This window comes from Clostridium sp. CTA-7 (genome assembly GCF_054768095.1).
Genome location: NZ_BAAAAV010000003.1, coordinates 403700 through 519042 on the forward strand (window position 1 = coordinate 403700; position 115343 = coordinate 519042).

The 115343-nt window shown below is 27.8% G+C and carries 106 protein-coding genes, 1 pseudogene and 1 other annotated feature (2 of these 108 running past the window's edge); of the genes and pseudogenes, 21 read left to right on the forward strand and 86 right to left on the reverse strand.

Going from position 1 to position 115343, the window contains the following annotated elements:
* A protein-coding gene (locus ACYUEX_RS08050) for a metallophosphoesterase (RefSeq protein WP_460287494.1) crosses the window boundary here: on the reverse strand, positions 1-172 show its beginning. The gene continues 800 nt to the left of window position 1, outside the view; only the first 172 of its 972 coding nucleotides appear in the window; it begins with the start codon at positions 170-172; its stop codon lies beyond the left edge, outside the window.
* Positions 173-331: 159 nt separating this feature from the next.
* Between ACYUEX_RS08050 and ACYUEX_RS08055 the strand changes: the two genes are divergently transcribed.
* Positions 332-1474 carry an amidase domain-containing protein gene (locus tag ACYUEX_RS08055; protein ID WP_460287495.1) on the forward strand — a complete coding sequence of 381 codons (1143 nt, stop codon included), beginning with the start codon at positions 332-334 and terminating at the stop codon, positions 1472-1474.
* A gap of 113 nt (positions 1475-1587) precedes the next feature.
* On the opposite strand, the gene ACYUEX_RS08060 is transcribed toward ACYUEX_RS08055, so the two are convergent.
* The 4 genes from ACYUEX_RS08060 to ACYUEX_RS08075 form a co-directional block, all read right to left on the reverse strand.
* Positions 1588-2547, reverse strand: a complete 960-nt coding sequence (locus ACYUEX_RS08060; RefSeq protein WP_460287496.1) for an RsmB/NOP family class I SAM-dependent RNA methyltransferase — start codon at positions 2545-2547, stop codon at positions 1588-1590.
* A 134-nt stretch (positions 2548-2681) separates the two neighbouring features.
* Positions 2682-3437 carry an exodeoxyribonuclease III gene (locus tag ACYUEX_RS08065; protein ID WP_460287497.1) on the reverse strand — a complete coding sequence of 252 codons (756 nt, stop codon included), beginning with the start codon at positions 3435-3437 and terminating at the stop codon, positions 2682-2684.
* A 62-nt stretch (positions 3438-3499) separates the two neighbouring features.
* Positions 3500-4966 (reverse strand): methyl-accepting chemotaxis protein, encoded by a 1467-nt coding sequence (locus ACYUEX_RS08070; RefSeq protein WP_411168059.1) that lies wholly within the window; start codon positions 4964-4966, stop codon positions 3500-3502.
* A gap of 168 nt (positions 4967-5134) precedes the next feature.
* Positions 5135-6373 (reverse strand): serine hydroxymethyltransferase, encoded by a 1239-nt coding sequence (locus ACYUEX_RS08075; protein WP_460287498.1) that lies wholly within the window; start codon positions 6371-6373, stop codon positions 5135-5137.
* A gap of 213 nt (positions 6374-6586) precedes the next feature.
* Between ACYUEX_RS08075 and ACYUEX_RS08080 the strand changes: the two genes are divergently transcribed.
* Positions 6587-7351, forward strand: coding sequence for a threonine/serine exporter family protein (locus ACYUEX_RS08080; RefSeq protein ID WP_460287499.1), 765 nt, complete (start codon positions 6587-6589; stop codon positions 7349-7351).
* Between the two features lies 1 nt (position 7352).
* Entirely contained in the window at positions 7353-7829 is a 477-nt protein-coding gene (locus ACYUEX_RS08085) for a threonine/serine exporter family protein (protein ID WP_411168062.1), read from the forward strand.
* Between the two features lie 37 nt (positions 7830-7866).
* Here ACYUEX_RS08085 and ACYUEX_RS08090 read toward each other — a convergent pair whose 3' ends face one another.
* From ACYUEX_RS08090 to ACYUEX_RS08100, 3 genes are all read right to left on the reverse strand, one after another.
* Positions 7867-8055, reverse strand: a complete 189-nt coding sequence (locus ACYUEX_RS08090; protein ID WP_322413688.1) for a ferredoxin — start codon at positions 8053-8055, stop codon at positions 7867-7869.
* 159 nt (positions 8056-8214) lie between these two features.
* Entirely contained in the window at positions 8215-9228 is a 1014-nt protein-coding gene (gene asnA / locus ACYUEX_RS08095) for an aspartate--ammonia ligase (RefSeq protein ID WP_460287501.1), read from the reverse strand.
* 116 nt (positions 9229-9344) lie between these two features.
* Positions 9345-9607: a binding site (T-box leader), on the reverse strand.
* Positions 9608-9679: 72 nt separating this feature from the next.
* On the reverse strand, positions 9680-9952 hold the full coding sequence (locus ACYUEX_RS08100) for a metal-sensitive transcriptional regulator (protein WP_411168064.1): 273 nt from the start codon (positions 9950-9952) through the stop codon (positions 9680-9682).
* Positions 9953-10125: 173 nt separating this feature from the next.
* Between ACYUEX_RS08100 and ACYUEX_RS08105 the strand changes: the two genes are divergently transcribed.
* Together ACYUEX_RS08105 and ACYUEX_RS08110 are read left to right on the forward strand one after the other, a co-directional pair.
* Positions 10126-11502, forward strand: a complete 1377-nt coding sequence (locus ACYUEX_RS08105) for an aldehyde dehydrogenase (RefSeq protein WP_460287502.1) — start codon at positions 10126-10128, stop codon at positions 11500-11502.
* 114 nt (positions 11503-11616) lie between these two features.
* Positions 11617-12783 (forward strand): iron-containing alcohol dehydrogenase, encoded by a 1167-nt coding sequence (locus ACYUEX_RS08110; protein ID WP_460287503.1) that lies wholly within the window; start codon positions 11617-11619, stop codon positions 12781-12783.
* A gap of 45 nt (positions 12784-12828) precedes the next feature.
* On the opposite strand, the gene ACYUEX_RS08115 is transcribed toward ACYUEX_RS08110, so the two are convergent.
* From ACYUEX_RS08115 to ACYUEX_RS08140, 6 genes and pseudogenes are all read right to left on the reverse strand, one after another.
* Positions 12829-13620, reverse strand: coding sequence for a histidine phosphatase family protein (locus ACYUEX_RS08115; protein ID WP_411168067.1), 792 nt, complete (start codon positions 13618-13620; stop codon positions 12829-12831).
* Positions 13621-13720: 100 nt separating this feature from the next.
* Positions 13721-15121: pseudogene (locus ACYUEX_RS08120) on the reverse strand (PTS transporter subunit EIIC); the annotation flags it as partial.
* Positions 15122-15567: 446 nt separating this feature from the next.
* The gene (recQ, locus tag ACYUEX_RS08125; protein ID WP_460287504.1) at positions 15568-18009 is read right to left on the reverse strand and encodes a DNA helicase RecQ; all 2442 of its coding nucleotides are present in this window, start codon (positions 18007-18009) and stop codon (positions 15568-15570) included.
* A gap of 183 nt (positions 18010-18192) precedes the next feature.
* Entirely contained in the window at positions 18193-18870 is a 678-nt protein-coding gene (locus ACYUEX_RS08130) for a TIGR01906 family membrane protein (protein WP_460287506.1), read from the reverse strand.
* Between the two features lie 190 nt (positions 18871-19060).
* Positions 19061-19840, reverse strand: coding sequence for an EFR1 family ferrodoxin (locus ACYUEX_RS08135; protein ID WP_460287507.1), 780 nt, complete (start codon positions 19838-19840; stop codon positions 19061-19063).
* 197 nt (positions 19841-20037) lie between these two features.
* Positions 20038-21363 (reverse strand): APC family permease, encoded by a 1326-nt coding sequence (locus tag ACYUEX_RS08140; RefSeq protein WP_460287508.1) that lies wholly within the window; start codon positions 21361-21363, stop codon positions 20038-20040.
* A gap of 301 nt (positions 21364-21664) precedes the next feature.
* Here ACYUEX_RS08140 and ACYUEX_RS08145 point away from each other — a divergent pair, with 301 nt between their 5' ends.
* Positions 21665-21928 (forward strand): DUF1294 domain-containing protein, encoded by a 264-nt coding sequence (locus ACYUEX_RS08145; protein ID WP_460287509.1) that lies wholly within the window; start codon positions 21665-21667, stop codon positions 21926-21928.
* Between the two features lie 65 nt (positions 21929-21993).
* Here the strand turns inward: ACYUEX_RS08145 and ACYUEX_RS08150 are convergent, their stop codons facing one another.
* The 29 genes from ACYUEX_RS08150 to lexA form a co-directional block, all read right to left on the reverse strand.
* On the reverse strand, positions 21994-22620 hold the full coding sequence (locus ACYUEX_RS08150) for an ABC-2 transporter permease (protein WP_460287510.1): 627 nt from the start codon (positions 22618-22620) through the stop codon (positions 21994-21996).
* Between the two features lies 1 nt (position 22621).
* Complete coding sequence (locus ACYUEX_RS08155; RefSeq protein WP_460287692.1) at positions 22622-23473, reverse strand: ABC transporter ATP-binding protein; 852 nt, start codon at positions 23471-23473, stop codon at positions 22622-22624.
* A 2-nt stretch (positions 23474-23475) separates the two neighbouring features.
* Positions 23476-23850: a GntR family transcriptional regulator gene (locus ACYUEX_RS08160; RefSeq protein WP_460287511.1), complete on the reverse strand. Its 375-nt coding sequence runs from the start codon at positions 23848-23850 to the stop codon at positions 23476-23478.
* 341 nt (positions 23851-24191) lie between these two features.
* Complete coding sequence (gene aspS, locus ACYUEX_RS08165; protein ID WP_460287512.1) at positions 24192-25976, reverse strand: aspartate--tRNA ligase; 1785 nt, start codon at positions 25974-25976, stop codon at positions 24192-24194.
* A 16-nt stretch (positions 25977-25992) separates the two neighbouring features.
* A complete protein-coding gene (hisS, locus tag ACYUEX_RS08170) occupies positions 25993-27240 on the reverse strand; it encodes a histidine--tRNA ligase (RefSeq protein WP_460287513.1) in 1248 nt (415 codons plus the stop codon).
* A gap of 13 nt (positions 27241-27253) precedes the next feature.
* The gene (locus ACYUEX_RS08175; protein WP_460287514.1) at positions 27254-28678 is read right to left on the reverse strand and encodes a coproporphyrinogen III oxidase; all 1425 of its coding nucleotides are present in this window, start codon (positions 28676-28678) and stop codon (positions 27254-27256) included.
* Positions 28679-28687: 9 nt separating this feature from the next.
* Complete coding sequence (locus ACYUEX_RS08180; protein ID WP_460287515.1) at positions 28688-29290, reverse strand: MBL fold metallo-hydrolase; 603 nt, start codon at positions 29288-29290, stop codon at positions 28688-28690.
* 15 nt (positions 29291-29305) lie between these two features.
* Positions 29306-29755 (reverse strand): D-aminoacyl-tRNA deacylase, encoded by a 450-nt coding sequence (gene dtd / locus ACYUEX_RS08185; RefSeq protein ID WP_460287517.1) that lies wholly within the window; start codon positions 29753-29755, stop codon positions 29306-29308.
* A 12-nt stretch (positions 29756-29767) separates the two neighbouring features.
* Complete coding sequence (locus ACYUEX_RS08190) at positions 29768-31960, reverse strand: RelA/SpoT family protein (protein WP_460287518.1); 2193 nt, start codon at positions 31958-31960, stop codon at positions 29768-29770.
* Between the two features lie 105 nt (positions 31961-32065).
* Complete coding sequence (locus ACYUEX_RS08195; protein WP_411168080.1) at positions 32066-32584, reverse strand: adenine phosphoribosyltransferase; 519 nt, start codon at positions 32582-32584, stop codon at positions 32066-32068.
* Positions 32585-32682: 98 nt separating this feature from the next.
* Positions 32683-33534, reverse strand: a complete 852-nt coding sequence (locus tag ACYUEX_RS08200; RefSeq protein WP_460287519.1) for a DHH family phosphoesterase — start codon at positions 33532-33534, stop codon at positions 32683-32685.
* A gap of 140 nt (positions 33535-33674) precedes the next feature.
* Complete coding sequence (gene secF, locus ACYUEX_RS08205) at positions 33675-34547, reverse strand: protein translocase subunit SecF (protein ID WP_411168082.1); 873 nt, start codon at positions 34545-34547, stop codon at positions 33675-33677.
* On the reverse strand, positions 34540-35805 hold the full coding sequence (gene secD, locus ACYUEX_RS08210; RefSeq protein ID WP_460287521.1) for a protein translocase subunit SecD: 1266 nt from the start codon (positions 35803-35805) through the stop codon (positions 34540-34542). The genes secF and secD overlap by 8 nt, the downstream gene beginning before the upstream one ends.
* 358 nt (positions 35806-36163) lie before the next feature.
* Positions 36164-36532, reverse strand: a complete 369-nt coding sequence (locus ACYUEX_RS08215; RefSeq protein ID WP_411168084.1) for a TIGR04086 family membrane protein — start codon at positions 36530-36532, stop codon at positions 36164-36166.
* Positions 36533-36584: 52 nt separating this feature from the next.
* Positions 36585-36860, reverse strand: coding sequence for a preprotein translocase subunit YajC (yajC, locus tag ACYUEX_RS08220; protein WP_411168085.1), 276 nt, complete (start codon positions 36858-36860; stop codon positions 36585-36587).
* Between the two features lie 102 nt (positions 36861-36962).
* On the reverse strand, positions 36963-38105 hold the full coding sequence (gene tgt, locus ACYUEX_RS08225; protein WP_411168086.1) for a tRNA guanosine(34) transglycosylase Tgt: 1143 nt from the start codon (positions 38103-38105) through the stop codon (positions 36963-36965).
* Between the two features lie 21 nt (positions 38106-38126).
* Positions 38127-39155, reverse strand: a complete 1029-nt coding sequence (gene queA / locus ACYUEX_RS08230; RefSeq protein WP_460287522.1) for a tRNA preQ1(34) S-adenosylmethionine ribosyltransferase-isomerase QueA — start codon at positions 39153-39155, stop codon at positions 38127-38129.
* Between the two features lie 43 nt (positions 39156-39198).
* Entirely contained in the window at positions 39199-40224 is a 1026-nt protein-coding gene (gene ruvB, locus ACYUEX_RS08235; RefSeq protein WP_411168088.1) for a Holliday junction branch migration DNA helicase RuvB, read from the reverse strand.
* A 9-nt stretch (positions 40225-40233) separates the two neighbouring features.
* Positions 40234-40839 carry a Holliday junction branch migration protein RuvA gene (gene ruvA, locus ACYUEX_RS08240; RefSeq protein ID WP_411168089.1) on the reverse strand — a complete coding sequence of 202 codons (606 nt, stop codon included), beginning with the start codon at positions 40837-40839 and terminating at the stop codon, positions 40234-40236.
* A gap of 179 nt (positions 40840-41018) precedes the next feature.
* Positions 41019-41885, reverse strand: coding sequence for a DegV family protein (locus tag ACYUEX_RS08245; RefSeq protein WP_460287524.1), 867 nt, complete (start codon positions 41883-41885; stop codon positions 41019-41021).
* A 103-nt stretch (positions 41886-41988) separates the two neighbouring features.
* Entirely contained in the window at positions 41989-42291 is a 303-nt protein-coding gene (locus tag ACYUEX_RS08250) for a Dabb family protein (RefSeq protein ID WP_460287526.1), read from the reverse strand.
* Between the two features lie 175 nt (positions 42292-42466).
* Positions 42467-43642 (reverse strand): stage V sporulation protein E, encoded by a 1176-nt coding sequence (spoVE, locus tag ACYUEX_RS08255; RefSeq protein WP_460287527.1) that lies wholly within the window; start codon positions 43640-43642, stop codon positions 42467-42469.
* Between the two features lie 20 nt (positions 43643-43662).
* The gene (locus ACYUEX_RS08260; RefSeq protein ID WP_460287528.1) at positions 43663-45870 is read right to left on the reverse strand and encodes a stage V sporulation protein D; all 2208 of its coding nucleotides are present in this window, start codon (positions 45868-45870) and stop codon (positions 43663-43665) included.
* A gap of 138 nt (positions 45871-46008) precedes the next feature.
* Positions 46009-46452 (reverse strand): peptide-methionine (R)-S-oxide reductase MsrB, encoded by a 444-nt coding sequence (gene msrB / locus ACYUEX_RS08265; protein WP_460287529.1) that lies wholly within the window; start codon positions 46450-46452, stop codon positions 46009-46011.
* A 44-nt stretch (positions 46453-46496) separates the two neighbouring features.
* Complete coding sequence (locus ACYUEX_RS08270; protein ID WP_460287530.1) at positions 46497-46877, reverse strand: hypothetical protein; 381 nt, start codon at positions 46875-46877, stop codon at positions 46497-46499.
* A 77-nt stretch (positions 46878-46954) separates the two neighbouring features.
* Positions 46955-47566, reverse strand: coding sequence for a DNA-3-methyladenine glycosylase (locus tag ACYUEX_RS08275; RefSeq protein ID WP_460287531.1), 612 nt, complete (start codon positions 47564-47566; stop codon positions 46955-46957).
* Positions 47567-47704: 138 nt separating this feature from the next.
* Positions 47705-48412 carry a DUF3784 domain-containing protein gene (locus tag ACYUEX_RS08280; RefSeq protein ID WP_460287532.1) on the reverse strand — a complete coding sequence of 236 codons (708 nt, stop codon included), beginning with the start codon at positions 48410-48412 and terminating at the stop codon, positions 47705-47707.
* A 105-nt stretch (positions 48413-48517) separates the two neighbouring features.
* A complete protein-coding gene (locus ACYUEX_RS08285; protein WP_460287533.1) occupies positions 48518-48724 on the reverse strand; it encodes a hypothetical protein in 207 nt (68 codons plus the stop codon).
* Between the two features lie 393 nt (positions 48725-49117).
* The gene (gene lexA, locus ACYUEX_RS08290) at positions 49118-50548 is read right to left on the reverse strand and encodes a transcriptional repressor LexA (RefSeq protein WP_460287534.1); all 1431 of its coding nucleotides are present in this window, start codon (positions 50546-50548) and stop codon (positions 49118-49120) included.
* Between the two features lie 191 nt (positions 50549-50739).
* Here lexA and ACYUEX_RS08295 point away from each other — a divergent pair, with 191 nt between their 5' ends.
* Positions 50740-52353, forward strand: coding sequence for a putative ABC exporter domain-containing protein (locus ACYUEX_RS08295; protein ID WP_460287535.1), 1614 nt, complete (start codon positions 50740-50742; stop codon positions 52351-52353).
* A gap of 15 nt (positions 52354-52368) precedes the next feature.
* Positions 52369-53079 carry an ABC transporter ATP-binding protein gene (locus ACYUEX_RS08300; RefSeq protein ID WP_460287536.1) on the forward strand — a complete coding sequence of 237 codons (711 nt, stop codon included), beginning with the start codon at positions 52369-52371 and terminating at the stop codon, positions 53077-53079.
* A 29-nt stretch (positions 53080-53108) separates the two neighbouring features.
* Here ACYUEX_RS08300 and ACYUEX_RS08305 read toward each other — a convergent pair whose 3' ends face one another.
* From ACYUEX_RS08305 to htpG, 4 genes are all read right to left on the reverse strand, one after another.
* Positions 53109-53912 carry an endonuclease/exonuclease/phosphatase family protein gene (locus tag ACYUEX_RS08305; RefSeq protein ID WP_460287537.1) on the reverse strand — a complete coding sequence of 268 codons (804 nt, stop codon included), beginning with the start codon at positions 53910-53912 and terminating at the stop codon, positions 53109-53111.
* Between the two features lie 27 nt (positions 53913-53939).
* Positions 53940-54458: a TIGR04002 family protein gene (locus ACYUEX_RS08310; protein ID WP_460287539.1), complete on the reverse strand. Its 519-nt coding sequence runs from the start codon at positions 54456-54458 to the stop codon at positions 53940-53942.
* Complete coding sequence (locus ACYUEX_RS08315; protein ID WP_460287540.1) at positions 54442-55284, reverse strand: pyridoxamine kinase; 843 nt, start codon at positions 55282-55284, stop codon at positions 54442-54444. The genes ACYUEX_RS08310 and ACYUEX_RS08315 overlap by 17 nt, the downstream gene beginning before the upstream one ends.
* Positions 55285-55467: 183 nt before the next feature.
* Complete coding sequence (gene htpG / locus ACYUEX_RS08320; protein ID WP_460287541.1) at positions 55468-57324, reverse strand: molecular chaperone HtpG; 1857 nt, start codon at positions 57322-57324, stop codon at positions 55468-55470.
* A 297-nt stretch (positions 57325-57621) separates the two neighbouring features.
* On the opposite strand from htpG, the gene ACYUEX_RS08325 reads away from it, so the two are divergent.
* Positions 57622-57909: a hypothetical protein gene (locus tag ACYUEX_RS08325; protein ID WP_460287543.1), complete on the forward strand. Its 288-nt coding sequence runs from the start codon at positions 57622-57624 to the stop codon at positions 57907-57909.
* Positions 57910-58003: 94 nt separating this feature from the next.
* On the opposite strand, the gene ACYUEX_RS08330 is transcribed toward ACYUEX_RS08325, so the two are convergent.
* The 7 genes from ACYUEX_RS08330 to ACYUEX_RS08360 all read right to left on the reverse strand — a co-directional run bounded on the left by ACYUEX_RS08330 (position 58004) and on the right by ACYUEX_RS08360 (position 66602).
* Positions 58004-59938: a [FeFe] hydrogenase, group A gene (locus tag ACYUEX_RS08330; RefSeq protein WP_460287544.1), complete on the reverse strand. Its 1935-nt coding sequence runs from the start codon at positions 59936-59938 to the stop codon at positions 58004-58006.
* Between the two features lie 116 nt (positions 59939-60054).
* Positions 60055-61476, reverse strand: a complete 1422-nt coding sequence (locus ACYUEX_RS08335) for an aminotransferase class I/II-fold pyridoxal phosphate-dependent enzyme (protein ID WP_460287546.1) — start codon at positions 61474-61476, stop codon at positions 60055-60057.
* A gap of 27 nt (positions 61477-61503) precedes the next feature.
* Positions 61504-62718: a M16 family metallopeptidase gene (locus ACYUEX_RS08340; RefSeq protein ID WP_460287548.1), complete on the reverse strand. Its 1215-nt coding sequence runs from the start codon at positions 62716-62718 to the stop codon at positions 61504-61506.
* Between the two features lie 87 nt (positions 62719-62805).
* Positions 62806-64161: a thioether cross-link-forming SCIFF peptide maturase gene (gene scfB / locus ACYUEX_RS08345; RefSeq protein ID WP_460287550.1), complete on the reverse strand. Its 1356-nt coding sequence runs from the start codon at positions 64159-64161 to the stop codon at positions 62806-62808.
* Positions 64162-64233: 72 nt separating this feature from the next.
* On the reverse strand, positions 64234-64371 hold the full coding sequence (gene scfA, locus ACYUEX_RS08350) for a six-cysteine ranthipeptide SCIFF (protein WP_016208429.1): 138 nt from the start codon (positions 64369-64371) through the stop codon (positions 64234-64236).
* A gap of 72 nt (positions 64372-64443) precedes the next feature.
* A complete protein-coding gene (locus ACYUEX_RS08355) occupies positions 64444-65481 on the reverse strand; it encodes a galactose ABC transporter substrate-binding protein (RefSeq protein WP_460287552.1) in 1038 nt (345 codons plus the stop codon).
* An 86-nt stretch (positions 65482-65567) separates the two neighbouring features.
* Positions 65568-66602, reverse strand: coding sequence for a galactose ABC transporter substrate-binding protein (locus ACYUEX_RS08360; RefSeq protein WP_460287554.1), 1035 nt, complete (start codon positions 66600-66602; stop codon positions 65568-65570).
* Positions 66603-66806: 204 nt separating this feature from the next.
* Here ACYUEX_RS08360 and ACYUEX_RS08365 point away from each other — a divergent pair, with 204 nt between their 5' ends.
* Together ACYUEX_RS08365 and ACYUEX_RS08370 are read left to right on the forward strand one after the other, a co-directional pair.
* A complete protein-coding gene (locus ACYUEX_RS08365; protein ID WP_460287556.1) occupies positions 66807-68672 on the forward strand; it encodes a S8 family peptidase in 1866 nt (621 codons plus the stop codon).
* Positions 68665-70383 carry a S8 family peptidase gene (locus ACYUEX_RS08370; RefSeq protein WP_460287558.1) on the forward strand — a complete coding sequence of 573 codons (1719 nt, stop codon included), beginning with the start codon at positions 68665-68667 and terminating at the stop codon, positions 70381-70383. Before ACYUEX_RS08365 ends, ACYUEX_RS08370 begins: the two co-directional genes overlap by 8 nt.
* 224 nt (positions 70384-70607) lie before the next feature.
* Here the strand turns inward: ACYUEX_RS08370 and ACYUEX_RS08375 are convergent, their stop codons facing one another.
* The 9 genes from ACYUEX_RS08375 to ACYUEX_RS08415 all read right to left on the reverse strand — a co-directional run bounded on the left by ACYUEX_RS08375 (position 70608) and on the right by ACYUEX_RS08415 (position 80320).
* Positions 70608-71282, reverse strand: a complete 675-nt coding sequence (locus ACYUEX_RS08375; protein ID WP_411168115.1) for a potassium channel family protein — start codon at positions 71280-71282, stop codon at positions 70608-70610.
* Between the two features lie 13 nt (positions 71283-71295).
* A complete protein-coding gene (locus ACYUEX_RS08380; RefSeq protein ID WP_460287559.1) occupies positions 71296-72588 on the reverse strand; it encodes a TrkH family potassium uptake protein in 1293 nt (430 codons plus the stop codon).
* 609 nt (positions 72589-73197) lie between these two features.
* Positions 73198-73935, reverse strand: a complete 738-nt coding sequence (locus ACYUEX_RS08385; RefSeq protein ID WP_411168117.1) for a YebC/PmpR family DNA-binding transcriptional regulator — start codon at positions 73933-73935, stop codon at positions 73198-73200.
* A gap of 136 nt (positions 73936-74071) precedes the next feature.
* Complete coding sequence (locus tag ACYUEX_RS08390; protein ID WP_411168118.1) at positions 74072-74719, reverse strand: YigZ family protein; 648 nt, start codon at positions 74717-74719, stop codon at positions 74072-74074.
* Positions 74716-76119: a MocR-like pyridoxine biosynthesis transcription factor PdxR gene (gene pdxR, locus ACYUEX_RS08395; RefSeq protein ID WP_460287561.1), complete on the reverse strand. Its 1404-nt coding sequence runs from the start codon at positions 76117-76119 to the stop codon at positions 74716-74718. Before pdxR ends, ACYUEX_RS08390 begins: the two co-directional genes overlap by 4 nt.
* A gap of 19 nt (positions 76120-76138) precedes the next feature.
* Complete coding sequence (locus ACYUEX_RS08400) at positions 76139-77038, reverse strand: nucleotidyltransferase domain-containing protein (RefSeq protein WP_460287563.1); 900 nt, start codon at positions 77036-77038, stop codon at positions 76139-76141.
* A 68-nt stretch (positions 77039-77106) separates the two neighbouring features.
* A complete protein-coding gene (locus ACYUEX_RS08405) occupies positions 77107-77730 on the reverse strand; it encodes a hypothetical protein (protein ID WP_460287565.1) in 624 nt (207 codons plus the stop codon).
* Between the two features lie 37 nt (positions 77731-77767).
* Positions 77768-79564 (reverse strand): GTPase HflX, encoded by a 1797-nt coding sequence (hflX, locus tag ACYUEX_RS08410; RefSeq protein ID WP_460287567.1) that lies wholly within the window; start codon positions 79562-79564, stop codon positions 77768-77770.
* A 177-nt stretch (positions 79565-79741) separates the two neighbouring features.
* A complete protein-coding gene (locus tag ACYUEX_RS08415; protein WP_460287569.1) occupies positions 79742-80320 on the reverse strand; it encodes an LOG family protein in 579 nt (192 codons plus the stop codon).
* A gap of 207 nt (positions 80321-80527) precedes the next feature.
* Between ACYUEX_RS08415 and ACYUEX_RS08420 the strand changes: the two genes are divergently transcribed.
* Positions 80528-81415, forward strand: a complete 888-nt coding sequence (locus ACYUEX_RS08420; RefSeq protein ID WP_460287570.1) for a LysR family transcriptional regulator — start codon at positions 80528-80530, stop codon at positions 81413-81415.
* A 182-nt stretch (positions 81416-81597) separates the two neighbouring features.
* On the opposite strand, the gene ACYUEX_RS08425 is transcribed toward ACYUEX_RS08420, so the two are convergent.
* The 4 genes from ACYUEX_RS08425 to ACYUEX_RS08440 are packed head-to-tail and all read right to left on the reverse strand — an operon-like array spanning position 81598 to position 85503.
* The gene (locus tag ACYUEX_RS08425; RefSeq protein WP_460287572.1) at positions 81598-82782 is read right to left on the reverse strand and encodes a DHHW family protein; all 1185 of its coding nucleotides are present in this window, start codon (positions 82780-82782) and stop codon (positions 81598-81600) included.
* A 20-nt stretch (positions 82783-82802) separates the two neighbouring features.
* Complete coding sequence (locus ACYUEX_RS08430) at positions 82803-84209, reverse strand: MBOAT family O-acyltransferase (protein ID WP_460287574.1); 1407 nt, start codon at positions 84207-84209, stop codon at positions 82803-82805.
* Positions 84210-84235: 26 nt separating this feature from the next.
* Positions 84236-84715 (reverse strand): DUF4358 domain-containing protein, encoded by a 480-nt coding sequence (locus ACYUEX_RS08435; RefSeq protein ID WP_460287576.1) that lies wholly within the window; start codon positions 84713-84715, stop codon positions 84236-84238.
* 11 nt (positions 84716-84726) lie between these two features.
* Positions 84727-85503 (reverse strand): GDSL-type esterase/lipase family protein, encoded by a 777-nt coding sequence (locus tag ACYUEX_RS08440; protein WP_460287577.1) that lies wholly within the window; start codon positions 85501-85503, stop codon positions 84727-84729.
* A 307-nt stretch (positions 85504-85810) separates the two neighbouring features.
* On the opposite strand from ACYUEX_RS08440, the gene hpt reads away from it, so the two are divergent.
* Positions 85811-86338: a hypoxanthine phosphoribosyltransferase gene (gene hpt, locus ACYUEX_RS08445; protein WP_411168130.1), complete on the forward strand. Its 528-nt coding sequence runs from the start codon at positions 85811-85813 to the stop codon at positions 86336-86338.
* Between the two features lie 144 nt (positions 86339-86482).
* Here the strand turns inward: hpt and yunB are convergent, their stop codons facing one another.
* A complete protein-coding gene (yunB, locus tag ACYUEX_RS08450; protein ID WP_460287579.1) occupies positions 86483-87112 on the reverse strand; it encodes a sporulation protein YunB in 630 nt (209 codons plus the stop codon).
* A 133-nt stretch (positions 87113-87245) separates the two neighbouring features.
* Here yunB and ACYUEX_RS08455 point away from each other — a divergent pair, with 133 nt between their 5' ends.
* Both ACYUEX_RS08455 and ACYUEX_RS08460 read left to right on the forward strand, forming a co-directional pair.
* A complete protein-coding gene (locus ACYUEX_RS08455) occupies positions 87246-89873 on the forward strand; it encodes a transglycosylase domain-containing protein (RefSeq protein WP_460287581.1) in 2628 nt (875 codons plus the stop codon).
* Positions 89874-90114: 241 nt separating this feature from the next.
* Positions 90115-91512, forward strand: coding sequence for an alanine/glycine:cation symporter family protein (locus tag ACYUEX_RS08460; RefSeq protein ID WP_460287583.1), 1398 nt, complete (start codon positions 90115-90117; stop codon positions 91510-91512).
* Between the two features lie 67 nt (positions 91513-91579).
* On the opposite strand, the gene ACYUEX_RS08465 is transcribed toward ACYUEX_RS08460, so the two are convergent.
* Positions 91580-92416, reverse strand: a complete 837-nt coding sequence (locus tag ACYUEX_RS08465) for a hypothetical protein (protein WP_460287585.1) — start codon at positions 92414-92416, stop codon at positions 91580-91582.
* 253 nt (positions 92417-92669) lie between these two features.
* Between ACYUEX_RS08465 and ACYUEX_RS08470 the strand changes: the two genes are divergently transcribed.
* Together ACYUEX_RS08470 and ACYUEX_RS08475 are read left to right on the forward strand one after the other, a co-directional pair.
* Positions 92670-93062: a YtxH domain-containing protein gene (locus tag ACYUEX_RS08470; protein WP_460287587.1), complete on the forward strand. Its 393-nt coding sequence runs from the start codon at positions 92670-92672 to the stop codon at positions 93060-93062.
* A 51-nt stretch (positions 93063-93113) separates the two neighbouring features.
* Positions 93114-93437: a hypothetical protein gene (locus tag ACYUEX_RS08475; protein ID WP_460287589.1), complete on the forward strand. Its 324-nt coding sequence runs from the start codon at positions 93114-93116 to the stop codon at positions 93435-93437.
* A gap of 120 nt (positions 93438-93557) precedes the next feature.
* Here ACYUEX_RS08475 and ACYUEX_RS08480 read toward each other — a convergent pair whose 3' ends face one another.
* The 6 genes from ACYUEX_RS08480 to pyrB are packed head-to-tail and all read right to left on the reverse strand — an operon-like array spanning position 93558 to position 98703.
* Entirely contained in the window at positions 93558-94457 is a 900-nt protein-coding gene (locus tag ACYUEX_RS08480) for a dihydroorotate dehydrogenase (RefSeq protein ID WP_460287591.1), read from the reverse strand.
* 22 nt (positions 94458-94479) lie between these two features.
* Complete coding sequence (locus ACYUEX_RS08485) at positions 94480-95223, reverse strand: dihydroorotate dehydrogenase electron transfer subunit (protein ID WP_460287593.1); 744 nt, start codon at positions 95221-95223, stop codon at positions 94480-94482.
* An 11-nt stretch (positions 95224-95234) separates the two neighbouring features.
* Positions 95235-96110: an orotidine-5'-phosphate decarboxylase gene (gene pyrF, locus ACYUEX_RS08490; protein ID WP_460287595.1), complete on the reverse strand. Its 876-nt coding sequence runs from the start codon at positions 96108-96110 to the stop codon at positions 95235-95237.
* 9 nt (positions 96111-96119) lie between these two features.
* Entirely contained in the window at positions 96120-97316 is a 1197-nt protein-coding gene (locus ACYUEX_RS08495; RefSeq protein WP_460287597.1) for a dihydroorotase, read from the reverse strand.
* 28 nt (positions 97317-97344) lie between these two features.
* A complete protein-coding gene (locus ACYUEX_RS08500; protein WP_460287598.1) occupies positions 97345-97776 on the reverse strand; it encodes an aspartate carbamoyltransferase regulatory subunit in 432 nt (143 codons plus the stop codon).
* Positions 97777-98703, reverse strand: a complete 927-nt coding sequence (pyrB, locus tag ACYUEX_RS08505; RefSeq protein ID WP_460287600.1) for an aspartate carbamoyltransferase — start codon at positions 98701-98703, stop codon at positions 97777-97779.
* A gap of 534 nt (positions 98704-99237) precedes the next feature.
* Here pyrB and ACYUEX_RS08510 point away from each other — a divergent pair.
* Positions 99238-99678, forward strand: a complete 441-nt coding sequence (locus ACYUEX_RS08510) for a hypothetical protein (RefSeq protein WP_460287602.1) — start codon at positions 99238-99240, stop codon at positions 99676-99678.
* 744 nt (positions 99679-100422) lie between these two features.
* On the opposite strand, the gene ACYUEX_RS08515 is transcribed toward ACYUEX_RS08510, so the two are convergent.
* The 3 genes from ACYUEX_RS08515 to ACYUEX_RS08525 form a co-directional block, all read right to left on the reverse strand.
* The gene (locus ACYUEX_RS08515; RefSeq protein WP_411168144.1) at positions 100423-100674 is read right to left on the reverse strand and encodes a kinase to dihydroxyacetone kinase; all 252 of its coding nucleotides are present in this window, start codon (positions 100672-100674) and stop codon (positions 100423-100425) included.
* Positions 100675-101054: 380 nt separating this feature from the next.
* Entirely contained in the window at positions 101055-101834 is a 780-nt protein-coding gene (locus ACYUEX_RS08520) for a serine hydrolase (RefSeq protein WP_460287604.1), read from the reverse strand.
* A gap of 165 nt (positions 101835-101999) precedes the next feature.
* On the reverse strand, positions 102000-103100 hold the full coding sequence (locus ACYUEX_RS08525) for a 6-phosphofructokinase (protein WP_460287607.1): 1101 nt from the start codon (positions 103098-103100) through the stop codon (positions 102000-102002).
* A 337-nt stretch (positions 103101-103437) separates the two neighbouring features.
* Here ACYUEX_RS08525 and ACYUEX_RS08530 point away from each other — a divergent pair, with 337 nt between their 5' ends.
* Positions 103438-104370 (forward strand): hypothetical protein, encoded by a 933-nt coding sequence (locus tag ACYUEX_RS08530; RefSeq protein ID WP_460287609.1) that lies wholly within the window; start codon positions 103438-103440, stop codon positions 104368-104370.
* 26 nt (positions 104371-104396) lie between these two features.
* On the opposite strand, the gene ACYUEX_RS08535 is transcribed toward ACYUEX_RS08530, so the two are convergent.
* From ACYUEX_RS08535 to ACYUEX_RS08560, 6 genes are all read right to left on the reverse strand, one after another.
* A complete protein-coding gene (locus tag ACYUEX_RS08535) occupies positions 104397-105287 on the reverse strand; it encodes an undecaprenyl-diphosphate phosphatase (protein WP_460287611.1) in 891 nt (296 codons plus the stop codon).
* Between the two features lie 147 nt (positions 105288-105434).
* Positions 105435-106535: a hypothetical protein gene (locus tag ACYUEX_RS08540; RefSeq protein ID WP_460287613.1), complete on the reverse strand. Its 1101-nt coding sequence runs from the start codon at positions 106533-106535 to the stop codon at positions 105435-105437.
* 133 nt (positions 106536-106668) lie between these two features.
* Positions 106669-108516, reverse strand: a complete 1848-nt coding sequence (locus ACYUEX_RS08545) for a tetratricopeptide repeat protein (RefSeq protein ID WP_460287615.1) — start codon at positions 108514-108516, stop codon at positions 106669-106671.
* Positions 108517-108750: 234 nt separating this feature from the next.
* Positions 108751-109539: an ABC transporter permease gene (locus ACYUEX_RS08550; protein ID WP_411168151.1), complete on the reverse strand. Its 789-nt coding sequence runs from the start codon at positions 109537-109539 to the stop codon at positions 108751-108753.
* Complete coding sequence (locus ACYUEX_RS08555) at positions 109532-110299, reverse strand: ABC transporter ATP-binding protein (RefSeq protein ID WP_460287618.1); 768 nt, start codon at positions 110297-110299, stop codon at positions 109532-109534. The genes ACYUEX_RS08550 and ACYUEX_RS08555 overlap by 8 nt, the downstream gene beginning before the upstream one ends.
* 88 nt (positions 110300-110387) lie before the next feature.
* Positions 110388-111416, reverse strand: a complete 1029-nt coding sequence (locus ACYUEX_RS08560) for an ABC transporter substrate-binding protein (RefSeq protein WP_460287619.1) — start codon at positions 111414-111416, stop codon at positions 110388-110390.
* Between the two features lie 221 nt (positions 111417-111637).
* Here ACYUEX_RS08560 and ACYUEX_RS08565 point away from each other — a divergent pair, with 221 nt between their 5' ends.
* On the forward strand, positions 111638-112015 hold the full coding sequence (locus ACYUEX_RS08565; RefSeq protein WP_460287621.1) for a CidA/LrgA family protein: 378 nt from the start codon (positions 111638-111640) through the stop codon (positions 112013-112015).
* Positions 112015-112719, forward strand: coding sequence for an LrgB family protein (locus tag ACYUEX_RS08570; RefSeq protein WP_460287622.1), 705 nt, complete (start codon positions 112015-112017; stop codon positions 112717-112719). The genes ACYUEX_RS08565 and ACYUEX_RS08570 overlap by 1 nt, the downstream gene beginning before the upstream one ends.
* A gap of 189 nt (positions 112720-112908) precedes the next feature.
* On the opposite strand, the gene ACYUEX_RS08575 is transcribed toward ACYUEX_RS08570, so the two are convergent.
* Complete coding sequence (locus ACYUEX_RS08575; RefSeq protein WP_460287623.1) at positions 112909-114861, reverse strand: DNA topoisomerase; 1953 nt, start codon at positions 114859-114861, stop codon at positions 112909-112911.
* Positions 114862-114929: 68 nt separating this feature from the next.
* On the reverse strand, positions 114930-115343 hold the 3' portion of the coding sequence (locus ACYUEX_RS08580; RefSeq protein WP_411168157.1) for a TspO/MBR family protein. The gene runs 174 nt beyond the window's last position; only the last 414 of its 588 coding nucleotides appear in the window; the start codon falls outside the window, past its right edge; its stop codon occupies positions 114930-114932.

Below are 115343 nucleotides of genomic sequence, written 5' to 3' on the forward strand. Positions count from 1 at the left end.
ACCCCTTTCTATAATAATAAGATAGTGCAGTTTTATATATATTTCTATTTGCTAGTAATGAGTCGTAAAAGGTTCCATCTCCTCTGTGAACATCTGATATAAATACTATATTATCTCCATTATCAAATTTCACTTCCATTGAATTATCATAAAGATAGTTTAATCTTTTCATAAATTTCCCCTTATAAAATTTATATTATTTTATTATATGACTTGTATTGCTTCTTTGCTAAAAACATCCATTAAAAATACTGCTTAACATAGATATAAATTTCAAGCCTTTTGTACAAACTACATATATGTATTATTTAGCGAAAGAGAGGCGAAATTTGTGAGGTTTAAATATAAATCTATAAGCTTAATATTAATACTATTATTAACTTTTAATATACTACCCTTTTCTACATCTTTTGCAGATGAATTTTATGAAGATGAAGAAGCTATTAATTTTTTAAATAATGGTCTATCCTCTGAGGAAATGAAAAAAGAATTTAAAGACTTATTGGAAAATCTATTTGCTCAAAGAAATGAGGCTATAGTTTTAGGAGACTGTGAAGTTTTAAAAGGATTTTATGATTTAAATATTAAAGTAAGTTTATGGGCATATGAAAGTGAGGCAAAAAAAACTCAATATTTAATTAATTGGTCAGAAAAACAAGCTGTAAAATTTAAAGACTTACAATCTATAGTCAAAATAAGAAAAGTTGCCGAAAAAGAACCTGGATTATATGGTGTAATTTGTGACGTAGCAACTGACTTCAATTATTATTATATAGATTCACCAGATATTATTAATCATTTTAGACTTGGTACTAATCATTATCTTAACTTAAAAAAAGAAGGAGATAGATATATAATTACTAAAGAATGGTACACTGATCCTTTTGCTGACTCATTGGATATGAATAATATAAAATCAGAGGAAATAAGACAATACATACTATCCCAAAAACAACCAGAATTCATTCCAAATGAGAGGTTAACAAAAGCAGTAGAATATGCTCATAAATATTGTGGGGTTTCTGAAGATGAAAATTTCACCTTCAAATATAACTCAAAGTATAAAAATCATAATCCTGATGGAGGAGATTGTGCAAATTTTGCTTCTCAAATATTACATGATGGCGGAGGTTTTAAGAAAAATGGAGCTTGGAATTACTCCGGAAAAGAAGGTACTAAAGCTTGGCTAAATGCACAAGGCTTTAAAAATTATATGGTTGGTAGTGGTAGAGCCTCTTATATAGCTAAGGGATCTTATCAACAAACTTATAAAGCCGCTTTTAATATGAGACCTGGAGATTTTGTTGCTTATGAAAAAAAAGGTAGAATTACTCATATATCTACAGTTACCGGCTTTGATTCTAAGGGTTATCCATTAGTTACATGTCATAATACTGATAGACTTCTTGTTCCTTATGACTTAGGATGGAGTAATGATAACATAAAATTCCACTTAATTCACGTACATTACTAAAAATTAAAAGAAGAATAGAAAGTATATAAAACTAGTTTTCTATTCTTCTTATTTAATTATTTTTATTATATTTAAATAAAATTTTAATATATAGTTTCTAAACATCATATAAGTTATTTTTTACTCTTAACTAACTTAGCTATAAAAAAACCCTCCATAGTTTCACTTGGTATTATTCTTATAGTTTTTTTCACTTCTTTATTATATGCTTTACACTTATATTCGCTTATACCCCTAATAACATTAGAAAGTTCTAAATTTATATTTTCTAATTTTAAGTCACTATATTTATTTAATGCATAATCAATAATTTCTTCATTTTCAAAAGGATTTAAAGTACAAGTTGAGTACACAATAACTCCACCTGGCTTTAATGCATGATAAGCACTATCGAATAGCTTTTTTTGTAATTTTGCATAAAGTGCTACTTTTTTCTCACTCCACCCTTTATAGGCTTTAGAATTTTTTATTATCATTGTACCTTCGCCTGAACAAGGTGCATCTAAAAGAATTCTATCAAAATATCTATTCAATCTTTTACCTATGCTACAACCATCAGCTCCTAAAACAATAATAGAATCTGCTCCCTGTTTTTCTATATTATAATTTAGCCTTTCTCTTCTTATTTCATTTACATCATTAGCTAAAATAGTAGCCTTATTTCGGGTTAAATCCGCCATATAAAGGCTTTTTCCTCCAGGTGCTGCACACATGTCTAATATAACTAAATCTTCTTTTAAATCCAAAAATAAAGGAGGTAACATTGAAGATAGATTTTGTAAATATATTTTACCATATTTATAAATCTCTAATTTTCTTAAGTTACTCTCCTTTATCCCTTTTACTATAAATGCATTTTTGATTAATGGATGATTTACAGCTTTTATCTTATTCATATTTAATTCATCCATTACTTCTTTTGTATTCCCATTTAAGGTGTTAACTCTAAAAGTAGTATTTCTTCCTCTATAAAAACTTTTATAAATTAGATCTAATTGACCATCTGTAAATATATTTTCTAAAATATCTATAAGTTCCTTTGGTAAGCTATTCTTAACTTCTTTGATTGACACTACATCACCCCTATAGTTTACTTATATTATATATTACTTTTAAATAAACTAAATTATGATGTAATTAGGTTGCTTTTTAACTTAAACTTATAGATATTATTTGATATAGAATATATTTAAATAATTTTATATGATTAAATATTTATTGTTAACTCTACAGGGCAATGATCAGAACCTAAAACTTCTGAATGAATTTTAGCTCCTTGTAATTTGTCTTTTAAATCCTCAGATGCTAAGAAATAATCTATTCTCCAACCTGCATTCTTTGCTCTTGCATTAAATCTATAAGACCACCAAGAATAAGCTCCTTCTTTATCAGGATAAAAATATCTGAATGTATCTAAAAAGCCAGCTTTTAATAACTCAGTAAACTTTCCTCTTTCCTCTTCTGTAAAACCTGCATTTCTTAAGTTAGTTTTAGGATTTTTTAGATCTATTTCTTTATGTGCTACATTTAAATCCCCACACACTATAACAGGTTTTATTTCATTTAAGGATTTTATGTATTTTCTAAATACATCTTCCCAAACCATTCTATAATCTAATCTTGCAAGTTCATTTTGTGAATTCGGAGTATATACAGTTATCATATAAAACTTTTCAAATTCTAATGTTATAACTCTACCTTCTTTATCATGGTCCTCTACCCCTAAACCATATTTTACATTTAAAGGCTTTTCCTTTGTAAAAATAGCTGTTCCTGAATAACCCTTTTTCTCAGCATAATTCCAATATTGACTATATCCTTCTAATTCTAAATTTATTTGTCCTTCTTGTAACTTACTTTCTTGTATACAAAAAATATCCGCATCCATTTCTTTAAAATATTCTAAAAAGCCTTTTGTTACACAGGCCCTTATCCCATTAACATTCCATGATATAAGTTTCATTTTATATACTTCTCCTTTGCTATAATATTTTAACTATATTATAACACCTTTTTTAAATTCTTCTATGCATATGTGTTCATTCTTTTAGATAGTTCTACTAATTCATCTAATGAACTTTTTGCATCTGTAACTTCCTTAAATAATATTTCTACAATCGCTGTTGTATTTTGTGAATTTGCCAAAGTTTGCTCAGATATTGAAGCAACATTAGTTATTCCATCTGTTATTTTTAAATTATCACTATCTATTGCTATAATCTTTTTAGTTACTTTATTAACAAGTTCTTCCATACTATTTAGTCCATTTGTTAATTCATAAAGTTCTTTAGAGGTATTTTTCACAGTAACTTCTTCTTCATTTATTATTTCTGTAACTTCACTAATAGAATTAGAAACATTTAATACCTCTTTTTCTAATTCTTTTATTATATTATTTATTTCATTTGAAGAATCTTTACTTTGTTCAGCAAGCTTCCTTATTTCATCTGCAACAACTGAAAATCCTCTACCATATTCTCCTGCTCTTGCTGATTCTATTGCTGCATTTAAAGCTAAAAGATTAGTTTTTTCTGAAATATCTCTTATTATATCTATTATCATTAATACCTTTGACGTTTTTTCTTTTAATTCATTAGCCGTTTTATAAACCTCTAAATTTTTATTCTTAACATGGTTAGAATTCACAGCTACCTCTTCAATCATCTTAAATATACTTTCAAATATTGCTCTACTTTCTTTAAAATTAACTTCCATATTCTTAGAATTTTCAACAGCACTTTCAATATCTAACTTTATATTATTTGATGCCTTATTTTGCTCTTCAATATTAGAAGTAGTACTTTCGCAACCATTTAGAATTTCTAAAATAGCTCTGCTTATATCACTTGATGACTCTTCTATAGTATTGAATGTACCCGAGATTGATACTGTATTTTTATCTAGTAATTCAATTGCTCCTCTTATCTCTGATAAGATTTTTTCTTGTTCCTTAACCATATTGCTACTTTTCTCTCTTTCTTTATCTGCTTCTAATCTTATCTTATTAGATATTCTAGTAATTAAATAGGCCATAACATAAAACATAAAGATACAAACCATTTCTAAGGGCATTGCATCTCTCATTCCTTCTTTATTAAAGTTTAGAACAATCCAAATAATGTTAAAAATTGCTGCTCCTACAATTGGTCTAACCATAAATTTTTCGTCTAGATAGACCATACAAATAACTATAAGAGGTATAATAGCTATTGGTGCTACCGCTAAATCAGATGCAAATAAGGTAATAGCATATACAACTGCATATGGTGTAACAGCTATATGTCTTATTTTCACATTGCTTTTGTTCTTTAAATAAAATATAATCATTAAAATAGTAAATAATGATATAACTGCTAAAGCTAAGTATACAAATTCCTTAACCATACTTCCTTTTTGCATCATTACTAATAACCCTAAAGAATATGTTGCTGCAAGTATAGTTGTTGCTATAACAAAATACTTATTGGTAACCTCTGTAACTCTCTTTCCCACGTCGTTTCCCCCTAAATTCCTTTTTTTATAAATATCGTATTTTTTATTTTAACCTTTACAATTTTAAAATTAATAAACAAAGAAATAGTAGCAATATGTAACAAATAATATTACATGAATACTATTTACATATTACTACTATTTTAATATCAGATAACTAACCTGAAATTATTTATTATATAAAGGATGTTTTTCACATAAATCTTTAACTCTATTTTTTAATAATTCTAAATTAGGATTTTCTATAGAAATAGCATCATTAATTATAGATGCTATTTCCTTCATATCTTCTTCATTAAATCCTCTTGTTGTAACAGCTGGTGTTCCTATCCTTATACCAGATGTTATAAATGGACTCTTAGTTTCATTTGGAACTGTATTTTTATTTACTGTTATACCTATGCTATCTAAAAGTATTTCTGCATCTTTTCCTGTAACATCTTTATTGGTTAAATCTAGAAGTATTAAATGATTATCTGTTCCACCAGAAACAATTTTAAAGTCATATTTAATCAACTCATCAGATAGAATTTTGCAGTTATTAACTACATTTTGCATATATTCCTTATAGCTAGGATCTAAAGCTTCTTTAAAACATACTGCCTTCGCTGCTATTGTATGTATAAGAGGTCCTCCTTGAATTCCTGGGAATATAGTCTTATCTATTTGCTTTGCATATTTTTCTCTACAAAGAATTAAACCACCCCTAGGACCTCTTAAAGTTTTATGTGTTGTTGAAGTTACAAAATCAGCATACGGCACTGGTGATGGATGTATTCCAGCTGCAATAAGACCTGCTATATGAGCCATATCTACCATAAAGTAAGCTCCAACTTCATCACAAATTTCTCTAAATTTTTTAAAATCTATAACTCTTGCATATGCACTTGCTCCTGCTACTATAAGCTTTGGTTTATGTTTAATAGCAATTTCTCTAACTAAATCATAATCAATAGTTTCAGTTACTTTATCAACTCCATATGAAATAAAGTTAAATAATTTTCCTGAAAAATTCACTGGTGATCCGTGAGTTAAGTGTCCACCATGACTTAAATCCATTCCTAAAACAGTATCTCCTGGCTCAAGTATTGATAGATAAACAGCCATATTTGCTTGTGAACCTGAATGTGGTTGAACATTTGCATGATCAGCCCCAAATAATTCCTTGGCTCTTTCTCTTGCTATATCTTCAACTTCATCAACTACATGACATCCACCATAATACCTCTTGTTAGGATATCCTTCTGCGTACTTATTTGTAAGATATGAGCCCATAGCTTCCATAACTGCCTCTGATGCAAAATTTTCTGATGCAATTAATTCTATTCCTTCTTTTTGCCTATTAAGTTCTTTTTCTATTAGTTGGTAAATTACTTTATCTTCTTTTGAAATTTTTTCAAAATTCATATTGTCACCCCAAATCCTTTTTTAATAAATTATAAATATAATTTATCTAATAATCAATTAATATTTGTATTTTATTCTTATTTTCTATAAATTTCAAAAATAATTTATTAATAATATATATATTATTAATTCTACAAAGTAGTATATACTATACTTAATGCCTTTATGTTATAATACTTAAGAAATTTTATAAATTATAAGGAGCTAAGAATTATGGATATGAATGAAATACTTCACGTTGCAACTTTTGCTGGTAAAATAATGCTTGAATCTGGTGGAGAAACCTATAGAGCTGAAGAGATAATATGGAGAATTTGTAAAATTTACGGTGTAGAAGAGGCTGAAAGCTTTGTAACACCAACTGGTATTATGGTTTCTGTATGCAACGATGGTAAAACATATTCTTTAATAAGAAGAGTATCAACTCGAACCATAGATCTAGATAGGGTAGATAAAGTAAATGATTTATCTAGGAATATTATTGCTAGAGATTTGTCTGTGTCTGAATTAAAAACTCAACTTCAAATTATAAATAATGGTGATAGATACAATAATAAAATAGCCATTTTAATTTCTGCTTTAGGTGCTTTTTGTTTTGTATTTTTATTTGGAGGTAAATTAAGAGAGGCTATTGCTGCATTTTTTGTTGGTCTTGTTATAAAATCAATATCCATAAAATTTTCTAGCCTTGAAATAAATCAATTTTTTATAAACAGTATTTCTGCTGGAATAGCAGCTATAATGGCTATTATATTCTTAAAACTAGGATTTATAAATGATATAGATAAAACTATAATAGGATCTATAATGCTTTTAGTTCCTGGGCTTGCAATAACTAATGCAATTAGAGACACTATTTCTGGTGATTTACTAGCTGGACTTACAAGAGCTGCTGAAGCTTTTCTAGTAGCTATATCTATAGCTGTTGGTACAGGGGCTGTTCTTAGTTTTTGGATTTCTACTTTTGGAGGACTTTAATATGTTTATACAATCACTATTTGCCTTCTTTTCTACCCTTGGTTTTGGAATACTTTTTAATATAAAAGGACAGAAATTATTTTATGCTGCTTTAGGCGGCGGGATAAGCTGGTTTATAAGTCTCTATTGCCAAAGTTTAGGCTTTAATGTAACCTCTTCATTTTTTATATCTGCAATTATATTTAGTATATATTCAGAAATATTAGCAAGAATATTAAAAACTCCTGTAACTACTTTAATAATTTGTGCCTTAATACCATTAGTTCCTGGTGGAGGAATGTATTACACTATGTATGAAGCGGTAACTGGTAACATAATGAAATCTCTTGAAACCGGGCTAACTACTCTTGCTAATGCAGGGTCACTTGCTCTTGGGGTTATTTTGGTGTCAACCCTTACTAGACTTTTAATGTCCGCTAAGAAAAATAGGGAATTTAAAGAGTTGGAAAGACGTGCAAGAAGAAAAATATTTAAATAAAGCCATACACTATCATATTAGTGTATGGCTTTTCAAACTATTCTTCTATTGAAATAGCTGTTACTGGACAACCTTCACAAGCTTCTCTTGTTGCTTCTTCTAATTCTGGTGCTACAGTACCTTCTATAGCAACTGAAACTCCTGATTCTAATGAAAATACCTCTGGGCAAACTCCTTCACAAAGTCCACAAGATATACATGTATTTTCGTCAACAAATGCCTTCATGTAATTCCCCTCCTCAATTTATTTAATTTTTAATATTTAAAAATTACTTTATTTTTATAAATAATTAATATAACCTAATTATAAATATTTATTTTAATTTGTCAAGAATATTGTTTAATTAGAAGTTTTAATTGATATTAATTATTATTTAGAAACATTTTATAATAATTTTATATCATTTTCTTCACATATTTTTAAATTTTTTTCGTCCCATGTACTTGCTTGTACTTCTCCTATATGAGCTTTGTTTAAAAAATACATACAAATTCTAGATTGGCCTATTCCGCCACCTATTGTATATGGTAATTCTCCATTTAATAGCATCTTATGGAAGTTTAACTTTCTTCTATCATCATTTCCTGAAACTTTAAGTTGATAATCTAAAGCCTCTTCATCAACTCTTATACCCATAGAAGACAATTCTATAGCTCTATCTAAAAGAGGATACCAGAATAGTATATCTCCATTTAAGTTCCAATCATCATAGTCTGGACTTCTTCCATCATGCTTTTCCCCTGATTTTAAAACTCCACCAACCTTCATTAAAAATACTGCCTTATGTTCTTTACATACCACATCTTCTCTTTCCTTAGGAGTAAGATTTGGATATTTATCTTCTAGTTCTTGAGTGGTAATAAAGAATATTTCTTCTGGAAGCCTTTCCTCTCCCTCTATTAAATCCTTATGAACATATTTTTCAGTATCTTTAAAAGCAGTATAAATTTTTCTTACTATTTCCTTTAATTTATCTTCAGTTCTATCTTTTTTATCTATAACTAATTCCCAATCCCATTGATCTACATAAACTGAATGAATATTATCTAACTCTTCATCTCTTCTTATTGCATTCATATCAGTGTATAATCCTTCTGATACTTTAAAACCATATCTGTGAAGACTTAGTCTTTTCCACTTTGATAATGAATGAACTATTTCTACATCTTCTCCTGTAGCTAATATATCAAATTTAACAGGTCTTTCTACTCCATTTAAAGTATCATTTAAACCATTTCCAGATTCAACAAAAAGAGGTGCTGAAACTCTTGTTAAACTTAGGTTTTCTGCTAATGCTCTTTCAAAAAAATCCTTAATTTTTTTAATATGAACCTCTGTTTCAATTAATGTTGTGCTACTTTTGTAACCTTCTGGTATTATTATTCCTTCTACTTTCATTTTAAATTTCCTCCTCTAAGTAAGTTTAAATAACTAAATTCCCATATTTTAAAGATATCCCATAGCTTAACGATTTTATTGCAATAAAAAAACTTTCATACTTTTATAAAAATATATAAAAGGATGAAAGTTATACTCCATGTTACCACCTTAATTCACTATTACCTCACAGCAATAGCCTCTTCAAGTACGTAAGTAAAATTTACTTAGATACTCTAGCACTATAACGGGCGCAACCCGGTTACCGCCTACTAGTTGTAATCTTTCGGGGTACGGCTCAGAGATGTTATTCAAATTAATTTTCTTATTCTACTCACAGCTAATGTAGAACTCTCTGAAAAGATACATTAATTTTACTTCTTCTCATCATAGCCTGTAATTCAATTATTTATATGAATAATATCATTTTATAAACAAATTGTAAATAGTAAATTTTAATTTTTTAAAGTTATTATTTTACAAAAGTATTTATGGTTTTTATAAGTTGCTTTAAAGTTTCTTGTTCAGAGGACCCTTCTTCAATACCTAAACAGTTATTAGCATAGTATTCAATAGTTAATCCTCCAACTCTGTTTATTGCCGATCTAATAGCGGAAATTTGAACTAAAATATCTGAGCAGCAAACATTTTTCTCCATCATTCCTTGAATTCCCTTTACTTGACCTTCTATTCTTTTTAATCTATTTACTATATCTTTTCTTAGCTTTTCATTTTCTTCTTCCATAATTTAAACCTCCATGTTACTATACCTCTATAGGGTATTTATATTTTAACATTTATGTATATAACTATTCAACTTAATATATCCTTAAATTATATTTATTTATAATTATAGTGATATAATAAAGTTATATATAATATAGTTATTTTTATTTGATAAATTTTATGGAGGTTTTTATGGAGAAAATTTTAAATATATTTAATAGTCAAAAAGACTTTTTTAATTCTTCTAAAACAAAAGATATTAATTATAGAATAAATAATTTAAAAAAATTAAAAATATTAATTAAAGAAAATGAAAAAGATATAATGGATGCTCTTTATAAAGATTTAAGAAAATCTAATTTTGAAAGCTATGCTACAGAAATAGGAATAGTATATGATGAATTAAATCTTCATATAAAAAACTTAAAAAAGTGGTCTAAGAAAGAAAAAAGAAGAAGTCCATTAGTTCATTTTCCAGCTAGAAGCTATATATATAAAGATCCTTATGGTGTTACTTTAATAATTGGCCCATTTAATTATCCTTTCCAACTAGTTATAGCTCCTTTAATAGGTGCTATATCTGCAGGAAACTGTGCTATTATTAAGCCTTCTGAAAACACTAAAAACATCTCTTTATTACTAGAAAAAATAATTAATAATAATTTTGAGTCAAACTATATAAGAGTTGTTAATCCTTTAGACGGTAGAGATACAGTATCTTATTTATTAGATTTAAAGTTTGACTATATATTTTTTACTGGAAGTGTTCGAGTAGGAAAAATAGTTATGGAAAAAGCCTCAAAAAACCTTATTCCAATTACCTTGGAGCTTGGTGGAAAAAGTCCTTGTATTATAGATAATTCAGCTAAGTTAGGCTTAGCTGCTAAAAGAATTGTTTGGGGTAAATTTTTAAATGCAGGACAAACTTGTGTGGCTCCAGATTATATACTAGTTCAAAAGGATGTCAAAGAAAAACTACTAATTGAGATTAAAAGAGAATTAGTATCTCAATTTGGAAATGACATAAAATTGAGTCCTGACTTTCCTAGAATAGTAAATGAACAATCATTATTAAGACTTAAAAGTTATTTAAAAGATGGTGATATTTATTTTGGTGGAAAGTCTGATGAAAAAGGCTTATATTTAGAACCAACCATTCTTACAAATATTAAAAATAATAACTCCATTATGGAAGAAGAGATTTTTGGTCCTATACTTCCTGTTTTAGAGTATTCAACTATTGATGAAGCTATTAATTATGTAACAAATAATGATAAACCTCTTGCTCTATATTATTTTTCCGAAGATTCTTCTTCAGTAGAAAAGATGTTAAGCTCCACCACTTCTGGAGGAGTCACAATAAATGATACAATTATTCATGTTGCTTCTTCATATTTACCTTTTGGCGGAGTTGGTCCTAGTGGTATGGGAGCTTATCATGGAAAAGCTAGTTTTGATATATTTACCCATAAAAAATCTGTAATTAAAAGAGGAACTTTTATTGAATTTCCTATTAAATTTGCACCTTATAATAATAAAATTAATTTACTAAGAAAAGTTATGAAATAATATATAATTTTATTTAATAAAAACTATATATAATAATATCCTATTCCTTGAAACCTTTTCTTTCTTGGAGTATTATATATCTATATTCTAATATTTAAATATGAGGAGGTCTTTATGAGAAATTTTGATTATAAAAATAGCACTCAAATTATCTTTGGAAAAGATACTGAAAATAGTATCGGTTCAGAAATAAAAAAATATGCTAGTAAAGTTTTACTTCACTATGGTGGTGGTAGTATAAAATCTACTGGCTTATATGATAAAGTTTTAACCTCATTAAAAAATGAAAATATAGAGGTAATAGAACTTTCTGGAGTTAAACCTAATCCTAGAGTTTCTCTTGTAAGAGAAGGTATAGATATTTGTAGAAAGCATAATATAGATTTTATATTAGCAGTAGGTGGTGGTAGTGTTATAGATTCTGCCAAGGCTATTGCTGCCGGAGTTAATTATAATGGTGATGTTTGGGATTTATTTTTAGGAACTCCTATAAATCATAAATGTCTTCAACTTGCAACAATATTAACTATACCAGCTGCTGGAAGTGAAACAAGTTCTGGATGTGTTATAACAAATGAAGATGGTTTATTTAAAAGAAGTACTGGACATCCTACATTAAGACCTGTATTTTCTATATTAAATCCAGAGCTTACTTTTACTCTTCCAAAATATCAAACTTCTTGTGGTATTGCTGATATGTTCGCTCATATATTAGAAAGATACTTTACAAATGAAAAACATGTTGATTTAACTGATAGATTATGTGAAAGCACATTAAAGGCTATAATAGACAATGCGTTAAGATTAAATATAGATCCTAATGATTATGATGCAAGAGCAGAAATAATGTTATCTGGAATGGTTGCTCATAATGATTGGTTAAGTATGGGAAGAATTGGTGATTGGGCAACTCATGATATAGAACATGAATTAAGTGGGATTTATGATATAGCCCATGGTGCTGGACTTGCAATTATTTTCCCAGCTTGGATGAAATACGTTTATAAACATGATGTAAATAGATTTGCTCAGTTTGCAAATAGAGTTTTTGACATTGATATAAATATCAATGACCTTGAGGAAACTGCTTTGCGTGGTATTGAAGCCCTTGAAAACTTCTTTACTAAAATTGAATTACCAACTAGATTAAGTCACGTAAACATAGATGAAAAGCATATAGATGAGATGTCTAAGAAGCTGGTAGCTCATTGTGATCATGTAGGTAACTTTGTTGAAATTAGATATACAGAGGCTAAAGAAATTTTAAAATTAGCTCTATAAAAAAATGGCGTCTCTTCAAGAGATGCCATTTTTTTATCATAAGAATTATTTATTTTTTCCTTTTTCTACGTAGCTCATATCATTTACTGATTCAACAGTGTATTTACCATCTTGATATAATACTTTAGTTACACTAGCATTTTTTAAACCACCACTAAGATCTTTTAGTGATTCTGGTGCTACTTGTGTTAAGAAAGTCATTAATGTAATCCCATGTGATACAACTAAAACTTTTCCACCACCATTTTCTTCAGTTTCCTTTGCTATTTTATCAACTGCAGATTTTACTCTAGTTGAAACTTGATCCCAGTTCTCAGCTTGCTTACCTGGATCTATTTTTGAAGCAGTATCAAGCATCATTTTCATATCAGGAGCTTTCATAAACTGCTCTAAAGTCATATCGTTAGCTTTTGCTAAATCTTCCCAGAATTTATGATTGAATTCACCTTCATAATCTCCAAAGCAAGCTTCTCTTAAATCTTTATCTTGCTTAATTTGTAAATCTGATTGTCCACTCTTTTCTAATGCAATTTGTGCAGTTTCTATAGCACGTCCACTAGTACTTGCGTATGCTGCTACAAACTTTTCATTTTCTAAAGCTAATCCAGCTCCTAGGAATTCAGCTACTTCTCTACCTGGTGCTGTAAGTGGAGCATCAGCCCACCCTTGAACTCTATCTGTAGTATTTAACATAGTTTTACCATGTCTTGTTAAGTATATTTCAACTGGCTTAGTCTCTTTTGGAGCCTCTACCTTTTTATCTGTATTTGAAGCACATCCTACTGATAATACAGATAGTACTCCAACTAAGCATAATGATAATAATCTTTTTTTCATAATTTTTCCCCTTAAAATTTCTAATTTTCAAATTTATTTTATTCTAAATCTTGCTTATACATTAAAGAAGTTTATAAACTTTTATATTTCTTTATTTTACTTCTTCATCTTTGTACATAACAAATGTTAATACAAAGCTAACTGCCATAGCTACACCTACTGCAATTAATGCGTTAATTGCTCCACTAGTATCTCCATTGGCTGGATTTATATAGTTAAAGAATCCGAAAGATCCAAGTCCACCCATTGTATATTGTTTAACTCCCATAAATCCAATGATTGCTCCTCCAACAGCTCCTCCAATACAGCTTATTACAAATGTCTTGATTCTTGGCAGTGTAATACCATAAATAGCTGGTTCTGTTACTCCAAAGAACCCTGATATAATTGCAGGTATTGATAATGATTTCATCTTCTTATCTTTTGTCTTAATGAATATAGCCATTACAACAGCTGTTTGTGCAAATGATGCTGCAAACATTGGTGCTAATACTGAATCATATCCCATAGTTGACATATTTAATAACATTATTGGAATTAGGCCCCAATGTAATCCAAAGATTACAAACACTTGCCAGAATGCACCTAATAATAAACCTGCTATTATTGGTGAGAAGTTATAAAGAGAAAGTGATCCTGTTCCTACCATTTTACTTAACCATGTTGTTATTGGTCCAATTACGATAAATGTTAATGGTACTATTACTAATAAAGTGAATAATGGTACTAAGAATGTTTTTACAACATCTGGAATTATCTTTTTGAATCCGTTTTCTATTTTTCCACCAAAGTATGTTGCAACTATAATTGGAATTACGCTTGATGTATAATTCATTAATATTACTGGAATACCTAAGAAAGTAATATAAACTGGTGATTCAAACATAGTTCCTTGGAATAAAGTATATAAAGGTGTTCCATTCATTAAACCTAATATACTTGGATATACTAATGCAGCTCCAATTAACATACCTAAATAAGTGCTTGTTTTAAATTTCTTAGATGCATTATATCCTAAGAATATTGGGAAGAAATAAAATAATGAGTCCCCTATAGCTTGTATAATTTGATAAGTTCCTGATTCTTGTGTTAACCATCCTAATGCTAAAAATAATGCATTAAATCCTTTTAGCATACCAGTTGCTGCTAAAACACCAAGTGTTGGTGCAAAAATACCAGAAATAATATCGATAAATTTATTAAATGGATTCATTTTTTCTTCTTTTGTATCAGAAGTAGACTCAGATAAATTTTGTAATCCAGCAACTTCATTTACAGCGTTAAAAACATCTGTTACATGGTTACCAATAACAACTTGATATTGTCCACCACTTTTAATAACTGTAACTATTCCCTCCATGTTTTTTAATACATCTGTATTAGCCTTATTTTCATCTTTTAATTTGAAACGTAAACGTGTAATACAGTGAGTCAAAGAATTAATATTTTCTTTTCCACCTACATTTGCCACAATATCTTTAGCTAATTGTTCATATTTCATAAAAAATCCTCCTTAAAATATATTTATAAAAAAGGCGAGCCCAAAACAAATAGAATATTGATTTATTCTATCTAATTTGGTCTCGCCTGCTTTACCAGTAACAATCCATATTTAATTTCCTTTTAACATGTATAATTAAAAATTATACCTAATACTATTAGTTTTACTAACTTACATCTTATTATTTATATATTTAATTGTTTTTAAAAAATAAGACCCTATTAAATACAAAGATGCTATTAACAATTCTTTGCATTGAATAAGGTCTCGCCTGATAAAATCAGTAACAATCAAATATTTAATTCCAAATGTAAACTTTTACTTTATGTTTATATAATATCATTTAAAATTTATTTGTCAATAACTTTTTTAAAATTTATTCATTATTTTAATTATGAAAATTATTTATTAATAACTTCCATAATTAAAATAAAATTATTGTTTTATTATTTAATACTAAAATACTCTTTTAAAATAACAGCTCTTATTCCTTCATATTTAATATTATCTGGTAGTGCTTTTTTTAATACTCCCACCTTATCATAACCATAATTCTTACAAGCTTCTAATATAATTTCTTCTTCATAAGTATTATAATACTTATCTAAATTTAAATTAAATACAGTATCTCCTGATTCTTGTATATAATCAGTTATATATCCTAAAATTGTAGAAATTGAAATCTCTAAATCTAATGATACTTCTTCTAAACTCATCCCATTTTTTATATAATCTAATGTAATTTCATTATTACTTCTGCTTTCACCATCTAATATTAACCTTTTTTTCTTTTTTTCCTTCCAGACTCTATCTATATCCTTTTCTATTAAATATCTTTTAACTTCTTTAAGTATTTCTTCTCCATAAGATACTATTTTTTTAGGTCCTACCCCTACGATGTCCTTTAGCTCTTCGTCATTACATGGGTATCTACCACTAATTTCTTTTAAAGAATTTTTACTAATTATCATACTAGGTATAGTTCTTTCTTTTTTTGCAAACTCACTTCTTAGTAAATATAGTCTATCTAGTAACTCTTTATCGCTTTTTACTTCAAAAAATTCTTCATCCTCTATATAATTATCGTTTTTATCCTTCTGATTGCTAATCTTAATATTATTTACTTCAACATAATTCTTAATAACTTCAATAAATCTTTCTCCATATTTATTAAACTTAGTTTCTCCAACACCTGAAATATCTAACATAGAATCTTTATCTAATGGATATTTCACAGTCATTTCTTTCAATGTACCATCACCAAATATTACATATGGTGGCACATTTTCCTCTCTAGAAATATTTAGCCTTAACTCTCTTAATAATTCGAATAATTCATTATTTGCTTCTAACTTTCTTACAATCTTAACTTCCTTTAATAATACCTGCTCCTCTCCCTTTAATACTTTAACTGATCTATTATTAAGCCTTAAAATAGGATATGTTCCTTCAACAGATTCTAAAAAGCCATGTGATATTAAAGTGTTAATAAATTCCTTTAGTTTCTCATTTTTATATTCTTTCATAATTCCATAAGTAGATAGTTTATCAAAACCTGCTGATACTACCTTATTATTCTTGGATCCTCTTAGAACATCAATTAACATTGTTGTTCCAAATCCTCTTTTCATTCTATATATACAAGATAAAACCTTTTGAGCATCTATAGTTTTATCTACAACCTCACCTTCACTTAAACAGTTACTACAATTATTACAATCCTCTTCAATTTCATCTCCGAAATAATTTAAAATATACTTTCTATAACAACTATTACTATAAATCAAATCAACCATCTGTTGTAATTTCTTATATTTGTTTATCTTTCTAGTTTCATTTTCTACGCTAGCTTCAATAAGATATTTTTGAGTATGTATATCTCCAGGAGAAAATAATAAAACACATTCACTTTTCTCTCCATCTCTTCCTGCTCTACCTATTTCTTGATAATATCCTTCAATATTTTGTGGCATATTATAGTGAACTACAAATCTTATGTTTGGTTTATCTATCCCCATTCCAAATGCATTAGTTGCAACCATTATAGTAAGTTTATCCTTTATAAAATTCTCTTGGTATTCTTTTCTTAACTCATCATTTAATCCCGCATGATATTTTCCAACATTATAACCCTTGGAGATTAAAAGATCATAAATATAATCTACCTCCTTTCTTGTTGCTGCATATATTATCCCTGAATTATCTTTGTTATTATCTATATATTTCAGTATATAGCTTTTTTTATCATTTCCTTTTTCTATATTAATAAATAAATTTTCTCTATCAAATCCCGTTATAAATAAATTTGGATTTCTAAGTCCAAGTAAACTAATTATATCTTTTTTTACTTCTTCTGTTGCCGTTGCAGTAAAAGCTGTTATTATAGGTCTTATACTAAGCATATCAATAAACTTTTTTACTCTTCTATAGCTTGATCTAAAGTCATGTCCCCATTGAGATACACAATGTGCTTCATCTATTGCAATTTGACTTATTTTACATTCTGTTATTGCCATAATAAATTCATAAGACTCTAATCTTTCTGGAGCAACATATATTATTTTATATTTATTCTCTTTTATGTTACTTATTATTTCATTAAATTCCTTTGAGCTTAATGAACTATTTAGATATGTAGATTCTATTCCCATTTGTTTTATTGTATCCACTTGATCTTTCATTAAAGATATAAGTGGCGATATTACTATAGTGATTCCTTCAAGTAATAAAGCTGGTATTTGATAACAAATAGACTTTCCTCCACCTGTTGGCATAATTGCTAATACATCACTTTTATTTAAAATACTTTTTATTATACTTTCTTGTCCTTTTCTAAAACTCTTATAGCCATAATATTTTTCTAATATTTCTAAACTTCTATCAGTCAAATTAAACACTCCTTACTAAAGTAAAGCTACTTCTTTAAATATATTATAATCATAGACAAAACATACGTTCTTAATACATAAAATAAATTTTTAAATAGTACAAATAAATATTTTTTAATTCTGATGAAAAAACATTTAGCACTTAAATAAAAGTGAAGGAACCCCCTCACTCTTCTAAATTGTTTATAATTGTTTATAATTAACTAAATTATTTTTACTTCCAATTTTATAATAAAGAATTTTGTAAATAATTATTGAAATACAAATAAATAACAATATTATTATAGCATATAATTTAAAAACTTCCTCTGGCAAAACATTTATAATAGGATCTGTAACTGAATCAAAAATCCAATAATCATTATTGAAAAATATCTTATGGAAAACTACAAAAGACTTTGAAAAATCTATAGATATTGATAATAGCAAAAATGTTATTATGCTTATAAGTGTATTTGCTCCATAATTAAGCATTTTAAATAAGTTAAATTCTTTATTTTTATACTTATTAATAAAATATAAAACTACAAAAAATATTGTTAGTATTATAACTATTAAATATATACTTAAAAATATTTTTTTAACCTCATAAAAATGAAATTCTCCATTGTTACTCATTATAAAATTATTAAACTTTAATTTTTTAATAAAAGGATTCTGTAAGTAATTAAGTAAAATATTATAATCGCTTATTAAATTTTCTTTTGATATGCTCCCCAATTCAGTTAAATTATACTTACTTATTGAATAAGTATAAATAATCCTTAAATTTAATGATACTATTACACTTAATCCAATAGTAAATAAAGCCACCATTAATCCTTGTATTGACTTAAATAATATACTTAGTAACCTCTTCATTCTATACCTCTTCCTATAAATTAAATAACTTCTATTTATTAAATATATAATATTATATCATTAATTCACTTAAATATAAAAAAAGAAGGTATACCTTCTTTTAATAATATAATTTAAATTATTTACATCTTTCTTTAAGCCTACCTTTTCATAGATGATATTATAACTTAATTTTAAACTTCTAAATAAACTAACCTACTATTAAATTAATATTGGCTTTATATTGAGAGTACTTTTTTTCTTTATATAATATTGCATTTTGTGGGCAAATACTTATACATCTACAGCACATTATACAATTATCTCTAAATTTAATTTCATTAGTGATATTCTCTATATTTTTAGTTGGACAATTTCTAACACATAAATTGCATTTATCACAGTTTGAATTTATTGAAAACTTATAGGAATTCTTATATAATTCTCTTGTTCTAAATTTTGATAGTCTTTTAATAATATTTCCTTTAAAATTACTAATGTTTTCTTTACTATAATTTTCAATAAGAAAATTTTCTACTGAATTCTTTACTTCATCAGCTGAAATTTTATAAATTTCTTCTAAATCTCTAACCTCTACATTTTTATACTTCTTACTTAATATATAGCTATTAGGCATTTTAAAATTCTTAGTAATTACAACCTTATAGTTCTTTTCCAATAATAAATCCTCTAACTCCTTAAAAGATGATTTTATTACATCTCTTCCTGTAGAAAATATCATGGTTTTTATTTCTTTTTCTGAATAATTTATATTATCCTTTATATACTCCATAAAAATTTCAGGGATATATTCAAAATATTTAGGAAATCCTATTATTAAATAATCATATGAATATTTTTTAATATTAATATTTTCCTCAATAGAATGCATATCTATATTACATTTATTTTTTATAAATTCCTCACATAACTTATTTGCTATAAATTTTGTATTTCCTGTACCACTAAAATATAAAATTAATCCCTTCAATATAAATCTCCCCTTCTCTAATATATTAAACACTTTAATATACATAAAATTAACATATTAATCTTATGTAAATAATTATATATCACTTGTAAAATATTGGGAATGTTTTTATATTTTCATTTTTTTATCTTATTCTTATATTTTCTACAAAATATAAAAAGATAGGATATTTTCCTATCTTTTCTATATAATTATATTTAACAATTTTCTTTTTTATATTTCCAAAATAACATTGCAGATATTAAAATAATTCCACAAATTATTGCATATACCAAGAATAAAGGATTATTAAGACTTCCAAATAAAATTATTAATGATCCTACAGTAGCAAGAATAGGATTTACTTTTCCTCTTAATAAACCTTTAATTTCACCTGCTAATCCCATTTTAAAGACTTTAAAGTATAGTAATATATATAATAAATAATTTACAGTAATAGACACCTCTGATATATCACTATTTGGTAAATAATTATATTTTTGTGTTATATAATGTATGAATAAACAAACTACTGATATTATAAAAGATATTATTGCTGAGTTAATAGGCATTCCTAAATTCTCGTTAACCTTTTTTATCTTATTTGAATTTGGAAACATACCTCTAATAGCTAATGAATAAGGCATTCTAATATGCCCCATTATCAGGCCATTAACAGTTCCTAATATAGATACAACTACAAATGTTAGTATTATTTTAGCTCCCCAAGCTCCAAATAATCTATTAGCTGCTAAATTTACATGTGCATCACCTATATTCATAATTGTTTCAGGTCCAACATATATACTTATTCCAACAAAATATAATACATAAATAATTAGAATAAAAATAGGTGCAATTATCAATGCCTTTGGTAAATTTCTTTTAGAATCCTTTATTTCATGTCCAATTGAGGTTGCAATTATCCATCCGTCAAAAGAAAATGCAATAGGAGCTATTGCAGTTATCCAACTAGCAGATTTCATATGAGTAATATCACTTATTGCTATTTCACTAGGATTTCCAAAAAAAACTCCTGCTAATGCTATAAGTATTAAAGGAATAATTTTAATTATTGTTGACGCATTTTGAAAATATCCACCTAATTTAGCAGATAATACATTAATAATATAGAATGTAGTCATAACAATTAAGGCTATTATAGTCTCAGTAAGTAATCCCCCATTTATTCCAAATAACATACATATATATATTCCTGATACCCAAGATACCACTGCAGTAAGAGTTGGGTAATATAAAAAAGTATGAAACCATCCAAAAGCGCACGCTATAGATTTGTTATAAGAATATTCAGCATAAGTTATAATGCCACCTGCTTTTGACTTTCTTGATGCTAACTCAGATATAGTTAGACTTCCAAATATTATTCCCATAGCAGCTATACAAAAAACAAGTACACCTAAACTTATACTTCCATTAGTTGCTACTAATATATTATCACTTTTAAAAAATATACCAGATCCTATTACTATTCCTACTATCATTCCTATGGCAGTAAATAAACCATATTCATTTTTCTTCATTTTTCCACCCCTTTTTATAATCTCCTATTAATAATGACAAATACTATGTACAATATATCACAGAAAAATAAAAATAAGAATATAAATTTAATTATTTTTAAATAATTTTTCAAAATTTTATTCATTTTATTAATTATTAAGTTGTTATCATTATACTAAAATATTTTTATATTCTTTCAGTTTTTTTAAAGTATATAATTAAATAAATGGCAATAAAACTTATTTATCAGTATACTTTATTTGCATAATAACTTTTATAGTTTATACTTATATATATTAAAAATTTTTATAGGAGGTCTTTATGAAAAATAATTTAATTTATTATATTTTTCTTGTTAATCTTATAGCTTTTATAGTAATTTATACTGATAAGCAAAAGGCTATAAGAAAAAAATGGAGAATAAAGGAGTCAACTATTATATTTTTATCACTAATGGGTGGTAGCATAGGAACATATATTGGAATGTACACTTTTAGACATAAAACAAAGCATTTAAAGTTCACTTTAGGTGTTCCTATAATAATATTAGCACAAGTGCTAGCTTGCATATTTATAATAAAATAGAACTGGATAATTTATTTTAAATTATTCATTTCTATTTTATTATATTACATTATACCTATTTGATATTATATATCCTTTTTTGAATAGAGATTAGATGTAACAAAATATGAAGTTAACACTATCGTAAATATACAAAGAATTATAAATATCTTTATAATAAACATATCAAAATTAATTTTAGGTAAATATTTTATTAAGTTACTTGAGAAAATCACTGGAAGTATTGTTAGAAATACCATTATTATTCTACCCTTTTCAAAACCTAAAAGTAATTCCAGTGGTATCAATATAGTCATCATAAAAATCCCTATTCCAATCATTATATAAACTAAAGACAATAATGGAAATAGTTCACCTTTATTTACTATATTTAAATAAATTAATGCTTCATATAATACTGATGATATTATAATAGCTATAAATGTATTTATTGCTACATATATATATCTTGACAATATATAATCACTAGGTTTTATTGGTAATGAATATATTAAATAACCTATTTTACTTTTTTCTTCATAGTAAGCAGTGCTATAACATGTTGCCATTATAAATAATGCTCCACTAAAAGTTATCATTTGAGGATTCATTACTCCAAAAAATATCCCCATAGCGATTATCAATAACATATATTTTTTTAAAGCAAATATGGTTTCAAATTGCAAAAGTAATAAATTAAATATTTTTCTCATTTTAATCCCTCCTAGTATAATAAAGCATAATATCCTCTAAAGTAGGTTTTTCATAAATAACTTCATTTCCGAATATTTCGTATGCCTCTACTTTATTTGATGTAAGTCCTTCAAATCCAAATCCATTTATTTTAATTGAAATAAGATATTTTTTTGTTTCCTTATCTAAAAGTTCCTTCTTTCCTTTAATTAAAGAATGTTTTTCTAATATCTCGTCTTTTTCACCATATAAAACAATTTCACCTTTATATATAAATATAATATAATCTGCGCATTTATCTAAATCACTAGTTACATGAGTAGAATAAAATATTGTAAGATCTTCACTTTCTATTTGCTCTTGTAGTATTTCTAAAAACTCATTTCTTACAACAGGATCTAAATTAGCAGTTGGTTCATCCATAATCAAAACTTTAGGTTTTATAGACAATGCCATAGTTAATTCAAATTGCTTCTTTTGACCCTTAGATAGCTTTCCATAAATCATACTTTCGTTTATATTAAACTTTTTAATTAATTCGTTATATAATCCTTCATCCCATCTATCATAAAATTTGCATATATTATTTTTTATATTTTTTATCTTACTTTCTTCTAAGAATCCAGATATATCCCCTACAAATCCTACATATTCTTTAATTTTTAAATTTCTTAAAACATCTTCTCCAAATATCAGTATTTCTCCTGAATCACATTTAATCATGTTCATTATGGCTTTTATAGTAGTAGTTTTCCCAGAACCATTTGGTCCAATAAAACCTGTTATAAAGCCCTCTTTTACTTTTAATTCTTCTATATTTAATCTGAAATTTTTATATGCCTTTATTAAATTCTTAATCTCAATTGCTTCCACCATTATACCTCCTCATATAAATTTCTAAATATCTCAATTGCTTCCTCTAAAGTTAATCCAATAGCTTTTGCAGAAATTATTGCTTCTTCTAACTTATTTTCAATTTCAAACATGGCAACTTCTCTAAGCCTTTCATTATTAGACTCTGATACAAAAGTTCCTTTTCCAACAACGGTTTTTATAAAGCCTTCCTTTTCAAGCTCCTCATAAGCTCTCTTAGTTGTAATTATACTTACCTTTAGCTCCTTAGCTAAAGTTCTAATAGATGGTAATGCTTCGCCAGGCCTCAAAGTTAAATTTATAATTTGAGTTTTAATTTGCGTTTCTATTTGTTCATATAAAGGCACTTGTGAAGAATTACTAATTATTATATTCAAACTCTCACCTCCAAGTGTGCATAAAGTGTGTATATATTATATATACATATATTAATTCATATATACACCTTTGTCAATAATTTATAAAAAATAACAATAAAAAAGTCGCCAAGGCGAGCTTGCCGAGCTGTCGACTTTTTTTTCGCGCATGTGCATTTCTGAAGCTTGCCTGAGGAAAATCTTGCACGCACACCTTATTTTATTTTTTACTCTATAGTGCTAACTTTAATAACTTATATGCTATAAATAATTTATCTATAGATTTTTAGAATATAATTTTCAGTAGAGTAAAAAAAAATAGATATTGCTATAATAAATAACAATATCTATTTAATATCATATTAATTTTCTTTTACGTTTATTGAAATTCCTAATTCTTCTAATTGCTTTTCATCTGCAATATTAGGAGCTTCACTTAAATAGCAATAAGCATTTTGATTTTTAGGGAATGCTATAACATCCTTTATATTTTCTGTTCCAGCTAAAAACATTACCATTCTATCTAATCCAAATGCTAAACCTCCATGAGGTGGTGGTCCAAACTTAAATGCATCTATTAAGAAACCAAATCTTTCTTGAGCAGACTCTTCTGTAAAACCTAATGCTTTAAACATTCTTTGTTGAAGCTTTGAATCGTGAATTCTTATAGATCCTCCACCTAATTCTTCACCATTTAAAACTAAGTCATATGCCTTTGATCTTACTTCTCCTGGATTAGTTTCTAACATATCTAAATCTTCATCCATTGGTGATGTAAATGGATGATGTGCTGCATGGTATCTTCCTTCTTCCTCATCATATTCAAATAGAGGGAATTCTGTAATCCATGTAAAATTAAATTCATTTTTATCTTTTATTAAGTCAAATTGTTTAGCAAGCTCTAATCTTAAAGCTCCTAAGCTTTGGAATACTACTGAATTTTTATCAGCAACTATAAAAATAGCATCTCCAACTTCTGCATTCATGGTTTTAATTATTGAATTTGTAACATCATCACTTAAGAATTTAGCTATAGAAGATTTAACACCATCTTCTTTTATTTGTATCCAAGCAAGGCCTTTAGCCTTATATGTTTTAACAAATTCGCCTAATTTATCTATTGGCTTTCTTCCTAAATCAGCTCCACCCTTTAAGCAAAGTGCTCTAACAGAACCACCAGCTTCAATAGCTGATTTAAATACTACAAAATCCATATCTTTTACGTCTTCTGTAATATTAGTTATTTCCATTCCAAATCTTAAATCTGGTTTATCAGAACCGTACTTTTCCATAGCATCTTTAAATGTCATTCTCTTTATTGGTAGTTTAACATCTACTCCTGCTACTTCTTTAAATACATGTTCTATTAACCCTTCATTCATTTTTATAACATCTTCTTGCTCAACAAAACTCATTTCCAAGTCTATTTGAGTAAATTCTGGTTGTCTATTTGCTCTTAAATCTTCATCTCTAAAACATTTAACAATTTGATAATATCTATCAAATCCTGAAACCATTAATAGTTGTTTAAAGATTTGCGGTGATTGGGGAAGTGCATAGAACATTCCAGGATAATTTCTAGAAGGTACAAGATAATCTCTAGCTCCTTCTGGAGTACTCTTTGTTAACATTGGAGTTTCTACTTCTAAAAAGTTATTATAATCTAAATAATCACGAACTGATTTAGAAATTCTATTTCTAATCATAAATATTCTTTGCATATCTGGTCTTCTAAGATCTAAATATCTATATTTTAATCTTATATTTTCTGCAGCATCTAGCCCTTCCTTTATGTATATTGGAGGTGTTTCTGATTCAGAAAGTATTTTTAAACTTTCACATTTAAGTTCTACTAATCCTGTTGGCATATTATGATTAGGAGCCTCTCTTAAAACTACTTCTCCAGTTACTGCTATACAATATTCTGGTCTTACATCTTTAGCCTTTTCAAAAGCCTCTGAATTTATCTCTTCACCAAATACTATTTGCATTATTCCTGTTCTATCTCTAAGGTCAATAAATTGTAGACCTCCCAATTTTCTATTTCTTTGCACCCAACCCATTAATGTGATTTTTTGTGATACGTTATTTCCTCTAACTTCTCCACACATTAGGGTTCTTTTTAAGCCACCTAAAGCTTCACCCATTTTTTCTTCCTCCTAACTATTTTATAAGCTTTGCTATTTCTTCTATATTGTCTAAACTTACTTCAAAATGTTCACCATCGCTCATTCTTTTAAGCTTCAATGTCTTATTTTCAAGTTCGTCATCACCTAAAATTGTGGTAAAAGCTGCACCTATCTTGTTAGCATATTTCATTTCTGCTTTTATACTTCTACCCATATGATTTATTTCTGTCTTTACACCAAGAGCTCTTAATTTATTAGCTAATACAAAACCTTCTATCTTAGCATTTTCACCTCTTGCTCCTATATAAATATCTACTAGTCCTTCATTCGGAATTTCTATTCCTTCTTTTTCTAAAGTCATTATAAGTCTTTCTAACCCTAATCCAAATCCTACAGCTGGCATTTCTGGCCCACCGATTTCTTCTATAAGCTTATCGTATCTTCCTCCACCACAAACTGTAAAATCATCATTTAATATTTCAAAAATTGTCTTTGTATAATAATCTAATCCTCTAACTATACCTGGATCAATTTTATACTTTATATTTAAAGCATCTAAATACTTCTTCACTTCAGTAAAGTGAGAATCACATTCTTCGCATATATAATCTAATATAATTGGAGCATTCTTAGTTATTTCATTACAACTTTTTTCTTTACAATCAAGAATTCTCATAGGATTTTTTTCAAATCTAGTTTTACAAATTCCACAAAGATTATCATAATTTTCTTCAAGATATTTTTTTAAAGCTTCATTGTATTTAGGTCTACACTTAGGACATCCTAAGTTATTTATATTTAAACTTAAGCTTTTAAGTCCTAACTTTTTTAATCCTTCCATAGCTAATGAAATTACTTCAGCATCAATTGAAGCTTCTTTTGAACCAAAAACTTCAACTCCATACTGATGGAATTGTCTTAATCTTCCCTTTTGAACATTTTCATATCTAAAACAAGGTATCATATAATAAAGCTTAGTTGGTTGAGCCTCATTAAATAGCCTATTTTCAATAAAAGCTCTTACGGTTGGAGCCGTACCCTCTGGTTTTAAAGTAATACTTCTATTACCTTTATCATTAAAAGTGTACATTTCCTTTTGAACTATATCAGTAGTTTCCCCAACTCCTCTTAAAAATAGTTCTGTATGTTCAAACATAGGTGTTCTAATTTCTCTTACACCATATGCCTTTGATACTTCTCTTAAAACTCCCTCTACATAATGCCACTTATATGCATCTTGAGGTAGCATATCCTTAGTACCCTTAGGTGCTTGGATTTCCATAAAATATCTCCTCCTATTTAAGGTAAAGTGTATCTAAAAGTTTTTTCTTTTCCTCTACCATTTCCTTAATTCTACTTGTGTACTCTCTAATATCTTTAACATTTCCAAATCTTTCAATTCTATTTTCCCTTAAAAAGACAACTTTAGATACAGCATCTGCTCCTAATGCTATTATAGTTTGTTTATCTTCTATCATTTGAATATTATATAAACATTCTTTTCCTTCTTTAGAATAGCCTAAATTCTCCATATTGCCAACCATATTTTTTTGTCTATACATATAATAAGGTTCTATATTTAATTTCTCTGAAATATATCTGCTTTCTTCATACATTTGTGAAAGTTCGTTTTGTTTTTTTATTTGAATTCCCTTCTTCAATATGAAGTTCTCATAAAGAATAGATGCCCTTTTTAAAGATAATCCATGAACTGTTAAACTATCTGGATGTAGTTTTAATATTTCCTGTGCTGTAAACTTAACCTCGTCTATTCCTTCTCCAGGAAGTCCTATTATCATATCCATATTTATATCGTTAAAACCTAAGTCTCTTGCTAATTTAAACTTATCTATAACGTCTTTAGATGTATGACCTCTACCAATCATTTTTAAAGTGTTATCATTCATAGTTTGAGGATTAATACTTATTCTAGTAGTGTTATACTTTTTCATTGTTTGAAGTTTTTCTAAAGTTATGCTATCTGGCCTTCCACATTCTACAGTAAACTCAAATATGTCTTTATCTAAAACAAAGGCATTATAAATCTCCTTCATAATAGATTCAAACTCTTCATTATTTACAGCTGTAGGAGTTCCACCACCAAAATAAACACTTTCTATATTTAAATCTCTTTCATCAACATATTTTTTCATTTCTCTTATTTCATAAGTAAGAGCTTCTAAATATGGATTAACAAGTTTTTTATTTCCTCCAATAGGATTTGCTGTAAAAGAACAATAAAAACATCTCGTTGGGCAAAATGCCATTCCTATATATATAGCAATATTTTTTTCATTTTTATTTACAAATCTCTTCTCTTTTTTAGCTACCTCTATACAAAGCTTTGCTTTTTCTTCTGAGGCTAAATGCCTATTTTTAAATATTTCTATTATTTCTTCTTCGCTTCTTCCTTCTTCTAAATAATTTAAAGCTATTTTAGAAGGTCTTATACCTACAAGTATTCCCCAAGGATAATAATCCCCTGTAATTTCACGTAATGAAGAAAAAATCAACCTTTTAATATCTTCTTTTAGACTTTCTCCTAAAGTACTTTCCTTATAAAACTCTTTATAAGTTAAAGATACCTTTTGTTCTTCAATATTTACTATATAATCTCCATCTTCTACGAATTTTAATTCATCTAATGGAAAATATATATTAAACATTTGATACACATCATATCTATATTTTAAATCATTTAATCTTATTTTTAATTTCATTTATTCTCCTTATGCTAAAAAAGGATTTCTCGTCTTTTCAAATATGATAGTAGATTTTGGTCCATGTCCTGGATAAACTTCTACATCATTTCCAAGTACCATAAGTTTGCTTTCTATACTTTCTATAAGTTCATCAAAGTTTCCACCTATAAAATCGGTTCTTCCTATTGATCCTTGGAATAAAGTATCTCCAGTGAAAACTTTATCTTCCACTAAATAGCAAGTTCCACCTTTAGTATGTCCTGGTGTAAATATAGCCTTAAAACTTAATTCTCCAACTTTAATTACTTCGCCTTCATTTATATATTCATATATATGAGGTAACTTACCAAATACACCTGAAGGATCATTCTCCATATATTCTTCTTCAGCTTTGTTAAGATATACATTTACTTTGTACTTATCTTTTAATTCAGCCACCGCACCATTATGGTCAAAATGACAGTGAGTTAAAAGTATAACTTCTATTTCAACACCTAAGGCTTCTATTTGACTATTTAAATAACTTACCTCTGCACCTGGATCTATTATAGCTGCTTTATTACTTTTCTCATCTATAACTATATAACAATTAGTTTGTAATGAGCCTAATGGAAACGTCTTTACTATCATATATACCCTCCTTAATTAAAATTTCTTTTTACTATCTAGTATTAAGGTTACTGGCCCATCATTTTGAATATCAACTTTCATATGAGCCCCAAATTCTCCAGTTTCAACTTTTAAAGAAGTTTCTTTTAAAAGTTCTACAAATTTATTATATAATATTTTTGCTCTTTCTCCACCTTCAGCTTCCATAAAATTAGGTCTTCTACCCTTTCTACAATCTCCATAAAGAGTAAATTGAGAAATAGCTAAAATTTCTCCCTTTATATCTAATACTGATAAATTCATTTTATCATTCTCATCTTCAAATATTCTAAGGTTTATAACCTTATCTTTAATATATAATAAATCTTCTTCACTATCATCCTTAGATATACCTATAAGTATATTAATTCCTTTATTAATTGAACCTACTATTTCACCATTTACTTCTACCTTAGAGGATGATACTCTCTGAACTACAGCCCTCATATAATTACCTCTCTAGCTATTCATTCTATATACATCCATTACGCCTTTTAATCTTCTTATTTTTCTCATAAGCTCTTTTAGTTGCTCAATGGAATCTATTTTTACTTTTATATTTATTAATGCAATGTTACCCTTTGATGACTTTGCATTTAAAGCATTAAGTGGTAGCCTTGCTTCTGTTATTATTATCATAATATCAGATAAAATACCTATTCTATCTTCAGCTCTTACTTGTATTTCAGCTACGTAAGCTGCTCCCTTTGAAGTTCCCCAGGAAACCTCAACAACTTTATCTTTATCATAATCTATTAATGCTTTTAAATTGCTACAATCTGTTCTATGAACTGAAATACCTCTACCCTTTGTTATATATCCAAGTATCTCATCTCCCGGAACTGGATTGCAACATCTAGCAAATCTAACCATAAGATTATTTACACCTTTTACAGTTACTCCATAATTACTTGAAGATGCTGGCTTATTTATAGATAATTTATCTGATTTAGAAATATGATCATCAATTGACTTATTAACACTTTCTAAATTTTGCTTTTCAGGCATATTTTCTTCTTTTAATTTTGATATATAAGATGATGCAGATATTTGCCCAACCCCTATGGCAGCATATAAATCTTCCACATTATGGATATTGTATCTTTTAACTAATTTATCATAAGCATCACCTTTTGCTATTTCTGAATAAATTACACCTTGTTTCTTTAATTCTTTTTCAAAAGACTCTTTTCCCTTATCTATGTTTTCTTCTTTCTTAATTTTCTTAAACCATTGTCTTATTTTACTTTTAGCCTGATTACTTTTAGCCATATTTAGCCAATCCATATTAGGGCCTTTGGCACTTTTTGAAGTTAATACTTCTACTATTTCACCTGTTTTTAATTTATAATCAAGTGGGACTATTTTACCATTAACTTTTGCTCCAACGCATCTATTTCCTATATCTGTATGTATTCTATAAGCAAAATCTATTGGAGTTGCTTTGCTTGGTAAGTTTATTACAACACCTTTCGGGGTAAATACAAATATTTCATCAGTAAATAAATCTATTTTAAACCCTTCAATAAATTCCTCTGCATCAGATGTTTCCTTTTGCCATTCAAGCATATCTCTAAGCCATGCAAGTTTATTCTCAAAGGATTTTTCTTTCTCTTCTTGTGTATCTCCCTCTTTATACTTCCAATGGGCTGCTATACCATATTCCGCAGTCTTATGCATTTCAAATGTTCTAATTTGTATTTCAAAAGTTTTTCCTTGTGGCCCTATAACAGTAGTATGAAGAGATTGATACATATTAGGCTTAGGCATTGCTATGTAATCTTTAAACCTTCCTGGAATAGGTTTATATATTGTATGAACAATTCCTAATACACCATAACAATCCTTAACTGTATTTACTAAAATTCTTATTGCTGTTAAATCAAATATTTGCTCTATACTTTTATTTTTGTTAACCATCTTTTTATATATACTATAAAAATGCTTTGGTCTTCCATCTATATCTGAGTCTATCTCAGAATCTTCTAATTTATTATGTAAATCTTCTATTATTTCAGCAATATAAACTTCTCTTTCAACTCTTTTTTCCGCAATTTGTTTAACTAAATCATAGTACTCTTCTTCATGCAAGTATCTAAAAGCTAAATCTTCAAGCTCCCATTTAATTTTAGATATACCGAGTCTATGAGCAAGTGGAGCATATATGTCTAGGGTTTCCTTTGCTTTTTGCTTTTGCTTTTCCTTAGGCATAAATTTTAATGTTCTAAGGTTATGTAATCTATCAGCTAATTTTATAATTATAACTCTTATATCTTTAGCCATTGCTAAAAGCATCTTTCTAACATTATCAGCTTGTTGCTCTTCTTTTGTCTTATACTCTATTTTTCCAAGCTTAGTTACTCCTTGAACTAAGTTTGCAACTTCTTCATTAAACATACTCTTTATATCATCATAGGTATAATGAGTATCTTCTATAACATCATGTAAAAGTCCAGCTACTATAGTACTTGTATCCATACCCATCTCAGCTAGTATTTCAGCCACATCTATTGGATGTGTTACATAAGGTTCACCTGATTCTCTTTTTTGATCCTTATGAGCATCGTTTGCTAAATCATATGCCTTTTTTACGATATGTGTATCTACATTATTACAGTTTTCATTTATTTTTCGTAACAGACTTTCATACATATGGGTAATCTCCTTTGATTTGATTAAATCTAAAATAATTGGCTGGTTTCAAAAACCAGCCATTTTCTTATATTATATAATAATTACTTTTATATTTCAATAATATTAGAATTCGTAATCAACTAATGACATGACTTCATACTTCTCTAATTTATCTCTTCCATGTAATCCAGTTAATTCAATGGCAAAATCTAAACAAACTACTTCTCCACCTGCTAATTCCACAAGTTTAGCTACTGCCTCTATAGTACCACCTGTTGCTAATAAATCATCAACTATAGCAACTCTTTGTCCTTTTTTAATAGAATCTTTGTGTATTTGTAATGCATCACTACCATATTCTAAATCATAAGTTATTGAGACTGTTTCTCCAGGTAACTTTCCTGGCTTTCTTACTGGTACAAATCCTATTCCCATAGCATATGCAACAGGTACTCCATAAATAAAGCCTCTTGCTTCTGGTCCAACTATTAAATCAATATTTTTATCCTTTAAATGCTCTACCATCTTATCAATTGAGTATCTTAATGCTTCTCCATCTCCTATAACTGTCGTTATGTCCTTAAAGCTTATTCCATCTTTCGGGAAATTTTCAATTACTCTTATTTTTTCTTTTAGATTCATGATAAATCCTCCATTACTAAAAATTATAAACTATATAATTATTTATCTTACTTTAAATAAAATATTTCAATATTATTTTACAGTAATTATTAAATTAATTATATAGTTATCTTTGATTTATTTAAATATTTAGTTATTTGCTCTGCTCTATCTTTTTTATTAGTTGTTAAGAGCTCTATAATTATGCGTGCATTATCCATCATTCTTACAGCATTTATAGTAGGTGTAATAACATCTATGATTTTTAATATGCACACATCATCCATTTCAACTATACTATAGTAATTCATTATTGCTCTTAGTCCATAATTATTAGTATTTATTAAAAACTTTCTTCCTTCCTTTAAAATAACGCCATTTTCTCCTTTTAAAGGAACCTCTGCCCATTGCTCACCTATAAGTATTAAATCCAAATACTTATTAATGCTCTTTATGTTATAATATATAGCAATTGCTTGCATTAACTTAAAGGTTAAACCACTAATAGATAAATTTTTATATCTATACTGGCAACCCTTTTGATTTGGATTTATGTATATGTAATCTCTTTCAAAATTTACTTCTTTATTTTCCAAAACTATCAAGTCTATCCCAAGATCCCTACAAAGCTTTTCTTCTTTATCTGAGCTTAAATCTATTCCTAATGTAATTAAAAGCTGTCCTCCAAGAAAACTAACATTATTTATTATATTTTCAGAGGTGATTCCTGAATTTAATTCTTCATCATGAATTACATATTCTATATCTGCATTTAAGTATTTAAGTACTAAACTTAAAGACGCTATAGCACACAATCCATCTACATTAGGTACACCATAAACAACTATTTTCTTCCTATTATTTATAGCTTCTACCATCTGCTCCATAGCTTTATTCATATTTTTAAGTATAAAGGGATTATATCCAGTAATATAATTTGGACTATAAATACTCTCCCAAAACTTACGCATTATAAACTCCTCCACAAAACTTAAGAAAACACATATATTATAATTGAAAATCTATAATATTACAAATGTTTTCTAAGAAAAAAATAATAAACCTCCAAAATATTTCGGAGGTTTAACTTTTGGGTTATCTTTATAAAAAATTAAGCTGTTTCTGCTTTACTTTTTTTACCTCTTTTATCTCTTAATATAACCCATATTGGTGAAGCTATAAATATTGAAGAATATGCTCCAGCTGCAATCCCTATAATTAAAGGGAATGAAAACTCTCTAACTGTTGGAACAAATATGTTTACAGCTATTATTGTAATTAAAGTAGTTAGAGTTGTATTTATAGATCTTGACATAGTTTGAGTTAAACTTTTATTAGCTATTTCAGTAGAAGATGCTCTTCTCATATTTTTAAAATTTTCTCTTATCCTATCAAATATTACTATAGTATCATTTATAGAATAACCTACAATTGTCAATACAGCTGCTATGAATGGAGTATTAACTGGAATATTAAATATAGCAAATATACTTATAGTAATTAATAAATCATGTACAAGTGCAATTACTGCTGCTACTCCAAAACTCATCTCAAACCTTATTGCAATGTATATAAGCATAGCTACACAAGCAACTAATAATGCTAGTATAGAATTTCTTGTAAGTTCTTTTCCTACAGATGCTCCAATTTCATCTTGTGATATTAAAGCACTATCCTCTAAGTTATACTTTTCTTGTAAGGCTTTAAAAACCTCTGAAACTTTAGCGCTGTCTAACTCCTTTGCCTTTATTTCATATTGAGTATTATCAGCCTCATTTGTAACTGCATCAGGAACTATTTTTTTAACTATTTCATCTACTTCTGGTTTATTAAACCCTTCCCCTAGCTCAATTACAACCTTAGTTCCTCCTCTAAAGTCTATACCGAAATTAAGACCTCTTGTAATAGTAAATCCTAAACCGATTATTATAACTATCGCTGACAAGGTGAACCAAAGCTTAGTTTTTTCTATAATTTTAAGCATTTTTAGCCCCCCTCTTAACTCTAAATTGTCCTAAAGTCTTTAAAAGTCCCATATCTACTGCTAAATTTATTAACATCTTTGTTACTATTAAAGCAGTAAATAAACTTAAAACTATTCCTAACATAAGTGTTACAGCAAATCCCTTTACCGCTCCAGATCCCATAAAATATAATATTAGTGCTGCAATAAATGTTGTTGCATTTGAATCTACAATCGATGACATTGCATTTTCAAATCCACTTTTAACTGCACTTTTAACAGATATACCTATTGAAAGCTCTTCTCTTATTCTTTCAAAAATTAATATATTTGCATCTACAGCCATCCCTATAGTCAATAAGAAAGCTGCAATTCCTGGTAAAGTTAGAGCTGCTCCAACTTCAACAAATACTAAAAGAAGTAAAACTATATATAATGTCAATGCTATAGAAGCAAGTAATCCTGGTAATCTATAATAAACTATCATAAATATAAATATTAATGATATTCCTATAACGCCAGCTTTCATAGCGTTTGGAAGAGCTTCTGATCCTAATTGAGCTCCTACGTTCTTAACCGATACTGCTTTAACAGTTACAGGAAGAGCACCTGAGCTTATTATCCCTGAAAGTTTTGTAGCCTCATCCATTGAAGCCATTCCATTAATAACAGCTTTTCCATCTGTAATTGCTGTTTGAACTACTGGATTTGAAACTACTTCACCATCCATAGATATGCTAATATTCTTACCTATATTATTAGCTGTAACTTCAGCAAATTTCTTTTGACCTTCACTATTCAACTCTAATGAAACTACAGGTCTTGAAGTCTGGTCAATAACAGCTGTTGCTTCTTTAACATCTTTTCCTGTTAAAACAACATTTCCTTCTGAATCCTTAAACTCTAAATTACCAGTTTTGCTTAAGCTATCAACTATCTCACTTGAATTAAATGCTCCTGGTATATCGACCCTTATTCTCTTTTCTCCTTCTTCTGTAACAACAGTTTCTGCTACCCCTATTTTATTAACTCTAAGCTCTAATAATTGCTTAGTTCTTTGGCGTACATCTGATGGTACATTATCTTCTTGGATTTCCATTAAAACTGAAACTCCTCCCTGAAGATCAAGGCCCTTAGTTATAGCTTTATCAAAAGACTTAAACTCCCATCCTGCTATTTTAAACCCTTTAAAACCTGCAAATGCTAATGAGAAAATAGCAATGACACAGAGTACAAATAATATTGAACTTTTACTCTTACTTTTGCTTCTTGCTTTCATGTTCTTCCCCCTCTGGTACGTTTTCACTTAAATTATATTACTTATGTTAAGTAATATCAACTACTTTTTCGATAGTTTCTATATTATCCCAGTAAATATATTCCATATTCTATATTAATTATCATCTTATCTTGTTTATTATATTCTTAACCTAACTATTACTTTGTAAACTTTTATAAAAAATAAATTATATTAATTTCTAATATGTAGTTATAATGTTCACCTATAACTTAAAATTTAAAATAAGATAAGAGAGCCGTTTAAATTCTCTTATCTTATTTTTTTATTATCTCACTAGTTTATAAAAATTAGACTAATTACTACTATGCCTAATATACTAATCTAATTTCTAATGAAATTATAGGTTTACTCCAAGCATTCCAGAAAGTAATCCTATAAATATACATAATGCAAACTTCACAAAATCATACATTGTTAATGTAGGTTCTGCACCAAAGATAATGCCTATTATATATAAGGATATGTAAAAAATACACCCTACTGCTAAACCTACAACCCAACCCTTACTGCCATATGATTTTACTGCTATTAAAGAGCCAACAATTAAAGCTAGGCATGAAATAACTACATAAATAATATTAAATACTCCTTCACCTAATGTAAGCTTATGCATAACAATCGAAAGTACTGCAGTTACTAAAAATGTAGTCATAAGCGCCCAAACTAATCCTTTTAAGACACTTTTAAAATAATTTGTCCAATCCATAAAAATTTCACCCCCTAGTACTCATTTTATGAGGTATTAGGGGGTATTATTCTTATTCTGATACTTTATTTATTTTTGAAGCTATTCCATTTTTAGATATTCTTATTTTAGTTCTCTCAGCACTTGTTTCAATAACAACATAGTCTTCTTCTACGATTATTATCTTTCCCATTATTCCGCCTCTAGTTATAATTTCATCATTCTTTTCTAATGCTGATACCATTTCATTATATTTTTTAGTTCTCTTTTTTTCAGGTAGTATTAATAATAAATACATAAGACCAAACATTAATACAAATGGTAATACAATTGATAATATTTGTGGCATATAAGTTCATTCCCTTCATAAATATAAGTTATTAAATTTCATAATAAAAACTATATATTATTTATATAGTGATGTCAATTACATTAACAGATATTTAATACTTTAAGCCTTGACATTCCATTCCTTTAATTTTTGTTCTTTAAACTCTTTAAAGTATCCACCATCTATAGCCGCTCTAATATCTTCCATTAATTTATTATAGAAATAAAGATTATGTAATACACAAAGTCTCATTGCAAGCATTTCTTTAGCTTTAAATAAATGTCTTATATAGGCTCTTGTATAGCTTTTACAAGCTGGACATTGACAGCCTTCATCTATAGGTCTTGTGTCTAATTCAAATTTTGCATTCATTAAGTTTATTTTTCCTTCTTTTGTAAACACATGTCCATGTCTTCCATTTCTAGCTGGAAGTACACAGTCGAAAAAGTCCACGCCTCTATCAACAGCTTCTAATATATTACTTGGAGTTCCTACTCCCATTAAATAAATAGGCTTATCTTCTGGTAAGTATGGAACAACAGCATCTATTATTCTATACATTTCTTCATGAGTTTCTCCTACCGCTAAGCCGCCTATTGCATATCCATCTAAATCCATTTGGGTTATTGTTTTAGCATGTTCTATTCTTATATCTTCATAGCAACCACCTTGATTTATACCAAATAACATCTGCTCTTTATTTATAGTTTCAGGAAGAGAATTTAACCTATCCATTTCCACCTTGCATCTCTCAAGCCATCTTGTAGTTCTTGCTACTGATTTTTCTACATATTCTCTTGTAGATGGATTTGGAATACACTCATCAAAAGCCATAGCTATAGTTGAAGCTAAATTGCTTTGAATTTGCATTGATTCTTCTGGGCCCATAAATATTTTTTTACCATCTATATGTGATGAAAAATATACACCCTCTTCTTTTATCTTTCTCATTCCTGATAATGAAAATACTTGGAACCCACCTGAATCTGTTAGTATAGGTCTATCCCAATTCATAAATTCATGTAATCCACCAAGTTTTGCTACAACTTTATCAGATGGTCTTAAATGCAAATGATATGTATTAGATAGCTCTACTTGACATCCTATTTCTTTTAAATCCATAGTTGATACAGCACCCTTTATAACAGCACAAGTACCAACATTCATAAATACTGGAGTTTCTATAGTTCCATGAGGAGTTTCAAATCTACCTCTTCTTGCGTTACCATCCTTTTTTAGTAAAGTATATCTTTTCTTACTCAAAATTTCACTTCCTCTTTTTGTTTATTCTTTTATTATCATGGAATCTCCAAAGGAGAAAAATCTGTATCTTTCTTTAACAGCTTCATTATAAGCCTTCATAACATTTTCTTTTCCTGCTAAAGCTGAAACTAACATTATTAATGTAGATTCCGGTAGATGAAAGTTGGTTATAAGTTCATCTATAACCTTATATTTATATCCTGGATATATAAATATATCTGTCCATCCACTTTGCTCCCTAACAAATCCATCTTCATCACCTATAGTTTCCAAAGTTCTTGTAGATGTAGTCCCTACTGCTATTACTTTATCTCCTCTTTTTTTAGTTTCATTAATTAACTCTGCATTTTCTTTATCTAAGAAGTAATATTCTGAATGCATTATATGTTCATTTATGTCTTCAACTTTAACCGGTCTAAAAGTTCCAAGACCTACATGAAGAGTTAAATAGGCAATATTAATACCTTTCGCTTTAATTTCTTTTAATAATTCTTCTGTAAAGTGTAATCCTGCTGTCGGTGCAGCTGCTGATCCTTTCTCTTTTGAATATACAGTTTGATATCTTTCTTTATCTTCAAGCTTTTCTGTAATATATGGTGGTAATGGCATTTCTCCAAGCTCATCAAGAACCTGCTCGAAAATTCCATCATATGAAAATTCTATTATTCTATTTCCTTCTTCAACTATATCAACTACAGTACACTTTAGCTTTCCATTACCAAAAGTAAAACTTTGCCCAATCTTAGCTCTTTTACCTGGTTTTGCTAGGCACTCCCATTTATCTCCTTCTATTCTTTTTAGTAATAAAAATTCAATCTTTCCACCAGTTTCTTCTTTTTCTCCAATCAATCTTGCAGGCATAACTCTTGTGTTATTTAAAACTAAAGTATCTCCTTTATTTAAATAATCTATTACATCATGAAAAGATTTATGCTCTAGCTCTCCAGTTTTTTTATCTAAAACCATAAGTCTAGAAGAATCTCTCTTTTCTAGTGGATGCTGTGCAATTAATTCTTCTGGTAGATAAAAATCAAAATCATTTACCTTCATTTTTTAATCTCCTAATCTTTCTCGTTATTAATTTAAGCTATCTTTAAAACAGCTTTTGCTGTTCTCCAGTTATTTTTCTTTTTCTTTTATTTCTTCCTAAATGCTCGTATGCTTTATCAGTTGCAATTCTTCCTCGTGAAGTCCTTACTATAAATCCTGTTTGTAATAAATAAGGTTCATATACATCTTCTACAGTTCTAAGTTCCTCTCCTATAAAATACGAAAGTGTTTCTATTCCAACAGGACCACCATTAAAGTTATCTATTATTGCTTCTAATATTTTATTATCAACTCTATCAAAGCCTTTGTCATCTACCTCTAAAAGTTCAAGTGCTGCTTTTGCTTCTTTATAGCTTATAAGAGAATCAGAATAAACTTGGGCATAATCTCTAACTCTTTTTAATAGTCTATTTGCTATTCTTGGAGTACCTCTTGACCTTCTCGCAAGTTCATATGCTCCTTCTTCTGTTATATTACAATCTAATACAAAGGCTGATCTTATTATTATTTCTTTAAGTTGCTTTTCTGTATAGTATTGCATATCGCAAAGAACCCCAAATCTATCTCTTAATGGAGAAGTTAACATTCCTATTCTAGTAGTTGCTCCTATTAAGGTAAACTTAGGCAAGTCTAATCTTATAGACTTTGCAGCTGCTCCTTTTCCAATAACAATGTCTAAAACATAGTCTTCCATTGCTGGATATAATATTTCCTCTACATTTCTATTTAATCTATGTATTTCATCTATAAATAAAACATCATTATCCTTAAGTGTTGTAAGTATTGCAGCTAAATCACCAGCTCTTTCTATAGCTGGACCTGAAGTTATTTTAAGTTCACCCTTCATCTCTCTTGCTATAATATTAGCTAAGGTTGTTTTACCTAGCCCTGGTGGGCCATATAACAATACATGGTCTAATGCTTCATCTCTATTTTGAGCTGCCTTTATAAATATATTTAAACGCTCTTTTACTTTATCTTGACCTATATACTCTTCTAAACTCTGAGGTCTTAAACTTAAAGTACTTCCATCTTCAAATATTTCTTGTGGTGTTATTATTCTTTCCATAATTCACCTCTATCCCATAAGAACCTTCAAACAATTTTTTATTATATTCTCTAATGTATCTGTTTTATCTACTTTTTTAAGTGATTGTTCTGCTTCCTTTTCTGAATATCCAAGTGCTAAAAGAGCACCTAATGCCTCTGCTATATTACTTGCATTATTTGGTATTAAATCTTCAAACTCTCCTAAGCCTTCTACTCCTTCAGCTATGTCTTCTTTCTTTATTTTATCTTTAAGCTCTAGTATAATTCTTCCTGCAGTCTTTTTACCTATTCCAGGTGCCTTACACAAATGCTTTTCGTCTCCCATCATTATTGCATATCGTAAGTTATTTATTCTACTAATTGATAATAAAGATAAAGCAGCTTTTGCACCAACTCCATTAATTGAAATAAGTAGCTTAAACATCTCAAGCTCTTCTCTCGAGTCAAAGCCATAAAGTCCTATAAAATCTTCTCTTACTATTTGTTCAAGGTAAAGCTTAACCTCTTCATTAATTTTAGGCATAGATGACATAGTTGCTCCTGATGTAAATATCTTATATCCTATTCCATTATTTTCAACAATAATATAATCCCTATTTATTCCTTTATAGTTCCCTTTTATGTATTCATACATACAACTAACCCCCTCAAATGCCAATAAAGTGTCACTATACTTAATATTTAGATTCTAATCTATACTATACTTTATCATTATAAATAAAATAATTCAAGGCAGAAACAACTCTACAAATTAGTAAAGAGGTAAGATTAAATTAATTCTTACCTCTTAAAACAAAATAATTATTCCAATATTTATCTATTATTACCAATAAAAAATAATGCCAACGTTCCTGGACCTGAGTGTGTACCTACAGCCGGTCCTATATTATTTATAATAACATCTTTAACCTTTGTTTCTTTTAAAATTAGATCTTTAAGCTGCTCTGCTTCGCTTAAACAATCACCATGACTAATAAAAATTGTTTGTTCTTCTGAATTAACAATTCTTTCTTTTAATTTTTCTTCAAGTTCTTTTATTGACTTTTTTCTTCCCTTGACTTTAGAAACAGGAATTAGCCTTCCCTCATCATCAACATGCATAATAGGCTTTATATTAAGCATAGTTCCTACTATGGCAACTGTACTTGATATTCTACCACCTCGTTTTAAATGATTTAAATCATCTACTGTAAACCAATGATTGACTTTTAATTTGTTATCTTCTATCCAGCTTATTATTTCATCTTTACTAGATCCACCTTTAAGCATATTAACAGCATAATAAACAATAAGTCCTAACCCCATAGATGCACTTTTTGTATCAATAACTGTTATATCCGCTGATGGTATTTCATCTTCTACAGCTTCCTTAGCAATTCTTGCACTATTTACACATCCACTTAATGCTGATGAAAAACCTATATATATAATTGAATAGCCTTCACTTGAATATTTTTTAAAGGCTTCTGTAAAAGTATATGCATTAACTTGTGATGTTGAAGGCATTTCACCAGCTCTAATCATATCATAAAATACGTTATAATTAATGCTTTGCCCTAAATCATCTGGTATATCCTCTCCTTTTAGATTGACTCTAATAGGCATAACTTCTATATTATTTTCTTTGACGAAATCTATAGGCAAATCACAACAAGAATCTGTTAAAATAACTGTCTTCATAGTCAGCTCCTCCCAAAATACATTTTTATAAATTTCTAATATGTTTTTAATTATACATCTATATTTATAGTTTTTCTATGAAGTTTATAAACTAATTTTAATATTACACTCTATAATCTACTACAACTCTCTTTTCCACTACTTCTTTCATAAACTTTATAACCTTAAGATGTTCTTCATTATTTTGGTAACTATCTAAATCTTCCTTAGATTTAAAAGTTGAATATAAAACTACATCATAAGCTTGACTAGACTCCTCAAAATTTATACCTACCTCTAAATCTATTACTACATCAATTTTATCTTTTAATGCTTCTATTTGCTTTTTTATTTCCAAGGCATTATATTCTTTAGTATTTCCTTCTACTTTTTCTTTTAATCTCCACATTACTACATGCTTAATCATAAATTTTCTCCTTAATTAATAGTTTTGATTTCTTTCTCTAATAATTTACTATAGTTATTAAAGTTATCCTTACAATATCTTTGTAAATAATTTACTTTATTCTTTTATTATTTTAACACAATAATCTCTATTTAAATATATTTTATAAAAGAAAAAGCACTATTTAAGTGCTTTTTCAAATATCTTCCTCTTTACTTTGCCTTGAAATATTTAATAAAATACCGAGAGCTCCTAAATTAAATACTAATGAAGTACCTCCATAACTTATCAGGGGCATTGGAACTCCTGTCACAGGCATTGATCCTGTTACAACTGCAATATTTATTATAGCTTGTATTGCAATTACAGAAATTATTCCAATAGCTAATAAATACCCATAGTTATCTCTTGCTTTAATTGCAATTGCAGTACCCTTAATCACTATAAACATAAATATAGAAATTATAAATATACATCCTATAAGCCCTAGTTCTTCTCCTATTATAGCAAATATAAAGTCATTGTGGGGCTCTGGCATAAAAAGTGCTTTCTGTCTTGAATTTCCCAGCCCTACTCCAAAAAGCCCTCCTGAACCTAGTGCGTAAAGAGATTGTATAAGCTGATAACTATTTCCTGATGGATCAGCCCATGGATTTAAAAAACTTGTAAGTCTATCTAATCTATAACTTTCTACAAGAATTAGACTTATCCCTGCTACTAGTCCAACTGGAATTAGAGATAATAAATGGCTAATTTTTGCTCCACCAACTAATATCATTATAAAAGCAACCATCATTACAATTGCGGTAATACTTAAATTTTTCTCTAATATTATTAAACCTGCAAATACAGCTGCTATAGCTAAATAATATAAAGTTCCAGCCTTAAATTCTTTAATTTTTCCCCTTCTCTTATCAATAAGAAGGGCTAAATATAATACTAAAACATACTTAGCAAGCTCCGAAGGTTGAAAAGATAATGGTCCAAGTTTTATCCATCTACGTGCTCCATTTATTTCTGCTCCAATAAATAAAACAACTACTAGACAAACTATAGTTCCTATAACTAACCAAGGTGTTATCTTTTTATAAAAATGATAATCTATAGACATGGTAAAAATCATTCCTGCTATACCAACAATTGTCCATAAAACCTCTTTCTTAAAGAAAAACTCTGTGCTTTTGCTTTCAGTTTCATATAAAGCATAATAAGAACTTGAAGAATACACCATTACAACTCCTATAAATAATAGTATAAGAATTGCACATAGCATACTATAATCTATACTTTCCATTCTTACCTTTCTTTTTTTTCTTATATTATTATAGCTTTTCTTTCTCCCCTTTATATTTAATTCTCTAACTTTATCCATTTTATCTCCTACTATCTAATTTATTTCAAATCTAACTTTACTTTAGTTCCCTTTTCAATTAGCTTTCCTGGAATGATATCTTGACTAGCTATAACTCCATCACCATTAGATTTATAAGCTATTCCAAGCTTATTTAAAATAGAAACCGCCTCTTCTAATGTTTTCCCTTTTAAATCTGGCATTATAAGCTTATTAGCGTCACTTTTTGAATTCTGTAGATTTATACTTATAGTTGATCTTTCTTCAACTAATGATCCTGGATAAGGATCCATATTTACTACCTTTGAACCATTTCCTTCTATTTTTATATTTAAACTACTATCTTCTAGTATCCTTTTCGCTTCATCAATAGATTTACCTCTTATTTCAGGAACAACCACTTTAGACTTTTCTAAATATCTTTCAGCATATACTTGTGAGTCCATATAAGTAAACATTTCTCCCAATAAAGATTTTAGAAGTGGAGTTGTTACTGGTCCTCCATAATATTGCCCTGCACTTGGATCTTCAACCTTTATAAATATTGTAACTTGAGGATTTTCAACTGGATATAATGCAACTACAGATGCTATATATTTATCTGAAGAATATCCGCCTAATACAGGATCAACTTTCTGAGCTGTTCCAGTTTTTCCCCCAACTCTTCTTTCTTTTCCCATAAAGGCTCCTATTGGTTGTCCTTGGTTTATAGTTCTTTCTAGATAATCTCTTAATACCGCTGTTGTTTGTTCAGATACTATACCTTCTTCTATAGTTGGCTTAAATTGTTCATCTATTACCGTAGTTCCATTCTCAGCATAATGTGTAATTTCTTTCATAATATGAGGTTGAATTAGTTTTCCACCATTTGCTATAGCATTAAATGCCTTCATAAGTTGGATACTACTTACAGTGTTTGTTTGCCCAAATGAAATAGTAGCTAAATCCATTTCACTCATATCACTTACAGATTTAATAATCCCTTCCGATTCACCTGGCAAGTCAATTTTAGTTAATTTTCCAAAGCCAAACTTATCTATATATTCTTTTAATTTTGCACTCCCTAATCTTGCTCCAACTTCCATAAAGCCTACATTACAAGAGTTTTGTAATATTTGTGGAAGAGTTTGAGCTCCATGTCCTGATGTGTTCCAGCACTTTATAGTTGTTGAGCCAAATTTTAATCCTCCACTACAATAAAATGTATCACTTTCATTAACTACACCTTCTTCTATAGCTGCAGCCATAGTTATATTCTTAAATGTTGATCCTGGCTCAAAGGTATTACTTATAGCACTATTTCTAAACATATTTTCAAGTTTTTCAGAATCATTTTCTCCACTGAATTTTTCATATTCCTCATATGGATTATTTGGATTAAAATCAGGTTTATTTACCATTGCTAATATTTCACCATTATTAGGATTCATAACAATAATAGAAACTTCCTTTGCCTTATTATCTTGAAACCCTTTTTGAGCTACCTTTTCTGCTATTAACTGAATAGAGTCATCTATAGTTAACATAACATCCTTACCGTTAATTGGACTTGTATACTTTACAGTTTGATATGGAAGTTCTTTTAAAGTTCCATCTATCTCTGCAATTTTATACCCTGCAATTCCTCTTAATTCAGTATTGTATTGCAATTCTACTCCATTTAGTCCAGTATTATCAGAATTAACACCACCTAAAACATGAGATAAAAAATTATTGTTAGGATAATACCTCTTTGGATTAATAGATATTACTACTCCATATATATTTAAAGCCTTAATTCTATCTGCTACTTCTTTTTCAATTCCCGTTACTAATGTACTAGTTCTTACTTGTACTCCATTTTCATTAACAGGATTTAACTTTTTCTTAACTTCTTCAATAGGAACTCCTGATGCATCAGATAAACTTTTAGCCACTTCATCAACTGTTGTCTTTTCATCTTCTATATGTATGCCTATAGCTTCTAAATCTAAGTCAACTCTATATACATCTATTGAAGTTGCAAGTATTGATCCATTTCTATCTTTTATATCGCCTCTATCAGCTTCTACTGTTACTTGTGAATTCCACTGTCCTTGCGCCATATGTTTATACTCTTTATTTTTATATATCATTATATATGTTAGTCTTATTATTAAAAGTAACAATACTATACAAATACTTATACTACTAAAAAAAGCTCTTTCTCTAGAATGACTTTTTTTAAACTTATCACTTCTTACCTTAGTACTTTTATTTTTCCTGTTCATTCTTCTCCCCCGTGGTACTATTTTAGAATTTGCTAATGATAGGTTGTCCTATTAATTATATCAAAAACGCTTTTATTATGTAAATTATTTCCTCTATATTTAACTAAATAAAAAGTAAAAGTGGATTTCCACCTTTACTTATTTACTTTTGAATAAATCTAAATATTCTTCATAGCCATTTTCTTTCATCTCATTTTTAGGTATAAACTTTAATGCTGCTGAATTAATACAGTACCTAAGTCCACCTAATTCTTCTGGACCATCACAAAATACATGTCCTAAATGTGAATCTGAGCCTGTGCTTCTTACTTCAGTTCTAATCATTTCATGACTTTTATCTATTTTTTCTTTAATTAAATTTCTGTCTATTGGTTTTGAAAAAGCAGGCCATCCACAACCTGAATTAAACTTATCAGTTGAAATAAATAAAGGTTTTAATGAAACTATATCTACATAAATCCCTTCTTCAAAATGATTGTTGTACTCATTAAAAAAGGGTGGTTCGGTACCATTTTCTTGTGTAACTTTGTATTGCATTTCTGTTAATCTATTCTTTAATTCCTCTTTATCTACTTTATTCATATTTCATCCTCCATTTATATTATAAAGCCATTTAATAAAAATTTCTATTTATTCTTAGTAATAAATATTCTTTTAACAACTGTCTGAGGTGGCATAGACTTAGTCATTGCTTCACTTACTCTCATATAAACTAAATCTCCTTTTTCAATAACTATATCTTCTTTTTTATCATTAGAAGAGTTCATAACTTTTGTATCCTCATTAATTATTCCAACAACTGTTATTTTATTTACTTCTTTACTCTTAATATATCCTTCTACAGTAATTCTTATAGACTTTCCATCTGTATCCTTTTGAACCTCTAATACTTCACCTATAACAACTGGACTTTTAGGTGTCATACCTTTTTCTGGCTTAGCACCAACTAAAACTCCTGTAAATATTATTATTGAACAAACTACTAGTAAAAATTTTTTAAACTTCATAAAAGTTTCCTCCTTACATTATAATCACTAATAGTTTTGTCCTATTTCTTATAAATATTCATATCCAAACTTTAGAATTATTTTATAGAAACATATGGGTTATCTTTAATATAAAATCGCCAAAGAAAATCTCGTGCTTCTTCTGAATAATCTATTCCAACCCTTTTTGTTTCTACTATATCAAAATTTTTATAATTATTATATTCTAAATATAAATCTTTCTTCAAGTATAATTTCTTACAATTATCATCTTTAGTAATATTTAAAGCTATACATAATTTAGATGGTCCATTAGTTAAATTTCTTTTTTGAACTCTTGTTAATTCTTCATAATTTTTATTAAACCTAATCTTTGATATATAATCTAAATTATCAATTGGCTCTACAGCTCTTATTAGTACAGCTTCTGGCTCTTCTTGTATGTTAGTTACAATATTAAAACAATGATATAATCCATAAATAAAATAAACATAAGATGTTCCACCTTCTTCATAAAGTGGTTTTGTTCTCTCTGTTCTTTTATAATTATATGCATGACAAGCCTTATCTATAGCACCTATGTAAGCTTCAGTTTCTACTATTTTAGACTTTATCTTTATTCCATTTACTTCCCTAATTAAATATTCTCCTAAAAGATTTTTCGCTACTTCAATAGCTCCCTTATTATAAAATTCTTTTTCTATAATCATCTACTTATCTCCATATTAAAATTCTATAAGATTATTATCTATTATATCATTATATTTATTCTAAGAACCCTTAATTTTTATTTTTATAATTTTACCCTAAAAAAGACAAAAGAGCCCATAAAAGCTCTTTTGTCCTTGCTATTTTAAATTATTAAATGAATCTTTAGTTAAATTTATATTTTTATAATTTATATATATGTCATAATTTATTGTAGATACTTTTATATAAGGGCCATTCCTACTTTGAAGATAGAGCTTTACCCTTTCACCATTTTCCAAGGTAAAATCTCCTTTCTTTACGGCACCACCAGAGCTATATCCATTATTTTTTATATGAATTTTAGGTATATCTTCTACAAGCTCTATTGATTCTATGTCTTCTCTTTTTATAGTAGTTCCATAACTTCCATCTATAATTATAACTTCTTCTTTAACTATAATATCATTTGGTTCATTTCCAAATGAAAATGTAATAATTAAAACTGAAAATACTATAACACCTATAACTACCATTACAATTATTTCTGCTTTACTTTTTTTATTATGATCAAACTTTTGAATATATATTAAATATCCAAATACAATAAATAAAAAAATAAAAATAAATGGTATCATGGAAATCTTGAAATATTCTGAACTTATAACTCCTAAAAATAATACTATTGCTATAAGATACAACATTCTTGCCATATGCTTTGCAACTTGTTCAATGTCTATTTTTGCCTTTTTCTCTTTAGATTCCATATTATAACCAGATATTAGCCAATAACATTTATACTTACTAATTGCTAATCCAATTATTATAAAAATTATGCATATAACTGAAATCATTATTACTGGTCCCATATAGCACCTCTATATTAGATATCACTATAAAAGTTATAACTTTTACTTTATATGGTTAATTATAACATTTTTAATCATATTGTCAATGTTGTTATTGGATATATTTTACCATTCTATTGTCAAAACATTTACCTCATCCTTAATTAATGAAACTTTGTATCCTTCAATAACTAACCAAGATAATAACTCTTTTTGTATTTCTTCATCACTACACATAAGTATAGCCGATATCTTATTTATATTAGATTCCTTTGCATAGTTAATATTATCTAATATCTTTCTTTTTTGATCATTTATTATTTTCAAACTCATCTTAAATACTCCTATTTTTTAATATTATTTAATTGATTTTACTAATATAATATTTATTCATCATAATTTATTATTATGTTAATTATTTTTATTTTATAGGAAATATTTATACAAATCATTACTACATGTATAATTTTATAAAAAGAGATACTTATAAAAGAACAGGTTGTTCACTTTATTTATATGATTTAAATATGCTTATAGATACTCCTGAAGACATAAACTATCAATTAAATAGATGAAGTTATAGAAATAAAAAATAAGTATAATATAAAAAAATCCTCATAACTTACTTAGAGGAAATTTGGTAAAAGCTTTAATGATTATTTAAAACTTAAAGAAACACTAAAAGAATATAATATAGATTTTGCATATTACAAAACAGGAGATAAGCTAAAGGCTTATCTCCTGTTTTATAACTCCTATTGCAACCCCTAAAATACTAATATCTTTCCCCTCTATTTCAATAGGTGCATACATAGAGTTTGCAGGCATTAACATAGGTATTTCTTTATTTAAATTTAAAGTTTTTAGCGTAGCTTCTCCGTCTAAACTGGCTGCAACTATATCATTATGATTTGCAGTTTCTTGCTTTTTAACTACCACTAAATCACCATCACATATATTTTTTTCTACCATTGAATCACCTTTTACTCTTAATATAAAGGTATCCTTACCTCTTTCAAGCCATTGCCTTGGTATATAGAAACTTCCCTCAATATTATCATTCATTTCAATAGGTGTTCCAGCTGCTATATTATTAAACATAGGAATATCTTGTAATTCATCTTCATCATAAAAGCTTTTCTCATCTATAAAAATTTCTTTTTGCGGAGCTGCTGTATCTATATTAAAATTTACTATAGATTTATTTTTAAGGTTAATATATTTATAATTTTCTATTGTATTAAGCTCTATTTTCTTTTTATCTTCATACCTTGTTTTAAAATTAAAGCTTCTCCCCTTGAAATCTATTCCTAATGTATTTAATTTTCTTCCTTTTATAATCCAAGAATTTTCTTTATTATGTAACTCACTATTTACTATAAATATAAATGATGAATGTGCTTTATTTTTATAAATACTTCTTACAAAGTCTATTTCTCCTTTTGTTAGAACTTCACTATCATCTAAAATTATATGACTGTATACCCCTCCATGAATCTTAATATAAGAGACAGCAAATAAAGTATGATCATACTCGTCCATAATACCTTCATTTATTAATTTTTCATTATATAAATCTTTAATTGAATATAAAGCATTTCTTGTATATGAATTTTTCTTTATCCTACCTGCTCTACCTTTTCTATCTACATCATTATAATACTCTCTCGAAAAATTAGATGCTTTAATCCAAAGTATTTCATCCATTATAAATTTATTTGAAGCTTTAGAAATAAATTTAGATTTTTTAGAAAATATATCAATACTATTTTTTAATGTTCTTAATAACTCCATTGATTTATCTTTATTTATTACTTTTAATGCTAGTCCTTTTTCTCTTCTATAAGCTTTAGAATATGTATTTATAAGTTCTTCTATAGTTAAAATACTTACTCTTTCCTTTTCTAAAGAAAATAGTGAGTAAAAATAATTTTCATTACTTTCTTTTTTATAAAGATTTATAGCTTTTGATGTTTTATTATAATCTGAAGTTATAAATAATATTTTATCCTCTTCATAAATACAGTAATTATTCTCTAAGTTTATTGCTTTATATATTGAAGCTGTGCTTTTTCCTGTTCCTTCTTTACCTTTTAAAAGCTGATATCCTGAAGTTCTTTGATTTATAAATCTATTTTGAACCTTTGAAAGTTCCATTAAATTTCACCACCTTAGCTTTCTATCTTATGTATTCTTTATTTTATAATATATTCTGGTGCAATTTATGTCAAACAGCAGAGATTAAAATCCTTATTATTAATTTTTTATAATTTGTACATACATAGATTAATTGTATTAATCTATGCTTTTTGGTATAATATAGCAGATTAATATTGGAGGTATTTTAAATGAAAGACTTAGGAGTTTTAATTTATTTAGACTTTTTAAAAATAAAAAATTTCTTTTTACAAATTTTTTATAACCCATTGTTATTTTTGAAAAAGCTTTTTTCAATAATCATTTTCTTTGGAATTTGTTTTTCATCTCTTATAATTTCAGCCTTTAAAAACAATTCTAAAATATCTATAAGTGCTGAAATGCAACAAATTTCTCTAGGTGCAATAGCACTAATAGCTCTTATAACAATGTTATTTGTTATAGCTTATTATCTTAATGATTACTCTCCAAGTAATTTTTCTGTTTCAGATATAAGCTATCTTTTTCCTTCACCGATAAATAATAGATTAATATTATTTTACTCAATGGTTAGAAGTGCTATAAAAGGCGTAGCTAGTTTCTTTTTAACTTTTCTATTTATTATTTTAATGCTTTTAGCTAGTACCAACTTATCATTAATAGGATTGTTACCTATAGCCTTAGGTTTCTTTTTTATATTTTTATTTTTTATTTCTTTATCATATTTACTTTTTGCAATAAAAGTTAAGACAGGCTCCGTTAAAAAATTAAAAATAATATCTTATATAATACAAGGTATTGCAGGTATTATTATTTTATATTTTTTATATAAATTCTGGACATTGGATTTTGATATTAAAGCCTTATTATTATATATTTCTAATAGCTTATTAAATAAAATACCTATAGTATATTCTGTTGTAAACTTTATTTCATTGCTTCTTACAGAAACAATAAAACCACCATTTTTAGATATATTTTATTTATTTGTTTTAATAGTATTTAATTGCTCTTTATTTACTTTTCTCAATGTAGACTATTATGAAGAAATTGCTGAAAAAGTTTCTACACAAAATGAAAAAATTAAACAATTAAAAAGCAACAAAAAAGATGTTCATTCTCAAATAGAAAAAGAGATTAAACATGTTAATTTAAAAGGAAATTCCAAAGAAAGATGGGGTGTATTATCACTTTACTGGAAAGCATCTGTAATTAGAAAAAGAAAACAAAGACCTATAAAGAAATATTTATTATTTCTTTTAAATATAGCTATTGGTATTGCTGGTGGATACTTTACACTAAATGGAAAGCAACTTCTTGCACTTACAACTATATCAGTTGGTACTTCTTATATTGTATTAGTCTCTTCTAGTTTTTCTGAACTTTCAAGAGAATTAAAAAATGTATATATATACCTTATTCCTGGTAAGCCAATATTTAAAATTCTATCATCAATTTTAGATGAACTTTTAGTTTTACTTATAAGAGTTAGCTTGATGCTCATACCTGCTATTATATTAGATACTAAATTTTTGATTTTAGGTATTGGAATTTATATTATTACCTTGGCTTTATGCCTAGTTGTGAAACTATTTAATTTAATAATTATACTCCTTACACCAAAGGATTCTGAATCTGGAACTGGTATGCTTGCAACTATTGTATTAATGGTACTTATAATGATTCCATTTGCCGCTGCTTTTGCAGCTTATGGTATAACTAATAACCCATATATAACATTTGGTGTTTTATCAGTTGTTATAGGAATTTATATCTCATTACTTATGATTTTATGTAATAAGATTTTTGATTATATAGAATATTAATTCAGGAGGATACTTATGTTAGAAGTTAAAAATTTATCTAAATCCTTTAAAAAAAATAAAGCAATAGATAATATATCTTTTTCATTAAATACTGGAGAAATTGCTATCTTATGTGGCCCAAATGGCGCAGGAAAAACTACAACCCTTAAATGTATTCTTTCCTTATTAAGAAAGGATTCTGGTGATATATTAATAGATGGAAAGTCTACTAAAGACAGAAATATTCGTGAGACCTTAGCTTATATTCCTGAAACACCCGACCTTTATAACCTACTAACAGTATGGGAGCATTTTAAATTTATAGCTTTAGCCTATAATATAAAAGATTGGACAAGTAAAGCTGAAGATTTAATGTCTGTTTTCAATTTATCAAATAAAAAAGATGCTCTAGCAAAAGACTTATCAAAGGGTATGAAACAGAAGGTTTCTATTATAATGGCATTAATTCATAATCCCAATATACTATTAATAGATGAACCTTTTGTTGGACTAGATCCTAATGGTATAAAAGAATTTAGAGAAATGCTTGCTAAAATAAAAGAATTAGGTAAAACAATATTAGTAAGTACTCATATACTAGCTTCAATGGAAGAAATAAGTGATACTATGATTTTAATGAAAGATGGAAAAATAGTGGATTCTGGAACTAAAGAATACTTAAAAGAAAAATATGAAGAAGAAGGTAATATAGAAAACCTATTCTTCAAAATTATTGATAATGCTTAATTAAAATATAAAATGGATAATACTTAGCTTTAAGTATTATCCATTTTATATTTATCATGAACTATATCTAATGTTGCTACCATAGGATAATGATCTGAAGGATATTTTCCTTTATTATTATAATCTAAAATTTCTGTATCAATTATATTAAATTCCTCTGTTACAAATATATAGTCTATATGAACACCATTTTTATTCCCCTTAAATTTACTCATGGTTGTCATATTATAGATTTCTTTTTTATGTTCTTGAACTGCAATAAACTTTCTTTTATTATATTTCCCTTCTGAAAAATTCTTTATAGCTTTGCTATTAGGGCTTGCATTGAAATCTCCCATTAAAATTGCTGGATAATTATCTCTTTCATACTGCTTTTCCATATACTCACCTATTTTTTTCAATCCATACTCTCTAGCTTTTGAAAGAAAACAATCTAAATGAGTATTGTACACTCTAAGTATATTGCCATTATCTAGTTTTATTAATGCCGTAGTGCATATTCTTGGATAAACAGAATACCAAATAGAGCTTCCTATTTTATCTGGGTTTTCAGAAAGCCAAAAAGTATTATGCTCTAATATCTCATGTTTTTTAGATACTAATATATCATTTCTCTCAATAAAGTATTTTGCACTTCTAGGACTTCCAACTATATTATATCCTCTTACTTCCTTAGATATATCCTTAAACATTCTATTATTTAACTCTTGTACACCTATTATATCCCATTCATTATTATTAAGAATATCATATACAACTTCTTTTCTTTTGTTCCATCTATTATTTATATCTAATAAAAAATCTGTTCTTAAGTTAAAGGTCATAACCTTCATACTTCTACCTCACGTATTTTAATTAAGTTACTTTTCTTCTATAGTTAATCTTTCTCTAATTTTTATTTTATCTAAAGAGTAACTAGCAACTAAGAATATTATACCACTTCCTATTGGTTGTATTATGTCTATAAAGAAAGTTGTAAGTGGAGCTATAAAATTTCCTGACATAACCGCTCCTGCTAAATAGTATCCAAACCATCCTACTATTCCTGCAATAAAAACTGCTGATACATTTCTCTTATATAATATATTCTCTGTTTTAGAAGTAAAAAACATAACCATTAATGGCTTAATTATTATTGTTGGTATTACCCAAACCATTCCTCCAGATAATATATCTGCAAGTCCTCCTCCTATTCCAGCTGCTAACATTGCATACGGAGTTGGTAATACTACTGCAGCTAAATATATAAATGCATCTCCAAGATGGATATATCCTCCATTAAAGCCTGTAGGAATATGAAATAATGCTGTTGTTACACAGATAAAAGCCGCAAATAAAGCTGTTAATACTAGATTTTTAGTTTTAATATTTGTTTTCATTTATTAAAATCAACTCCTTTAAAAATAGTTCAAATATAATTCCTTCTTTAGGGTTAGTCTTAAATTTAGTAGTATATTGAATTGCATTATATATAAATTCAGTAGCCTTTTCTATAGAAAACTTAAAGTCATGATTATTTAATAATAATCCAATAACTACTGAAGTAAAAATATCTCCTGTACCACTATAAGATTCATTATTAAACTCTGATTTAACTATAAAAAATTCATTATTTGATTTGTTATATGCAAAATTATAAATACTATTCTCTTTTATAATTCCTGTAATAATTACTTTGCTTGGACCTAGTTTACTTATATCCTTAGCAATATTTAATATACTCTCCTCACTCATGTTGTACTTATTATATTGATTTCCAGTTAATATACACGCCTCTGTAAGATTAGGTGTAGCAATATCTGCTATAGATAGTAACTCCTTCATTTTGTTACACATATTTTCTGTGTACGTATCGTATATTACTCCATTATCCCCCATAACAGGATCTATAACAATTAGTGATTCTTTATGCTCTCTTGCAAAATCTAAAACTATATTTATTTGCTCCTCCGAACCTAAAAAACCACTATATATACAATCAAAGTTTAAATTCAAAAGATTCCAAGCCTTTTTATAGCTTTCCATTTCACTCGTTATATCTAAAAAAGTAAAATTATCAAACTCTGTTTGAGAAGAAAGAATGGCTGTTGGAAAAGGGCAACACTGTACCCCTAGTGCCGATAATATAGGTATTGCTGCTGTTAAAGAACATCTTCCTATTCCTGATAAATCATTTATTGTTGCTACTTTTTTTATTTCCTTCATAAGTGCACCTACTTTTGTTTTAACTATTTATTTTATAATAATCCAACAAATTTATTTTGTCTATTGTATGGATACAATGCTAATTAACAATAGACAATTTATAATAAAAGCATAAAACTTAGTTTTTATATTTAATATAATAAAAAGTAGTTAAACTTTTTAAAAGCTTAACTACTTTTTAAACTAAAGATTCATTAATTTACTTAATAATTCATTGCTTCTATTAATAAACTCATCCATTTCTTCAGCACTTAGTTCTTTATTTGATATCAATGCTAAATCTAAAACATACTTACATATTAAAAGCATATCATCCTTTTTAGCTTCATAATCTGCTGAAGCTAATTTTTTAATTATTGAATTATTATTATTTACTACTAAAGTTTTTTCTTCCATAAACATATTTGGCATTTCCATTCCACCAAACATCTTGCTCATTTCAGCCATTCTTCTTGATTGTTCTGATACTAATATCATGGCAGGAGTTCCAGAATTTTTTAAATTTTCAACTTTAATAGTATTTACTTTATTTGAAACAGCTTCTTTAAATAATTCTTCTATTTTAGAATTTATTTCTTTTAGGTTTTCTTCATCTTCTTTATTTTTTAATGTTTCTGATATATCAGAGTCTATTCTTGTAAAAGTTACTCCAATTTCTTTTGTTTCTAAGAAGCTTATAAAGTGATTATCTATTGAACAATCTAAAATCAATGCATCTAAATCTGCTTTTTTAAACATTTTTATATACTGAGATTGTTGCTTTTCATCTGTTACATAAAAAACTTTATTTTCATGCTTATCTTTATTGTTTTCTAAGTATTCTTTTAATGTTATATACTCTCCATTTAATCTTCTAAAAATAATTATATCTTTAATTTTTTCATAGAAGCTTTCATCTCTTAAGCAACCATACTTAATGAAGATCTGAATATCTTTCCAGAAGTTATTAAAGTTTTCTCTTTCATTTTTATATAGTCCAACTAATTTGTCTGCTACCTTTTTAACTATATGCTTAGATATCTTTATAACATCCTTATCTTTTTGAAGAAAACTTCTTGATACGTTTAAAGGCAAATCTGGACAATCAATTGCTCCCTTTAATAATAATAAGAAATCTGGAATAACTTCTTTTATATTATCAGCAACAAACACTTGATTATTATAAAGTTTTACTTGCCCTTCTGTGGCTTCTAGCTCATGCTTTAACTTAGGAAAATATAGTATCCCTTTTAAATTAAATGGATAATCTACATTTAAATGAATCCAAAATAAAGGATCATTAAAATCTAAAAATACCTTTTTATAAAAATCCTTATATTCTTCATCAGTACAATCCTTTGGAGATTTCATCCATAATGGATTTGTATCATTTAATGGTTTCTTTTCTTCTTTCTCTTCTTTGCCATCTTCTTCTAAATAAATCTCAGTTGGTAAGAATGAACAATATTTATTGATTATCTCTCTAACAGTACTAATTTCTAAAAATTCAGTACTATCATCATCTATAAATAATGTTATTGTAGTACCTCTTTCTTTTCTATTTTCTGATGGAAAAATTTCATATTCAGTTCCTCCATCACAAACCCAAGCTACAGCTTCTGATCCTTCAACATAGGATAAAGTATCTATTTGAACCTTTTTTGAAACCATAAAAGCAGAATAAAATCCAAGTCCAAAATGACCTATTATATCTTTCCCTTCATCCATTTTGTCTTTGTATTTTTCAATAAAATCTTCTGCTCCTGAAAAGGCAACTTGATTTATGTACTTTTCAACTTCCTCTTCAGTCATACCAATCCCATTATCAATGAATTTAAGGGTTTTATTTTCTTTATCTACAGAAACTAAAACTTTATATTTTTCATTTTCATCTTCTTTTGCTTCTCCTAAAGAAACTAGCCTCTTATGTTTGCTTATAGCATCACATCCATTACTTATAAGCTCTCTTATAAAGATATCTTTGTCTGAATATAACCACTTTTTAATTATTGGAAAAATATTTTCAGTGTGTATTGAAATATTACCTCTGTTCTTATCCATAAGTTATCCCTCCTCTTTCTTAAATATTTTATTTAAAATAAATTTTTATGTCAATATTTACTAAAGTCCATTTTCCTTATAAAATCATTTTCTATAATAATTTTTTTAATAAGCTTTTATATTATTAAATTTAACTTTATATTGCTTTAATTTTCTACATTATTTGTATTTATCACCTCTTGTAATCAATTACAAAAAGACTTACAATATTTTATAAGTATATTGTGAAATAATTCTTAAAACTCATATAATATTTATATAATAATTTATTTATTAATTTGTAAAGAAGGGATTATTGTGAAAAATCTTATCCTAAATACTGTATCTTGGCTTCTAGTTATATCTTTATTATCTTTATATCTAAATGAAAAAATGAAATTTCCTTTATTCATCTATGTATTTACATTAAGTATATTTCTTATAGCATTAGGACTCTTAGTATTTATTAAAGCAATTATACAAAATAATAACTTTAAAAATATTAAAGAATCTAGAAAAATTACTATTTCAAGAAAAGTAAAAACTAACATAATATCAATTTCTTTAGCTGGAGTAATTTCATTATTCACTAGCATTTTAATGTAAAGCTAAAATTCATAAAAGGTAGATATATAGTTATTTAATATATCTACCTTTAGTTTTTATTATTATATTTAGCTCTTATTACTATATTTAATTTTTACCTTTTTAATTTAGGAAAATATTTAGTATGTATTAACTCATGAGCTTTTGCACTTAAAGGATGATCTAGGTATTTTTCATAAATCATAAGGACAGATTCATTTTCATGAGACCTTCTTATTTTAAGAGAACTATCTATCTTGTTTAATCCTTCTCCTCTTTTAATTATAGTCTCTTGTCTTTTTTTAGGTTTTGGTTGACCACCTCCACCTATACATCCACCATTGCAAGCCATTATTTCAATTGCATGGTAAAACTCTTCTCCCTCTCTTATTTTATCAAGCATTTTTCCTGCTTCTTTAAGTCCATGAGCTACACCTATTTTAAGACTTATATCTCCTACATTTAATTCACAGGACCTAAATCCTTCCCATCCTCTTAAGGAAGTGAATTCTATGTTATCTATTCTCTTGCCTGTTATACTTTCTAAAGCTGTTCTTGTAGCTGCCTCTATTACTCCACCAGTTCTTCCAAAAATAACTCCAGCACCACTATACTCTGATAGAGGGTTATCAAATTCTTCACCTTGAAGATCACTTAAATCTATATTAGATTCCTTTAATATTTTTATAAGTTCCCTTGTAGTTATTACATAATCAGTATCATAGTTATCACCACGTGAGAACTCCTCTCTAGATGCTTCATACTTTTTAGCAACGCAAGGCATTATAGCTACAGAAGTAATCATGTCTCTCTTGAACCCTTTTTCTTTTGCCCAAATATCTTTTGCTATAGTTGCAAACATCTGCATAGGTGATTTAGCTGTAGAAGGTACATCTAGCATATCTGGATAATTTTGTTCTATAAACTTTACCCAAGCTGGACAACAAGAAGTTAATAAAGGTAGCTTAACAGAATCATCGCCATTAAAGTGTCTTTCTAAACGATTTTTAAGTTCTGCTGCTTCTTCCATTATAGTTAAATCAGCTGCCCATGTTGTGTCAAATACATAATCTACTCCTAATCTTTTAAGAGCTTCTACAAGTTTTTTCTCTAAATTTTCTCCTGGTTCAAAGCCAAAAGCTTCTCCTATTGTAACTCTAACTGCTGGTGCTATTTGAGTTATAACTATTCTTTTTGGAGTTGCTAAATCTCTTAAGAATTTAAATGTATTGTCTCCTTCAGTTATAGCACTAACAGGACATGCCAATATACATTGGCCACAATGTGTACATCTATTATTGTTAATTTCGTGTTGTTCTTTTATTCCACCTGAAATACAATCTACAGGACAAACTCTTGTACATGCATGGCATCCTATACATTTATCAGTTATTCTAAGCTTTGTAAGCTGTGGACATTCTCCAGCGTAGCACTTGTGCTCTTCTATATGCTCTTCTATTTCCTCATAAAAATTTTCTATTAATTCTAAAACTATATTTCTATTTTGATTTATAGTACTTTTTATTCCACTAGCTAGTTGTCTTAATAAGTATATATCTCTACTATTAGCTTTTCCTTTACTTATTCTATCTAGTATTCGCCAAATTCTTAAAATCTCATTTTTACATTCATTATATTCAATAAAAAGTGGATCTTCCATCTTACCTAAAAGATATTCTATGTAAAACTTTGAAAATTGTATTATGCAATCTTCTTCAGAAAGTATTATTATATTTCTATATACACTATCCTTAAATGAATTTAAATCGATTGGCAAACTTAATTGATTTATATTTATAAAATTGCTAAAAGGAAATCCTATTTGAGCACATTTAAAAGGCTTATTATTAATCATGCCACCTGCTAAGGATATTACTTCTTCAAGGCTCATCCCTTCTTCTACTTCTATTAGTCCTGGATTCTTTATTTTTCCTGAAATAGCTATTATGTTTTTCTTTTTTTCTGTAGTTTTCTTTAGTTCCTCTTCACCTAAGGTTGTAAAAACAGAACCAAAAGTACTTTGTAGTATCGTTTGCTTAGAATTTCCCATAGTACACCTCTCATTTATAATATTTTAAAATTCTATTCTTTACGTATATATAAATAATATTATATAAATATATTTAACTTAACAACCATATTTTATAAATTTCTTCAAATTTAGTCTTAATTCTCATTTATATCTACTGTTTTTACATTATTATCCACTATTCCAATTACAGTTAAATTGTTGCTTATATATTCATTTACTATATTTATAGCTTTTTCTGTAATTATTTCTCCAGGGCAAATTAAAGGTATTCCTGGTGGATATGGTATTATAGCTTCCTTAGCCACTTTTCCTAAAGCTTCTTCAATATTAATAATTATATCTTTTAAACTAAATACTTCATATGGCTCTAGCTTTTTAGCTGGTGATATACTTATGTAATTTGCATTTTGTTTATCTATCTTCAAAAGATTTAAATCTAACTTTTCTATAGCCAAGTATATTCTTTCTAAATCTTCTACTGTGTTTGATGGAGAAAGAATTAAAACTATCCCTCTAGAGAAACTCATCTCAGCTTGTATTTTATTATATCTTAAATAATCTAAAAGCTTATGCCCGCTATATCCATCTTTTAAAATCATTAAATATCTACTTTTATCAATTATATAACCTTTTTTCAAGTTATAATCACTTATTATTTCCACTTTGTTTAACAAATTTATTTTATTTTTCCAATTTTCTGCTACCTCTATAAGAGTACCATAATCCTCATCCCCGTAATTATCTAAATAATATCTTCCGTAATCTAAAGATGCCATTATCAAGTAAGAAGGGGAGGTTGTCATAAAGGCTCTTAGATAAAATTCTATATTACCTTCATCATTATTTACTAATAAATAAGCTCCTTGTGTTAAGCTTGGCAAAGTCTTATGTGCACTTAATACAACGTAGTCTCCAAGTTTAGCTAAGGACTTAGGTAAATTTTTATTCACTCCAAAATGAGCTCCATGGGCACTATCAATTATTACTTTTAATCCTTTTTCTTTTAGAGAATTGATAATTTTCTCTACATCATAAGATATTCCAAAATAATTTGGACTTGTAAGTATTATTCCCTTTGATTTAGTTGATTTTTTTAAAGCCTCATTTATTTCATCTTCTGTTGGAGGTAAAAATATTCCTAAATTATCATCAACTACAGCATCAATATAAACCACTTTAAGCTTTCTTAAAATAATCCCATTGTAAATTGATTTGTGACAATTCCTCTCTACTAATATTTCATCACCTTCTTTAAAAGCTGCAAATATTGAAGCTAAATTCCCAGCTGAACTTCCGTTTACAACAAAATATGCTTTTTTAACCTTATAAGTTTCTGCTAAAAGATTTTCTGATTCTCTTATAACACCCTCTGGACAATGCAAGTTATCCAATGGATCTACTTCAGTTATATCTAACTTTCCAAGGTTATACATAAATTCTTTTCCTAAATCGTCTCTTAAAAATGCTTTTCCACTTTTATTTCCTGGCATAGATAAAATTAAATTATTTTCTTTATAATATTTTAATAATTCTTCTAATAAGGGTGCTTTTCTCATCTATTTCTCCTCACTAATATCTTTAATTCAGCTACATACTATCTCTATAGTCTTTAACTTAAATACCTTTTTTACAACTTCATATATAAAATCTTTATCTATATTATCTATTTTATTAAATTCTTCTAGGTAAATATTTTCATCTCTAAACATAGTATTGTAAGTAGATAATTCCTTTGCTAGTATTATATTTTGTTCTTCCCTAAACAGCCTTTTAAGTTTCATTGTCTTTATAAATATAGCTAAGTCTTCTTTTGTTATTTCTTCTTTAAATCTATCTATATCTTTTATACACTCATCTATTAAATCTAATGATTTCTCTAAGTTCTCCTTAGAAGTACTAAAATTAATTTTATAAAGTTTTATATATTTTTCAAAAGCTATTTTAGTTAAAACATCATAAACAAGTCCATTCTTTGTCCTTAATCTATCATATAGCAACGAATCTACTCCTTCTCCAAAATACTCATTAAATATTCTTAATGCCTTAATTTCCTTATTGCTTAGCTCATCTATTGGAAATATAATCTCAACCTTACAGGTATTTGTTCCTTCTTTTAAGTCTTTATAAATAGTGGCATTGGGTTTCTCATAAATAATCTTTTTATCTGTATCACTATTCTTTCTTTTCCAATCTTGAAAATACTTTTCTATTACCTCTGTAACTTCATTAAAATCTAAGGAAGATACTACAGCTATAGAAGTTTTACTTGGCAAGTAATTGCTTTGATAAAAATCTTTTAAATCCTTTAAGGTTATATTTTTCAAACTTTCTTCTGTTCCTATTATTGGATACTTTATTCTTCTATCATTAAAACTATTAAAAAATAATTTATCTTCACAATATTGTTCAAGATCTTCATCCCATTCTTTCAACTCTTCTTTTATTACATCCATTTCTTCCTTAAAGCCTTTTAAAGATAATTTTGGTCTTAAAATTATATCTGAAAATATTTCTACTCCTTTTTCAAAGTCTTCCTTTAACATAGTTCCATAATAAATAACATATGGATAATTGGTCATTGCATTTTGGAATCCAAAAGTTTGACTTAAGGCTTTATTTATTTCCTCTTCACTTCTTTTATTTGTCCCCTTATAAATCATATGTTCTGTTGCGTGAGCTAAACCAAGTAACCCTTCTTCCTTACAAGCTCCTGCATCTATTGATATACAGATAGATGTTAACATTGATGTTGTTCTTTTATATATAACTTCTAAATTATTTATTAATTTATATTTCATAAGGTCCCCCTATAATTTTATTAATTATATAATAATATAAAAAGTTGGTATTTGAACATACTCAAATACCAACTTTTATATTTAAAATTATTCTGCCTTTAAAGCAATTGCACATTCAATTCTCTTCTTTTGCATTTTACAACCAACTTCATAAGGTATTTTCATATCTCCATTGAAGCTAAAATTATTTGCTTGGCATCCTCCACTACAATAGAATCTTGCCCAGCAATCTCTACATTTAGGCTTATTATATATATGAGCTTTTTTAAATTCTTTGCCAAGATCTTTGTTGTATGTATCATCATATATACTTCCAAGCTTAAATTCTTCTTTTCCTACAAATTGATGACATGGATATACATCTCCTTGTGGTGTTATTGCTACATACTCAAACCCTGCTCCACAACCTGAAATTCTCTTGTAAACACAAGGACCTCCATTAAGATCTACGTTAAAATGATAGAAATTATATTCTCCATTTTTTTCTCTTTTTCTTCTTGCCATATCTTCATATAGCTTATCATAATTCTTCATTATTTCTGGTAAATCTTCTTCTCTTAATGCAAGAGGATGTCCCTTTTCTAAAACAACTGGTTCAATAGAAACTTCATCAAAGCCTTCATTTACCATAGCCATTACATCTTCAAAGAAATCAGTATTTGCTCTTGTAAATGTTCCTCTAACATAATACATTTTACCAGGCGTTCTCTTTTTAATCATTTTCTTTATATTTGGAAGTATATCATCATAAGATCCACTTCCATCAACTTTTATTCTTACATTATCATTAACACATTTTCTACCATCTAATGAAAGTATGATATTTCCCATTTCTTTATCCATGAAATCCATCATTTCATCATTTAAAAGAGTAGCATTAGTAGTCATTGTAAATCTTATATTTTTCTTCCACTCTTTTTCATTTTCTCTAGCATACTGTATTATTTCTTTTACAGTATCCATAATCATAGTTGGTTCTCCACCAAATAAATCTATTTCTATATTCCTTCTTGGACCACTTCTTTTAACTACATATTCTATTGCTTTTTTAGCAGTTTCTATAGACATAACTCCCTTATGTCCATTATATTCCCCTTCATCTGCAAAGCAATACTTGCATCTTAAATTACATCCATGAATTATATTTAGACATACTGCCTTTATATAATCTCTATCATCCATTGATCCATGAGCTATATCTTCATATTTATCTTCTGAATATAATAACCCATCTTTTACAAGCTCCATTATTTCATCATAGGCTTCTATAATCGTATCTCTTTCATATTTGTTACATAAAAGCTTTAATGTTTCTTCTTTATTTTTCATTCCATCATCATGTACTAAATCATATACTAGCTCGTCTACTATATGAACTGCTCCTGTATTTACATCTAATACAAAATAATTGTCGCCTTGTTTAAATTTGTGTATTAAAGACATTTTCCATCCCTCCAAAAGCTTTGCTTCAACTAAAAAGTAAGCAGCAACTTAATTGTTGCCGCTTCTTGTTAATTAGTTTTCACACTCTAAGTTTGCAACTGTACATGAAGTTTTGCAAGCTGATTGACATGAGTTAGCACATTCTTTACAACCAGGTTTTACTAGGCTGTTTTTAATATTAGTCTTATTGATTGTCTTGATATGTTTCATGATTATACTCCCCCATTCTTCCAAAATACTCCACGATTATATCATAAAAATTTTACTTGTTAAAGATAAAATTTATAGATTTGGTGAATTTCTTATTATGTAACCCTTATATGGTATTCTAACGGCTACACCTGTTGAATCAAATTTATAATCTGTATCACTTAGTGGTTTCTTGTTTTGCGCTAAATTCATTCCTATTCTATAAAGAGCTTCAGCCATTCCCTCTGCATCTTGTATTACAGTTCCTGTCATAAGTCCATTTTCTATTAATTTTTTTGCTTCATCTATACCATCTATGCCTACAACTGGAATATATTTATTAGGATCTCCCATATTATATCCTTTTTCCTGAAGCGCCATAATAGCTCCTATTGCCATTTCATCATTATTAGAGATTATTAATTCTATGGTATCTCCATATCCCAAAAATAATGATTCTACTCTAATTCTTGCACACTCTTTATCCCAATTACAAAACTCTGATGCTAGTTCACTAGACTGAATCCCTTTTTGATTTATTGTTCTTATAACACATTCACTTCTATATTGTGCTTCTAAATCATTTTTTTCTCCCTGTAATAACACATATTGTATTTTATTATCTCCATTTCTATCTATTATATTTTTATTATTCCATTCTTTTACTATCATTTCTCCTTGTAAATTCCCTGATTCACAACCTTCTGTTCCTATATATAAAGATTTACCATAAGATTTAATACCATTTAATGATAATGGTTCCCCACTAAAAAGTATTATGGGTAGGTTATTTTCTTTTGCTTTATTTATTACAGTATCTGATTGATTTATATCTACAAGATTTACTAATATAAGATCTACTTTATTATTTATAGCCTCATCAACTTGCTTATTTTGTAGTTCTTGATTTGCTTTTCCATCATAAAATATAAAATCTACTATATCTTTATTATCATTTTCTATTTTTAGCAAAGCATCTCTTACTAAAGAAATAAAATAGTCCTCTTCTTTATATAGTAATACGCCTACTTTTATAGGGGCTTTATTACTAATAGCAGCATTTGTATTGATACTATATACTCCAACAATCATAAGTATAATAATGCTACTTAATAATACTATCTTCTTCATTTTCTCCTCCCTATATATCACATATAAATTTACTTTAATCATAAGTTAATTTATAATTAAAAATTATTAATATTACTATTTTTCATTTATGATTTTAATGAATTTTTTGTTATGTAATTACCATAAGGTATCATAACTCTTACTCCTGTTTCATCAAATTTATATTCTGTATCCTTTAATGGTTCTTTTCCTTGAACTAAATTCATTCCTATTGTATAAAGTGCTTTTGCCATTCCTTCAGAATCTTGTATAACTGTACCTGTCATAAAGCCATCTTTTATTAATTTTTTTGCTTCTTCTGTTCCATCTATACCTACCACTGCAATATGCTTTTTAGAACCTTCCTTATTATAGCCCATTTCTTGAAGAGCCATAATAGCTCCTATTGCCATTTCATCGTTATTAGAAATTATCAGTTCTATGGTATCTCCATATCTTGTAACTAATTCTTGCATTTTAATTTTTGCACATTCTTTTTCCCAATTGCAATATTCTGATGCAATTTCATTAGTTCTTATTCCACTGTCTTTAATAGTTTTTATAACGCAACGACTTCTAGCTTGTGCATCTAAATTATCTTTTTCTCCCTTTAATAAAACATAGTCTATAATATTACCAGAATTTTTATCTATTATATTTTTATTTTTCCATTCATCAATTATCATTTGTCCTTGTATATTTCCTGAGTCACAAGCATCTGTTCCTATATATAAAGATTTTCCATAAGATTTAATACAATCCATTGAAGAAGGTTCCCTATGAAAAAATATTATAGGTATATTATTTTCTTTTGCTTTATTTACTGGTAAACATGATTTTTTTACATCTACCAAATCTAATAATATAAGGTCTAACTTCTCGTTTATAACTTCATCTATTTGTTGATTTTGTAATTCTTGATTTCCTTTTCCATCATAAAATATAAAGTCTACCTTATCCTTATTTTCATTTTCTATTTTTAATAATTCATTTTTTAATGAAGAAATATAGTAATCATCCTCTCTGTATAATAATACTCCTATTTTTATAGGAGCTTTCTCTAGCTCTATAGCTCTAATTTTATTAGTACCTGTTATTAAAATTATTAAAATAATAATATTAAATATAAATAACTTTTTCATTTTTCCTCCATGTTAAATCTATGTCATCTTATAATAATTTTTCTTCAAAGTAATTTAAATCTTTAAATATAGTATAAATCATATATATCTATTTAATACTATTTTTAATTTTTATTATTTAAAATGGTTAATAGATTATAATTATTAGATTTTTATAATATACATAGTATATAAATCTAATAATTATTTTTTAGGAGTCTATATATGAATAGTAGAAAACAATGTAGTTTATTTTATGATCCTAATGCTGCAAATTATTTAATCCAATATCGTGGGAATTTTAAAGAAGAAATAGATAAGGTATCTTACGCTTGTGGGGCTATCATTACAAATACAATCGGAGTAATTGCAGTTCGTGAAGATGATTTAAGTAGATTAAGAAAAGATGTACCATCTATAGTTTACGTTGATTTCCGTTCTGGGGCAGTTTTGCAGGATATTTCACCTTCCTATGCTGATAACATAAATAATATAAAGATAAATCCTTATTTAGACTTAACAGGTAAAGGTGTTGTAGTTGGAATTGTTGACACGGGAATAGACTATTTAAATCCTGAGTTTATTAGAGAAGATGGTACATCTAGAATACTTAGTATTTGGGATCAAAGTATAAACGAATATGAACATCCTGAATTTTCTAAGCCAAATAATGATTTATATATAGGTCAAAAATACTCTAACGAAGAAATTAATTCTGCAATACTGGCTTCTAAAAATAAACAAGACCCCTATGCCATTGTTCCTTCAAAAGATGAAGTTGGTCATGGAACAAAAGTTGCTGGAATAATTGGTGCTAGAGGCTATACCAGTGAAATTCAAGGAGTTGCACATGACTGTGATTTTGTTGTGGTAAAACTTTTTGAATCTACAAACTTTAAAAAAATAATCCGTGAAAATGGTTTAGTTCCTCCTCCTGTTTATAATATTTCCGAACTTGTATCTGCATTAGAGTTTTTAAAAAGTGAATTTTTTAGATTAAATAGACCTATGGTTATGTATCTTGGAGTTTCTTCTACAGAAGGTGCTCATGATGGTAGTAGCTTAACCTCTAGATATTTATCTCAATTTGGGAGTTTAAGAGGTATATGCTTAGTTGCTGGAGGAGGTAACGAAGGTGCTGCACAAGGTCATGTTTCTGGAAACATGAAACATGTAGGAGATGTTTCTGTTCAAGAACTAAATGTGCCAAAAGATTTAACGCGTCTTACTTTTAATATATGGATTCGAATTCCTAATAGTGCATCTATAAATATAGTATCGCCTAGTGGTGAATCTACTAAAATAATAAAACCAAAAACTAATAAAATTGAAACATATAGATTTGTATTTACAAATACAGAAGTTACCATTAGATACTTTACTCCAGAAAATTTTACTGGCCATGAAGTTATAAACGTATCATTTCGAAATATACGTTCAGGAATATGGAGAATAGAATTAATAGGATTTTATATTATAGATGGAAGCTACCATATATGGTTACCTGCACATAATACAATACCAGAAGGCTTAGTATTTTTAAATCCCAATCCATTTAGTACTGTTACCGTTCCAGCTACAGCTAAAGGTGTTGTTACTGTAGCATACTTAGGACCTAATAATTCTCTTGTTGCTTCTTCTAGTAAAGGATTTAATACTAATGGTTTAATAAATCCTGATGTAGCTACAATAGGAATTAATGTTTTAACTATAGATACTTCTGGAAAAGTTAGTACACTATCCGGTAGTTCTGCTGCTGCTTCTATAGTTGCTGGTGCTTGTGCTCTTCTCTTAGAATGGGGAGTTGTTAAAAAAAATGATCCAACTATGTATTCTACAAAAATTCGAAGTTATTTGCTCTATGGTGCTACTAGAAACGAAATTTATAAATTTCCAAATAGAGAAACAGGTTATGGTGAATTTAACTTACTTGGTACATTTAATATTATAGGAGGAATATATAGTAATGTAAGAAATTCTTTAAATAATTCAAATAGAAGTACTGACTTTAAAAATGAATTTATAGAGTTTAATATTAATAAATTACTTGTAAGAATTCCTAGAAATATGCTGGAGGTTTTAGATGAATAGAAATCCACCAATTAAAGAAAATATTTTTAAATATCCAACTTATTCTCATTATGTTGTTCAATATCAGGGTGATATTGAAAAGGAATTTTCAAATTATCCTACTTATTATGTAAACATTATTAATGATAGGTATGCTATAATTTCTTTGCCTGAAGAGGTTCAAGAGATATCAGAGCTTCCTTATTTTAGTACTATTGTAGCTATTAAACCTTATGATATGTATACACTCCAAGAAATATCTCCACTGGAAGCATCCCAAGCAAGCTTTTTACAACTAAATCTTCCTTTGAACTTAACTGGCAGAAACACCCTTGTGGCAATTATAGATACTGGAATAGACTATTTAAATGAAGAATTTATGGATTATGAAGGAAATACTAGAATCGAATATATTTGGGATCAAACTCTTGATTTTATTGATAGACCTAATCGTATTAAGGTTCCATTTGGAGTAACTTATTCTAAAGAAGATATACAAGAAGCAATAAATTTATCTAGATCAGGTGGAGATCCTTATAGCATAGTTCCTAGTAAAGATGAAATTGGTCATGGAACTGAAATGACTGGAATAATCGGATCTACTGGTAAAAACCCTCAATTAAAAGGAGTTGTACCTAATTGTAAATTCGTTGTAGTTAAACTCATTGAAGACTACGGATTTCAAAAGCAATTTAATGTAAAGATACCTACTTTTAATGTAACATCAGTTTTTTTTGCATTAAATTTTTTATATAAGTATGAATTAATGTCTAATTTTCCTATGGTCATATATTTCCCTCTTGGGACCAGCTTAGGAAATCATAAAGGTACTGATTTATTATCAAGATATATAGATAGCATTTGTATGATTAATGGCATAGTTGTTGTTACTGGAACTGGTAATGAACGTGCTTCTGGCGGCCATGCTTCTGGAGTGCTTTCTGCTAGTGAACCCACTAGAACAATAGAATTAGATGTATCTCCAGAACAAGAAAATATAATAGTTGAAATTTGGACTGAACCTCCTAATATAATATCCCTTGACATTATATCTCCTTCTGGAGAAAACACTGGTGTAATAAATCATTTAATAAATACAACTACAACTTATACCTTCCTATTTGAAAAAACAGAAGTAAAGGTTAATTACTATATTCCTGAAGAAAGCTCAGGTTTCCAATTAATAAGAGTTCGTTTTACTAAGCTACAACCTGGTATATGGATATTTAGAGTAGTTGGAGATCTTATTTTAGATGGAGTCTTTAATGCATGGATCCCTCAAGAAGGTATATCTGTTGGTGGTACTCATTTTATCCCTGCAGATCCTTATGGTACTATTACTAGCCCTGGGAATGCTACAATTCTAGTAACTGCTGCTGCATACAATCAAAATAATAATAATATATTAAATTATTCTGGTATGGCCTTTAATACTAATTATGCAGGTGTTATAGATGTTGCTGCTGGTGGAGTAAATGCCCTTACAGTTGCTCCTAACAATAAAACAGCTATTGTAAATGGTACTAGTGTAGCTGCTGCAATAGCTGCTGGAGCATGTTCAATGCTATTTGAATGGGGTGATGTTCAAGGTAATAACCCAAATATGTATGCACAAACTATAAAAGCTTATTTAGCTAGAGGAGTGACTCCAAGGCCTGGAGACATATATCCAAACCCACAGTGGGGATTTGGAATACTTAATATTTTCGTAATGTTCCAAAATATAACTTAATATACTATATATTATAATATATATGCTTTTTTCATAATTTAGAAATTAAATTTTATTGAAAAATACACAATATATTGATATCATAAAAATACGTTTTAGTATCTTCCAAGAGGAGTGAAAAAACAACACGCAATATAGTTGTGGAGAGTGATTTGGGCAAGTCACTCTTTTTTATTATATTTTTAAAATAATAAGGTCCATAAAAATAGACCTTATTATTTGGGTTATTTACTATTTAAATATTCTTCAAAATTTCTTATATTATTTTTCTTTCCTATAACTACAATTAAATCATTTTCTCTTAAGATATAATTTGGATCAACTTCTATTATAGTTTCTTCTCCTCTTTCTAAAGCTATAATATTCAAGTTAAAATCATTACGTATTTTAGATTTTAGTATTGTCTTTCCATCTATCTTAGAAGTTACTTTTAATTCCTCTATATGAATATCATTATTTAATTCAATAAACTCTAAAGCTTCCTCATTTAACAATCTATTTGCAATTCTTATAGCCATATCATTTTCTGGATATACAACTTCAGCACCTATTTTCCTTAAAACACAACCTTGTTCATAAGTTGTTGCTTTAGAAATAACTCTATTTACACCCATATTAATAACATTTAACGTAGTTAATATACTTACATCTATCTTTTCACCTATACATACAAATACAGTTTCGCAATTTTGAATACCAGTCTCTTCTAAAGTTTCTTTATCTAGATTATTAACTACAAATGCATTTTCTGTAAGTGATCTAATTTGTTTTATCTTATTTTCATCACTATCTAAAACTATGACTTCCTTTCCAGCTTCTATTAATGTTCTTGCAAGTGCAAATCCAAATCTTCCTATACCAATTATCCCAAACTCTACTACAAACCTATGATTAAACATATATTTCTCTCTCCTATCCTATTATAACTGCTTCTTCTGAAAAATAAGCATTTGATGCTTCCCTAAAAGACCAAATAGTTGCTATTGTCATTGGTCCTAATCTTCCTATAAACATAATTAATGAAATAATAATCTTACTTAAATCAGTAAGATCAGGAGTTATTCCTGTTGATAATCCTACAGTGCCAAAAGCACTGGTTACTTCAAATAATAATTGCATAAAAGTATAATTAGGCTCTAATATACTTAATATAAATGTTCCCATACATACAACAAACATAGCTAGCAAAGTAATATTAAAAGCTTTAAACACTATATTAGTAGGAATTTTTCTTTTAAATGCAGTGCAATGTTTATTGGTAGATGTACTATAAATACTTCTACATAACGTAAAAAAAGTAGTTGTCTTTATTCCTCCTCCAGTTGATCCTGGGGATGCTCCTATAAACATTAAAACAACTAATACAAATAATGCTGCATTTGTAAAGTTTCCTAATGAATAAGTGCTAAATCCAGCTGTTCTAGCAGATGTACTAAAGAAGAATGCTCCAAGCCATGATATATCTTCTGTAAGTTTTAAAAGTATAGTTCCCCCTAATAATAATATTCCTGTCATAGTAAGAACTACTTTTGTATGTAAACTAAACTTCTTAAAAGACTTCTTTAGAATTATCTCTTTAATTACTAAAAATCCTAATCCACCAAATATAATTAATCCGCAAGTAGTTAAATTTAACAGTACATTATTTTGATAAGGTATTAAGTTTCTTAACCCTCCTAGTATATCAAACCCTGAATTATTAAAAGCCGCGATTGAGTGAAATACACTAATACCTAAGGCATCCATTGGTGAATAATCCTTTGAAAATACTATATAACTTAATATTGCTCCAATAGTTTCAAATATTAACGTCATCATTAAAACTGACTTGACTAATTTTACAAGTCCTTTCATTGAATCTAAATTCATAGCTTCCTTTATAAGAGTTCTTTCTTTTATACTAACCTTTTTCCCCATTAGTAAAATAAATCCAACACCAACAGATGTAACCCCAAGACCTCCTATTTGTATTAATAAAGCTACAACAGTTCGTCCAAACACAGTAAATGTATCAGCTGTATCCACAGCTATTAACCCAGTTACACAAACTGCACTAGTTGATGTAAATAAAGAATCTACAAAAGAAACTTCAACTCCATCATTTATTGATATTGGAAGTTTTAATAATATAGCTCCTAGTAAAATTACAGTTAAAAATCCCAATACAATAATTCTTCCTGGTTTAATTTTTTTCATTAATTTCATTAAAGTCAACTCCCTCTTGGATACAATATATCCCTTAATTACAATTAGTAACCAAGATTTTTTATGATTAATTATATATAAATCAATATATACTGTCAATTCAGTTATTTATATACATATTCTATTAAAAAGTCATCTATAATCAAATATCACGCTCTAGTTAGCTTATATTTATAAAATACTTCAAATATATGCATATATTAATTAATAAGTGTTCTGGTAAATAATGTTTTATAATAAAAAAGTCGCCAAGGCAAGCTTGCCAAGCCGTCGACTTTTTTCGCGCATGTGCATTTAAATGACACTCCAAATTTTATATTTGGTTAGTTGAAGTTAAACTACTTAGTGCCAGAAGCTTGCCTGAGGTAAAATCTTGCACGCGCACTTTATTCTATTTTCTACTCTATAGTACTAACTTTAATAACTTATATTATATAAATAATTTATCTACAAATTTTAAAAATATAATTTCCTATAGAGTAAAAAAATACCTTCTTACCAATATTTAAATTGATAAGAAAGTATTCATATATCATAAAACTTTACTTAAAAATACGTACATCATACTTTAGTAAACTACATGTACTTACCTAAAGCCTTAATATTCTTCTATTCTTCCCATCCTTCAGGGAATTCAGCATTATGATAAACATCTGTAACATCATCGTCGTCATCAAGAAGGTTTAACATCTTTTGGAACTTCTTAGCATCATCTTCATTTATAGCAGTATATGTATCTGGTATCATTTTAACTTCTGCTTCTAAGAATTCTAATCCTTCTGCTTCTAATGCTTCCATCACTGTACTAAAATCTTCTGGTGTAGTAGTAACGATAAACACTTCCTCTTCTGCTGCGAAATCTTCTGCACCAGCATCTAAAGCTAACATCATTACCTCATCTTCATCTTTATCTTCTCTTTCAATAACAATTTCACCTTTTTCTTGGAACATAAAGCTAACACATCCTGTTGCTCCCATGTTACCACCGCCTTTTGTAAAGGCACTTCTTACATTTCCTGCTGATCTATTTTTATTATCTGTTAAAGTTTCAACTATTACAGCTACTCCTGATGGACCATAACCTTCATAAACTATTTTTTCATAATTTACTGATGCAAGTTCTCCTGAAGCTTTTTTTATAGATCTTGTTATTGTATCATTAGGCATGTTTGCTGCCTTTGCTTTTGCAATTACATCTCTTAATTTTGGGTTAGTGTCGGGCACAGGACCACCATTTTTAACTGCAATAACTATTTCTTTACCTAACTTTGTAAAGACCTTTCCTCTTTTAGCATCTGCTTTTCCTTTTTTGTTTTGTATATTATGCCACTTTGAATGTCCTGACATTTTTATTCCTCCCAACATCTATCGAAAAATTTTTGTAAACATATTGGAATTATAACACAATTATATTATCATGACAAATATTCATTGTTAATAAAACTAGTCTTCAAATAGAGAACTGGCTCTTCTATAAAAGAATCTAAATTATTTTATATAATCTATTTTCTTCCTTAAAATAAATTCCTTCATCTCTTTTATTTACTGATATCTTACCATTAGTTAACTCAATCATTTCATTTTCTATATTTTTAGATGATTCTACTTCAGCTAATATATGAACTACAACTTTATCTGTATATTCAGTATCCTCTATATACCAATTATTTTCATTACATATATATTGAACCTTTCCTAACATATCGTAGTCCATATTAAACAATAATCTTATTCCTTGTACTTTTTCTACTACTCCACCTGCTTTAAGCGCAATAGAAGCACCTTTTGTATATGCTCTTGTAAGTCCACCTGCCCCTAATAAAATGCCACCGTAATATCTTGTTACTACAATTGCACAGTCTGTTACATTACTTTTTTTCATTACTTCTAATATTGGTATTCCAGCTGTTCCTTGTGGCTCTCCATCATCACTATATCTCTGAACCACCATATTTTCTCCTATAACATATGCCCAACAATTATGAGTAGCCTGCTTGTGTTTATTCTTAATTTCTGCTATAAAAGCTTTTGCTTCTTCTTCACTTTCACATCTCTTTGCATAACCTATAAACTCTGACTTTTTTTCTATAAATTCATCTTCTCCAAAATCTCTTATAGTAATGTAACTCATTTAAGCTCCTCCTTTATTATTTTTATCCCTTTTACTATTTTTTCTTTGCTTACTTGTGAGAAACTAATTCTAAAAAAATAATCTCCCCTATTTGAATCTTTGAAAAATATTACTCCTGGTGTAATATAAACATTCTTTTTCTTTAGCTTATAAAAAAGCTCCTTTGATGTTAAATTTTTATCTTTCAACTTTATATAAAAATAAAGTCCCCCTTTAGGATCCATATATGTTACTTTATCTAATAATTCATTTTCAATTATATTTTTCATAATTTCATATTTTGACTTATATTCTTTACATTGATAAGCTATGTGCTCTTTCCAATACCCTTCTCTTATATATAGCTCTAATGCTCTTTGCATAAGACTAGATGTTGCAATATCTGTATTAATCTTAGATGTTTGCATACTTTCTGTAAATGAATCTGGTATAACCATGTATCCAAGCCTTATCCCAGGTAAAAATATTTTTGAGAAGCTCTTTATATAAACTACTCTTTCATATTTATCTAATTTTTTCAAAGGTTCATGAATTATATTATTATCATATATAAGTTCTGATAAGTAATCATCTTCTATAATATAAAAGTCATATTTTTTAGCTAATTCTAGTAATCTTAACTTTTTTTCAAGACTATAGCTTATACCTGTAGGATTATGAAAATAACTCATTGTATAAAAACAACTAATTTTATTTTTCTTTAATATCTCTTCAAATGCTACTAAGTCTATTCCATCTTCTTTTATTTCTACTTCAAATATATTAGCTCTTCTCCATTTAAATACAGAAATAGCTCCGCCATAAGTTGGTCTTTCTACTATAACATTATCATTTATATTAACTATTGCTTTAGAGGCTATATCTATTCCTTGTTGTGCACCAGAAACAATTAATATATTATTTAAATCTAACTCACTATTCCAAAATGACTTATTTATAGTTCTTCTGAGCTTTTCATAGCCAAGTGGTTCTTTCATTATTAAGGCATTAGCTCCGTCTCTATCTAATACTTCATTTATTACATTTTTAAACTCTTTTATAGGAAAATAAACTTCTGTATTTGTTTCTCCAGAAAAGTCTATAATATTTTCTAAATCATTAGGTAATAAGCTTTTAAATATCCTAGAATATTCTCTACTAAACATTGATATTATTTCTTTTCTTTTAGCATATGTCCCCGAACCAACCTTTTGATATGCATATCCATCTCCTTTTAACTTTTTATATGCATTTACTATGGTTACATTGTTCACCCGTAAATTATTAGCCAAGTCTCTTATAGTAGGTAATTTTTCTCCATCATTTATATCTTTGTTATCTATTAACTTTTTTATATAATTAGCTATTTGTATATATTTAGGAATATCCTCTTCAAACGATATATTAAAAATGTCTTTCATATTTCCCCCAAAGCTTTATTTAATCTTTATAGCTATAAACATTTTCCATTGCTAGTAAACTCCCATAAGAATCTCTAAACTCTCTTTTACTCTTAATTACCATACTATTTTTACATAGTACTTTTAAAATATCTTCTGCTTTAACATCAAAATTCACAAAATACTTATCATTCTTAATCTCATAAGCACTTAAAGGATGATCTTTCTCTCTTAAAAATTCTAGTATTTCTTTTGAAGCTTTTTCTATATTGTAATCTAGATACGTTTCTATATAGGTTAGTACACTTTTTATATTCTCATCATTCATTTCCATATAAAATAAATTTCTAACTTTTTCATTTAACTCATCATTTAAGTTACATGCCATATTTAATGAATCTTTGCTAACAGAATATCCGTTAATACTTAAGTAAAGCTTTGAAAAATTGTCTAAAGCTCTTATAAGAAGTTCATATGACGTATAGCTTCCTCCTGTACTTAAATACTTCTTACATACTCCTATTTCCTTTAAAAGATTGCCTAAATAAACTAAATTCCATCTTCCTTTATCCGAATCTATAGTATATAAAACTTTTTGGTATAATTCAGATATCTCATAATCTATTGAATATATAAGTTTTGATGATAATAATGAATTTCTTACTACACCTCTTTTTCCTGATTCATAATAGTCTTTTTTAAAAGCTTCTTTACTTATAAATTTTATATGTATGGGTATTCCCATACTTTCTGAATATACATCTCTAACCTCTTGAAAATCATCCTTGTATATTGCAAATAAATCTATATCTGATTCTTCCCATAGGTCACCAGTAACCATGCTACCAAATACAAATATAGCCAAAATATTTTTATTTTTTATAAGAATTTCTGTAATTTCTTTATAAGCATTTTGGTAATCTATTATTGCTTTTACCACACCTTATCCCCCTATTTTCATATTATTGTATTATTACAATCAATTATATAAAAAAACTGTAATAAAGTCTAATCTTTATCACAGTCTTCATCTTTATCACAGTCTTCATCTTTTTCATTATTAGTATAGTATTTATCATATTCATCTAAATCATCAAAACATGATTTATAGTTACTAGGCAATCCCCCACATCTCTCTATATCATCTTCAACTACTCTTCTATATATAGCATTTCTTTTCTTTAAAGTATCTAACATGCAATAAGTTTCCTTTATTATTTCATAAGTTAAGTCTACTGATAATTTCATCTGTCTTTTTTTTGCATAAGCGTTAGACTGTAAATTTTGAGCTGCTATAGATATACCTTGTGCTGATAAGGATAAAAAATATACTTCATCTAATAAAGGTCTAACTTTTCTATCATAAAAAAACCTTTCTTCTTCTCCACCTATGAGTAGTGATGCTACATTTGTTTGAATATTATTTACTGCAGCTGATAATGCTGTTATCCTTGCTACTCTCTCATCTAAAGGATTAATTTGTTCATCATTTGGTGTTTGTGGAGTGGCATTTACATTGTTCGGTGTATTATTTGCATTATTTTCCGCATTTGCTACTTCGCTAGTCTGAATAACTACATCTTTCTCATTATTTGAAGAATCTATAGAAATTTCATCTAATATGCCCTTCACTTAATCATCTCCATAACTTGCTTGTTACAGTATATTCTTAATAAAGTACCTTTATTATAAAAGCATTTGATTTATTGTAAACTTCATCATCTACCTCAACTATCATAAAGGTTCCATTATCCTTATAATCTTCTTCTAAAACTCTTCCATTTCTATGAAGATATGAATTTATATCACTTCTATCGTAAGGAATTAGATATTCACATTTTTTCATTTTATATGGTAAATTTTCTTCTATTAAATCTAAAAGATTATCTAACCCTATCCCTTCTTTAGCAGATATTTCTATTATTTTATAGTTAGATAAAGACTCTTTAACCTGCTCTATTTGTTCTTCTGAAGCCTTATCTATTTTATTTAAAACAATAATAGTTTCTTTTTCTTTTGCTCCAAGCTCTTCTAGTACTTCTTCTACAGCTTTTATTTGTTCAATTGCATAATCTGAAGCTGTATCTACAACATGACATAATAAATCAGAATAAATGACTTCTTCTAAAGTTGATTTAAAAGCCTCAACTAAATCATGCGGAAGTTTTCTTACAAAACCTACTGTATCTGTTATAGTAACTATGCCCTTGTTTTTTAATACGATAGATCTTGTAGTTATGTCTAATGTTGCAAACAACATATCTGCTTCAAAAACTTTTTCTTTCCCTTGAATTTCTTTTTGAGCTGCTACATCACAAAGCTTATTTCTAAGAGTTGATTTTCCCGCATTTGTATATCCAACTAAAGAAACCTTTGGAATACTTTCTTTATTTCTTTTTTCCCTTTGAACTTCTCTTATCTTCTTTATTTTTTTAAGCTCATCATTTAAATCATATATTGTTTCTTTTATATGTCTTCTATCTGTTTCTAATTTCTTTTCTCCTGGTCCTCTTGTACCTATTCCACCACCTGTTCTTGATAAAACAGTTCCAAGACCTTGTAATCTACCTAATCTGTACTTTAGTTGTGCAAGCTCAACTTGAATTTTAGACTCTTTGCTTCTTGCCCTTCTTGCAAATATTTCTAGTATCAAAGTTGTTCTATCTATTACTTTTGCTCCTATTGCAGATTCTAGATTTCTAACTTGAGACCCTGAAAGCTCATCATCAAAAATTATAAGATTTGCACGCTTACTTTGCCTTAAGCTTGCTATTTCTAAAACTTTTCCTTTACCTATATAAAAAGCTGGATCAATTTTACTCCTACTTTGATACATCATATCTAATACAGGTATATCACAGGCTTTTGTAAGTTCTCTAAGTTCCTCTAAGCTTTCCTTAGTGTCTGATCCCACTAAGATAGCTTTTTCACCTTCATCCTCTGCTATTTCTTTTTCTTTTATAATACTTTCTATATGTTGGATTTTATCTAATATATGAATTGAAAGTACTTGGTCTACTGAAAGATTTAATTTTTCTTCATAATCTAATAAATCATTAGTTATTGTAATCATTCCTAATGAACAGTCTATTATATTGCTCTCATGGACTCCTATTGCCATTATTGCATCTAGCTTTAACTTTAAAAGAGCTGATAAATCAAGGGCTGATAAATTTGAAAAACCATTAGGATGAGTATGTATAATTCTAACTCCAGATAATCTTTTTTCTCTTATATCTATCATAGCAACTTCTACTGAAGTTGAATCACCAATAGCAATGGAAACAACCTTTCCTCTTCTATCTACTGCAACGCTAATTTCTCTTTCTAAAATAGATGTCAATCTTGATATTATCTCTATTATTTCCCTGCTACAAACTTCATCTTTTAAAACCTTTACTTTATAAAGTCTTTCAAGTTCATCTAAATAAGACTTTTTAATACCATCTATATTTCCAAATATCATTAAATACCACCTCATCTTATACTATTAACAACTTTCATATAATTTTATACCATTAGTAGTTTCTTGTAAACCTAATTAAATAATATTAAAATTGAAGGCAAAGCATATATTAACTACTCTACAAAAAACCTTAAATATAAGATATAGCTCTTAGTAATTATTACTAAGAGCTATATCTTATATTATTTGATTCCATTTCTTTTCCATAATAGGTGGAACATAGTTTTCCATTTTTTCTATTAATATTGATGGATCTTTAGATATTGATAGAAGCTTCATATTTGACTCCTTCATAAAGCCTTCTTGACAGGCACTTTCAAGTGCTTTTAAAATATTATCAAAGAAATTTGATATATTTAATATTCCAATAGGTTTCTTATGAATCCCAATTTGAGCCCAGCTAAGCACTTCAAATAACTCCTCAAAAGTTCCTAAGCCTCCTGGAAGAGCTATAAACCCATCAGAAAGTTCAAACATAGTATGTTTTCTTTCATGCATATCATTAACTTCAATAAGCTTTGTTAATCCATTATGAACTATTTCACCTGAAAAAAGTCCTTTAGGCATAACTCCTATTACCTTTCCATTATTTTTTAAAACCTCATTTGCTACTTCTCCCATAAGTCCTATTTGAGAGCCACCATAAACTAACTCAATATTATTTTTGGCCAATTCTTTACCAAGTAATTTAGCTACTTCTTTATATTCTGGTTGTGCTCCTAAATTAGATCCTGAATATACACATAATCTTTTCATTAATATTACCTCCATTTATCTTTTTGTTATATTTCTATAAAACAGTTCATAAAGCTGCTATTTAATAATTCTAACTTTATTAGTTAGCTTGAATTATATAAACATATTAGCAGGCATTTATTGACTGCACTTCTTGAAGTAATTATAATTAATGAAATAACATAAGTAAAATTAATATCTAATATAGGAGGTATATTAAAATTTTATATGTATATTAATCTTGAGCTTTATAGAACATTTTATATAACTGCAAAATTAGGAAGTATATCTAAAGCAGCTAAAGAACTTTTTACTTCACAGCCAGCTGTTAGTCATTCAATAAAATTATTAGAAGAAAAACTAGATGGACAGTTATTCTATAGAACTCCAAAGGGTGTTTCACTTACTTTAGAAGGTAAAATATTATTTGAATATATAGAACAAGGCTATGGAATTATTCGAAATGGTGAGAGAAAATTTCATGAACTTAAAAACCTTAATTTTGGAGAAGTAAGAATAGCTGCTTGTGATGCAGTATGCAAACACTTTCTTCTTAAATATTTAGAAAAATATAATAAGTTATTCCCAAATATAAAAATTAAAGTTACCAATGAATCTTCCTATAGAATTCTTGAATTATTAGAATGTGGGAAAATAGACTTAGGCATATTAAATATGAATGTTAATAAAAAAGACTCTCTTAATATTATTAAAACAATAGATTTACAAGATTGTTTTGTGGTAAATGAAAAGTACAAATATCTTTCAGAAAAAACTATATCTTTATCAGAAATAGTTAATAACATTCCTATTCTTTTGTTAGAAAAGGGAGGCAACTCTAGGGATTTTTTAGATAAATATTTTAACTCTAATGGACTATCTGTGTCTGCTGAAATAGAATTAGGTACAGTAGAACTTCTAGTTGAATTTGCACAAGTAGGCCTAGGTGCTGCTTGTGTAGTTAAAAATTATATTGAAAAAGAATTAAAAGAAAAGAAACTATATGAAATTAAACTTCAAGAACCCATCCCCAAAAGAGTTATAGGCTTCGCAACTAAAAAGGGCGTTTCTATGTCTACAGCTACAGAAAAATTTGTTGAACTTCTTGAAATTTAAAATAAGGCTGTGTTAGATGAAAATGTTGATATGAGAGTCACTTAGTCACTAATTCACTACGTTAAGATTTTCTATTATATAAACCAAAGTGCCTAATAGAGCCTAAAATATAAATTAAAAGCTTAAAAACATCTAATATATTAGATATTTTTAAGCTTTTATAAGAAATATTTTATATTTCTCTATTCATTTATATTAAATATAGAATCATCACTATTAAATGTATTTACATTATACATAAATAATATATCTGTAATATTTTTTGTATTAATAAAATCTTGTAAAGAATCTGTATAATATCTAAGATCTATAACGTCAATTTCACCATAATTTTCTGTTAAAAATGGAATCATACTATTTGCATATGAATCCTTTACTATAAGTAATTTTTTATCTAAATTATTTGCTGTTTTAATATTAATTAATGGATGATTTCCTGCTGTAAAAACTTGATATTTATCTTTTTTATTTAAACTTTCGCTGTCAAATAGGCTTGGCACTTTTTTTTGTTCAGAAACATAATTAACAACTATATTATCTTCTTTTGGAACATAAACTTTTACTTTATCAGCATTACTTCCATATACTCCAACTTTTGAAGATAAACTACCATAAAAAGCTTCTGACACAACTAACTCATCAAAGTCACTTTTTTCTTTTGATTCTATTCCATTTGCTTCACAAAAGCTCTTATATCCAATATAAGCTCCATCAGAAGTCCAATGATGATCTGTCTTATAATATATATATTCGTTACTATTCTCATTAAGATTTTTATATGGATTTATAAATTTTATAGAACTATCTAGTCCCTCTTCTACTTTATTAATATAATCTAATTCATTATCTATTGGAGCATATTTAGGAAGATTATCTTTTAATACACTAGTAGCTGTTGGTATAAGCATAAATTCTATATTAGTATTTGGATTCATTTCTTTAAAGTCATTCATTACTTGAATCTTATCATTTATTTTTTCATCTGATTCAATTTTAAAGTCTTCAAATAGTTGTCCATCTTTACCTATATATACATCGTTAATCTTGTTATTTCCTCCTAGCTGTTGTATTTTTGTTTTTAATGATATAAACTCTTTTCTTCCAAAAAATTGATCAGAAATATAGCTATCGAAATCACTAGTATAACTTCCTAAAAAGAACTCTTTTAATGAGAAAGATGGTTTTGCATTTAAATTTCTATTTTCCACTTCTGAATAAATGTCATCTTTTTTTAAATAGTTTATTAGGATACATATAGTAAGGAATCCTACAAACATTATTGATATAATTATACGATAAGTCTTATCAAACTTTTTAACTCTTTTTTCTGCAATTAAAGACCCATCAATTTTTCTTTTGTCTCTCACACACTCACCAGCTTTCTCGTTTAAAACCTAAAGTATAAAAATGGATTATAGCTTTCACCTATCAAATATGCAGTACTTATTATCAAAATTATCAACTCTATAAACACAAATAAAAATATGTCTCTTTCTCTTAATCGTTTTTTAATATCTTTAATGGTTTTATTAATCATATCAGTAGATAGTATTATTGCTATAATAAGTATTATTAAGTTTGTTGAAATTAGATATAATGAGAAATTATTACATAACTTATTGCCATTTAACCCCAAAATTACTTTTATATATTCAATTGCATCATTTAAGCTACTTAAATCAAAAAATATCCATCCTATAGCCACTAAAGTCATTGTATAAATATGAGCAATAATATTTGGAACATTTTTTAAAATTGACTTTAAAAATATTTTTTCTGAATATATTATTAATCCAAAATATAATCCCCAAATTATAAAGTTCCAGCTTGCTCCATGCCATAATCCTGTTGTGAACCAAACAATCATTAAATTTCTAAATTGAATTACATTCCCTCTTCTATTTCCCCCTAAGGGAATATATATGTATTCCTTAAACCAAGATCCAAGAGAAATATGCCACCTTCTCCAAAATTCTGTTATACTCTTTGACATATATGGATAATTAAAATTCTCTAAAAATTCAAATCCAAGCATCTTCCCTAACCCTATTGCCATATCAGAGTATCCACTAAAATCATAATATATCTGTAAAGTAAATGAAATTATCCCTATCCATCCAGTAAGAACAGTAAGAGAATCTATAGGTATAATTTTTACTTGTTGCCATATAGCGCCTAGATTGTTTGCTATTAAAACTTTTTTTCCGAGTCCAAGTATAAACCTCTCTACACCTTGTCCAAATTTATCAATAGATAATTCCTTTTTTTTAAGCTGACTTTCAATATCACTGTATTTAACTATTGGTCCTGCTACTAACTGTGGAAACATTGAAATATATGCGCCAAAGTCTATTATATTTTTTTGAGCTTTAACCTTATCCATATAAACATCTACAATATAAGATATTAGCTGAAAAGTATAAAATGATATTCCTAAAGGCAATGGAAGTTCTCTTATTTCTAAATTTGATCCAAAAACCCAATTAATATTAGATATTAAAAAACCATAATACTTGAAGAACAAAAGTACACTTATATCAATTAATACTACTGTAAAAAATATAAATTTTCTTTTACTCTTATCTTTAGCATTATTTTTTATTAACAAACCTGCTAAATAATTTATTAATATTGAAAATATCATTAAAACTATATAAATTGGCTCTCCCCATACATAGAAAACTATGCTTGAAATAAATAATACTAAATTTTTAAACCTATTAGGCACCAAATAATATATAATTAATACACTTGGTAAAAACATAAATATAAATATTAAGCTACTAAATACCAAAATTTATCACTCCAATTACGTAAAAATCACTTAAAGTTACTGTCTATAGCCTCTTTTATCTGAGATGAATCTTTAGAAATTATAAATATTATGTTATTACCTTCCACTTCTAATATTGCATTTTCTATTAAATTATACTCTTCAGGCCTATAATTTTTAAAACTTTCACCTTGCTTTTTTATTCTTTCCTCAATACCACTTTTAATTGTAGGTATATCTTTTTCATCTTTTACCTTTAAAACCAAGATTTCATTTGCATTCATATTGCTTTTAGGCACAAATGACACAAAATCATCAACTTGGTTTTTATTTATATAATATAATTTTCTTAATGATTTAATATCGCCTTCCTCCATAGTTTCATTATTTTTAAAACTTTCTAAGGAATTTCTAACTCCATTCATATCCAAATCCCTAACTCTTAACATTGGATAAGCTGAAATAAAAATTACAATTACTACTACTAGTTCAATAATATAATAATTAAAATATCTGTCTTTCTTCATAATTTCATCTATTAACCTGCCTCAATAATATCTTTTAAGTATGTAAGCCATATATTATAAAAATCATATTTAAAATGAATTCCATCTTGTTCATGTAACATATCTTTTCCATCTATAAAGCTAGAAATATCTACATACTTAACTTTTGTTTCTTCACATGCCATTTTTGTCATTTCTCTAAAACTATTTATATTTTCATTAGTTAATCTACTATTTATGTTTTGTGCCTTTGCCATAACAGATGTAGGTGACGTCACATATATATTAGATCGTGGTAGCCTTTTCTTTAATTCGTTAATTAAATCCACATATTTTTCTTTAAAATATTCTGGAGTTCGTGTTTCACTTGAATCATCAAACTCAATAACATCATTCATTCCATATAACAAAACAATATTTTTAGGATTCATTTGTTTAACTTTATCTACCTGGTTCATGGCCTTTACTACAGTATCACCCTTTTCTGATACAACATTATATTCATCTATAACTCCCAATTCCGCTAACCCTTCAGTAATGGAATCTCCTAAAAACACAGTATTTCCATAGAAGTTAAAAAAATTAACTTCTTCATCTTTTTCAGGATTTAGTTGCTTTTCAAAATTTACCCTTTCCTTTTCTAAAGTATCTTCTATTTTACTTAAATCTCTATTTTCTATTTCTGTTAGAACTTTTTTTGCTTCTTCTATATTATTGTCTTTTTTTATCATAAAAGCTCCAGAAAAAATACCTCCTATTGTTGAAAATGTTACTGCTGTACTTACAATAAATAATATTAGTCTTTTCATACTTAATCCCACCAATTATGCCTTAATTATTACTCAATATTAATTATAGTTTTTATATTCTAAAAAAAGTTACAAAATTATTACACTAAGAATACATAATTATTAATTTTTAGTCATAATTCTAACAATTATTCTCAAATATTTTCAAATAAAAAAGTGGACATATGTAAAAATTCTTATACTATAGTATTTAAAAAATAAGTTGCAAGAATTATAAAAAATATGTAATATTAATAATAACGTTAAAATTTATTGTAAATACGGCTTTAAGCTTTTAAAAATATTCATTTTTAGGAGGATTATACTAATGGATGACAAGAAAAGAAACATACTTTTTACAGAAGATCAAATTAAAACTAGAATAACAGAACTTGGAAAAGTAATTGCTGAGGAATATAAAGATAAAAACCTTTATGTACTTCCACTTCTAAGAGGAAGCTTTGTATTTGGGGCAGATATATTTAGAGCTATTGATTGCAAAGCCAATGTTGGTTTTATGACTACTTCAAGCTACGGACATGGAGAAGAAAGTACTGGTGAAGTTAAGGTTGTAAATGATATCCCAGATAATATAGAAGGATGGGATGTATTAATAGTTGACGACATAATAGATACTGGATATACAATGGAATTTGTTATAAATTATGTAAAGAAACGTGGAGCTAAATCAGTAAAAACTTGTGTATTATTAGATAAACCTTCTAGAAGAAAAGTTGATTTAAAGCCAGATTACTGTTGCTTTGAAATAGAAGATTTATTTGTAGTTGGATACGGTCTTGACTATGAAAGTTTCTATAGAAATGTACCTTACGTATTTAATTGGGAAGAAAAATAATTATAAACCCACAAATACATAACGGATACTTTAGAAATTAATTAAGATTTAATAATTTAATAATTGCAAAAAATATTTAAAATTAAAAACTCCCATAAGGGAGTTTTTTCTTAATTTTCCACTATTCATTATGCTTTTTTAGATTTACGGTCTATTTAATTCAATTGCTGTATTAGGAATCTTTCCTACAATTATAGTTTCTGATATTGGTATTTGACATGCTATTTCTACATCTTTACTGTTTAGAGGTATAACTACTTTCATCCTCATATTTACATTTAAATATATTTTATGCCTTGTTTGGTTTATTCCTGCACTTTCAAATACTGATTCATAGCTACTAGTTATATTTCCTATTTGATTCATTTTTATATTTATTTTTGGGCCTAAATTATGAATTACTAAATTTTCACTCATGTATCCTAATGGAACATCTAGCCCTACTTCTTGTAATTCTTCTATTTTATCATTTGACGCTAAAACTAATTTAGATGATAAGTAATTTAATTTTACTGTGTCTGCTCTTAACATAGTTATATTACCATCATTATCTTTTTCAATAATTATCATATCAGAATAATCAAATTCATTAGAATAAATATCTAAAGCTGTTTCATGAATTATATCTGTAGCTTCTCTTTTCAACTTCTCTTCTGCTATCTTCATAACTGCTGGTAAAATACTTTTATTAAAAAAATACAATATAGAATTAAATAAGATGCAAAAGGCAATAATAACCATTATAAGTTTAGGATGTTTAATTTGAAATCGCATTTTGGGTTTTTTTGTATAATACTTCATAAGCACCTTCTAGAGTTATTATTTTATTCTTTATATAAATATGCTATAATATTCTATATTATTTATTTTATAATATTAAATAATTTTAATTTTAAGGGAGGAAGAAATGGCTAATAAAGACACTTCTAGAACAGAAAAAAGCCAAGCCAATACTAATAACAATAAGAACAATGGCAAAAGCTCTAAAAAGAAAAAAAATCAACCTAGATATAAAAAAATAATAAAGAGAACTTTTCTTACAATATTAATTGCAGGACTTCTATGCTTTGTAGTTGGTCTTGGTTATGTGTTTGCAATAATTAAAAGTACACCACCTCTTGATGTAAATGCAGTTTTAAACTTAAATGAACCTTCTATGCTATATGATAGTGAAGGTAAATATATTGATAACCTTCCAACAAAAGAAGAAAGATATAAAATAAAATTGGATGAAATGTCAAAATATTTAAAAGATGCTTATGTTTCAATTGAAGATGAGCGTTTCTATACACATAAAGGTGTAGATGTAAAAAGAACTTTAGGTTCAACTTATAGATCCGCAATGTTTTATCTTACTGGAAAAGGGAGTGTACAAGGTGGATCTACACTTACTCAGCAATTAATAAAAAATACTCTTTTAACAAATGACGTTAAAGTTGAAAGAAAAATAAGAGAAATGTATCTTTCTTTAAAATTAGAAAGTAAACTTTCAAAAGATCAAATTTTAGAGGCTTATTTAAATACAATTCCTTTAAGTGGAACAATTTATGGAGTTGAAGCCGCTGCAAATTATTTCTTTGATAAAGATGCTAAGGATTTAAATTTACCTGAATCGGCATTTATTGCAGGATTAACTCAAGCACCTAGTGCTTATAGCCCATATAATCCCGCTAATAAAGAAGATCCTACACTTTACTTAGATAGAACTAAAACTGTTCTTATGAAAATGAGAGATTTAGGATATATAACTCAAGCAGAATATGATGAAGCTTATGCATTCACAAATGAAAATAAATTTGCTTTTTCTCAAACAGTTGTTGATTATAAAATAAACTATGAATGGTTTGTTTATCCTGCTTTAGATCAAGTAAAAAATGACTTAAAAGAAGTTTATAAGTATACTGATGAAGAAGTAGATAAATTATTTGCTACTGGTGGTCTTAAAATTTATACTACTATGGATAGAAAAATGCAAGACTCTACTCAAGCTGTTCTTGATAATAGAGACAATCTTCAAATAGATATATATGCTAATCCAGAAACTCTTGATGAAAATGGTACTCCAGCATTACAAGCTTCTGCTGTAATAACGGATTATAGAACTGGTCAAGTTAAAGCTCTTGTTGGTGGTAGAGGTCAACAGCCAGCTAGATCTACAAATAGAGCTTATGACGCTTTAAGATCTATAGGATCAACTACAAAACCTATAACTGTTTATGGTCCTGCAATAGATACTAAAACTATAACTGCTGCAACTGCTATAGACGATGCACTGCTTCCAGCTTCTATTCAAAGTAAGTATCCTGGCTGGAACCCTGCAAACTGGAACCATGTTTCTGATGGTTTAATTACATCAAGAGAAGCTATTGCTTTATCTAAGAATATACCTACTATAATAGTTGAAGATAAGCTTGGAGTTGAAAATGGTTTATCTTACGGTGAAAAATTAGGTTTGGTTTATGGTGAAAAATCTAAAGTTTTAGCTACTTTAGCTCTAGGTGAATTTAATGGGGCAGATGAAAATGGAAACCCTGACGGTGGTAATACTTTTAAGCTTGCATCTGCTTTTGGAAGCTTTGGTAATAATGGATTGTACACAAATCCAATTTTATATACTAAAGTAGTTGATGCAAATGGAAAAGTTATATTAGAGCCTAAGCTTAAGCAAGACCAAGTATTTTCTCCTCAAACTGCTTATATTATGAGAGATTTACTTAAAGGTCCTTTAACTTTTGATGGTGCTCAAGCTAAAATACCTAATATGCCTGTTATAGGTAAGACTGGAACAACAGATAGGGTTACTGACTTCTTATTTGCAGGTTTAACTCCATACTACTCAGCTTCTGTATGGATTGGATACGATAATCATGATCCAATGGGAGGAAGAAGTTATAGCTCTTCTGCTGCTGCTTTATGGGGAGCAATTATGGCTCCAGTTCACCAAGGATTAGAGTATAAAGAATTCGATGAAAATCCTGGTGGTGTTACAAGTGTAGCTGTATGTAGGGATTCTGGAAAAAGACCTACAGATTTATGTGCTAGAGATCCAAGAGGCTCAAGAGTACGTAACGAATTATTTATAGCTGGAACTGAGCCTACAGGAGTTTGTGATGTTCATGTAACTGCTAAAGTTAATAAAAATAATAATAAATTAGCAACAGAAAATACTCCTAAAGGTTTAATTGAAGAAAGAGTATTTATAAGAAAAGATAACCCATATTCAGGTGCAGCTGATTATAAATATATTGTTCCAACAGAAAAAGATGATAGTAAATCTGCTCCAAATCCTCCAAAGGATGAAGAGTTTAAACTATCTGACTTAGGAATTGCTGTAGGTGGAAATGCAGATGATGCAATAAGTTTATTAAAATCTAAAGGAGTAAATGTTAAGATTTCTAATAACAATGCAAAAACTAGAATAATTAAGAGTTTATCATCTGATAAAGCTAAAAAAGGCGATACAATTGTTATAGAATTAAAGGAATCTCAAGAGGCTGGTGGATCTGAACCAGCTCCTAATCCTAATGAAGATTAATTATTTTAAAGAGAACCACATTGGTTCTCTTTTTTATTATAAAATTTTAACTACAACTACTATTATGAATAAGTTGTCAGTTATTAATTCATTATATACTATTTAAAATAAAAATTCTCATACTTTTCCCCATTTTATGAAATAGCAAAACTTTTTTCTTGCAATTTAATTATAAATAATATATATTATATTCTAAGATAAAATTTAACTTGTAACAAAAGAAAAGGGGGATTTTCATTATATGGAATTTTTTAATAATATAATTTTAAACTTTAATGATTTTTTATGGACTTATATTTTAATTGCTATGCTTATTATAATTGGTCTTTATTTTACTTTTAAAACAAAATTTGTTCAATTTAGAAATCTTAAAGAAATGTTTAGATTACTAGGAGATGGTGCTACTGGTGAGAAAGACCATCATTCTGTATCGTCATTTGAAGCCTTTTGTATAAGCACAGCCTCTAGAGTTGGTACTGGTAATTTAGCTGGTATAGCAACTGCTATTGCTATTGGAGGTCCTGGTGCAATATTTTGGATGTGGCTTATAGCACTTATTGGAGCCGCTTCAAGCTTTATAGAATCTACTTTAGCACAAATTTATAAAGTGAAAGATGGTAATACCTTTAGAGGCGGCCCTGCCTACTATATGGCTCGAGGACTTAAAAAGAAATGGATGGGTGTTACTTTTGCGATTCTTATAACTATCGCCTTTGGATTAGTATTTAACTCAGTTCAAGCAAATACTATAACCCTTTCCTTAAATACTTCTTTTGGATTTAATAGGGCCATTGTTGGTGCTCTTATAACATTGCTTACTATAGTAATAATTTTTGGAGGAGTAAATAGAATTGCAAAAGTTTCAAGTGTTTTAGTTCCTATTATGGCTATTGCCTATATAGTTGTAGCATTGTTTATAGTTATTAAAAATATTGGACATCTTCCTGCAGTATTAGAAATGATTTTTGAGAATGCTTTTGGTGTACATCAAGTTGTTGGTGGTGGAATCGGGGCTGCATTAATGCAAGGTATAAAAAGAGGACTATTTTCTAATGAAGCTGGTATGGGATCTGCTCCTAATGCTGCTGCTACTGCTACTGTGTCACATCCTGTTAAACAAGGATTTATTCAAACACTTGGAGTTTTTACAGATACACTTATAATTTGTAGTTGTACTGCCTTTATAATACTACTATCTGATGCTCCTCTTGATGGAAGTGTTAAGGGTATAGAGCTTACACAAATGGCTCTAACTTCTCAAGTAGGTTCTTGGGGTGGAATATTTATTTCAATATGTATTTTATTATTTGCATTTAGTTCTATAGTTGGAAATTACTATTATGGAGAAGCAAATATTCAATTTATTACTAACAAAAAAATTTATTTACAAGTTTATAGAATAGCTGTTGGAGCAATGGTATTCTTTGGCTCTCTTGTTAGCATGGATATAGTTTGGAACCTAGCTGATGTATTTATGGGATTCATGGCTATAATAAATCTAGTAGCAATTGTATTATTAAGTAAGATTGCATTTAGAGCATTAGATGATTATAAAAAACAAAAAAAATCTGGTATAAAGGATCCAGTATTTACAGCTTCATCAATTCCTGAGCTTGGATATGAAGTAACAGAATGGTAATAAAAATATTTTAAATATAAGAAAAAAGGGACATTTGAGTTAAATTTAATTCAAATATCCCTTTTTATTAACTTTTTGCCACTGCTTCCAAATTAGAATTTATTATCTCTCCTGAATCTGCTTCCAAAAATATAGTAACCTTTTCTTCTTTGTTATCTGAATTAATGACTTTTACATTGTACACATATGCTAGTGCCATCTTATCATCTTTTATTGAAATATAATAAAGCGTAGGATCACCTAAAATTTCAGCTTTTAAATTAAGATTAACAAAATATTTCTTTATACTATTACTTGCATCTTCTTCATTAATATTAATTTTATCTATATGCTTTATGTGATCTAGTGGATAATTTGAATACCCTTCTAATTTACCAGTTCTTTTATCGATCATTGCATTTATTTCTTGTTTATAATAAGGATATCCATCTCTATATTTATAGAATACTACATTGTGACAAGGACTTTCCTCGCCTTCTCGTACCCTTACTTCTTTAAATCTAAAATCATCATCTGTAATTTCACTAACATATCTAGTGGCTAAACTAACAGCCTCATTTTCAGCTATAATGTTTTTATTATTTTCTATACTTGTATTTTTATTTGAAAATCCTAATACATTATAATTTTTATCTATATCAACACCATACTTTCCTACTATTACAGAATACTGTATTTGAGAGTTTTTATTGGCCAATTTATTTAAATGCCCCTCTTCAACTATACTTTTAGAATTATTATATTCCTCTACCATATTGTTTTCACATAATTTTTCTATAAATTTTTTAGCTACTACAACTTCTTTTGATTCTTTATTTAATATATTTTTTACTATTAATACTATAGATAATAATAAAATTGCAATTACTATACTAAAAACTATACTTCCTTTTTTAACTTTCATTGTATCCTCCTTAACTTTATATAATATTATTTATAACTAGATACTTATTAATACAATGATTCTAATAAAATCTTAATTCTTACTCATATATATATTACATTATTTAAGCTATAATATAAAGTTTTTTATTGGAAACTTGTACATCTTCTAATAAGATTAGCTTATTCTGCATATAACTTGTATTTATACCTTGGTTGATTTATAATCATTTATATACACTATAAATAATTTACCATAAAAGGAGGATTTTGATATGAATTTGACAAATTTAATCGAACAAAAAAGAAAAGAAAAGGCTAAAAAAGAAAAAACTAAAACTGCTAAAAATCTTGCCTTAGGTGCAACACTTGGAGTTGCCGCTGGACTAGCTAGTGGATTATTATTCGCTCCTAAAGCAGGTAAAGATACTAGAAAATCTATAAAGGAAACTGCTAGTGATTTAAATAATACAATAAAAAATACAGCTTCAAATGTTGCTGAAGATGCAAAATCAAACTTTTCTGAAGCTAAAGATAAGATTTCAAAATATCTTGAATCAAAAAAAGCAGTTGCTGAAGAAGTTGTAGATGAATCTAATGAAGAAGTATTAAATAAGGAAGTATCAGAGGAAGTTGTTAATGAAATAAAAGAGGATTCAACTATCTAAATAGTTAATTAATTATACTTATTTTAATAAATATTAAGTGAGGTTACACAAATGACTATTACTATTGATGTTAATACTCTTTTATTAACTATTATCGTTATTGTTGCCGTTGTGGCATTAGTTTATCTTATATTAGCACTAAGAAAGCTTATATTTCTTATAAGTACCATAGATACTGCTCTTAAAGATAATAAATCTAATTTAGATAATACAATTAAGAACTTAAATGGTATATCTGAAAATGTTAAAGATATAAGTGATGTAGCAATTGAAACTACTGCTGAAGCTATAGTTATGAAAGATGGAATTGTTAATCAATTAGATACAATAAAGGATATTATAAATATAATAACTGGAGTATTCTTAAAAAAATAATATATAATATATTTTTTTAAAATACAGTACATAGGTTTCATTTTACACAAATTTATTTACTGTCTTAATTGATTTTAAAATACAGGTAGATAATTATATTAATCTACCTGTATTTTTTTATTACTTTATACATCCTATAATTTCATTTATATCCTTTATTCCTTGCTGAATACAGAATCTTTCCATTTCATCTATTATTTCTTTACCCGCCATAGGATTCACAAAATTTATTGTTCCTATTTGAATTGCTGATGCTCCTGCCATCATAAATTCTATTGCGTCTAGTCCATTAGAAATTCCACCAAGTCCTACTACAGGTATATTTACAGCTTTTGATACTTCATGCACCATTCTTAATGCTATTGGCTTTACAGCTGGTCCTGATAGCCCTGCATATACATTATTAAATATAGGCTTTCTTTTACATGGATCTACTGCAAAACCTTTTAAGGTGTTTATTAAAGATATTGAATCAGCGCCTGCTTCTTCACAACTTATTGCCATATTAACTATATCTTCAGCATTTGGAGAAAGCTTAACCATAAGAGGCTTATCTGTAATTTTCTTTATCTTAGAAACTACTTCATAAGCTACATTTGATTTTATTCCAAAAGCCATTCCTCCTGACTTTACATTTGGACATGATATATTAAGTTCAATCATATCTATGTCAGTTCCTTTTAGCCTTTCAATAGCTTCTTCATAATCTTCCATACATCCTCCACCAACATTTGCAATTATGTTAGTGCCAAGCTTCTTCATCCTTGGAAGTTCTTCTTTTATAAATCTATCTACTCCTGGATTTTGAAGTCCAACTGAGTTCATCATTCCTGATGGAGTTTCATATACTCTAATTCCTTCATTCCCATCTTTAGGATTTAAAGTTAAACCCTTTGATGATATTCCACCTAAAATCCCCACATCATAGAAATCATTATATTCTTGTCCAAAACCAAAGGTTCCTGATGCTGCTATTACTGGATTTTTAAATTCTACTCCATTTATATTTACTTTCAACATTTATAAAATTCCTCCTTTGATTTTAAAGTTCAACATAATATCCATTAAATACTGGACCATCCTTACAGGTCCTTTTATGCCCATCTTTAGTTTTACATGTACATACAAGACATGCTCCTACACCACAAGCCATATGTTTTTCCATAGATACATACACCTTAACGCCTTTTTCTTTGCACATATCTATAACCTTTTTCATCATTATTTCGGGTCCACAACAAAAAACTGTGTCATATTCCTCTGCCTTTAAAATATCTGTTACAAAACCCTTGTGCCCATATTTTCCTGTATTTGTACTTACATATGCTTCATTAACATATTCTTTTATTTCATCTATTAAGTATATATCATCTCTAAAGCCTGCATATAAATCTATTTTAGAATCTTTATTCTTTTCTCTTAACTTTTTAGCAAGTTCAAGCATTGGCGCAGTTCCAATTCCTCCAGATACTAAAGCTACTTTTCCTAAAGATTCTTCTATATTAAATCCATTTCCTAAAGGGCCTATAAGATTTATATAATCTCCTTTTTCTAAGCTGATATATTCTCTAGTACCATTCCCAACTACTGCATATAAGAAAGTGATAGTTCCTTCATTTTTTTCACATACACTTATTGGTCTAGGAAGTAAAGTTTGTCCATTTAGCTTTAACATATAAAACTGTCCAGCTCTTACTTCATTGTTATCTTCAACGACCATTTTATATATTCCATCAACTATTTTTTCATTTGATATAACCTTTGATTTAGTGTAAGTCGTCTTCATTAGTTTTCCCCCTATCTACTTTCTATAGCAACTCTTATTTCATCTCTCATTCTTATTACTTCTTCTCTTGCGCATAAAGCAAATTCTTTTTCTCTACCTTCTTGCTTTTTATATGCTAGAAGTATAGCTCTTGAAGAGTTTACAACTCCTCCATTTCCATTATTTAAATATAAGGCTACATCTTCAGCCTTTCCACCTTGAGCACCATAACCTGGTATTAAGAAGAACATATTTTTAAATCTTTTTCTTATTTCTACACCCTCTTCTACATGAGTACATCCTATTACTCCACCTATGCTTGAGTATCCACACTCACCTACTATTTCCTTACCAAGCTCAGTAAGTTTATCACCAACTACTTTATAGACATCTCTCTCATCTGTAGTTTTAAGCATTTCTATGTCCTCTGCCCCTTTATTAGATGTTCTGACTAGAGAAAAAACTCCTTTGTTTCCTTTCTCCATATAAGGTATATATGGCTCAATACTATCCATTCCCATATATGGACTTAGAGTTATAAAATCAGATTCAAAATCTCCTTCAAAATGTGCTTTCGCATATTGTTTTGCTGTGGCAGCTATATCTCCTCTTTTTATATCAGCAATTATTATCGCATCTTTTTCTCTTAAATAATCTAATGTTTCTTTATAAGCTAACATCCCTTTTAATCCTAAAGCTTCATAGTAAGCAATCTGTACTTTAAAACAAGCAACTACATCTATTGTTGCATCTATTATTTGCTTATTATATTCAACTAAAGCCTGAGCTTCGCTTCTTCCTTCAAAAAGATGCTTAGGTATGTATTCAATGGCTGTATCTAAACCAACACATACTACTCCTCTTTCATTTACCCTATTATATAACTTATCCATTATCAAACTTTTCATTTTATCCTCCTATTTTCTATAAAGTATTTTCCCACTCTTTATAGTCATTTGAACTTCTCCATAAAACTCCATTCCTTCAAATGGTGTATTTTGAGCCTTTGAATGGAATTCTTTTGAATTTACTGTTATTTTCTTACCTAAGTCTAGTATTACTAAATCTCCATCTATTCCTGGACTAATTATTCCTTTATTCATTCCAAGAATCTTAGCTCCGTTCTTGGACATAATTTCACTTAATTTATTTAAGTTTATTTCACCAGACTTAACTAAGCTTGTGTAACAAATTGGTAAGGCTGTTTCTAAGCCTACCATTCCTGGTGAGCCTTTTTCTTTATCTTCCTTTGTATGAGGCGCATGGTCTGTACCTATACAATCAACAATCCCATCTTTTATTGCTCTTATAACTTCTTTTACATCTTCTTTTTCTCTTATAGGAGGATTTACTCTATAATTATTTACATCTTTTGTTAAACATATATGATGTGGTGTAACTTCACATGTTATATTATTATACTTTCCTTTTGCTTCTTTAAGATATTTTATAGCTTCCTTTGTACTAACATGAGACATATGCAATCTTGCGCCTGTTTCCTTTGCTAAGTATATATCTCTTAATGTCATTATATTTTCAGCTATTCTCATATCTATATCTGAGAAACTATGATCCTCTGCATGAGACATTATTACCCATCCATTTTCTTTTGCTTTAAGCATTGCCTTATACATTATTTCTGAATCCATAACACCAACACCATCATCTGATATTGCTTTAAGTTTATTATCAGTGCTAAATTCGTCTAAATGAGTTATATCTTTTCCATCGAATCCTTTGGTAACCGAAACACATTGATGTAAATCTATTAAATTTAACTCTTTTTCCCTACTTCTAACTTTTTCCAAAACTTCCTTACTTGAACATATTGGTTGTGTATTTGCCATTAAGCATACTCCAGTATATCCCCCTCTTAAAGCAGCTTTAGATCCTGTTTCTATATCCTCTTTATAAGTTAGCCCTGGCTCTCTAAAATGCGCATGAGTATCAACAAATCCTGGCATTAAAGTAAGTCCTTTAGCATCTATACATTCTACATTATCTTTTCCTATATTTAATCCTATTTCCTTTATCTTTCCATTTTCTATATAAACATCTCCAATAAAATCTTGTGAGCAATCAACTACTCTAGCATTTTTTATTAGTAAATTCATAATTTCACCTCATAGCTTATATTTAAATCTATAAATCAGATAGCTTTGTTATATGATCACAATAGTCGCACTTGTAAGTTCCTTTATTTTCGTCTATTAAGTTAAATGTATGTGGCACATATTTTTCTTCTTCTGTTATACATCTTGGATTATTACATATTAATATATCTACTACTTTTTTAGGAAGTTCTGGTTTAATTTTTCTAACTATTTCTCCCTCTCTAACTTCATTTATAGTAAGATTTGGTGATAATAAACCTAAAACTGTATAATTTATTTCTGAAGAATTTTCTATCTTAATTATATCCTTTTCACCAACCTTATCACTTTCTGCATTCATAATTAAAGCAACTTGACTATTAACCTTATCAAGATTTAAATAATTAAATATTTTTATTCCCATTCCTGCCTTTATGTGGTCTATTACTAATCCATTTTTAATACTTGTTATTTCTAGCATTTACGCCACCCCCAAAAGCTTTGCTATTAAAGCCATTCTTACATACATTCCATACTCAGCTTGCTTAAAGTAGCAAGCTCTCTCATCTTTATCTACTTCTATGGAAATTTCATTTACTCTTGGTAATGGATGCATAACTATCATATCTTTTTTAGCTAAATTCATTTTTTCAACGTCTAAAATGTAGCTATCTTTAAGTCTTATATATTCCTCTTCATTGAAAAATCTCTCTTTTTGAATTCTTGTCATATACAGTATATCCAGTTCATCTATTACATCTTCTAATTTTTCAACCTCTTTAAATTCTATATTATTTTTTGTTAGTATTTCTTCTCTTATATAAACTGGTATAGATAATTCCTTTGGTGAAATTAAGATAAATTTAGTTTTTTCGTATCTTGACATGGCTTTTATAAGTGAGTGAACTGTTCTACCATTTTTCAAGTCTCCACATATTCCTATGGTATGATTCGTTAATCCATTTTTTAAGGATTCTATAGTTAAAAGATCTGTTAATGTTTGAGTTGGATGCTGATGTCCTCCATCTCCTGCATTTATCACTGATACATTTGAATACATACTTGCAAGCTTAGCTGAGCCTTCCATTGGATGTCTCATTGCAATTATGTCTGAATATATTGATACCATAGTTATTGTATCTGCTAAAGTCTCTCCTTTTGCAGTTGAACTTGAATTTGGTTCTGAAAACCCTAGAATTTTACCACCAAGTTTCATCATTGCAGCTTCAAAGCTAAACCTTGTTCTTGTACTTGGTTCGTAAAATAAAGTAGCTAAAATTTTTCCATCGCAGATATGAGAATACTCTCTTGGATTTGCTATTATTTGGTGTGCTAATTTAAAAATTTCTTGTAGTTCTTCTTTAGAAAAATCCATTGGATCAATTAAATGTTTGTTTTTCATATTCATTTACTTCACTCCTTGTTAACATCTCTGTGTTAAATTTAAAGGTATTTTATAAGTTTTATAATAAAAAAGTTCACCTATGTAAATTTTGCTTATTCCGTCGCTTCGCTCCAAGTCATCGCAAAATTACATAGGCGAACTTCAAAGCTGAAGGAAGGAAATTATAAAAATTTATTCACAGGGTAAGCTTTTTATAATTTCCTAAAAAATAAAAAACCTTCCCTTTTTCAAGGAAGGTATGATAAGGCCTAAATAACATTCTTTTGCTATTACGATCTCTTCCTTGTTAATCTCTCTGGATTAAATTAAAGGTTATCTTTTTTTCATAGAATAACACTATTCTAAAATATTGTCAATAAAAATACTAATACCTAAGATTTTATATTTCTTAAATATTTTATATTTTATTATAAAAACCTAATAATAATTTCTTTATTTTAAATTAAATGTGTGACTATATTTGCATGATCATCATATTATAAAGTAAAACCCTCATGTATTTATGATGGTTAAAACTAAAGATAAGGAGATATTTTTATGAGTAGATATTATGATGATGAATATTCAAGTGAATCAGAAAACTATGATTTTGAATGTTCAAGTGAATCAGGAAACTATGATTTTGAATGTTCAAGTGAATCAGCAAATACAAATACTAATTCTAATAATTATTTAAGTTTATTGTATAAATTACAAAATCAACTTCAAGCTCAAGCCCAAGTTCAAGCTCAGCTTCAAGCTCAACTTCAAGCTCAAGCCCAAGTTCAAGCTCAGCTTCAAGCTCAACTTCAAGCTCAAACTCAAGAGCAAGCTCAAGCAACTTCTAATACAGACACTACCTCTAATGGAAATACTATAACATTAAATGTTACCATTAATGGAACTAATGGACTTACTTCTACTGAGAGTGAAACTGATACTAATACTAACACTAACCCTAATACTAACACTAATACTAGTACTGAGGATATACTTTAGTGTTAACTATCTATATAAATTCATTCTAATAAAAGAATAGATTTTGGTTATTAAAACATTGTAAATAATTTTTATTAATTAGGATGTTTTCATTAGATCTTACTGGAGTTTTTGATTCCAGTAAGATTTTTTAATTTAAAATAAAACCTGCTGTCTTTCTAAATAGTTCTTTATCCATCCTATCCCTCCTTAATAATAAAAAATACCGTATATTCATTTTTGAATAATACGGTATCTTAATTTAACTATAACAAATTACTTTATATCATATTAAAATTTAACTACGTCTTCTACGTCTTCTACGACATCTGCAACAACAGCAGCATCTATTAAATCTATTAAATCCAAAACCAAATCCACCGCCGAATCCATTAAATCCGAAACACATATTTATCACCTTCTTCTTTTGTATAATTTAATATATTCATAACATTAAATAATTGTTCTTAAATATGAAATTCTATTAATATTTCTACTGTATTGATGTAGTTATAATTACTTTTAATACCGCATTGTTCAATTTTGAAGGAATAAATTTTACTAATTACTTAGAAATATTTTTTATATAGAGTGAATTAATTATGTAGTCCATTCTTAACTATATATTATTGCCACATAAAAAATACCGCATATTCTATTGAATAATACGGTATTTTCATAACAATTAATTTTTAATTTATTTTTGTAATGTGTTAAGATTATTTATATATTTCTAATTGGATAAATTAGAAATTTCTACACCATCTAACCCTGTAACCCATTCTCTTGGCGTTCCATGTTCTCTATAACCACATCGTAGATATCGCCCAACGAAGCACAATACTCAAGCACTTTCCATGGAGTATTAGTGTGGAAGTGAATCTTTATCAAATCTTCATCACCAACTGCAAGCAGACAATCCCCTTCAATATTCTTAGTTATATATTCATTAATTTCATCTTCCGAAAGATCATGGCCCTCAATTAGTAACTGGGTATCAAACTTGTATTCAATCATAATTAATTCTCCTTTTCAAATTTAAGTGCATATATTGGTTAAATAAAAAACTTATTCATATTTTCTTACTATTATGAATTCATTATAACATACTTTCTTGATACCGTATTATTCAATTTTCAAGGATCGCATTTTATTAATGGATTAATCCTACTTTACATTTAGAAATAGGATAGGTTTTAAAAATGCTGATACTGTACTTCGCCATGATATAGAGCAAATAATGAAAACATATTCTCATGTAAGTAATGATATGATGAAAGAAGCTGCTAATTTAATAAGTAAAATTTTTTAAATATAATTTTTGACGATTTTTTGACGAATCTATTTACAAAGAAAAAATAACCCCCAGAAACCTAGGAGTTATCTCATTTCTTTTATTAATGCCAGTTATTCATCACATTATCCCACATCATTTTACCACATTTCGCTAATGTTACAGTCCCATAAACACTATTTGGTATACCCATAGATAAAACTGTAAATGTAAAGTTTCCTTTTGATAATCTAATTAATTGTGTATCGTTTTCCACACCATTTTTATCACCAGTTTTGCTTGAAATTTCATACTTTAAATCATCTGGAATATATAATGCTAACTTATTTTTTATTTGTTGTCTTGTTAGAATATCAATTAACATTTGACTATTTTCTGGGCTTAGATAAGTTGAGTTATATAAATGTCTCCAAATTCTAGCAAGATCTAGCGCTGATGTTATATTTTCAACTTCATTTTTCCCCTTTCTTTCATCAGTAGTTTTTCTATTTAATACTGTGTTTTTTAATCCCATTTCTTTTATATCTCTATTAATCTCATCTATTCCAACTATATCTATTATCTTGTTCGCTGCTGTATTATCACTTTGAATTAACATTGCAACTAATAATTCGAAAACAGTATATTCTCTCTCATTAAATTCATGAATTATTCCAGTACCATAAACCTTATCTTTTCCATCTATTTTAATTTTATCTAGAAAATCTATTTTTTTATTTTCTACAGCCTTAATTAATGATACTGATATAGGCAACTTCATACATCCTGCTGCTACCATTTGAACGTTTTCATTATACCCATAAATATAACCACTCTTTAAATCCTCAAAGAAAAATCCATATGTTCCAATTCTTGATTCTAAATATTTCTTTATTTCTTTCATAATACCCTCCAGCTTTCTTTACTGTAATCTCTGCCTAAGAAAATTATAGCATATTTTCAGAAAATTTTGAAGTATCTAATAAAATTTTATATAACTTTTATTAGATATTTTACATCTATTCAAAAAAATAGTGGTAGAGTTAACTCCCTACCACTTATTTTACCTCTAATCTGCAAATGAAATTCCTATTTTTTTGGCCATTTTAACTAATTCTCCGTTTGGATCAACTAATTTTGATTTTTGTCCTATAACATTTTCTAGACTATCACTTGACATCTTTCCATCTTTAAGACAAACCATATCACCAAATTTACCTTCATTAATTAGCTCCACAGCTCCAACTCCATATCTAGTTGATAATATTCTATCATATGTTGAAGTTATACCACCCCTTTGAATATGTCCAAGTACTGTACATCTTATTTCTTTATCTGGTAATAATTTTTCAAGATCACCAGCTAATTTATTCCCTATTCCACCAAGCCTAATTGGATCTGGACTATCAGCAACTATCTTAGCTACTACTACTTCCCCATCCTTCGGTTTTGCTCCTTCTGCTACTACCACTATGCTAAATCTCTTTCCTTCTGCTTCTCTTTCTTTTACCTTTTCAGCAATTTTATTTATATCATAAGGCATTTCAGGTAAAAGAATTACATCTGCTGAACCTGCAATACCAGATTCTAATGCTATCCATCCTGCACCTCTTCCCATAACTTCACAAATCATTACTCTATGATGTGACTCAGCTGTTGTATGTAATCTATCTAAAGCTTCTGTAGCTACATCTATAGCCGTATTAAAACCAAATGTAACATCTGTTGATGCTAAATCATTATCAATTGTTTTTGGTACTCCAATAACTTTAACTCCTTTTCTTGCAAAATCTCTTGCTGATGTTAAAGTTCCATCTCCGCCTATAACAACTAATACATCTACACCTTCTCTCTTAAGGTTTTCTACCGCTACATCAGATACATCCCTTTTAACAATAACTCCATTTTCTTCTACTGAATAATTAAATAAGTTGTCTTTGTTTGAGCTATATAGTATAGTTCCTCCTCTATGAAGAATACCTGACACACTATCTAGAGTTAGAGGTACGAAATCATTATTGTATAATCCTCTATATCCAAACTTGTAACCTATTACTTCCATTCCATAATTTATTATAGCTGTTCTTGTTACGGCTCTTATAACTGCATTTAATCCTGGACAATCTCCACCACCTGTTAGTAATGCTATTTTTTTAATTTGTTGTGACATTTCAAACTCCCCCTACCCGATTCAGTTACTTTTAAATTGATTATACATTTTAAATTTTCTGTTAATTTAAAATAAAAAAAATTTAATAGTCTTTAACTCAATTTATGCAATTGTTTTCAAAGTACTATTGTTAATTTTCTATCTTAATGATATCATAAAGATTTTATACTGAAAAGTAAAATTATTTATATTTGCAATAAATTTTTCATTTTAGTAATTTTCGCATAAATACCTTTTTATATTTATATAAAATAAACTAAAAACACATTGATATACGGTATAATATAACTTATAATATACTTATATTTATTATTTTCATGGAGAAGGGGTAAAATTTATGTATAGCTTTAATGAAGATTTTTTAAAACTTGAAGAAGAAAGAATCTCTTTAAGAAAACTTAATTCAAAACTTACTATTATCGATTCTGAAATAAACAAAGTAAGTAAATCCTTAGAATCATTAAAAGAAACCTTATCTAAAGAAAAAAAGGATGTAGATAATTTAGAATCTTTTACTTTAACTTACTTATTCCATAAAATTAAAGGTTCCATAGATGAAAAACTATCTAAGGAAAAAATTGAGTTTCTAGAGATTCAAGCTAAATTTATAGAAACAGAAGATTACCTAAATAGATTAATATCTAATAAAAAATCAATCTTAAATGATATAAATGACATTGGTAGCATTGATTTAAAATATGATGATCTTTTAAATAATTCAGCTCAATATGTTTTAACCTTAAATAATGAAGAAAGTAAAAAAATATCATTAATTTTAGAAAAAATTAAAAATCTTTCTATGGAATTAAAGGAAATAAGAGAAGCATTATCTGAGGGGGATAAACTTCTTCCCTACATAGAAAAAGCAATCTCTAATTTGAATAGTGCTCAGAATTGGGGGATATACGATATGATTGGTGGAGATCTTATTGCTACAATGGCTAAAAGATCAAAGATGGATGATGCCGCAAAATCAATTAATACAATTAAAATTTTACTTAATAGGTATAACTCAGAGTTAAAAGATTTAAGTAATGAAATTAATGTTTCTTTAAATCTTGATAGTATGTCTAGTGTAATGGATTATGTATTTGATAATTTCTTTACAGATTACTTTATCCAAGGAAAAATAAATTCAGCATTAGATTCTACTAAAGCTTTAAAATCTAAAATAAATATAATTCAATCTAACTTAACAAATAAATTTCAAAATTACCTTAAAGAAATAGATAATCTAAAAAAAGAATTAGAGATTGAATTAAAAAAATAAAATAAGAGTGCAAAGGCACTCTTATTTTATATAGTTAAAGTTACTATTCCAGCAACTGATAATGCAAATAAAACTATACCAGCTACAATTCTATAGATAGCAAATATTCTCATTGGTCTCTTCTTTAAGTAACTTACAAACATATCCATAACTATTATTGATACAATAAAAGCTACTATAAAACCAATAATTAATGCTACTATATATGTAGAATTCATTATAGAATAATCAAACTTGAATAGGTCCATAGCAGATGATCCTATCATAGCTGGAATTGCAAGAAAGAAAGAAAATTCTGCTGCTACTGGAGTCGCAAGTCCAGCAATCCAGCCTCCCATGATTGTGGATGCACTTCTCGACATTCCTGGCCACATAGATAAAACTTGGAAACAGCCAACTTTTAATGACTGCATTGGTGTCAAATCAAAAACATCTACTGTTGGAGTTTTTCCTCTTCTTGATGTTTTATTTCTAAATCTATTTTCTATAATTAATAGCAAAATACCTCCAACTATAAACCCAACTACTACTGCTGATGGTTTAAATAATGACTTTATTTTATCATATAAAGTCAGTCCTACTATTAAGGCTGGAATTGATGCTATAATAACATTTATACCAAATCTAAAACCCACTTGTCCTTTTTTACCTAATGTAAATATATAAGTAAAGAAGTCTACTACAGCTCCCCAAAGCTTATTCCAATATAATACTACTACTGCTAATATAGCACCTAGCTGAATAACTACTTCAAACATCTTAGCAAACTCTTCTGCGCCAGCAGCACCTGATGAAAATCCTATTAAACTTCCAACCAAAATCATATGTCCTGTTGATGAAACCGGTACAAACTCAGTAAGACCTTCTACTATGGCTATCACTATAGCCTTTAATATATAGATAAAATCTAACCCCATTCTTTTTCCTCCTTTTAAGACATGTTCTAATTTATAACAAATCTTATTATACCCTTATAACTCTATACTGTCTATTATTTATATTCCATTAAATATTAAGATTATATTAAAGAATTTATAAATTTTAATAAAGAATTTCATAACTATTTATTTTTTATAATCTATTTCTATACTACTTATTACATTTTCTCCATCTAAAGAAAGCTCTATTATATTATTTCCCTTAGTTAATAATATATCTGAATAGTTTTTTACTTTTCTAAATTCACTATCTTTTTCTCTAATATAATATTCATCCATTATTCTTCCATTTTTGAAAGCACCAACTACAAAGCTTTCTTCTTTTTCATCTTTATTTTCAGACTCATCTTGCTTTTTCATTAAAATTATATATGCTTTCTCATCAACACCTATACTATTATCTATAGGGTTCTTATTCATTAATTCTTTATTTTGAGTAAATATAGTAGGAGGAATATAATTTCCTTTAAACCTAAAAATAATATCATTTATATCCTTTACATAAGTTATATAGCTATTACTTTTTTTCATATCTGTTGTATTATCTATATTTATTGTATAAGTATATAATGATTTTTTTAGCATTGGAATATAATCACTTCTATTGCTTATTCCTGTGTAATTTAAATTTCTAATATCTACATCTAATAGTTCCATTGCACTACAAGGGAAACCTTCTTTGTCAAAATATCCTCTATCAATAAAATCAATCATTATCCATTTATTATCTTTTTTACTCCAATATTCTACAACATAGTATGAAGTTTGCTTGCTATCTTTAACATTAGTTCTTTTAAACTCGCCAAGCCTTGCTGTAAATCCAACACTTTGTAAAAAATCTCTATAAATTATACCAAGGTCTCTAGCAGATGCTTTTTTTGCACCATTTTTTTCTTTTAATATATCATATCCATTTATTGCCTTAGAATTTGCTACATCATCAAATGTTATTATACTATTCAATACTTCTGATACCTTTATTGCCTTTTTTAAATTATCTCCTTCTTTTGAAATTTCACTTTCTATATTATACATATCTTTTAAAACTTTTATTTTTTCATCATCTTTGTTTCCATAAAAAAACATTATATTGTTTTCATTATATACGTTGTCCCATTTCTTAACTGTTACATTATTACCATTATTAAATTTAACAATTAATATTACACCTAAGATTATTATAGAAATAATTATTACTGACCTTATTACCTTTTTTAACTTTTTCAATTAAATCCCCTCCCAAAATATAATTATATATATAATACAATTATAATAATACTAGAAAATCTATTATTTTTCTATAAAAAAGTGGATATATGTAAATTTCCTTATAAATTAAAAAAGTGCCTATTGGCACTTTTTAATAAAATAATGTTAATGTTGGAATTTTTAATTCTTTTGAATCATCCTTTAAAAATTCTTCATATAACTTCTTAGATTTATTATAATTATCTATAATAGAGTTTTTAGTTGTTTCATCCATACTTGTTGGCATTCCCTCATAAGCTGCTTTAATATTTTCATATCCTCTAGCTATATCTTTTTCAACATTTATATAATACCAACCTGCATTACTTAATGCTAGCATATCATTTTCATTCATAGAATAAGATTTCCTAGTAAATTCTATTCCTTCATCATTCATTTTTTTATTTAAATATACAGCTCCTAATGCTCTATAGTATTTAGAATTATTTTCATCTAACTTCATTGCTTCGTTTAATTTGTTTATTGCCTCATCCCATTTTCCATCTACTATATCTAAATTAGCTAATTTATATAATAAATTGCTGTCATCTTTTTTAATATTTAGTGCCCATCCATAATATTCTTTTGCCTTCTCATTATTTGATTGTAAATTGGAATAATAATCAGCTACTCTAAGTACCATTCCGTAGTTAAAAGGCTCTTTTTGTATTGCAGCCCTTAAGTAAGACTCAGTCGGTTTCACATTTCCTTTTTCTAATAATATCTTTGGAACTAATACTCCATAACTATTAGGATAATCCTTTTTGGATAATATGCTTTTTTTAGCTAAAATAAGAGCTTCATCATATTTCTTATCATTAAAAGCCTTTAATGACGAGATGTAGTATGATATATATGATTCTTTACCTTCTTTTTTAGCTTTTCTAGAAGCATCATCTAAATATTCTTTAGCTTCATCTTTTCTATTTGTAATATTATAAATCTCAAACTTTATAATATCACTAGCTGAACTATTTATGTTTTTATCTTCTAAATTGTTAATTAGATCCTCTCCCTTATTAGCTGTTTTAGTAGACATTGAATACGCCTTTGCTAATAACATCTTATAAGAATCTTCACTTGGATTTTTATCTACAATATCTTCTAATGATCTAATTAACTCTTCTTTATTAAATAAATACATATCACTTATTACGTCGTAAATTTTCATCTCATTTCTATTTAAATTCCATGCATCTTTTAATAATTCTAACCCATTATCCCATCTATTAATAAGCATATTCATATTAGCTAAAACAGATATATCATAAGGAGAATTTTTATCTAATGGATATGTTTCAGTTAATTCTTCTGCTTTATATATATAATTGTTTGAAATGTAAGCTGCAAATAAAGTTTTTAGAATTTCTTTATTTTGTCCATGGCTACTTATATAGCTTTCTCCTAATGAAATAGCTTCATCATATTGTTTATTCATTATAAATGTAAATAGCATAGAATTTATAAGTTCTGCATCTCTGTCTTTATATTTATCAAAACCTTCTTCTTTTATAAGTTTATCTCTTTTTATCATTACTTCTTTTAAAAGAGTATTTGACTTTTTAAAGTCTCCTTTTAATGAGTATAAATCTGCTACTTTCGCTTTCCATATTGGCCACTTTTCATCATTTTGCATTTTATTATATTCTTCTATTGCTTCATCGTACTTGCCTTCATAATATAAATATTCTGCATTATTTTTAGTTATGTTAACTTCTTCTACAGTTGTAAGACTCTTTATTCCTAATATCATAACAAGAACAAAAAAACAAGAAACTCCTATTACAACAATAGGCTCTACATAAGGATTTTTATCGTTTGCTTTTTTATAAATAGTTTTCACTTTATCACTTGTCCTATTAACTCCATTTATAACTGGTTTAAATATCTTTCCTAGCTTTCCAAAAAACGATTTCAAAGGCTTTCTTATAGTAGAAAAAAGCTTTTCTATTCTTTTCATAACTTCCTCCACCTTTTTATTTTATCTACATATTAATAACATAATATACATTTTATCAGATATTTTTAATATTTACAATTGAAATATTTACAAATTTTCCCCTATAGTTAAGTTTCATTTTAAATATATTTAAAACAAACAAAAATTTTTAAATATATTTAAATTTATATTTAAGTCAATTTTAAAAAGCTAATAACATTTATCGTTATTAGCTTTTCTATTCAAATACTAGATTTAATTTATACTTTTTAATTTTTCTTCTAATTTTGATACAGCCTTATACATTATAAATGCTATTACTGAAAGAATTACTATACTCATCATAACCATATCTAATTGTGATATTTGTCCACCATATACTATCAAGAACCCTAAACCCTCTCTTGCAACTAAGAACTCTCCCATAATAACGCCTACCCATGATAATCCGACATTTATTTTAAGTGCTGAAATTAACACTTGAATATTAGCTGGGAATATAAGATATTTTAGTGTTTGAAACTTTGTTGCCTGAAGTGTCTGCATAAGCTTTAATTTACCTTTATCAACTTCATTAAAACCTGTTAAAACTGTAATTATAGTTGTTACTATGGAAATAAGGAGTGCTATAACTATTATAGCTGTAGTTCCATTTCCAACCCAAAATATTACTATTGGTGCGAGAGCAACCTTTGGTAATGCGTTTAAAACTACTAAGTATGGATCTAATACTTTTGAAGTGAAAGGCGATGCCCATAATATTATAGCTATTATTGTTCCAATCACCGTTCCTAACGTAAATCCTAATATAGTCTCATAGCAAGTTACCAGTATATGAGTTACTAAAGTTCCTTGTTTTGCAAAAGACATAAAGGAATCGACTATCCTAGACGGACTTGATGTTAAAAATGGATCTATCCATTTAAGTCTTGCTGCAATTTCCCAAAGAGCAATAAATATAACTAAAATAGCTATTCTAAAGACAGCTATTTTTATTCTATCTCTTTTTACTTTTTTTATATATTTTTCATGTTCCTTACTCATTTACCTTGTCAATCTCCTTCCATAATAAATTAAAGTACTCATTAAATTCTGGTTCTTTTCTTCTTTGAAATGGAGTTGCTTCAGTATTTTTGAAATCTATCTTTATATCTAACTTTAACTTTGCTGGTCTTTTAGTAAGCATTATTATTCTATCAGAAGTTGCAATTGCTTCACCTAAATCGTGAGTAACCATTATTGCTGTTTTTCCTTCTTTTTTTATTATTCCTTTCACATCATCGCAAACTTTAAGTCTTGTTTGATAATCTAAGGCTGAAAAAGGTTCATCTAAAAGCAGCACATCTGGATTTAAAGCAAGAGTTCTTATTAATGCTACTCTTTGTCTCATACCTCCTGAAAGTTCACTTGGTTTATGCTCTTTAAATTTTGCTAATTGATAGTTTCTTAAAAGCTCATCTGCTCTTTTTCTATTTTCCTCATTATCTAATCCTTTAATTTTTAAACCTAATAAGACATTACTCCAAACTGAAAGCCATTCAAACAAATAGTCCTTTTGAAACATGTAACCCATTTTATCTAATCTATTATCTACATTTTTGTCATTATAAACAATTTCTCCCCCTGAAGGTTTTAAAAGACCACTTAGTATATTTAATAATGTTGATTTTCCACAACCTGAGGGTCCTATTATACTAACAAAATCTCCCTTTTCTATTGAGAAATTTAAATTTTCTATAGCATTGGTTTCTCCCTTTAAAGAATGATAAGCTAAACTAATATTTGATATATCTATTAAACTCAAATTTATACCTCCTTTCTAGTTTATGTAAATATTTATAGAAAGAAGTTTGTTAGCTAGCTCTAGTTTTCTAGAGCTAGCATTTGAAAATTTATTTAGATTTCATAGCTTTTTCTGCAAAATCATTATTAACTATTTTTTCAAATGATGGTCTATCTGGTAATAAAGTTTTATCATAACTTTCTATAACATCCATTAATCTAGTTAAATCTTCTTCCTCTATTGACGGCTTGATTGCTATGGCATTTATTTCCTTATAATTTTTAACAACTAAAATTATTATATCCTTATCTGTTCCTGGGAAGAATGAAGCTATTGATTCAGCTACTTCTTCATTACTATGTGTTTCTACCCATTTCTGACCTTTATAAATTGCATTAGTAAACTTTTGTATTATCTCTGGATTTTTATCCATATATGATTTAGTTGAGAAGAAGCAAGTATAAGGTAAATCTCCCACTGCTTTTCCTATTGATGCTATTACCTTTCCACTACCTTCTTTTTCAATCATTGAAGCTGTTGGTTCAAATAGCGTTACATATTTACCTGTCCCAGCTTTAAATGCCCCCGCTGTAGCTGTAAAGTCTATATTAGTTACTAAATTAACATCTGTTTTAGGGTCTATACCATTTTGTCTTAATACATATTCAAAAGCCATCTGAGGTACTCCACCCGGTCTACCTCCTATAATTTCTGCTCCCTTTAAGTTTTTCCAATCAAAATTTTCTTCTGCTTCTCTACCAACTAAAAAGGCTCCATCTGTTTGTGTTAATTGAGCAAAAAGCACTGGATAGTCTTCTCTTCCTTGGTTATTAATATAGATTGTTTGTTCTGGTCCACAAAATCCTATATCTGCATTTTTACTTAAAACTTGTTGCATTGTCTTATCTGCACCTTGACCTGTTGATAAGTCTATCACTAACCCCTCTTCTTCAAAAAATCCTTCATTTATGGCAACATACATTGGTGCATAAAAAACAGAACGAACAACTTCATTTAATCTAACCTTTGTTAATTTTTTTCCTATAGGTTCCTTATCTTTCGCACATGAAATAAAATTAAATGTGGTTATTCCTATTAACGCTACTAATGATGCAATTTTAATTAACTTATTTTTCATTTCCCCTCCTAAAATCTATATTCTAATTCTAATCATTACTATGCTTTATAGTATGAAATTGACTCTAATTTTGTTAAAAAATAAGACTTTTTAATTTTTAATTTACTTTATACCCTATTTATGTCTTTAATAAATAAATTTTAAAGTAAAGCTTACCACATCATTTACTTATTTAATCAATAGTGATAAATTATTAATTGGATTACTAAGGAGGTCTTAAAATGAAAATATTTAGAGAAGCTATAATAATACTTGGCATTTATTTGCTTGGAGAGATAATTTGTCGATGGTTCTCTTTGCCTATACCAGGTAATATTTTAGGAATGTTAATATTGTTAGTTTTATTATGTACTAAAGTAATAAAGGTTGAAAAAGTTGAAAATATATCTGATTTCTTTTTGGATCATTTGGCATTTTTCTTTATTCCAGCAGGTGTAGGATTATTAAACTCATTCACATCTATTAAGGATAGTTTACTTTTAATAATATTACTTTGTGTAGTTACTACAGCTATTGTAATAGTAACTACAGGATTAATTGTTCAATTTATTATGAATTTACAAAGGAAAAATATTAAGAAAGGATCTGAATCAAAATAATGAATATTTTAACTGAAAATATATTATTCGGAGTAGTAATTTCGCTAATAGCATTTGAAATTGGTCTATTTATTTACAAGAAAACTAAATTTCCACTATTTAATCCACTTTTAATAGCTATTGCTATAGTTATAGGATTTTTAATAGTATTTAACATAGATTTTGAATCATACAATAAAGGCGGACAGTTTATAAATATGTTCTTAGGCCCTGCTACAGTGGTACTTGCAGTTCCTTTATACAAGCAATTGCAACTATTAAAGAAGCATCTGGTTCCAATTTTTACTGGGGTTCTAATAGGAAGCAGTATAGGCATAATATCAGTACTGATATTATGTTCTGTATTCGGTGTAGAGAATGTTATTACTATATCATTACTTTCAAAATCAGTAACAACACCTATAGGTATAGAAATAACAAACCAACTTGGCGGCTTAGCTCCTGTAACAGTTTTATCTATAATTTTATCAGGAATAATAGGTGCTATTATAGGTCCTATATTATGCAAATTCTTTAAAATTAAAGACAAAGTAGCTATTGGAATTGCATTAGGGACAGCCTCTCATGCCATTGGAACAACAAAAGCTTTAGAATTTGGTGAAACTGAAGGAGCAATGAGCTCTCTTTCAATTGGAATTGCTGGTATAATGACAGTATTTCTGGCTCCTGCCTTTTATAGTTTATTTTTAATGTTTATAAAATAAAGAATTAAAAAATAAAATTCAAAAATTAGTACAGTTATACAATCTAACTTTACTAATTTTTGAATTTTTATTTATCTTAAAATGGCAATAAATAATAAATATAAAAATATAATTTCCTAAATAGTAAAAAACATTCTAAATACGTAAGTTACCACATATGTTAAATTTATTGCCCAAATTATTGAATTATTATTGATTTTTTATTTTTAATAGCTTTGTATTTAAAAGTGTTATATTAGAATTATTTAGCACTCTTGCTGTATTCTTTCTAGTATATGCTTCTAATTTAAACATAAACTCATCAGGATTTATTTCTTTATCATTAACCATCTTTAGTCCCTTTTCCCAAGAAGCTGTTAATGATGGATTTAAAAGTGACGGTATCGATGCATTTATAGCTTCATAAATCATTTCTCCAAGCTCTGTTGGTGTTATAATTTGTGTTTTCTTATTTGATTGAATATACTCTATATTTATTAACTTTTTAAGTATTTCTGCTCTTGTAGCTGATGTACCTATTCCAGCTCCCTTTATATGCTCTCTTAACTCTTCATCCTCTATTAATTTACCTGCATTTTCCATAGCTATTATCATAGAACCTGTTGTATATCTCTTTGGAGGCGAAGTTTCACCTTCTTTTATTTCTAAATCCTTAATATTTAACTTTATTCCTTTTCTTATGTTTTCTGGAAAAGCTTCTTGATCCTCTTCCTTTTCATTTCCAACTACAATTAAATATCCTTTATCTATACATATTTTTTTATTTAAAATAAAATTTTCATTTCCAACTCCAATTGTTACAGACATTTTATTGTATTGTGCTGGTGGATAAAAAATCGCTAGAAATCTTCTAAGTATAAGATAGTACACCTGTTTATCTAAATTTCCTAATTTAGATAGAGTATCTTTTCCTTCTCCTGTTGGTATAATAGCATAGTGATCGGTAATCTTGCTATCATCAACGTACTTACTTTTCATTATAGATTTTGAATAATCTTTTTCTAATATTTTTTCTGCAATGCTAGTTAATTCTTCTGTAATAGGCATATTTTTAAGTTTTATTATGTTACTCTTTATTCCCTTTGCTACTGCAGTAGATAATACTCTAGCATCAGTTCTTGGATATGTAACCATCTTTTTTTCATAAAGCCCTTGAACTATTTTTAATGTTTCATCTGGACTTATTTTAAACCTTTTTGTGCACTCATTTTGAAGTTCCGCTAAATTATATAAAAGCGGTGCATTCTTTTTCTCTTTTGTTTTCTTTACTTCTTTAACTACTCCAAAACCTATATCTCTTAACTCCTTAATTAAAACTTCTGCATCATCTTTCTTTTTGAAGCCAACCTCATTATAAAGCTTAGGTGATTCAAAATAGTTCGATCCTTCAATAGCTTTCCAATCACCCTTTATTATTGCCTCATCATTTTCTTTTAAAAACTCTCCTGAAACTTTATAAAAGGATGTTTTTTTAAAATTTCTTATTTCTCTTTCTTTATCTACTACCATTCCAAGAACGCATGTCATAACTCTTCCAACTGCAACAACTACATTTTTATCTTTTTTTAAAGCATTAGCTAATGTTTTTCCGTACATAAGAGTTAATAACCTTGAAAAATTAATACCAAATATATAATCTTCTTTTGCTCTTAAATATGCTGAGTGTGCTAATGAATCGTACTCTGATAATGGTTTTGCTTCTTTTATTCCTCTTTTAACCTCTTCTTCTGTTTGAGAGTCAATCCAAACTCTTTTTTTTATTTTATTTGGGTTTCCAGCCATATCATCTACTAACCTATATATGTATTCTCCTTCTCTCCCTGAGTCTGTACATACATATATGCTATCTACATCTTCTCTATTCATTAAATTACTAACAATATTAAATTGATTTGAAGCTGAAGATATAATCTCATATTTATATTCTCTAGGCAAAAAAGGCAAATCTCTTAAGTTCCAAAATTTTAGCTTCTCATCATAAACTTCTGGATAACTCATGGTAACCATATGTCCAACACACCATGTAAAAATACTTTTTTCTCCCTCTATATATCCATTATTTCTTTTCCCATTAACATTAAGTAGCTTTACAAAATCCATAGCTACTGATGGTTTCTCTGCTATAAATAAAGCTTTCCCCATAGAAACTTCCTTTCTAAATAAAATAAACCTTCGAAAGAAGGCTTATTTTTATTATACTACATATTAATTTACATTTCATTAAGTAACCAGATAAAATAATTTAAAATCCCTGCAAAAACGAGCCATATAATGTATGGAATTAATAATATTGCAGCAACTTTATCAACTCTTATAAACTTAATAAAAGTTACTACTACTAGTACAAATAATAGTAGTATCCATAAGAATGAAATTCCATATAATCTAAAAGTAAAAAATATAAAAGACCACATAAAATTAACTATAAGCTGAACTAAATAAAAAAAGTATGCACCTTTATCATCAACACCTTGCTTATTTCTCATGTATATTCTATATGCAGCTATTCCCATTAGTATATACAATATAGCCCATACTATTGGAAACAATATTGCTGGTGGAGAAAATATAGATTTATTTAGTGTTTCATATGTAGCAATAGAATTTCTATTTATATAAGCAAC

Coding starts and splice junctions, on each gene's coding strand:
- yunB (WP_460287579.1), bottom strand. CDS start 87,112: ATGCGATTTCAAATTAAACATCCTAAACTTATAATGGTTATTATTGCC.
- ACYUEX_RS08570 (WP_460287622.1), top strand. CDS start 112,015: ATGAATATTTTAACTGAAAATATATTATTCGGAGTAGTAATTTCGCTA.
- ACYUEX_RS08295 (WP_460287535.1), top strand. CDS start 50,740: ATGAAAGACTTAGGAGTTTTAATTTATTTAGACTTTTTAAAAATAAAA.
- hpt (WP_411168130.1), top strand. CDS start 85,811: ATGGATGACAAGAAAAGAAACATACTTTTTACAGAAGATCAAATTAAA.
- ruvB (WP_411168088.1), bottom strand. CDS start 40,224: ATGGAAAGAATAATAACACCACAAGAAATATTTGAAGATGGAAGTACT.
- hisS (WP_460287513.1), bottom strand. CDS start 27,240: ATGGAAATCCAAGCACCTAAGGGTACTAAGGATATGCTACCTCAAGAT.
- ACYUEX_RS08435 (WP_460287576.1), bottom strand. CDS start 84,715: ATGAAGAAAGACAGATATTTTAATTATTATATTATTGAACTAGTAGTA.
- ACYUEX_RS08300 (WP_460287536.1), top strand. CDS start 52,369: ATGTTAGAAGTTAAAAATTTATCTAAATCCTTTAAAAAAAATAAAGCA.
- ACYUEX_RS08385 (WP_411168117.1), bottom strand. CDS start 73,935: ATGTCAGGACATTCAAAGTGGCATAATATACAAAACAAAAAAGGAAAA.
- ACYUEX_RS08460 (WP_460287583.1), top strand. CDS start 90,115: ATGGAATTTTTTAATAATATAATTTTAAACTTTAATGATTTTTTATGG.
- ACYUEX_RS08375 (WP_411168115.1), bottom strand. CDS start 71,282: ATGTTTAATCATAGGTTTGTAGTAGAGTTTGGGATAATTGGTATAGGA.
- spoVE (WP_460287527.1), bottom strand. CDS start 43,642: ATGGATAAAGTTAGAGAATTAAATATAAAGGGGAGAAAGAAAAGCTAT.
- scfB (WP_460287550.1), bottom strand. CDS start 64,161: ATGTCTTTAATACACAAATTTAAACAAGGCGACAATTATTTTGTATTA.
- ACYUEX_RS08530 (WP_460287609.1), top strand. CDS start 103,438: ATGTATAGCTTTAATGAAGATTTTTTAAAACTTGAAGAAGAAAGAATC.
- ACYUEX_RS08360 (WP_460287554.1), bottom strand. CDS start 66,602: ATGAAAAAGTTATTTATATTTAATATTATTATTTTAATAATTTTAATA.
- ACYUEX_RS08545 (WP_460287615.1), bottom strand. CDS start 108,516: ATGAAAAGAATAGAAAAGCTTTTTTCTACTATAAGAAAGCCTTTGAAA.
- ACYUEX_RS08340 (WP_460287548.1), bottom strand. CDS start 62,718: ATGAAATATAAATTAATAAATAATTTAGAAGTTATATATAAAAGAACA.
- ACYUEX_RS08420 (WP_460287570.1), top strand. CDS start 80,528: ATGTATATTAATCTTGAGCTTTATAGAACATTTTATATAACTGCAAAA.
- ACYUEX_RS08190 (WP_460287518.1), bottom strand. CDS start 31,960: ATGTATGAAAGTCTGTTACGAAAAATAAATGAAAACTGTAATAATGTA.
- ACYUEX_RS08330 (WP_460287544.1), bottom strand. CDS start 59,938: ATGGGAAATTCTAAGCAAACGATACTACAAAGTACTTTTGGTTCTGTT.
- dtd (WP_460287517.1), bottom strand. CDS start 29,755: ATGAGGGCTGTAGTTCAGAGAGTATCATCCTCTAAGGTAGAAGTAAAT.
- ACYUEX_RS08175 (WP_460287514.1), bottom strand. CDS start 28,678: ATGAAATTAAAAATAAGATTAAATGATTTAAAATATAGATATGATGTG.
- ACYUEX_RS08110 (WP_460287503.1), top strand. CDS start 11,617: ATGAGAAATTTTGATTATAAAAATAGCACTCAAATTATCTTTGGAAAA.
- ACYUEX_RS08560 (WP_460287619.1), bottom strand. CDS start 111,416: ATGAAAAATAAGTTAATTAAAATTGCATCATTAGTAGCGTTAATAGGA.
- ruvA (WP_411168089.1), bottom strand. CDS start 40,839: ATGTATGAATACATAAAAGGGAACTATAAAGGAATAAATAGGGATTAT.
- secF (WP_411168082.1), bottom strand. CDS start 34,547: ATGCTTAAAATTATAGAAAAAACTAAGCTTTGGTTCACCTTGTCAGCG.
- ACYUEX_RS08455 (WP_460287581.1), top strand. CDS start 87,246: ATGGCTAATAAAGACACTTCTAGAACAGAAAAAAGCCAAGCCAATACT.
- asnA (WP_460287501.1), bottom strand. CDS start 9,228: ATGAAAGTAGAAGGAATAATAATACCAGAAGGTTACAAAAGTAGCACA.
- ACYUEX_RS08550 (WP_411168151.1), bottom strand. CDS start 109,539: ATGAGTAAGGAACATGAAAAATATATAAAAAAAGTAAAAAGAGATAGA.
- ACYUEX_RS08415 (WP_460287569.1), bottom strand. CDS start 80,320: ATGAAAAGATTATGTGTATATTCAGGATCTAATTTAGGAGCACAACCA.
- ACYUEX_RS08130 (WP_460287506.1), bottom strand. CDS start 18,870: ATGAAGAGGTTACTAAGTATATTATTTAAGTCAATACAAGGATTAATG.
- ACYUEX_RS08470 (WP_460287587.1), top strand. CDS start 92,670: ATGAATTTGACAAATTTAATCGAACAAAAAAGAAAAGAAAAGGCTAAA.
- ACYUEX_RS08510 (WP_460287602.1), top strand. CDS start 99,238: ATGAGTAGATATTATGATGATGAATATTCAAGTGAATCAGAAAACTAT.
- ACYUEX_RS08195 (WP_411168080.1), bottom strand. CDS start 32,584: ATGAATCTAAAAGAAAAAATAAGAGTAATTGAAAATTTCCCGAAAGAT.
- ACYUEX_RS08365 (WP_460287556.1), top strand. CDS start 66,807: ATGAATAGTAGAAAACAATGTAGTTTATTTTATGATCCTAATGCTGCA.
- ACYUEX_RS08515 (WP_411168144.1), bottom strand. CDS start 100,674: ATGATTGAATACAAGTTTGATACCCAGTTACTAATTGAGGGCCATGAT.
- ACYUEX_RS08535 (WP_460287611.1), bottom strand. CDS start 105,287: ATGGGGTTAGATTTTATCTATATATTAAAGGCTATAGTGATAGCCATA.
- ACYUEX_RS08105 (WP_460287502.1), top strand. CDS start 10,126: ATGGAGAAAATTTTAAATATATTTAATAGTCAAAAAGACTTTTTTAAT.
- aspS (WP_460287512.1), bottom strand. CDS start 25,976: ATGGGTGAAGCTTTAGGTGGCTTAAAAAGAACCCTAATGTGTGGAGAA.
- scfA (WP_016208429.1), bottom strand. CDS start 64,371: ATGAAACATATCAAGACAATCAATAAGACTAATATTAAAAACAGCCTA.
- ACYUEX_RS08390 (WP_411168118.1), bottom strand. CDS start 74,719: ATGAGTTACATTACTATAAGAGATTTTGGAGAAGATGAATTTATAGAA.
- ACYUEX_RS08280 (WP_460287532.1), bottom strand. CDS start 48,412: ATGGGACCAGTAATAATGATTTCAGTTATATGCATAATTTTTATAATA.
- ACYUEX_RS08250 (WP_460287526.1), bottom strand. CDS start 42,291: ATGATTAAGCATGTAGTAATGTGGAGATTAAAAGAAAAAGTAGAAGGA.
- ACYUEX_RS08090 (WP_322413688.1), bottom strand. CDS start 8,055: ATGAAGGCATTTGTTGACGAAAATACATGTATATCTTGTGGACTTTGT.
- ACYUEX_RS08475 (WP_460287589.1), top strand. CDS start 93,114: ATGACTATTACTATTGATGTTAATACTCTTTTATTAACTATTATCGTT.
- ACYUEX_RS08140 (WP_460287508.1), bottom strand. CDS start 21,363: ATGAAGAAAAATGAATATGGTTTATTTACTGCCATAGGAATGATAGTA.
- lexA (WP_460287534.1), bottom strand. CDS start 50,548: ATGGAACTTTCAAAGGTTCAAAATAGATTTATAAATCAAAGAACTTCA.
- ACYUEX_RS08485 (WP_460287593.1), bottom strand. CDS start 95,223: ATGAAGACGACTTACACTAAATCAAAGGTTATATCAAATGAAAAAATA.
- ACYUEX_RS08065 (WP_460287497.1), bottom strand. CDS start 3,437: ATGAAACTTATATCATGGAATGTTAATGGGATAAGGGCCTGTGTAACA.
- pyrB (WP_460287600.1), bottom strand. CDS start 98,703: ATGAATATGAAAAACAAACATTTAATTGATCCAATGGATTTTTCTAAA.
- ACYUEX_RS08115 (WP_411168067.1), bottom strand. CDS start 13,620: ATGAAAAAAAGATTATTATCATTATGCTTAGTTGGAGTACTATCTGTA.
- htpG (WP_460287541.1), bottom strand. CDS start 57,324: ATGGATAAGAACAGAGGTAATATTTCAATACACACTGAAAATATTTTT.
- ACYUEX_RS08370 (WP_460287558.1), top strand. CDS start 68,665: ATGAATAGAAATCCACCAATTAAAGAAAATATTTTTAAATATCCAACT.
- ACYUEX_RS08145 (WP_460287509.1), top strand. CDS start 21,665: ATGAAAAATAATTTAATTTATTATATTTTTCTTGTTAATCTTATAGCT.
- ACYUEX_RS08215 (WP_411168084.1), bottom strand. CDS start 36,532: ATGGATTGGACAAATTATTTTAAAAGTGTCTTAAAAGGATTAGTTTGG.
- ACYUEX_RS08480 (WP_460287591.1), bottom strand. CDS start 94,457: ATGTTGAAAGTAAATATAAATGGAGTAGAATTTAAAAATCCAGTAATA.
- ACYUEX_RS08075 (WP_460287498.1), bottom strand. CDS start 6,373: ATGAATTTTGAAAAAATTTCAAAAGAAGATAAAGTAATTTACCAACTA.
- ACYUEX_RS08440 (WP_460287577.1), bottom strand. CDS start 85,503: ATGAAAAGACTAATATTATTTATTGTAAGTACAGCAGTAACATTTTCA.
- ACYUEX_RS08380 (WP_460287559.1), bottom strand. CDS start 72,588: ATGAAATTAATGAAAAAAATTAAACCAGGAAGAATTATTGTATTGGGA.
- ACYUEX_RS08575 (WP_460287623.1), bottom strand. CDS start 114,861: ATGGGGAAAGCTTTATTTATAGCAGAGAAACCATCAGTAGCTATGGAT.
- ACYUEX_RS08270 (WP_460287530.1), bottom strand. CDS start 46,877: ATGAAGTTTAAAAAATTTTTACTAGTAGTTTGTTCAATAATAATATTT.
- ACYUEX_RS08465 (WP_460287585.1), bottom strand. CDS start 92,416: ATGAAAGTTAAAAAAGGAAGTATAGTTTTTAGTATAGTAATTGCAATT.
- ACYUEX_RS08335 (WP_460287546.1), bottom strand. CDS start 61,476: ATGAGAAAAGCACCCTTATTAGAAGAATTATTAAAATATTATAAAGAA.
- ACYUEX_RS08080 (WP_460287499.1), top strand. CDS start 6,587: ATGGATATGAATGAAATACTTCACGTTGCAACTTTTGCTGGTAAAATA.
- ACYUEX_RS08500 (WP_460287598.1), bottom strand. CDS start 97,776: ATGCTAGAAATAACAAGTATTAAAAATGGATTAGTAATAGACCACATA.
- hflX (WP_460287567.1), bottom strand. CDS start 79,564: ATGATATTTGGAAATATAGATGGTATTAAAAAGTCTTATTTAGATGAA.
- queA (WP_460287522.1), bottom strand. CDS start 39,155: ATGAAGGTAAATGATTTTGATTTTTATCTACCAGAAGAATTAATTGCA.
- ACYUEX_RS08310 (WP_460287539.1), bottom strand. CDS start 54,458: ATGAAAACAAATATTAAAACTAAAAATCTAGTATTAACAGCTTTATTT.
- ACYUEX_RS08285 (WP_460287533.1), bottom strand. CDS start 48,724: ATGAGTTTGAAAATAATAAATGATCAAAAAAGAAAGATATTAGATAAT.
- yajC (WP_411168085.1), bottom strand. CDS start 36,860: ATGCCACAAATATTATCAATTGTATTACCATTTGTATTAATGTTTGGT.
- ACYUEX_RS08520 (WP_460287604.1), bottom strand. CDS start 101,834: ATGAAAGAAATAAAGAAATATTTAGAATCAAGAATTGGAACATATGGA.
- ACYUEX_RS08085 (WP_411168062.1), top strand. CDS start 7,353: ATGTTTATACAATCACTATTTGCCTTCTTTTCTACCCTTGGTTTTGGA.
- msrB (WP_460287529.1), bottom strand. CDS start 46,452: ATGAATAAAGTAGATAAAGAGGAATTAAAGAATAGATTAACAGAAATG.
- ACYUEX_RS08305 (WP_460287537.1), bottom strand. CDS start 53,912: ATGAAGGTTATGACCTTTAACTTAAGAACAGATTTTTTATTAGATATA.
- ACYUEX_RS08245 (WP_460287524.1), bottom strand. CDS start 41,885: ATGAAGACAGTTATTTTAACAGATTCTTGTTGTGATTTGCCTATAGAT.
- ACYUEX_RS08180 (WP_460287515.1), bottom strand. CDS start 29,290: ATGATAGTAAAGACGTTTCCATTAGGCTCATTACAAACTAATTGTTAT.
- ACYUEX_RS08565 (WP_460287621.1), top strand. CDS start 111,638: ATGAAAATATTTAGAGAAGCTATAATAATACTTGGCATTTATTTGCTT.
- ACYUEX_RS08260 (WP_460287528.1), bottom strand. CDS start 45,870: ATGAACAGGAAAAATAAAAGTACTAAGGTAAGAAGTGATAAGTTTAAA.
- ACYUEX_RS08495 (WP_460287597.1), bottom strand. CDS start 97,316: ATGAATTTACTAATAAAAAATGCTAGAGTAGTTGATTGCTCACAAGAT.
- ACYUEX_RS08525 (WP_460287607.1), bottom strand. CDS start 103,100: ATGTCACAACAAATTAAAAAAATAGCATTACTAACAGGTGGTGGAGAT.
- ACYUEX_RS08100 (WP_411168064.1), bottom strand. CDS start 9,952: ATGGAAGAAGAAAATGAAAAGCTAAGAAAAGATATAGTAAATAGATTA.
- secD (WP_460287521.1), bottom strand. CDS start 35,805: ATGAAAGCAAGAAGCAAAAGTAAGAGTAAAAGTTCAATATTATTTGTA.
- ACYUEX_RS08150 (WP_460287510.1), bottom strand. CDS start 22,620: ATGAGAAAAATATTTAATTTATTACTTTTGCAATTTGAAACCATATTT.
- pdxR (WP_460287561.1), bottom strand. CDS start 76,119: ATGAAAGACATTTTTAATATATCGTTTGAAGAGGATATTCCTAAATAT.
- ACYUEX_RS08275 (WP_460287531.1), bottom strand. CDS start 47,566: ATGATTATAGAAAAAGAATTTTATAATAAGGGAGCTATTGAAGTAGCG.
- pyrF (WP_460287595.1), bottom strand. CDS start 96,110: ATGAAAAGTTTGATAATGGATAAGTTATATAATAGGGTAAATGAAAGA.
- ACYUEX_RS08315 (WP_460287540.1), bottom strand. CDS start 55,284: ATGAAGGAAATAAAAAAAGTAGCAACAATAAATGATTTATCAGGAATA.
- ACYUEX_RS08355 (WP_460287552.1), bottom strand. CDS start 65,481: ATGAAGAAGATAGTATTATTAAGTAGCATTATTATACTTATGATTGTT.
- ACYUEX_RS08200 (WP_460287519.1), bottom strand. CDS start 33,534: ATGCGTAAGTTTTGGGAGAGTATTTATAGTCCAAATTATATTACTGGA.